Source organism: Agrobacterium burrii (assembly GCF_017313405.1).
GTDB lineage: Bacteria > Pseudomonadota > Alphaproteobacteria > Rhizobiales > Rhizobiaceae > Agrobacterium > Agrobacterium burrii.
In genome coordinates this window covers 1-113,580 of sequence record NZ_JAFLNA010000003.1, presented here as the reverse complement: position 1 = coordinate 113,580, position 113,580 = coordinate 1, and the positions used below count along the sequence as shown (strand labels likewise).

The 113,580-nt window shown below is 59.0% G+C and carries 109 protein-coding genes, 1 tRNA gene and 4 pseudogenes (1 of these 114 only partly in view); 37 read left to right on the top strand and 77 right to left on the bottom strand.

Annotated elements, in window-relative coordinates; translation table 11 throughout:
* Positions 1-1,603: the 3' portion of an NADH:flavin oxidoreductase gene (locus tag JZX89_RS07235; protein WP_207133645.1), read on the top strand. Its footprint begins 434 nt before the window's first position; 1,603 of the gene's 2,037 nt are visible here — the last part of the coding sequence; its start codon lies beyond the left edge, outside the window; its stop codon occupies positions 1,601-1,603.
* A 27-nt stretch (positions 1,604-1,630) separates the two neighbouring features.
* Here the strand turns inward: JZX89_RS07235 and JZX89_RS07230 are convergent, their stop codons facing one another.
* Together JZX89_RS07230 and JZX89_RS07225 are read right to left on the bottom strand one after the other, a co-directional pair.
* Complete coding sequence (locus JZX89_RS07230) at positions 1,631-2,989, bottom strand: ATP-binding protein (protein ID WP_210348384.1); 1,359 nt, start codon at positions 2,987-2,989, stop codon at positions 1,631-1,633.
* Entirely contained in the window at positions 2,989-3,651 is a 663-nt protein-coding gene (locus tag JZX89_RS07225; RefSeq protein ID WP_149899789.1) for a response regulator, read from the bottom strand. The genes JZX89_RS07230 and JZX89_RS07225 overlap by 1 nt, the downstream gene beginning before the upstream one ends.
* 142 nt (positions 3,652-3,793) lie before the next feature.
* On the opposite strand from JZX89_RS07225, the gene dsbD reads away from it, so the two are divergent.
* Positions 3,794-5,656 (top strand): protein-disulfide reductase DsbD, encoded by a 1,863-nt coding sequence (gene dsbD / locus JZX89_RS07220; RefSeq protein ID WP_207133639.1) that lies wholly within the window; start codon positions 3,794-3,796, stop codon positions 5,654-5,656.
* On the top strand, positions 5,653-6,261 hold the full coding sequence (locus JZX89_RS07215) for a DsbA family protein (RefSeq protein ID WP_207133631.1): 609 nt from the start codon (positions 5,653-5,655) through the stop codon (positions 6,259-6,261). The genes dsbD and JZX89_RS07215 overlap by 4 nt, the downstream gene beginning before the upstream one ends.
* 98 nt (positions 6,262-6,359) lie before the next feature.
* On the opposite strand, the gene JZX89_RS07210 is transcribed toward JZX89_RS07215, so the two are convergent.
* From JZX89_RS07210 to JZX89_RS07200, 3 genes are all read right to left on the bottom strand, one after another.
* On the bottom strand, positions 6,360-7,022 hold the full coding sequence (locus tag JZX89_RS07210; protein ID WP_246746678.1) for a DsbA family protein: 663 nt from the start codon (positions 7,020-7,022) through the stop codon (positions 6,360-6,362).
* Between the two features lie 34 nt (positions 7,023-7,056).
* Entirely contained in the window at positions 7,057-7,785 is a 729-nt protein-coding gene (locus tag JZX89_RS07205; RefSeq protein WP_207133627.1) for a L,D-transpeptidase, read from the bottom strand.
* A 169-nt stretch (positions 7,786-7,954) separates the two neighbouring features.
* Positions 7,955-8,893 (bottom strand): phytanoyl-CoA dioxygenase family protein, encoded by a 939-nt coding sequence (locus JZX89_RS07200; RefSeq protein WP_207133624.1) that lies wholly within the window; start codon positions 8,891-8,893, stop codon positions 7,955-7,957.
* A gap of 131 nt (positions 8,894-9,024) precedes the next feature.
* On the opposite strand from JZX89_RS07200, the gene JZX89_RS07195 reads away from it, so the two are divergent.
* A complete protein-coding gene (locus JZX89_RS07195; RefSeq protein ID WP_207133615.1) occupies positions 9,025-9,897 on the top strand; it encodes a helix-turn-helix domain-containing protein in 873 nt (290 codons plus the stop codon).
* Positions 9,898-9,939: 42 nt separating this feature from the next.
* Here the strand turns inward: JZX89_RS07195 and JZX89_RS07190 are convergent, their stop codons facing one another.
* The 3 genes from JZX89_RS07190 to JZX89_RS07180 form a co-directional block, all read right to left on the bottom strand.
* Positions 9,940-10,326, bottom strand: a complete 387-nt coding sequence (locus tag JZX89_RS07190; RefSeq protein ID WP_369809538.1) for a DoxX family protein — start codon at positions 10,324-10,326, stop codon at positions 9,940-9,942.
* Between the two features lie 248 nt (positions 10,327-10,574).
* Positions 10,575-11,255: a hydrolase gene (locus JZX89_RS07185; protein ID WP_174373160.1), complete on the bottom strand. Its 681-nt coding sequence runs from the start codon at positions 11,253-11,255 to the stop codon at positions 10,575-10,577.
* 94 nt (positions 11,256-11,349) lie between these two features.
* Positions 11,350-12,216, bottom strand: coding sequence for a pirin family protein (locus JZX89_RS07180; protein ID WP_207133612.1), 867 nt, complete (start codon positions 12,214-12,216; stop codon positions 11,350-11,352).
* A gap of 141 nt (positions 12,217-12,357) precedes the next feature.
* Between JZX89_RS07180 and JZX89_RS07175 the strand changes: the two genes are divergently transcribed.
* Complete coding sequence (locus tag JZX89_RS07175) at positions 12,358-13,293, top strand: LysR family transcriptional regulator (protein ID WP_207133611.1); 936 nt, start codon at positions 12,358-12,360, stop codon at positions 13,291-13,293.
* A gap of 79 nt (positions 13,294-13,372) precedes the next feature.
* On the opposite strand, the gene pdxR is transcribed toward JZX89_RS07175, so the two are convergent.
* The gene (gene pdxR, locus JZX89_RS07170) at positions 13,373-14,809 is read right to left on the bottom strand and encodes a MocR-like pyridoxine biosynthesis transcription factor PdxR (protein WP_207133609.1); all 1,437 of its coding nucleotides are present in this window, start codon (positions 14,807-14,809) and stop codon (positions 13,373-13,375) included.
* Between the two features lie 52 nt (positions 14,810-14,861).
* Complete coding sequence (locus tag JZX89_RS28960; RefSeq protein WP_440131598.1) at positions 14,862-15,200, bottom strand: hypothetical protein; 339 nt, start codon at positions 15,198-15,200, stop codon at positions 14,862-14,864.
* On the opposite strand from JZX89_RS28960, the gene JZX89_RS07160 reads away from it, so the two are divergent.
* Together JZX89_RS07160 and JZX89_RS07155 are read left to right on the top strand one after the other, a co-directional pair.
* A complete protein-coding gene (locus tag JZX89_RS07160; RefSeq protein ID WP_207133605.1) occupies positions 15,178-15,927 on the top strand; it encodes a glutamine amidotransferase in 750 nt (249 codons plus the stop codon). The two genes, JZX89_RS28960 and JZX89_RS07160, sit on opposite strands and share 23 nt — an antisense overlap.
* Positions 15,924-16,679 (top strand): YggS family pyridoxal phosphate-dependent enzyme, encoded by a 756-nt coding sequence (locus JZX89_RS07155; RefSeq protein ID WP_207133604.1) that lies wholly within the window; start codon positions 15,924-15,926, stop codon positions 16,677-16,679. Before JZX89_RS07160 ends, JZX89_RS07155 begins: the two co-directional genes overlap by 4 nt.
* A gap of 192 nt (positions 16,680-16,871) precedes the next feature.
* On the opposite strand, the gene JZX89_RS07150 is transcribed toward JZX89_RS07155, so the two are convergent.
* The 11 genes from JZX89_RS07150 to JZX89_RS07100 form a co-directional block, all read right to left on the bottom strand.
* Positions 16,872-17,984, bottom strand: a complete 1,113-nt coding sequence (locus JZX89_RS07150) for an endonuclease/exonuclease/phosphatase family protein (RefSeq protein ID WP_174373153.1) — start codon at positions 17,982-17,984, stop codon at positions 16,872-16,874.
* Positions 17,985-18,104: 120 nt separating this feature from the next.
* A complete protein-coding gene (locus JZX89_RS07145) occupies positions 18,105-19,499 on the bottom strand; it encodes an FGGY family carbohydrate kinase (RefSeq protein WP_207133602.1) in 1,395 nt (464 codons plus the stop codon).
* Positions 19,499-20,761, bottom strand: coding sequence for an FAD-dependent oxidoreductase (locus JZX89_RS07140; protein ID WP_207133600.1), 1,263 nt, complete (start codon positions 20,759-20,761; stop codon positions 19,499-19,501). The genes JZX89_RS07145 and JZX89_RS07140 overlap by 1 nt, the downstream gene beginning before the upstream one ends.
* Complete coding sequence (locus JZX89_RS07135) at positions 20,758-22,155, bottom strand: NAD(P)/FAD-dependent oxidoreductase (protein ID WP_207133592.1); 1,398 nt, start codon at positions 22,153-22,155, stop codon at positions 20,758-20,760. The genes JZX89_RS07140 and JZX89_RS07135 overlap by 4 nt, the downstream gene beginning before the upstream one ends.
* Positions 22,156-22,330: 175 nt before the next feature.
* Entirely contained in the window at positions 22,331-23,125 is a 795-nt protein-coding gene (locus JZX89_RS07130) for an ABC transporter permease (RefSeq protein WP_149899771.1), read from the bottom strand.
* A gap of 12 nt (positions 23,126-23,137) precedes the next feature.
* Positions 23,138-24,016 carry an ABC transporter permease gene (locus JZX89_RS07125; protein ID WP_207133591.1) on the bottom strand — a complete coding sequence of 293 codons (879 nt, stop codon included), beginning with the start codon at positions 24,014-24,016 and terminating at the stop codon, positions 23,138-23,140.
* Positions 24,013-25,086 (bottom strand): ABC transporter ATP-binding protein, encoded by a 1,074-nt coding sequence (locus JZX89_RS07120; RefSeq protein WP_149899769.1) that lies wholly within the window; start codon positions 25,084-25,086, stop codon positions 24,013-24,015. The genes JZX89_RS07125 and JZX89_RS07120 overlap by 4 nt, the downstream gene beginning before the upstream one ends.
* A gap of 276 nt (positions 25,087-25,362) precedes the next feature.
* Positions 25,363-26,403 (bottom strand): ABC transporter substrate-binding protein, encoded by a 1,041-nt coding sequence (locus tag JZX89_RS07115; protein WP_142840624.1) that lies wholly within the window; start codon positions 26,401-26,403, stop codon positions 25,363-25,365.
* Positions 26,404-26,468: 65 nt separating this feature from the next.
* Positions 26,469-27,134 (bottom strand): RraA family protein, encoded by a 666-nt coding sequence (locus JZX89_RS07110; RefSeq protein WP_153516405.1) that lies wholly within the window; start codon positions 27,132-27,134, stop codon positions 26,469-26,471.
* Positions 27,135-27,148: 14 nt separating this feature from the next.
* Positions 27,149-27,931: a carbon-nitrogen hydrolase family protein gene (locus tag JZX89_RS07105; protein WP_210348392.1), complete on the bottom strand. Its 783-nt coding sequence runs from the start codon at positions 27,929-27,931 to the stop codon at positions 27,149-27,151.
* A 147-nt stretch (positions 27,932-28,078) separates the two neighbouring features.
* Positions 28,079-28,987, bottom strand: a complete 909-nt coding sequence (locus JZX89_RS07100; protein ID WP_142840627.1) for a LysR family transcriptional regulator — start codon at positions 28,985-28,987, stop codon at positions 28,079-28,081.
* A 290-nt stretch (positions 28,988-29,277) separates the two neighbouring features.
* Here JZX89_RS07100 and JZX89_RS07095 point away from each other — a divergent pair, with 290 nt between their 5' ends.
* From JZX89_RS07095 to JZX89_RS07065, 7 genes are all read left to right on the top strand, one after another.
* A complete protein-coding gene (locus JZX89_RS07095; protein ID WP_174373146.1) occupies positions 29,278-29,844 on the top strand; it encodes a YceI family protein in 567 nt (188 codons plus the stop codon).
* A gap of 110 nt (positions 29,845-29,954) precedes the next feature.
* A complete protein-coding gene (locus tag JZX89_RS07090; protein WP_207133586.1) occupies positions 29,955-30,197 on the top strand; it encodes a COG4315 family predicted lipoprotein in 243 nt (80 codons plus the stop codon).
* Positions 30,198-30,202: 5 nt separating this feature from the next.
* The gene (locus JZX89_RS07085) at positions 30,203-30,709 is read left to right on the top strand and encodes a sigma-70 family RNA polymerase sigma factor (RefSeq protein ID WP_153516403.1); all 507 of its coding nucleotides are present in this window, start codon (positions 30,203-30,205) and stop codon (positions 30,707-30,709) included.
* A complete protein-coding gene (locus JZX89_RS07080; RefSeq protein ID WP_207133584.1) occupies positions 30,706-31,485 on the top strand; it encodes an anti-sigma factor family protein in 780 nt (259 codons plus the stop codon). The genes JZX89_RS07085 and JZX89_RS07080 overlap by 4 nt, the downstream gene beginning before the upstream one ends.
* A gap of 3 nt (positions 31,486-31,488) precedes the next feature.
* Positions 31,489-32,121 (top strand): cytochrome b, encoded by a 633-nt coding sequence (locus JZX89_RS07075; protein WP_207133582.1) that lies wholly within the window; start codon positions 31,489-31,491, stop codon positions 32,119-32,121.
* 539 nt (positions 32,122-32,660) lie between these two features.
* Complete coding sequence (locus tag JZX89_RS07070) at positions 32,661-33,587, top strand: hypothetical protein (RefSeq protein ID WP_151653898.1); 927 nt, start codon at positions 32,661-32,663, stop codon at positions 33,585-33,587.
* Positions 33,588-33,964: 377 nt separating this feature from the next.
* The gene (locus JZX89_RS07065) at positions 33,965-34,612 is read left to right on the top strand and encodes a hypothetical protein (protein WP_151653896.1); all 648 of its coding nucleotides are present in this window, start codon (positions 33,965-33,967) and stop codon (positions 34,610-34,612) included.
* Here JZX89_RS07065 and qatD read toward each other — a convergent pair.
* From qatD to JZX89_RS06925, 28 genes are all read right to left on the bottom strand, one after another.
* Positions 34,609-35,361 (bottom strand): Qat anti-phage system TatD family nuclease QatD, encoded by a 753-nt coding sequence (gene qatD, locus JZX89_RS07060; protein ID WP_151653894.1) that lies wholly within the window; start codon positions 35,359-35,361, stop codon positions 34,609-34,611. The two genes, JZX89_RS07065 and qatD, sit on opposite strands and share 4 nt — an antisense overlap.
* A gap of 8 nt (positions 35,362-35,369) precedes the next feature.
* Positions 35,370-36,719 carry a Qat anti-phage system QueC-like protein QatC gene (gene qatC / locus JZX89_RS07055; protein ID WP_151653892.1) on the bottom strand — a complete coding sequence of 450 codons (1,350 nt, stop codon included), beginning with the start codon at positions 36,717-36,719 and terminating at the stop codon, positions 35,370-35,372.
* Positions 36,716-37,423, bottom strand: a complete 708-nt coding sequence (gene qatB / locus JZX89_RS28530; protein WP_305820679.1) for a Qat anti-phage system associated protein QatB — start codon at positions 37,421-37,423, stop codon at positions 36,716-36,718. The genes qatC and qatB overlap by 4 nt, the downstream gene beginning before the upstream one ends.
* Positions 37,424-37,593: 170 nt before the next feature.
* Positions 37,594-39,552: a Qat anti-phage system ATPase QatA gene (gene qatA / locus JZX89_RS07045; RefSeq protein WP_151653887.1), complete on the bottom strand. Its 1,959-nt coding sequence runs from the start codon at positions 39,550-39,552 to the stop codon at positions 37,594-37,596.
* A gap of 28 nt (positions 39,553-39,580) precedes the next feature.
* Entirely contained in the window at positions 39,581-41,332 is a 1,752-nt protein-coding gene (locus JZX89_RS07040) for an ATP-binding protein (RefSeq protein ID WP_151653885.1), read from the bottom strand.
* The gene (locus tag JZX89_RS07035; protein ID WP_207133580.1) at positions 41,329-42,378 is read right to left on the bottom strand and encodes an SIR2 family protein; all 1,050 of its coding nucleotides are present in this window, start codon (positions 42,376-42,378) and stop codon (positions 41,329-41,331) included. The genes JZX89_RS07040 and JZX89_RS07035 overlap by 4 nt, the downstream gene beginning before the upstream one ends.
* Before the next feature lie 246 nt (positions 42,379-42,624).
* Entirely contained in the window at positions 42,625-43,341 is a 717-nt protein-coding gene (locus JZX89_RS07030; protein ID WP_151653883.1) for a hypothetical protein, read from the bottom strand.
* A gap of 72 nt (positions 43,342-43,413) precedes the next feature.
* A complete protein-coding gene (locus JZX89_RS07025; protein WP_151653881.1) occupies positions 43,414-44,724 on the bottom strand; it encodes a type II toxin-antitoxin system HipA family toxin in 1,311 nt (436 codons plus the stop codon).
* Complete coding sequence (locus JZX89_RS07020; protein ID WP_151653879.1) at positions 44,721-45,080, bottom strand: helix-turn-helix domain-containing protein; 360 nt, start codon at positions 45,078-45,080, stop codon at positions 44,721-44,723. The genes JZX89_RS07025 and JZX89_RS07020 overlap by 4 nt, the downstream gene beginning before the upstream one ends.
* A 158-nt stretch (positions 45,081-45,238) precedes the next feature.
* Positions 45,239-45,457: a DUF2274 domain-containing protein gene (locus JZX89_RS07015; protein ID WP_151654612.1), complete on the bottom strand. Its 219-nt coding sequence runs from the start codon at positions 45,455-45,457 to the stop codon at positions 45,239-45,241.
* A gap of 2 nt (positions 45,458-45,459) precedes the next feature.
* Entirely contained in the window at positions 45,460-46,560 is a 1,101-nt protein-coding gene (locus tag JZX89_RS07010) for a TraB/TrbI/VirB10 family type IV secretion system protein (RefSeq protein WP_440131599.1), read from the bottom strand.
* Between the two features lie 29 nt (positions 46,561-46,589).
* On the bottom strand, positions 46,590-47,603 hold the full coding sequence (gene trbG, locus JZX89_RS07005) for a P-type conjugative transfer protein TrbG (protein WP_151654608.1): 1,014 nt from the start codon (positions 47,601-47,603) through the stop codon (positions 46,590-46,592).
* Positions 47,600-48,289: a conjugal transfer protein TrbF gene (gene trbF / locus JZX89_RS07000; protein WP_151654606.1), complete on the bottom strand. Its 690-nt coding sequence runs from the start codon at positions 48,287-48,289 to the stop codon at positions 47,600-47,602. Before trbF ends, trbG begins: the two co-directional genes overlap by 4 nt.
* On the bottom strand, positions 48,286-49,650 hold the full coding sequence (trbL, locus tag JZX89_RS06995; protein ID WP_151654604.1) for a P-type conjugative transfer protein TrbL: 1,365 nt from the start codon (positions 49,648-49,650) through the stop codon (positions 48,286-48,288). The genes trbF and trbL overlap by 4 nt, the downstream gene beginning before the upstream one ends.
* Positions 49,651-49,653: 3 nt before the next feature.
* Entirely contained in the window at positions 49,654-49,941 is a 288-nt protein-coding gene (trbK-alt, locus tag JZX89_RS06990; protein WP_151654602.1) for a putative entry exclusion protein TrbK-alt, read from the bottom strand.
* A 20-nt stretch (positions 49,942-49,961) separates the two neighbouring features.
* Entirely contained in the window at positions 49,962-50,744 is a 783-nt protein-coding gene (trbJ, locus tag JZX89_RS06985) for a P-type conjugative transfer protein TrbJ (RefSeq protein ID WP_151654601.1), read from the bottom strand.
* The gene (trbE, locus tag JZX89_RS06980; RefSeq protein ID WP_151654614.1) at positions 50,741-53,248 is read right to left on the bottom strand and encodes a conjugal transfer protein TrbE; all 2,508 of its coding nucleotides are present in this window, start codon (positions 53,246-53,248) and stop codon (positions 50,741-50,743) included. Before trbE ends, trbJ begins: the two co-directional genes overlap by 4 nt.
* A gap of 10 nt (positions 53,249-53,258) precedes the next feature.
* Complete coding sequence (locus tag JZX89_RS06975) at positions 53,259-53,540, bottom strand: VirB3 family type IV secretion system protein (RefSeq protein ID WP_092958015.1); 282 nt, start codon at positions 53,538-53,540, stop codon at positions 53,259-53,261.
* Complete coding sequence (locus JZX89_RS06970; RefSeq protein WP_151654599.1) at positions 53,540-53,872, bottom strand: TrbC/VirB2 family type IV secretion system protein; 333 nt, start codon at positions 53,870-53,872, stop codon at positions 53,540-53,542. The genes JZX89_RS06975 and JZX89_RS06970 overlap by 1 nt, the downstream gene beginning before the upstream one ends.
* Positions 53,869-54,849, bottom strand: a complete 981-nt coding sequence (gene trbB / locus JZX89_RS06965; RefSeq protein ID WP_151654597.1) for a P-type conjugative transfer ATPase TrbB — start codon at positions 54,847-54,849, stop codon at positions 53,869-53,871. Before trbB ends, JZX89_RS06970 begins: the two co-directional genes overlap by 4 nt.
* A 336-nt stretch (positions 54,850-55,185) precedes the next feature.
* A complete protein-coding gene (locus JZX89_RS06960) occupies positions 55,186-56,064 on the bottom strand; it encodes a LysR family transcriptional regulator (protein WP_151654595.1) in 879 nt (292 codons plus the stop codon).
* A 249-nt stretch (positions 56,065-56,313) separates the two neighbouring features.
* Positions 56,314-56,982 (bottom strand): cupin domain-containing protein, encoded by a 669-nt coding sequence (locus tag JZX89_RS06955; protein ID WP_151654594.1) that lies wholly within the window; start codon positions 56,980-56,982, stop codon positions 56,314-56,316.
* The gene (locus tag JZX89_RS06950) at positions 56,972-57,988 is read right to left on the bottom strand and encodes an alcohol dehydrogenase (protein WP_369809537.1); all 1,017 of its coding nucleotides are present in this window, start codon (positions 57,986-57,988) and stop codon (positions 56,972-56,974) included. Before JZX89_RS06950 ends, JZX89_RS06955 begins: the two co-directional genes overlap by 11 nt.
* Positions 57,989-58,022: 34 nt before the next feature.
* Positions 58,023-59,195, bottom strand: coding sequence for a flavin monoamine oxidase family protein (locus JZX89_RS06945; RefSeq protein ID WP_369809536.1), 1,173 nt, complete (start codon positions 59,193-59,195; stop codon positions 58,023-58,025).
* Between the two features lie 21 nt (positions 59,196-59,216).
* Positions 59,217-59,558 (bottom strand): carboxymuconolactone decarboxylase family protein, encoded by a 342-nt coding sequence (locus JZX89_RS06940; protein WP_151653414.1) that lies wholly within the window; start codon positions 59,556-59,558, stop codon positions 59,217-59,219.
* Positions 59,559-59,643: 85 nt separating this feature from the next.
* Complete coding sequence (locus JZX89_RS28855; RefSeq protein WP_151653412.1) at positions 59,644-60,204, bottom strand: OsmC family protein; 561 nt, start codon at positions 60,202-60,204, stop codon at positions 59,644-59,646.
* Positions 60,205-60,216: 12 nt separating this feature from the next.
* A complete protein-coding gene (locus JZX89_RS06930) occupies positions 60,217-60,471 on the bottom strand; it encodes a hypothetical protein (protein ID WP_235923551.1) in 255 nt (84 codons plus the stop codon).
* Positions 60,472-60,747: 276 nt separating this feature from the next.
* Complete coding sequence (locus tag JZX89_RS06925) at positions 60,748-61,659, bottom strand: LysR substrate-binding domain-containing protein (RefSeq protein WP_151653428.1); 912 nt, start codon at positions 61,657-61,659, stop codon at positions 60,748-60,750.
* Positions 61,660-62,088: 429 nt separating this feature from the next.
* On the opposite strand from JZX89_RS06925, the gene JZX89_RS06920 reads away from it, so the two are divergent.
* From JZX89_RS06920 to JZX89_RS06910, 3 genes are all read left to right on the top strand, one after another.
* On the top strand, positions 62,089-63,288 hold the full coding sequence (locus JZX89_RS06920; protein WP_151653408.1) for a MalY/PatB family protein: 1,200 nt from the start codon (positions 62,089-62,091) through the stop codon (positions 63,286-63,288).
* Entirely contained in the window at positions 63,285-64,442 is a 1,158-nt protein-coding gene (locus JZX89_RS06915; RefSeq protein ID WP_207133578.1) for an MFS transporter, read from the top strand. Before JZX89_RS06920 ends, JZX89_RS06915 begins: the two co-directional genes overlap by 4 nt.
* A 160-nt stretch (positions 64,443-64,602) precedes the next feature.
* Positions 64,603-65,898 (top strand): O-acetylhomoserine aminocarboxypropyltransferase/cysteine synthase family protein, encoded by a 1,296-nt coding sequence (locus JZX89_RS06910; protein WP_151653406.1) that lies wholly within the window; start codon positions 64,603-64,605, stop codon positions 65,896-65,898.
* A 53-nt stretch (positions 65,899-65,951) separates the two neighbouring features.
* On the opposite strand, the pseudogene JZX89_RS06905 reads toward JZX89_RS06910, so the two are convergent.
* Positions 65,952-66,718 (bottom strand): annotated as a pseudogene (locus tag JZX89_RS06905) (SDR family NAD(P)-dependent oxidoreductase).
* Positions 66,719-66,816: 98 nt separating this feature from the next.
* Here JZX89_RS06905 and JZX89_RS06900 point away from each other — a divergent pair.
* Entirely contained in the window at positions 66,817-67,344 is a 528-nt protein-coding gene (locus JZX89_RS06900) for a TetR/AcrR family transcriptional regulator (RefSeq protein ID WP_151653404.1), read from the top strand.
* A 222-nt stretch (positions 67,345-67,566) separates the two neighbouring features.
* On the opposite strand, the gene JZX89_RS06895 is transcribed toward JZX89_RS06900, so the two are convergent.
* On the bottom strand, positions 67,567-68,010 hold the full coding sequence (locus tag JZX89_RS06895) for a ribbon-helix-helix domain-containing protein (protein ID WP_151653402.1): 444 nt from the start codon (positions 68,008-68,010) through the stop codon (positions 67,567-67,569).
* 10 nt (positions 68,011-68,020) lie between these two features.
* A complete protein-coding gene (locus JZX89_RS06890) occupies positions 68,021-70,006 on the bottom strand; it encodes a conjugal transfer protein TraG (RefSeq protein WP_151653400.1) in 1,986 nt (661 codons plus the stop codon).
* Between the two features lie 348 nt (positions 70,007-70,354).
* Between JZX89_RS06890 and JZX89_RS06885 the strand changes: the two genes are divergently transcribed.
* Both JZX89_RS06885 and JZX89_RS28520 read left to right on the top strand, forming a co-directional pair.
* Complete coding sequence (locus JZX89_RS06885) at positions 70,355-71,032, top strand: LysR family transcriptional regulator (RefSeq protein ID WP_235923550.1); 678 nt, start codon at positions 70,355-70,357, stop codon at positions 71,030-71,032.
* On the top strand, positions 71,019-71,285 hold the full coding sequence (locus JZX89_RS28520) for a type 2 periplasmic-binding domain-containing protein (RefSeq protein WP_235923544.1): 267 nt from the start codon (positions 71,019-71,021) through the stop codon (positions 71,283-71,285). Before JZX89_RS06885 ends, JZX89_RS28520 begins: the two co-directional genes overlap by 14 nt.
* A 7-nt stretch (positions 71,286-71,292) precedes the next feature.
* Here JZX89_RS28520 and JZX89_RS06880 read toward each other — a convergent pair whose 3' ends face one another.
* The 9 genes from JZX89_RS06880 to JZX89_RS06840 all read right to left on the bottom strand — a co-directional run bounded on the left by JZX89_RS06880 (position 71,293) and on the right by JZX89_RS06840 (position 78,078).
* Positions 71,293-72,798 (bottom strand): DUF3363 domain-containing protein, encoded by a 1,506-nt coding sequence (locus JZX89_RS06880; RefSeq protein WP_501985964.1) that lies wholly within the window; start codon positions 72,796-72,798, stop codon positions 71,293-71,295.
* An 871-nt stretch (positions 72,799-73,669) separates the two neighbouring features.
* Entirely contained in the window at positions 73,670-74,380 is a 711-nt protein-coding gene (locus tag JZX89_RS06875; protein ID WP_151653396.1) for a lytic transglycosylase domain-containing protein, read from the bottom strand.
* A 4-nt stretch (positions 74,381-74,384) separates the two neighbouring features.
* Positions 74,385-74,720 carry a DUF736 domain-containing protein gene (locus JZX89_RS06870; RefSeq protein ID WP_151653394.1) on the bottom strand — a complete coding sequence of 112 codons (336 nt, stop codon included), beginning with the start codon at positions 74,718-74,720 and terminating at the stop codon, positions 74,385-74,387.
* Between the two features lie 35 nt (positions 74,721-74,755).
* Positions 74,756-75,301, bottom strand: coding sequence for a S26 family signal peptidase (locus JZX89_RS06865; protein WP_192800921.1), 546 nt, complete (start codon positions 75,299-75,301; stop codon positions 74,756-74,758).
* The gene (locus JZX89_RS06860; RefSeq protein WP_151653390.1) at positions 75,298-75,816 is read right to left on the bottom strand and encodes a DUF2840 domain-containing protein; all 519 of its coding nucleotides are present in this window, start codon (positions 75,814-75,816) and stop codon (positions 75,298-75,300) included. Before JZX89_RS06860 ends, JZX89_RS06865 begins: the two co-directional genes overlap by 4 nt.
* Positions 75,813-76,067, bottom strand: coding sequence for a hypothetical protein (locus JZX89_RS06855; protein ID WP_151653388.1), 255 nt, complete (start codon positions 76,065-76,067; stop codon positions 75,813-75,815). The genes JZX89_RS06860 and JZX89_RS06855 overlap by 4 nt, the downstream gene beginning before the upstream one ends.
* Entirely contained in the window at positions 76,064-76,717 is a 654-nt protein-coding gene (gene parA / locus JZX89_RS06850) for a ParA family partition ATPase (RefSeq protein ID WP_151653386.1), read from the bottom strand. The genes JZX89_RS06855 and parA overlap by 4 nt, the downstream gene beginning before the upstream one ends.
* Positions 76,714-77,805: a replication initiator protein A gene (locus tag JZX89_RS06845; protein WP_207133576.1), complete on the bottom strand. Its 1,092-nt coding sequence runs from the start codon at positions 77,803-77,805 to the stop codon at positions 76,714-76,716. The genes parA and JZX89_RS06845 overlap by 4 nt, the downstream gene beginning before the upstream one ends.
* Positions 77,806-78,078 (bottom strand): helix-turn-helix transcriptional regulator, encoded by a 273-nt coding sequence (locus JZX89_RS06840; protein WP_036743091.1) that lies wholly within the window; start codon positions 78,076-78,078, stop codon positions 77,806-77,808.
* 583 nt (positions 78,079-78,661) lie between these two features.
* Between JZX89_RS06840 and JZX89_RS06835 the strand changes: the two genes are divergently transcribed.
* Together JZX89_RS06835 and JZX89_RS06830 are read left to right on the top strand one after the other, a co-directional pair.
* Entirely contained in the window at positions 78,662-79,639 is a 978-nt protein-coding gene (locus JZX89_RS06835; RefSeq protein WP_151653382.1) for an IS110 family RNA-guided transposase, read from the top strand.
* A 92-nt stretch (positions 79,640-79,731) separates the two neighbouring features.
* Positions 79,732-80,022, top strand: a complete 291-nt coding sequence (locus tag JZX89_RS06830) for a DNA -binding domain-containing protein (RefSeq protein WP_151653380.1) — start codon at positions 79,732-79,734, stop codon at positions 80,020-80,022.
* Between the two features lie 7 nt (positions 80,023-80,029).
* Here the strand turns inward: JZX89_RS06830 and JZX89_RS06825 are convergent, their stop codons facing one another.
* Complete coding sequence (locus JZX89_RS06825) at positions 80,030-80,677, bottom strand: DUF2285 domain-containing protein (RefSeq protein WP_210251525.1); 648 nt, start codon at positions 80,675-80,677, stop codon at positions 80,030-80,032.
* The gene (locus tag JZX89_RS28515) at positions 80,610-80,825 is read right to left on the bottom strand and encodes a transcriptional regulator domain-containing protein (protein WP_151653376.1); all 216 of its coding nucleotides are present in this window, start codon (positions 80,823-80,825) and stop codon (positions 80,610-80,612) included. Before JZX89_RS28515 ends, JZX89_RS06825 begins: the two co-directional genes overlap by 68 nt.
* A gap of 273 nt (positions 80,826-81,098) precedes the next feature.
* Between JZX89_RS28515 and JZX89_RS06820 the strand changes: the two are divergent.
* Positions 81,099-81,209: pseudogene (locus JZX89_RS06820) on the top strand (VapC toxin family PIN domain ribonuclease); the annotation flags it as partial.
* Between the two features lie 78 nt (positions 81,210-81,287).
* Here JZX89_RS06820 and JZX89_RS06815 read toward each other — a convergent pair.
* The 3 genes and pseudogenes from JZX89_RS06815 to JZX89_RS06805 form a co-directional block, all read right to left on the bottom strand.
* Positions 81,288-81,614 carry a DUF736 domain-containing protein gene (locus JZX89_RS06815; RefSeq protein ID WP_151653374.1) on the bottom strand — a complete coding sequence of 109 codons (327 nt, stop codon included), beginning with the start codon at positions 81,612-81,614 and terminating at the stop codon, positions 81,288-81,290.
* Positions 81,615-82,181: 567 nt separating this feature from the next.
* Positions 82,182-82,622, bottom strand: a pseudogene (locus JZX89_RS06810) (hypothetical protein).
* Between the two features lie 1,015 nt (positions 82,623-83,637).
* Positions 83,638-84,531 (bottom strand): LysR family transcriptional regulator, encoded by an 894-nt coding sequence (locus JZX89_RS06805; protein WP_151653370.1) that lies wholly within the window; start codon positions 84,529-84,531, stop codon positions 83,638-83,640.
* A gap of 262 nt (positions 84,532-84,793) precedes the next feature.
* Here JZX89_RS06805 and JZX89_RS06800 point away from each other — a divergent pair, with 262 nt between their 5' ends.
* Entirely contained in the window at positions 84,794-85,237 is a 444-nt protein-coding gene (locus tag JZX89_RS06800) for an OsmC family protein (RefSeq protein ID WP_207133575.1), read from the top strand.
* 452 nt (positions 85,238-85,689) lie between these two features.
* Positions 85,690-86,019 carry a hypothetical protein gene (locus JZX89_RS28510; RefSeq protein WP_235923539.1) on the top strand — a complete coding sequence of 110 codons (330 nt, stop codon included), beginning with the start codon at positions 85,690-85,692 and terminating at the stop codon, positions 86,017-86,019.
* Between the two features lie 98 nt (positions 86,020-86,117).
* Here the strand turns inward: JZX89_RS28510 and JZX89_RS06790 are convergent, their stop codons facing one another.
* From JZX89_RS06790 to JZX89_RS06780, 3 genes are all read right to left on the bottom strand, one after another.
* Complete coding sequence (locus JZX89_RS06790; RefSeq protein ID WP_207133573.1) at positions 86,118-87,044, bottom strand: DUF2493 domain-containing protein; 927 nt, start codon at positions 87,042-87,044, stop codon at positions 86,118-86,120.
* Between the two features lie 306 nt (positions 87,045-87,350).
* Positions 87,351-88,388, bottom strand: a complete 1,038-nt coding sequence (locus JZX89_RS06785; protein WP_207133571.1) for a DUF7146 domain-containing protein — start codon at positions 88,386-88,388, stop codon at positions 87,351-87,353.
* Positions 88,388-92,710: a strawberry notch-like NTP hydrolase domain-containing protein gene (locus JZX89_RS06780; RefSeq protein ID WP_151653364.1), complete on the bottom strand. Its 4,323-nt coding sequence runs from the start codon at positions 92,708-92,710 to the stop codon at positions 88,388-88,390. Before JZX89_RS06780 ends, JZX89_RS06785 begins: the two co-directional genes overlap by 1 nt.
* Before the next feature lie 223 nt (positions 92,711-92,933).
* Between JZX89_RS06780 and ubiA the strand changes: the two genes are divergently transcribed.
* Positions 92,934-93,848, top strand: a complete 915-nt coding sequence (gene ubiA, locus JZX89_RS06775) for a 4-hydroxybenzoate octaprenyltransferase (protein ID WP_151653362.1) — start codon at positions 92,934-92,936, stop codon at positions 93,846-93,848.
* 90 nt (positions 93,849-93,938) lie between these two features.
* On the opposite strand, the gene JZX89_RS06770 is transcribed toward ubiA, so the two are convergent.
* The 4 genes from JZX89_RS06770 to JZX89_RS06755 form a co-directional block, all read right to left on the bottom strand.
* Positions 93,939-94,583, bottom strand: a complete 645-nt coding sequence (locus tag JZX89_RS06770; RefSeq protein ID WP_151653360.1) for a DUF8835 domain-containing pootine — start codon at positions 94,581-94,583, stop codon at positions 93,939-93,941.
* Positions 94,576-94,992, bottom strand: a complete 417-nt coding sequence (locus JZX89_RS06765; protein ID WP_151653358.1) for a hypothetical protein — start codon at positions 94,990-94,992, stop codon at positions 94,576-94,578. Before JZX89_RS06765 ends, JZX89_RS06770 begins: the two co-directional genes overlap by 8 nt.
* 65 nt (positions 94,993-95,057) lie before the next feature.
* A complete protein-coding gene (locus tag JZX89_RS06760; protein ID WP_192800919.1) occupies positions 95,058-95,606 on the bottom strand; it encodes a hypothetical protein in 549 nt (182 codons plus the stop codon).
* A gap of 197 nt (positions 95,607-95,803) precedes the next feature.
* Positions 95,804-95,968: a hypothetical protein gene (locus JZX89_RS06755; protein ID WP_010335706.1), complete on the bottom strand. Its 165-nt coding sequence runs from the start codon at positions 95,966-95,968 to the stop codon at positions 95,804-95,806.
* 540 nt (positions 95,969-96,508) lie between these two features.
* On the opposite strand from JZX89_RS06755, the gene JZX89_RS06750 reads away from it, so the two are divergent.
* Positions 96,509-96,961: a GNAT family N-acetyltransferase gene (locus JZX89_RS06750; protein WP_151653354.1), complete on the top strand. Its 453-nt coding sequence runs from the start codon at positions 96,509-96,511 to the stop codon at positions 96,959-96,961.
* A 148-nt stretch (positions 96,962-97,109) separates the two neighbouring features.
* Here JZX89_RS06750 and JZX89_RS06745 read toward each other — a convergent pair whose 3' ends face one another.
* The 3 genes and pseudogenes from JZX89_RS06745 to JZX89_RS06735 all read right to left on the bottom strand — a co-directional run bounded on the left by JZX89_RS06745 (position 97,110) and on the right by JZX89_RS06735 (position 100,727).
* On the bottom strand, positions 97,110-99,248 hold the full coding sequence (locus JZX89_RS06745; protein ID WP_151653352.1) for a ParB/RepB/Spo0J family partition protein: 2,139 nt from the start codon (positions 99,246-99,248) through the stop codon (positions 97,110-97,112).
* Positions 99,249-99,372: 124 nt separating this feature from the next.
* Positions 99,373-99,768: pseudogene (locus tag JZX89_RS06740) on the bottom strand (DUF2958 domain-containing protein).
* On the bottom strand, positions 99,765-100,727 hold the full coding sequence (locus JZX89_RS06735; RefSeq protein ID WP_151653350.1) for an ArdC family protein: 963 nt from the start codon (positions 100,725-100,727) through the stop codon (positions 99,765-99,767). The pseudogene JZX89_RS06740 and the gene JZX89_RS06735 overlap by 4 nt, the downstream one beginning before the upstream one ends.
* 192 nt (positions 100,728-100,919) lie before the next feature.
* Here JZX89_RS06735 and JZX89_RS06730 point away from each other — a divergent pair, with 192 nt between their 5' ends.
* The 10 genes from JZX89_RS06730 (at position 100,920) to JZX89_RS06690 (ending at position 113,207) form a co-directional block, all read left to right on the top strand.
* Positions 100,920-102,830 (top strand): McrB family protein, encoded by a 1,911-nt coding sequence (locus JZX89_RS06730; RefSeq protein WP_246746677.1) that lies wholly within the window; start codon positions 100,920-100,922, stop codon positions 102,828-102,830.
* Positions 102,830-104,116, top strand: coding sequence for an McrC family protein (locus JZX89_RS06725; protein WP_151653346.1), 1,287 nt, complete (start codon positions 102,830-102,832; stop codon positions 104,114-104,116). Before JZX89_RS06730 ends, JZX89_RS06725 begins: the two co-directional genes overlap by 1 nt.
* Before the next feature lie 197 nt (positions 104,117-104,313).
* Positions 104,314-106,374, top strand: a complete 2,061-nt coding sequence (locus JZX89_RS06720; protein WP_207133569.1) for an ATP-dependent nuclease — start codon at positions 104,314-104,316, stop codon at positions 106,372-106,374.
* Entirely contained in the window at positions 106,367-108,127 is a 1,761-nt protein-coding gene (locus tag JZX89_RS06715; protein WP_151653340.1) for a UvrD-helicase domain-containing protein, read from the top strand. The genes JZX89_RS06720 and JZX89_RS06715 overlap by 8 nt, the downstream gene beginning before the upstream one ends.
* Before the next feature lie 217 nt (positions 108,128-108,344).
* On the top strand, positions 108,345-109,007 hold the full coding sequence (locus JZX89_RS06710) for a Fe(II)-2OG oxygenase family protein (protein WP_151653338.1): 663 nt from the start codon (positions 108,345-108,347) through the stop codon (positions 109,005-109,007).
* Positions 109,004-109,957: a hypothetical protein gene (locus tag JZX89_RS06705; protein ID WP_151653336.1), complete on the top strand. Its 954-nt coding sequence runs from the start codon at positions 109,004-109,006 to the stop codon at positions 109,955-109,957. Before JZX89_RS06710 ends, JZX89_RS06705 begins: the two co-directional genes overlap by 4 nt.
* Positions 109,958-110,066: 109 nt before the next feature.
* On the top strand, positions 110,067-110,849 hold the full coding sequence (locus JZX89_RS28990) for a DUF6650 family protein (protein WP_151653334.1): 783 nt from the start codon (positions 110,067-110,069) through the stop codon (positions 110,847-110,849).
* A gap of 148 nt (positions 110,850-110,997) precedes the next feature.
* Positions 110,998-111,201, top strand: coding sequence for a hypothetical protein (locus JZX89_RS06700; protein ID WP_151653332.1), 204 nt, complete (start codon positions 110,998-111,000; stop codon positions 111,199-111,201).
* A 71-nt stretch (positions 111,202-111,272) separates the two neighbouring features.
* Positions 111,273-111,473: a type II toxin-antitoxin system prevent-host-death family antitoxin gene (locus tag JZX89_RS06695; RefSeq protein WP_151653330.1), complete on the top strand. Its 201-nt coding sequence runs from the start codon at positions 111,273-111,275 to the stop codon at positions 111,471-111,473.
* Between the two features lie 36 nt (positions 111,474-111,509).
* Complete coding sequence (locus JZX89_RS06690) at positions 111,510-113,207, top strand: recombinase family protein (RefSeq protein WP_207133844.1); 1,698 nt, start codon at positions 111,510-111,512, stop codon at positions 113,205-113,207.
* Here JZX89_RS06690 and JZX89_RS06685 read toward each other — a convergent pair.
* Positions 113,164-113,240 (bottom strand) — tRNA-Met (locus tag JZX89_RS06685). The two genes, JZX89_RS06690 and JZX89_RS06685, sit on opposite strands and share 44 nt — an antisense overlap.
* Positions 113,241-113,580: the final 340 nt, after the last annotated feature.

Sequence of the window (113,580 nt, the reverse complement as noted above, 5' to 3'; positions counted from 1 at the left end):
CATCATCAAGGATTTCGCCGATGCTGCCGAACGGATGAAGGCGGGCGGCATGGACGGGGTGGAACTGGAAGCCTATGGCCACCTCATCGACCAGTTCGTCTCACCCCTGACCAACGAGCTTGACGGCCCCTATGGCGGCTCGCTTGAAAACCGCATGCGCTTCTGTCTCGACGTCTTCAGGGCGATACGCCAACGCGTCGGCGACGATTTCATCCTCGGGGTTCGTTACACCGCCGATGAATGTCTCGAGAACGGCACCGGTAAGGCGGAAGGCATCGAAATCTCCAGACGGCTGAAGGAGAGCGGCCTGATCGACTATCTCAACGTCATCAGGGGACATATCGACACCGATCCCGGCCTGACCGACGTCATCCCCATTCAGGGTATGGCCAGCGCACCGCATCTTGATTTCGCAGGAGAAATCCGCGCGGCGACCAGCTTCCCCATCTTCCATGCCGCCAAAATTCAGGATGTCGCCACCGCCCGTCACGCGATCGCCGCCGGCAAGGTCGACATGGTCGGCATGACCCGCGCCCACATGACCGATCCGCATATCGTCCGCAAGATAATGGAAAAACGGGAGGAGGACATCCGTCCCTGCGTCGGCGCCAATTATTGTCTTGATCGCATCTATCAGGGCGGCCTCGCCTTTTGCATTCACAATGCGGCCACCGGCCGCGAGGAAACCATGCCGCATGAAATTACGAAGGCTGAGAAAAGCCTGAAGGTAGTGATCGTCGGCGCTGGCCCGGCAGGTCTTGAAGCCGCAAGGGTCTGCGCCGAGCGTGGCCATGCGGTCGTGGTCTTCGAGGCCGCCAGCGACCCCGGCGGCCAGATCCGCCTGACCGCACAAAGCGAACGACGCCGCGAAATGATCGGCATCATCGACTGGCGCATGAGCCAGTGCGAGAAGCTCGGCGTCATCTTCCATTTCAACAGCTGGGCGGAGGCGGATACGGTTGTCGCCGAAAAACCTGACGCGGTGATTATCGCCACCGGCGGGCTACCGCATACCGAGGTGCTTTCGAAGGGCAACGAGTTGGTCGTCTCCGCATGGGATATCATTTCCGGCGACGTCAAGCCGGGCGCCAATGTTCTCGTCTATGATGATGCGGGCGACCACACCGGGCTTCAGGCCGCAGAATTCATCGCCAAGGCGGGCGGCAAGGTCGAGATCATGACGCCGGATCGCTCTTTCGCCCCGGAAGTCATGGCCATGAATCTCGTGCCCTATATGCGTTCGCTGCAAAAACACGACACGACATTCACCGTCACCTACCGGCTGGAGGCGGCGGAAAGAAGCGGCAACCAGATCATCGCCCATGTCGGCAGCGATTATGGCGGCGTTTCGAAACAGCGCGTTGTCGACCAGATCGTCGTCAATCACGGCACAATCCCGCTGGACGAGCTTTATTTCGAGCTCAAGCCCGGCTCAAAGAACCTCGGCGAAATATCCTATGACGCACTGATTGCGGGCGCGGCCCAGACCGTCGAGCGCAATCCTGCCGGCGCCTATCGGCTGTTCCGGATTGGTGATGCGGTCGCAGCGCGCAACACCCATGCGGCAATCTATGACGCGCTACGCCTCGCAAAGGACATCTGAGAGAGAGCCGCCCTGTGGCGGCCTCCTTCATAACTCAAGCGATACCGCGAACCGCTGACCGAATTGCGAAAACTGCAATCGCCCCCCCAACCGGTCGATTGCCATCTTGACGATGGCAAGCCCAAGGCCGCTTCCACCCGGTTCCGATCGCGGCGAACGGTAGAAGCGCTGCAGCACCCGTTCCTGTTCCTCCACCGCGATCCCCGCCCCTTCGTCGATAACCACGACGTTGACCTTGCCGTTTGCCAGTTCCGCCCGGCATTCGACTGTTGATCCCTTCGGCGAGTGCTGCACGGCGTTTTCCATCACGTTGCGGATCGCAAGACGAAGCAGGGACCGATCCGCCTCGATGAGGATCGTATCCGCCTCTTCCGACAGCCGGCAGGTAATTTCAACCTCGCGCGCACGCCTCAGCGGCTCCAGTTCCTGCATGACATCAAGGATCAGACGGGGAATGTCGACGCCGGCTTTCGTAGCCTGCGCTTCGGTGGCATCGACGGCAGCCAGGTCGATAAGCTGTTTTGCCATCCGGCTTGTCCGGTCGACGCTTTGCTCGATGCGCCGCAGCGCCTGTTGCTGCACCTCGGGATCGGTGGAACGCATGGCCACCTGCGCCTGCGTCTTCAGGCCGGCAAGCGGTGTTTTCAATTCATGTGCGGCATAGGTCGTGAACTCGCGTTCCCTTTCCCGCGTCGCCTGAACGCGCGCCAGAAGGCTATTCAGCGCATGGATCATCGGCCGAAGCTCCGAGGGCGTTCCCTTGTCGGCAAAGCCGTGGAGTTCAGTCGCGTCGCGCGCTTTCATGCCGTTTGCGAGCTTTTGCAGAGGCGCAAGCCCCCTGGAAACACATAGCCAGATAAGGCCAGCCATCAGCGGCATGATGAAAAGCGCCGGATAAAGAAGCCCCTTGATGACATCATCAACCAGCCGGTCGCGAACCTCGACACTGTCGCCCACCAGAACCCTGACACCGAGATCGGGCTTCACGACCGCATAAACACGCCATTCGATACCGTTGATGACCGTATTCTGGAAGCCCGAAGCATGATCCGAAAGGGAAGCATCCGGGGCGCTGTCCGATTTGCTGAGCAGACGGCCGCTGACGGACCAGATCTGGCAGGCAAGCTGGCGTTCGTAGGAGGGTATCGCCGCCACATCAGCGTCTGCGTCCTCATCATGCGTCGGTGAATGGCCGTCTATCAGGCGGATATCGACCGGGCGGTCGCCGACGAGGGATCCAACCATTCTTGCCGATTCCACCAGCCGCGCATCGAGAACATGCTCCAGCCGCGCCTTTGTGCTGGTATAAATCCACACGCAGGCCGAAAGCCAGACGAGACCCGTCATCAGCAGGAGGACGGTAAACAATCTTGCCCGGATCGACATCACGCAACCCTCCCGACGCGGTAACCGACGCCGCGTACCGTCTCGATGAAACCGGCGCCCAGTTTGGAGCGGAGCTTGTGAATGTGGACCTCGATGGTGTTGCTTTCCACATCTTCCTGCCAGCCATAGAGCTTTTCTTCCAGAACCGGCTTTGAAAAGATCATGCCGGGATTCTGCATGAGGGCGTGGATGATCGCAAATTCACGGCGCGACAGCGCAATGACACTATCATCCTTCTTCGCCACCATCTTCGCCGGATCGAGCGTCACGCCCAGCGCCGACAGCGTGCCCTCGGAGCGCCCCTCGCCACGGCGGATGATCGCCCGCAACCGGGCGGCAACCTCATCAAGATCGAAAGGCTTGCCCAGATAATCATCCGCGCCGGCATCGAGACCGCAAATCTTGTCCGTGGTCGCATCCTTGGCGGTGAGCAGGAGGATTGGCACCCGGTTGCGCTCATTGCGGGTGTGGCGCAGAAGATCGAGGCCTGACCCGTCAGGCAACATCACATCGAGGACAACGGCGTCGAAACGGCAATTCTCGAGGGCGATTTTTGCGTCGGCAAGGGTCATGACGGCATCGACGGTGAAGCCGGCAAGCTGCAGCCCGACCCGCAGACCATCAAGCAGGACATCGTCGTCCTCGACCACCAACAAACGCATTGAGCACTCCATCATTCCGGCACACGGGTATTTTGATGCGCGGGAACCTGAAAAACGAACCTTAAGGCTGGCTTAAGCTTCCAGCCGGAAGCCTGCGCCATCCATGGCTTATCCCACAAGGCCTACCCCATAAGGAAAGAGAATGCGTTTCAATTTTTCGTTCGTGCTCCTCGTTCTGCTGTCCATTTGCGGACCGGCGCTCGCGCTCAGTCCGCCGATGGACATGGCGGATGCGTTCAAGCTTTCGATAGACCGCACGGGAACGGCGGCCACCTTCCGCTGGCAAATCGCCGAGGGATATTATCTCTATCGGGAAAGCCTGCAGGCCACCACTGAGGACGGAACGAAGCTCGATCTCAAGACGCAGGCCGGCGAGATGAAGGATGATCCCGGCTTCGGCAACACCGAAGTCTATTTCGGGCAAGCCGCCGCCACGCTCGCCGACGCGCCGCAGACCATGAAACTGACATTTCAGGGATGCCAGGATGGCGGTATCTGCTATCCGTTCCGAACGGTCGCCGTTGACGGGTTGCGGATCGAAGCGGAGGCGCCGTTCGGCATAAGGCCGCAGGAGCCGCCCGCATTTCAGTCCTTCGCCCTGATAGCGCCTTCCGCAGAGCTGGAAAAGGCGGAGCAGTCAGCGCCTGTACCAGCACCCTCGACCGAGCCGGGCATGGTGGAAGGTTTTCTTGCCCGGGGCGGCACGGCGCTGCTTCTCGCCTCCTTCATGGGTCTTGGCGTGCTCCTCGCATTCACGCCCTGCGTATTTCCCATGTATCCGATCCTCGCGGCCACGCTCGGCCGGCAGGGCGCTTCATTGTCGCCCGGTCGCAGCTTTCTCCTCTCATCAACCTATGTCTTCGCGCTTGCCGCCGCCTTCAGCCTGTTCGGCATACTGGCCGCATGGCTTGGCCAGAGCTTCCAGATCGCCCTACAGTCGCCACCGGCCATTCTCATCACCGCCGCCGTCTTTATCATTCTGGCGATCGCCAGTTTCGGCATGGTCGAGGTCCAGCTTCCGGCGGGCCTTCGCGACCGGCTGGCGCGATCGCAGCGTTCGCTCGGCGGATCGTTCGGCTCGACCGCCATTCTCGGTTTCAGCTCCGCGCTGCTGATCGGCCCCTGCGTGACAGCGCCGCTTGCAGGCGCACTTCTCTACATCGCCAAGACCGGAAACCTGCTGCTCGGCGCAGCGGCGCTCTTTGCGCTCGGCATCGGCAAGGGCATTCCGCTTATCCTCATCGGCACCTCCGGCGCGGCATTGCTGCCGCGGGCCGGCGCATGGATGGCGCAGATACGCTGGCTGTTCGGCTTCATCTTCCTTGCCACCGCGATCTGGTATCTCGACCGGCTCATTCCTCCGCCTGTAACGCTCGCGCTTTCCGCAGCGCTGCTCGTTACCATCGGTGTTTTCTTCGGTGCTTTCGACACATTGCCGCAACAGGCCGGCATTGGCCGCCGTCTGATGAAATCGGCCAGCCTTCTTTCCATGCTCTATGGCGCGTTTCTCGCTTTCGGCGCGGCAAGCGGCAGCACCAGCATGCTCCAGCCGCTGCAATTCTCCGGCGGCCCGGTCGCCAGCCGCTCCATGCCAGGCCTGACAAAGGCGAGTTTTGCAACGGTCAGTTCCAATGGCGAACTGCAAGCCGCGGTCGCTGAAGCAGGAAAGCCAAGCCTCGTCTACTTCACCGCGGATTGGTGCGTTTCCTGCCGTGTCATCGAACGCTCCGTTCTGAGCGATCCGCAGGTCGCGGAAAGCCTCAAGGATACAAACCTCATTTCCGTCGATCTTTCGGACATGACGTCAGACAAACAGCAATTGATGAAAGACAGCAATGTCATCGGCCCGCCGACCATACTGTTCTTCGACAGAAAAGGAGCCGAACTCCCCTCCATCCGCATGGTGGGCGAGATTTCAGCCCGTTCACTCATCGATGCGGCAGCGCAAACGCAGCAGACGCTTGCAAAACCGGCAATCGACAATACCGCAGGAGCCCGCCAATGACCCTTACACGCCGACAGCTTGTCGCAATGGCCGGCCTTGCCGCCATTGCTCCCCCCTCACTTGTTTTTGCCAAGACAGACCCGACAAGCCGGGAGATGGTGCTGCACGATCCGGACGCCCCGGTCCTCGGCAATCCGAAAGGCGACGTGACGGTGGTGGAATATTTCGACTACCAGTGCCCCTATTGCAAATCATCCTACGGCATGGTGCGCGACGTGGTCGAACAGGATGGCAAGGTCAGGCTTGTGCTGAAGGACTGGCCGGTCTTCGGCGGCGCATCGGTCATCGCCGCGCAGGCGGTGCTCGCCAGCGCCAGGCTCGGCAAATATGAAAAGACGCTCGACGCCATGTTTCACACGCCGAACAAGCTGCAGCAGGCCGATGTCGAAAAGGCCCTTAAGAAAGCGGGCCTGACCTTCGACGGTGTTGGCAAGGCCGTTGTCGAGCATCAGGCGTGGATTTCCGGCCTGCTGGACCGGAACTGGGTACAGGCCGCCGCCTTCAAATTCGTCGGCACGCCATCATTTGTGGTGGGAACGACAAGCTTTGCCGGCGTCCTCGACCGCAAGGGCCTGAAGGAAGCAATCGCCAAGGCACGGGGATAGGACGAGACGGCGAAGGGCATCGGCACTGCCACGCCCAGCCAGAATGTTGAAGCGATGGTTTCAGTCCGAGCGGACCTGAAACCATCATTGTCCGAACGCTACGCCTGTTCACGCGCTCTTTTGAAAAGGTCGGTAAAGGCTTCCGCGCTCTGTACCGCACCGGGAACGAGGAACTTGCCGATGATGAAAGCAGGCGTTCCCGTCAATTGCAGCGACATCGCCTGTTCATGATTGCGCGCAAGCAGATCATCGATCTCCCCCGCTTTCGATTTCATGTCGCGCTGGAGGCGGGCAAAGTCGATACTCGTCGCACGCACGGTATCGCGCATCTCGTCGGCCTTCACCTTCGGCGTCTTGATCGCCATCAGCGCATCATGGACGATGTGATAACCGTCCTGATATTTCGCCGCCAGCGCCAGTCGCGCTCCCTCAACGGAGTCAGGCGTTATGATCGGCCAGTCCTTGTAGACCATCCTGACATCCCCGTCTGCCGAGACCGCATTGCTCATGGGAACGGCCGTCTTTTTGCACCAGGGGCAATTATAATCGAGAAAGGCGACCATGGTGAGCTTGCCGGCGGGATTGCCGGAGACGGGTGCCGCCGGATCGCGCAGGATCATCTCGAGCTTCAGACCGTTGGGTGAAGCCGCAGCCGGCGATGCGACGGCCGAGACCACCGAAATCGAGCCGAGGAGAAAGGCACGGCGCCCCAGCCCGGCAAGGGCTGAATCATCCGCGCGGTTTCGAACATTATATGCCATGGTGAAGGGTCTTCTTTCGTTTCCGTGTCGATCGTCAGGCGGCGAGTTGCTGGCGCTTCGAGGGGTCGGGAATAACCACGATGGTGCTGCCATCTCTCACATTGTTGAAGAGGTCGATGACATCCTGGTTCAGCAGCCGGATGCAGCCGGAGGAAACCGCCTTGCCGATAGAAAAGGCCTCAGGCGTTCCATGCAGGCGGTAAAGCGTATCCCTGCCGCCCTGATGAATGTAGAGCGCCCGCGCGCCAAGCGGGTTTTTGAGGCCGGGTGGCATTCCGCCATTGGCAATGCTGTAGGGCTGGAGGCTGGGTTGCCGCGCCACCATATCGTCCGGCGGCGTCCATTTCGGCCATGCCCGCTTATAAGCGACCGTCGCCCGGCCGGCCCAGGAGAAGCCATCCCGGCCGACGCCAATCCCGTAACGGGTCGCCTTGCCGCCCGGCAGAATGTGGTAGAGAAACTTGTTCGGCGTATCGACGATCAGCGTGCCGGGCTTTTCATCGGTCGGATAATCGACGACCTGCCGCCAGTAGCGGGGGTCCACCTGCTTGATATTCACTGCCGGGATCGGAAATGTCTCATCGGGAAGCGCCGCATACATGGCCGGTGTGGCCGGCGCAGGCGTCTTGGGCAAGGGTTCGTCGTTCCTCGACAACGTCGCCGGCTTTGGCGGTTCACCGGACGTGGCGCAACCCGCCAGCAGGCCCGCAAGCCCCAGGGCAAGAAGGTTTCTGCGGGTGGTGAAAATCGGGATGTCGTGCATTCTGGGCTGTGTCTCCTATTCGGCGACACATAGCCGGCCCCCACCTTAAGCCAGTCTTAAGGCCATCACCCGCATGGCAATTCGTCTGGATCGGCGTTACTGCGGATCACCGAAAAGATAAATGACCGCCCCCTGGAGCGGTCATTTTCTCTGTGTGTTCGATGCAAATTCACCAGCGGGTCAGGCCCAGCAGCTTTTCGCCGAGTGGGTTGAGCCTGGCGGTTTCGGCATGGCGTTTCTCCCATTCACGCGGATCACCGGGGAAGGCGTCGCGCTGCGGATGATCGAGCTCCTTCCAGAGTCGGATCCGCTCCTGCCGTTCCACCTCATTGTCGAATTCCGCCGGGTGCATGGAGATATATTGCGCCATGCGCACACGGCCATCGGAATGATTGGGACGCACGCCATGGGCAAGCAGCGAATTGAAGATCATCAGGTCGCCCGGTTCCATATCGATATTGACGACAGACAGGCCAGCCATATCCGGATGCATCGGGTCGCGATCTTCCGGCTGCGTCTTCACCCATTCATCGAAATGTTCAAAAAGATAGGGCACGCACTGAAACCCGCCGACATCGCCGTCCTGTTTCTGCAGGCTCAGCACGCCCTGTACGCCGATCGGCAGCGGGCGGATGGACGTGTCCACATCCCAGTGGATGAAACCGTTGGGATTGCCTTTCACCTTTTTCGGCGGATTGAGATTGGCGCGGTCGATGGTGACCCACAGATCCTCCCGGTCCCATATGTCAACGAAGACGTCATAGACCCGCTGCTCCGCACGATTGTCCCAGAGATACTGGTGATTATAGATTTCCAGCATGCCGGTATTGTTCAATTCCTTCATCTTGTGTTCGCGTCTTTGCGGCGCATACCAGGTTGAAGCGTCGGCCGGATCCTTTTCATCGAATTTCCAGAGCAGATCGACAAGGCGTTCCACATTCGCCGCAGGCACCGCCTGACGGACAATGATATATCCCCTCGTCGTCCAGTGCTGCCAGTCCGCTTCCGACAGGACGCGCAGCGGCAAGGTCTTTTTGATATTCTTGAGCTGGGTCGTGGCGGCCGTCGTCGGATGGCTGTCGCGTTTGATTGCTGCGGTGGATTGCATGTCTTTCTCCCATCATCATCTCCCTGACCATCAGGCGATGAAAGGAAAGCTACGGCTTTCCCGGGGGACGTGTTGTCCGCAGATGGACAATAATGATACTATTTCAGCGTATAAATCCCAGAAAGCGCGGAATGAGACCACATCTCGAACATTTGCCGACATCGCCGGATTCGTCCTGGAGCAGGCTCAACCGGCGGCTTGACGACGCCATTCCGTTCGAATGGCACCACCATCCCGAGTTCGAGTTGACGCTGACACTGAATTCCCGCGGGCAGCGGTTCGTGGGTAATCATGTTGCCGATTACGATCACGGCGACCTCGTGCTCATCGGCCCGAACCTGCCGCACACCTGGGCGTCGCGCGACAAACTCGATCCGGCTGAACCACATGTCGCCCTCGTCTTCTGGTTCAGGAAAGAATGGATCGAAGGACTGGCCGGCGGATCGGTGGAACTGGCGCCCGTCAGACGCCTCATCCAACACGCCGCAACCGGGCTGGCGTTCGATCCCGCACTCGGCCGGGCTCTGGCGGATGATTTTGAAGCGATATTTTCCTGTCCGCCGGTCAGGCAACTGACTGGACTTCTGGATATTCTGGCGCGGCTGGCGGCGGAGGACGGTGGCGCGCCTCTTTCAACCGTCGTGCCGCAGCAGGTGGAAGGGGACCGCTCGCGGATTGACCGTGTCCTGATCCACTTGCACCGTCACTACCATGAGCCGTTGCGCATGGAGCAGATTGCCGCAATAGCCGCTCTCAGCGAATCCGGCCTGCACCGCATGTTCAGGAAACATACGCAGGTCAGCATCTCCGATTATCTGATCGGCCTCAGGGTCGGCGAAGCCTGCGCCCGGCTCTCGGGCACCACCCAGCCAATCCGGCATATCGCTGCCGATGTCGGTTACGCCTCGCTGGCCAATTTCAATCGCCAGTTCCTGCGTCTGCGCGGCATGACACCGCGCGACTATCGAGCCTCGTTTCAGGGCGGCGGCAGAAAAACCCGGTAACGCAGCAACGCCACCGGATTGCCCTATGCCGCAGCGCCTGCGCTACTTCGCACTCTGCCCCAGGCGGTATCTGCCGGGTCCAGTAGCGAAATACAAAAGCAGGCCTCCGACGATGGCCAGATTCTTGAAGAACTGCCCCTGCTGGGCAGAACGCGCCTCTTCCGGAAACGACCAGAACGCATGGCTGAGCAAGGTCGCGACGCAGGTGAAAGCCAGCAATATCACACTCGTTTCTCTGGCCCTCACCCCAAATACCAAGGCAGCAGCGCCGAGAATTTCCACCAAAATCACGATGTATACGACAAGGCCCGCAAAAGGCACGCCCTTTGCGGCCAAAGACGCCGCGAAACCTGAAATTTCAAAGAGTTTGCCGATGCCGGCCTGAAGGAAGAGGGCGCTGATGGAAAGGCGCGCCAGAAGGATGATCACGTCATTTATCTTTGCAGTCATGGGAGGTTCCTGGTGAAAATTATTCGATGTTTGCGACGAGTTTTAACACCGCGCCGCACCTCTGAAATTGACGATTAAGAGAGCGGCTGTAACAACGTGAACAACTTGTTGTGCGCATGCCTTCAAAATGAGCCGCGCGAACCGCCGAAGCCTGACTGGCATTGAACGGCTTCCGTCATGATCGAACAAGGGCGGCGCAAGCTGCGCCGCCCTTTTGCCTTTTGCGATCAGCCGCGCTGTGAATCGAGCTGTTCGCTGTTCTTCTCAACCGACTGCGCCTTCATGTAGCTTTCGATCAGAAGCTGGTAGGGAGGGAAGATCTTCGTGTAGACTGCCGCCCATTCCTGGGCGTCGTCACGATGCCATGTCTTTTGCAGTTCCGAGGCAACCGCAGCCGTGTCCATCGGCACCACGCCGGCCTGAACCACCCGTGCAAGGGTGATTTCCTGCGCCATCTTGGAATAGGTGCCGGAAGCATCCACCACCGCAAACACCCGGTAGCCATCCTGAACCGCTGCAATCGCCGGGAAGGCCATGCACACGCTGGTGATGGTGCCGGCAATGATCAGCGTCTTGCGGCCGGTCGCCTTGACGGCGGCCACGAATTCCGGATTGTCCCAGGCATTGATCTCGCCGCGGCGCGCCACATATTGCGCATGCGGTGCGTTTTCATGGATTTCCGGGATCAGCGGACCATTGGGCCCCTGCGGTACCGATGCCGTGGTGATAACGGGCATCTTCGTCAGCGTCGCCATTCTGGCAAGCGCTGTTGCGTGGCTGCGCAGAACAGGCATCGGCATGTCCGCCACCGTCTGGAACAGACCGCTCTGGTGGTCGATCAAAAGCATCACCGCATCATCGGGATCGATGACAGGCCGCTGGCCGTTAAAATTGGCAGGTGTACTCATTGTAAGTCTCCTTGGTTGGTAGGCATGGACTTGTGGGCTGAAATCACTTCCGCCCGGTGAGGCCCGTGGCCCCTTGCAAAGCCACGGGAATGGCTCAGGCAGGAATGCCGCCAAATTTTCCGGCCCGGAAATCCATGAAGGCTTCCTGCAATTCTTCAGGCGTGTTCATGACGAACGGCCCCTGCATGGCAACCGGCTCGCCAAGCGGCGCACCGCTCAGCAAAAGCACCGTTGCGTCGCTGTCGGCGGTGATCTCGAAACTGCCGCCCTCGCGATCAAGCATGACAAACTGAACGTCCCGTGCCGATCGCGTCCCGTTGACCGTGATGGCTCCGCGAAGAACGGCAAGACCGACGCTATGCCCTTCCGGCAGGTCGAATATCGTGCGCCCTCCCTGCGTCAGACGCAAATCCCACACATTGATCGGCGTGAAGGTGCGCGCCGGCCCCTTGTGTCCCGCATAGTCGCCGGCGATGACACGCACGGTTCCCGCATTGTCCGGCAGCGCCACGGCGGGGATATCCCCGTCGAGCACGGTCTGATAGGCGGGCGGTGCGGATTTGTCCCTGGCCGGCAGGTTAACCCAGAGCTGCACCATTTCCAGCGTACCGCCCTGTTTCGTAAAGGCCCGGGAATGGCGTTCCTCATGCAGGATGCCCGCAGCCGCGGTCATCCATTGAACATCGCCCGGGCCGATCAGACCACCGCTGCCGGTCGAGTCGCGATGCTCCACTTCGCCCTGATAGACGATGGTCACCGTTTCGAACCCGCGATGCGGATGAGCGCCGACGCCACGCGGCGTCTTGCCCGGCGCAAACCGTTCCGGCCCGGCATAATCAAGATGCAGGAAGGGACTGATATGTTCGCCCTGGGTCATATGCGAAAGCATGGAGCGGACTGGAAATCCATCCCCTACCCAATGCGGCGATGTGCTGCTGTAAACGCCAAGAACCTGTCTCATCATAGTCTCCTGGATGCCCCTCTTTCTTGTGAAGGGTCGCTGGTGATCGTGTGAGAGCAAAATAGTTCTGGAACAAACTGGCCGGTAGATCGAAGATCAGGATATACTGTCCTGAAAACAGGACAATGAAAGGCCATCATCATGCCCGATTTGAACGATCTGCGCCTCTTCGTCGACGTCGTGGAACAAGGCGGGTTCTCGGCCGCCGCCAGGAAACTGGACGTACCCCGCTCACGGCTGAGCCGCCGCATCGGCCTGCTGGAGGAGGATCTTGGCGTGAGGCTGGTGCAGCGCACGACACGGCAGTTTGCGATTACCGAGATCGGCCAGGAATTTTACCGCCATTGTCTGGCGATGGTGGTGGAGGCGGATGCGGCGCTGGAGGTGATCGATCGCATTCGGGCGGAACCGCAAGGCACGGTGCGGGTCAGTTGCCCCGCATCGGTGATCTATTTTCAGGTCGGAGAAATGATCGCCCGCTTCATGGCCAGATATCCCAAGGTGAAAGTCCATCTGGAAAGCACCAACCGCCGGGTGGATGTCATCCGCGAGGGTTTCGACCTTGCCATCCGGGTGCGGTTTCCCCCGCTCGAGGACAGCGATCTAGTCATCCGCAAGCTGGCGGAAAGTGAACAGCGGCTGGTCGCAAGTCCGAAAATCGTCAAATCAGGCGTCACCGTTCCGGCCGATCTCGTCAACATGACCGGCCTCGCCTGGGGTTCATCCCACAGCAGTTTCGAATGGAACCTGCTTGGTCCCAACGGTGCCTCGGCGGCAATTCCCTATCAGCCGCTGCTGATTACCGATGACATGGTGGCCCTGCGGCTTGCAACGCTCAAAGGCATCGGCGTCTGCCAGTTTCCCACCATGGTCATCAGAGAGGATGTGGCGGCGGGACGGCTGATCGACCTCCTGCCGGACTGGGCGCCGCGAAGCGGCATCATCCATGCCGCCTTCCCTTCGCGCCGCGGTCTCCTGCCGTCCGTGCGCGCACTTCTGGACTTTCTGGCGGATGAATATGCGATCATTTCGGCCGAGGAGAAGACGGCAACCGTCAAAGCAAACCTGAACGAATAATTGCTGCGGCACGCGGCGATTGGTGCTCCCGGTGTTTCCCGGTCCAGTCAATTCAATCCCGCCGGATCGACACCTGCCATCACGGCTTTGCCTGTTTTAATATTCTGACCGCCCGCTCAAGCTCCGCTTCCCTGAGGCTGGCAAATCCAAACCTGAAGGCTTCCGGCGGATGAGCGGGATCAAGCGCGAAGCGAAGCCCGGGAAGAATGCCAAGGCCAAGCCGGCTGGCGTTCAGCGCCCAGCTTTCAGCACTCACCCCCGGGCGCATGCGCAGCCAGATGGCCAGCCCACCGGCAGGCAGCGTGAAATCCACCACGTCGGAAAAATGCTCGGCAAGCAGGGCGGCGGCATGATCCCGGCGCGCATGATAGATACGCCGTGCCTTGCGTGCATGACGCCTGAGCGTGCCGTCGAGAATTAGCTCGCCCAGGGCGTGTTCCAGTGGCAGGTCACCCTGCCGGTCAACCGCTTCGCGCAGATCAGCCATCCGGCGCAGCAGGATCGGCGGTGCAACGGCGTAACCGATGCGGATCCCGGGTGCGATAAGCTTGGAAAGCGATCCGATATAAATAACAGGCGTTTCCGCCTCGGCTCTGGCGGCAAGTGGCAGGACAGGACGCCCATCGAAGCGATATTCATGGTCATAATCATCCTCGATGATCGTCAGACGGTAACGGCGCGCCAGATCAAGCAAACGCAATCGCCGGGAGACGCTAAGGGTGGCAGTGGTAGGATATTGATGGTGCGGCGTGACATAAATGGCTCTGAGCGCTGCTTCCCGTACTGCAAGCTTTTCCAGCGCATCAATATCGATCCCGCCGGCATCCACCGTCACCCCCACAGTCCGGACACCGGCCGCCCGGAATGCGGCCCAGGCGAGCGGATAACCCGGATTTTCAACCGCGATGACTGATCCCGGCTCGACACAGGTTGCGGCGGCGAGGAAAAGCGCCATCTGGCTGCCGCGTGTCACCATGATATCGCCGGCATCTGCCGCTAGCCCTCGCTCGCCCTTGAGATAATCAGACAGGGTCCCTCGCAGATGGGCGCTGCCACGCGGATCGCCATAACCATGATCGGCGCTGAACACGGGCGAATTCAACGCGCGCCGAAATGCCTGCGCCAGCGGTACGGTCGGCGCCAAGCGGGAATCAGGCGCCCCGTCGGAAAGGTTCAGCGCCGGCTGCTTGCCAGATGCAGCACTGGTCTTTTCCGCACCGCCGGGTTCTTGCAGGGGCCGGTGTTGTGCAAAGTCCGGCAGGTCTCTTGCAACGAAGGTGCCTCGCGATGCCTCCGCCACCAGCCATCCCTGCATCAGCAGCTCATGATAGGCTGCATCCACCGTATTCCTGTTCACACCGAGGTTTTTTGAAAGTGCACGGGTACCCGGCAGGGGATCACCGGGTTTCAGCCGCCCGCGTTCGATTTCCGTAATGATCGCCTGTGCTATCGCAAGAAAGACAGGCTCCCCCTCCTTCTGCCGCCATTCGATCACAAGTGTCGCACCCTTGCCCATCCGGCATATCCATTTTCTCAAATCCGGCTCATTACACTAGGCCGGATAAGATTTATTGCATGGCAGATACCGGCGCGACAACCCGCCGCTCCGATGAAGCCGAAAGGAAAATACGATGGTCGAGAAAGTAATATTCTATCATGCCGGATGCCCGGTCTGCGTTGATGCGGAACAGCGCTTTGCAACCTCTCTCGATAAAAGCCAATTCGACGTCGAGATCGTTCATCTGGGAGAGAATAAACTCCGCCTCGCCGAAGCCGAAAAAGCGGGAGTCAAGTCCGTCCCGGCTTTCGTCATTGACGGCGCCGTCTATCACATAAACCACGGCGCCGATCTTGCAGCCCTGCGCTAATGCCGGGAGCAGGATGATGTCGAGGATTGCAACAGCCATTCGCCACGTTCATTTCGAGGATCTGGGTAGTTTCGAAAGCGTGCTTTCCGAAGCCGGCTACGACCTGCGCTATTGCGATCTGGGTGAGATGAATCTTGCAACCTTCAAGCCGGCGGAGCCGGATCTGCTCATCATACTGGGCGGTCCGGTCGGTGTTTACGAGACAGACGCCTATCCCTTTCTTGTTGAAGAACGGGCCTTGATCCGACATCGTCTCTACACCGGCCGGCCGATCCTCGGCATCTGCCTCGGCGCGCAACAGATCGCTGCTACACTCAGCGTCAATGTCGAACCGATGGGCTACAAGGAAATTGGCTTTTCGGAACTGACATTAACCGATGCGGGGCGGCTGGGGCCGATGCGGCATCTTGAGGGCATAGCCACACTGCATTGGCACGGCGATGCCTTTGAAACCCCGAGAGAAGCCGTCAATCTGGCAACAACGCCTCTTTGCGCGACACAGGGTTTCGCAATTGACCGCAATGTGCTGGCGCTTCAGTTTCACCCCGAGGTTGATGCCGGTTCCGGCCTTGAAAAATGGCTCGTCGGCCATGCCGCGGAATTGGCCGGCGCGGGTATCGACCCCGGCAGCATACGTAAGGATGCCTTGCGCCATGGACCCGCACTCCGCGAAGCTGCCCGCAAAATGTTTACCGAATGGTTGAAGGAACTCGACTTTGAATGCGAGACCGAACATTCAAACACGCGCGGACTGGCTGAGGCATGAGCAACACCTCCGAACCCACGGGCACGCTTGCCGCAAATCTCTCCAGCGTCACGGCCCGGATCGCCAGCGCCGCCGCGCGCGCTGGCCGACCGACCGACGCAGTCCGCTTCGTGCTGGTCACGAAAACAATCGAGGCCGAACGCGTCCGTGAAGCCATACGCCTCGGAGCGGGCGATCTCGGTGAAAACAAGGTGCAGGAAGGGCGCAGCAAGGCTGAAGCCCTTTCCGGCGAACCGGCGCAATGGTCGATGATCGGCCATCTTCAGTCCAACAAGGTCAAGGACGTCCTGCGTTTCGCCTCCGAAGTGCAATCGCTCGATCGCCTCTCACTGGCGACAGCGCTTGAAAAGCGGCTGCAGTTTCTGGGACGTGGTCTGGATGTGCTGGTGCAGGTCAACACGTCAGGCGAAGCCAGCAAATTTGGTCTCGCGCCCGATGCCGTGGCACCCTTTCTCAAGGAATTGACGGCATTCGACGCAATACGCCTGCGGGGTTTCATGACCCTTGCAACCTTCACACCTGAGGAAACGGAGGTCCGCCGCTGCTTCCGCCTCCTGCGCAACATCCGCGACCGTGCGCGTTCCGATGCACCGCAGGGGGCAGCTTTAAGCGACCTCTCAATGGGCATGTCGGGCGATTTTGAATGGGCGATCGAAGAGGGGGCGACCATTGTCCGTGTCGGCCAGGCAGTCTTCGGCGCGCGCGCCCTGCCGGCGTCGTATTACTGGCCGGGTGCGGCGGGAGCCACTTAAGAGGCCTTCATCGCGCTGCGCCATATGTCCAGTCGTTTGAACACCAGAATGGCTCCGGGTTTTGAGTGACATGGCGCATCCGCCAATTTGTTTTTCAAAGGCTCCGCGATCCAGACGAGTTTTCTCTGTCGCCGACCGTGAGCGACAGATCAGCCCACCGCCCCAGATCAGTCGGTGTCGCCCCGGCAGCATTCAAATGTCGAGATCGACCCAGAGCGCGGCATGATCGGACGCGGCGTCCTCCTGACGCTTCACCTCGTCATAGCTTTCCCACTTCTTCGGCCGAACACCCGGCCACATGCCCTTGCGGAACACGCCGCCGTCCTTGACCTTTGCAAAAAGGGCTGGAGACAGCAGGATATAGTCGATCTTGTTGGAGGCCGTGCACCCGCCATAGGTGCCGGGGTAACCGCTATCATCAAAAGCCTCATGCTTGAAGATGTCTTTTAACGAGGTGCCGCCAAGAAGTGGCTCCAGCGGATCACTGCCGGGGGTATCGTTAAAGTCACCGATAACAGCGACATATTCGACGCCCCGTTCGATCAGTTTCTCGTAGATTTCGGCGATACGCTTTGCCTGTGCCTTTCGCTTGGCATCCGACTTAGCCTTTCCGCCATAACCCTTGCTCTTGAGGTGATTGACCATGACGATAAGCTTAGCGCCGGCGGGCGTGGTGATTTCATATTCCGGGCAATCGCGCGAAAAGATCGCCTCACCGTTCGGTGTGCAATCATCGACATGGCTGTGCATGGCGCCGATGGGATAACCCTTGCGGGTCATCATGCCGACATCGATCCCGCGCTCGTCATTGCCGTCGATCACCATCACATGCCGAAACGGTGTGCCGCCGATCGCCGGCAGAATCTCGCGGTTGAAGGCGGAAAGCACCGGGCGGCTCTCGACTTCGACGATACCGAGCACGTCAGCCTCGAGATCAACCATCACCCGCGCGGTGTTGCGCATGGCGTGCTCGTTGACTGGCTCGTCGCGCAGTTCCAGCGACCCGACCCAGTCGGCCCGGCCTTCGGCAACGACCACGACACCGCCCGCAGTCGGCCGCTTGAGCAAACCGCCACGGTTTCGGCGAAGGATGACGAAAGGCCCCGTGTCGGACTGCTCCATCCCTAACGCGACGACGAGCCGGGCGATCTCGACCTTATCTTCGTCACTATATTCGATCTGGCCAAGCAACTGGTTCAGCGCCGCGAAATGCTCCAGAACGGGCTTTCCCTCTTCCCAGCTCCCAAGGTTCATCGCTTTGGCGCGATCAAAGAGATTTTCAACGTTGTAGACAGCAAGACGCATCTGATCCTCCCCAGGTTGCAGGGATGATGCCCGTTTTACATTTCAAAGACACGACAGTTCGGTCTGGCAGAGGAAATTTACGACGGGCACGCCGATGGACAAGATCGTCCTCACGAAAGCTTACGCGTTGCGCCACGTCCGCGCATTGTCCACGGCACGTGCGAAGCGATCATGATCTGCGGCATCAACCGATCCATCGGGCATGAATATCTCTGTATCGTTTCGCATGGCGGCGACATCGATACCGCACAGCTCCGCCAGACCGAGCGCCGTCAACTCCCGCATGGCCGGCACGCAGATGGTCCGGCCGCTGGCGGCCGCCAGAAAACGGGCGAAATAGCGACTATTCGACAGGCCACCGTCGATCGAGATCGTGTCACCGATGGGGGTTGCAGCCGGCATCGCATCGATCAATCGAACCGTCAGCATCGCAATACCTTCCAGCAACGCACGCACCATGTCGCGCCGCTCGGTGGCGTGTTCCATACCGATGAACAACGGCACGGCCTGTCTGTCCCAATAGGGTGCCGCAAGGCCCGAAAATGCGGGCACGCACACAAGGCCGCGCCGAACGGCCGATGGTCCCTCGAAACCGTCGAGTTCGGCATTATCCGCATATAGGCCGACCTTTCGCGCCCATTCGAGCGCGGCACCGGCATCGTATACCCCTCCCTCGATAGCGAAAACGGCCGGCGCGCCTTGCCTGTGCCAGCCAATAGTCGGCAAAAGCTCCCCCGTCAGCGGGCGCTCGTTACCAGCAACAGCCAACAGGAAAGCTCCCGTGCCAAAGGTTATCTTGCAATCACCGGGTTTGCGGCAACCATGCCCGTAAAGCGCCGCCTGCTGATCAACGATGGAAACGCGGACGGGCGTTGCCTCGATTGCGCCGAAACCGCCATCGACAGGGCCGATAACGGGCAGGCAATCCAGCGGCACACCGTGAAGCATGCAGAGTTCCGGGCTCCAGCCTCCGGTTGCCAGATCAAGCAGCCCGGTGCGCGAAGCCGTTGCAAGATCGGTGCGGAAACAGCCGGCCAGCCGATCCAGAAAAAACGCATCGGTGGTGCCCAGCCGCAACCGCCCGGCCGCCCTTGCCTGCGCCACGGCTGGATTATGCTCGACCAGCCAGGACAGTTTGCTTGCCGAAAAATAGGGATCAAGCGGCAAGCCGCAAATCTCTTTCGAACGATCCGCTGCCGATGGCGGCAGAGCGGCAAGAGCATCGGCGGTGCGGGCATCCTGCCAGACGATGACCGGCGACAGCGCCTCACCGCTTTCGGCGTCCCACGCCAGGCAACTCTCGCCCTGATTGGCTATGGCAATGGCATCCACCGGCCCGGCAGCGGCAAGCACCGCGCGGATATTGCGCAACAGTTCTTCGGGGTCATGCTCCACATGGCCGGGCGCCGGATAGAACTGCGCATGACGCAGGCTGGAGACGACCTGCGCCATGCCGTCGCCGACCACAAGGCATCGCGTCGATGTCGTTCCCTGATCGATCGCCGCAATGCGCATCAATTTGTCTCCCGAAAGTCAAAGGCAATCTGGCTTGCTTCAAACGCAGCGCGGGGAATGGGCACGAGCACACGGCGCTCCGGCAGCCACGGGCCGCTCTTGCTCCACACTTCCGTTCCATCAAGATGAAGCGAAAGCCGACCTTGAACACGTTTGGTAAAACGTAGCTGAAAGTCGCGAAAAGCGGGACGGTCAAGCCCTCCCCTGCGCACCATGGTGGGTACCACGAGTTTGAGCGGGTCAGCGAAAGTGACGGGTATCGCCCGGTCGTTGCAGGGTTCGCGGGCAAGATCGGCGGCAACGGCAGCGCCCACGCGGCGGCCTTCACGAAACGACCAGCCGCCCGTTTCCACGGCCCGCAACAGGTTTCCGCTGGCAAAAAAGACAGGGTTAGCCATCCGGCCGTCCTGATCGATCATCGGACCGGCGCTGCCTGCCGCCACATCGACTGCGGATGCATTCAAAAGCGCCGCCTCCGGCGTGAACCGGCCGGTCATAAGAATACCATCGCACTTGACAGTCAGGAGACGGCCATCCGCCAGTCGGATGTCAGCCTCCTCGACACGGCCGCGCCCGCGAATGTCCATAAGCACGGCACCACAATGAAACGGCACCCCGACCAGTCGCGGAAACCATTGAAAAGGCAACCGTGCCAGCGGTTCCGGCTCAGGCTCGATCATCGCCACAGGCCGCGCGCGATGCGTCAGACAGGTGAGAAGCGCAGAGAATGAAACCAGTTCAGAGCCAATGACAAGCGGCCGACGAAAGGGCATGATGCCATGAAAGGCAACATAGGATTGCAGCGCGCCGGTGGTGATCACACCCACCGGCCGGTCGCCGGGCAGAAGCAGCACCGAGCGTGGTTTTTCCCGTGCGCCGGTGGCCAGCACGATGCGCCGGGCCTTCATGCTCTCGACACCGCGCGCCGATGTGACCAGCAATGCGCCATCCTGTCCGAGTTCGACCACGGAATGACCGGTGCGGATATCGACACCGGCATCCTGCACTTCCTTCTCTAGGCGTTGCGCATAGGCCGGGCCGAAATAGACGCGCCCGAATTCGCGCATACCGAAAGGCGAGTGCGAGCAATGCCGGGGCGCGCCGCCAAGCGTCGGCTCGCGCTCGAGGAGCATCACATGCGCGATGCCACGTGCTTTCAGCTCCAGAGCTGCCGCCACGCCCGCCGGGCCGCCGCCCACCACAATGACATCGGCATAGGAAGCCTCTTCACGCTCTTGCTGAAAAGGCTTCACGGTGCTCATGGCTCGTCTCCCGCGCTGACCGCAAGCGGTACGGCCAGACGTTCGCCCGTCATCGCGGCGAGCCGGGCATTGCAATAAAACCCCTGACAGCGCCCCATGCCGGCACGGGTGCGCCGGCGCAGCCCGCCAAAATCGCCCGGTGGCACCGGACTGGAAAATGTCGCATCGATCTCACGCCGGGTGACGAGTTCGCAATGGCAGACGATTTCACCGTGATCGGCACGCTGCCAGTCCCGCTCGCAGGTTTCGGTCAGGTTGGGCATCGTCACGTCAGGCACGGAGAGAGGCAGTTCAAAGCGGGTGCCGAAACCTGCGTGAAGCGTCAACGCATGCTGTGCCAGCCCGAGCGCAGCGCTGAGGCCGGTGGAACGCACGCCGCCGAGCGTGATCGCCCGCCGGTCCGGCCGCGCGGAAATCCGGTAATGCTTCTTGTCAGATGCCGGGCGCAAGCCGGCATAGACGGCGGTCACGGAAATGGGAGCGAGTGCCGGAACGATCTCCGCGCCGCGCTTCAGCAGCGCTTCCAGCGTCGCCGTCTCCACGGTCGCCCGCTCGCGGTCATCCTGCTCTTCCGCCGTTGGGCCGATCAGAACATTGCCGAAGGCGGTGGGACAGACCACGATGCCCTTGGTGATTTCGGTGGGAACAGGCAGGACGATGCGCGGCACATGCCGGCGGGCAGCCTTATCGAGAACGACGAATTGTCCCTTGCGCGGCATGATGGTGAATTCGGGCGAAAGCCCCAGCCGCACATCAACGATATCACCAAACAACCCGGCGGCGTTGACAACGCTTGCGGCAAGGATTGGACCCGCCGTCGTCTCGATCCGCCACGCGCCATCGAACGAACCGGACAGGACTTCGGCATTGCGCACCAGCTGCGCCCCCAACCCCACTGCCTGCGTGAGATAGCCCAGCGGCGCGGACCACGGATCGATGATGTGTTCGCCCGAAACTTCGAGCGCGGCGGTGAGATGGCCGGACAGGCCGGGCATGGTTTCGCGGGCCTGCCGGGCCGTTAGAAGGTCGAGTTCGGCAATGCCGTTGCGCCGCCCCTGCTCGGCAATCGCCGCCAGTCTCTCCGCCTCATCCGGATTCCAGGCGCAGACAAGTGCACCGGTCTCGACGAGGCTGAGGCCCATCTGCCCATGGATGGACAGATATTCCGCCCGACCCGCCTTTACCAGTTCCAGTTCCAGACTGCCTCCCGGCGCATCGAAGCCGGTATGAAGAATGGCGCTGTTGGCCTTCGAAGCCCCGGAGAGAATATCAGCGCCCTTCTCGATGACGACCACTTTCGCACCGGCCAGAGCGAAACGACGGGCGACCGCGCAGCCGACAACCCCGGCACCGATGACGGCAACGTCGAATTCCGTGGAGAGGCTCTGGACCATTGGTTTCCCCTTCGTAGTTCAAAACGAAATCAACAGACGTGACGGATCGCGCCGATGCAGGAGGCGTTCATCAACGGGAATGAAATTAGTGCTGGTTCCGGCCAGACAAAGCCGGCGCCGACCCTTTGAATTTAATCGGCCTCACGAGGAATATTTCTCGATAGGCCTCCCGCCCTTATTTGACAAAAGTCTTCGTCAGGCCCGCCGTTCGATCGACGATCAGGACGACGGCAAGCGTCAGCACGATCAGAAGAACGGAAATGGCCGCAACAAGCGGATCAGCCTGGGTTTCGACATGCTGATACATGGCGACAGGGAGCGTTGTGATACGCGGACCGGTGAGGAACAGCGAAATCACGGCCTCATCGAACGAGACGAGAAAGGAAAGCGCCGCCGTCGCGACAACGCCCGGCGCGATCATCGGCATGGTGATACGGCTAAAGACGGTGAACGGCGAAGCCCCGAGCGTCGAGGCGGCCTCTTCGAATATCAGCGGCAGGCCGGCGAGCGACGTGGTGAGCACACGCAGGGCGTAGGGCAGCACGATGATGAGATGCGCGATCACCAGGCCGGTGAACGTGCCGAGCAGACCTGCACCGGCAAACACGATCAGGATCGCGAGGCCGAGAACGATGGTCGGCAGAAGCAGGGGCGCTGTGAAGAAGGCAAGCAATGCATCTGCGCCGATCACCCGCATGCGGACGATGGCGTAGGAGGCCGGCAGCGCAATCAGCATCGACAGCACCGTGACGATGACGGCGAGGAGCGTACTGGTGCCCAGCGCGCCAATCATCTTGGAATTGTGCATGAGCTCGATATACCAGCGCAGGCTCCAGCCGGAAGGCGGAAAGGTCATGTAGCTGTCGGCCGAAAAGGAGATCGGCACGACGAGCACCACGGGCGCAAGCAGAAAGAGGAACATGACAAAGGCGATAATTTTCAGCGCCAGCGGAACGGGACGTTCTTCCATCTTCGATCTCCTTTACAGAACAGCCCGCAGAAGCCGGGAATAGAGCACCAGGGCAGCCCCGAAAATCACGAGGATGATCATCGAAAGCGTTGCGGCGAGGGGCCAGTTGAGCGTCACAATGGCCTGATCGTAGATTTCCGTCGCCAGAAGGAAGACGCGGCCGCCGCCGAGCAGCTTGGGGGTGATGAACGAGCTGACGGCCAGAACGAAGGAGAGCAGACAACCGAGCGCAACGCCGGGCATGGTGAGCGGCACGATAATCCGCCAGAAGACTTTCCAGGGCGATGCGCCGAGCGTTTCGGCAGCCTCCTCGACCCGTGGATCAAGCCTGCCGAAACCGGCAAGCAATGCGAGGATCATATAGGGCATCAGGATTTCGGTGAGGCCGATGACCACGCCGATCTTGTTGAACAACAGACGCACGCCGCTTTCAGCGCCCAGTGCGAAGAGGATGTTGTTGATGAGGCCGTCATCCGCAAGGATCGCGATCCAGCCATAGGTGCGCACCACCGCCGAGGTGAGCAGCGGCGAAATGACGAGTACGAGCAGCAGCGTCTTCCAGCGGCCCTGCGCCCTGTGAAGATAAAGAGCGATTGGGTAGGAGGCGACCAGCGTCAGAACCGTGATCATAAGGCTGGTCAGGATGCTCTGTCCGATCAGTTCGATATAAAAACCGTCTGTCAGGGTGGACGACCAGTTTTCAAGCGTGTGGGCTTCCCCGAGACCGCCGCCGCCGAGGCTTTCGCGGAAGGAAAGCAAAAGCAGGTTGAAGACGGGCATCACGAAAGCCAGACCATTGACCGCGATGATCGGTCCGAGCAGGAGCGTTGCCAGAAATACGATGGAGGAGGTGCGGCTGCCGGGAGCCGTGATCATGACCGACGCTGTCATTGGTTTGCTCCGAAAACCAGCGTGTCCTCCACGCGCCAGACGAGGCTGACTGCGCTACCTGCCACTACCGGTGTTTCGCCACCGGACGTCGCACGCTCCACGGACATAATCTGCCCGCCGGCGGCGATCTCGTAGTGGAGAATGTCGCCCGCATAATAGACATCGCGCACTTCGCCGGCGATGCGGTTGACCGGCGCTCCATTGAAATCAGGCACAGCGTCGCCGGCAATCGTCATGGCCATGCGATGTGGCCGTACCATCAGGTCGATCTTGCCGGCGTGTGAGCCGGGTGCACGCAAAACCGCATCGCCGACCGTGATGCGATCGCCGGCCGCGTTGCCGACCAGCCTGTTGGTGCGGCCAACGAAGGAAGCAACGAAAGCCGTCGCCGGGCGCTCATAGAGATCGTGCGGCGTACCGAGCTGTTCCAGGCGCCCGCCGTTGAGGACGGCGACCTTGTCGCACATGCTGAGCGCCTCGACCTGATCATGCGTGACGAAGATGGAGGTGATGCCGAGCTGTTTCTGGATACGGCGGATTTCGGCGCGCATCTCGTCGCGCAACTTGGCGTCAAGATTGGAGAGCGGCTCATCGAACAAGAGGATGGAAGGCTGGATGACGAGGGCGCGCGCCAGTGCGACCCGCTGCTGCTGGCCGCCGGAAAGCTGGGCGGGACGGCGGTCCTCGCGCCCTTCCAGATGCACCATGGCAATGGCTTCACGCGCACGGCGTTCGGCCTCGGCAGCCGGCACCTTGCGCATTTCAAGACCGAACATGACGTTCTTCAAAACCGTCATGTGAGGGAAAAGCGCATAGCTCTGGAAAACGAGGCCGATGTCGCGCTTGTAAGGCGCAAGCTGCGTCACATCCTTGCCGCCAATCAAGATCGAACCTGACGAGACGGGAGAGAGGCCCGCAATCATGCGCAGCGATGTCGACTTGCCGCAACCCGAAGGACCGAGGAAGGCAACCAGTTCGCCCTTGGGAATCTCGAGGTTGAGATCATCTACGGCGACCATGGTCTCGTAGCGCTTGGTTAGTGAACGAATCGAGAGGAATCCGGGCTGCATGATGTCTGAAGTTCCCATTCTGGCTTTTTGCCTTTCTCCAGGACATGTCCGGCCGGTTAGGCGCGGAAGTGGCCTGTCCCTTGATCTATACAGTCGCAGCAGAACTTCGCTGCGCTGTTTCACGGCGTTTCCCGTATCGCAGACATGCCAGGCCAAAGGGAATGCATGTCCGTCTTACCCCCTCCGCCGACCCCAGTGTCGACAGAGGGAATGTGTTGTTTTCTTACTTCCGCAGCCGCATGAGTGATGCGGAAGATCTGCCATTCTGCACGAGCCTTAGCGGCTGAGCGGGATGACCTTGCGACGCCAGTCCTGCGTGATCTGATCGCGGACCTTTGAAAGGCCGATCCAGTCAACCGGAATAACCTTGTCCATCGCCTTGATGACCGTGCGCTCGCTGACATCGTCGGCGACGGTGGCCTTGGTGTTGGTCGGCGCATAATACATGGCGGCGGTAAAGGCGGCCTGTGCTTCAGGGCTCAACGCATAATCGACGAATTTACGTCCCGCCTCGGACGATGGGCCGCCCTTGACGAGATTGAGCGTATTGATCTGGAGGATCGTGCCTTCCTTGGGAAGCGCAACCTTCATCTTGCCCTTGGAGCCATCGGCATTCACCTGGCTGCGGGCATTCCAGCCCACGCCCAGGGAAACCTGGCCGTTGACGACATTCGGATAGACTTCCGGCTTCGGCTCCCAGGTCTGAATGTTTGGCGCAACTTCAGCCATCGCATTGATGCCGGCGTCGATATTCTTGATGAAGTCAGTGCCGCCATTCATGTGGTCCATGATGATCGTCGTGCCGATACCGACAATATCCGGAGCGCTCAACATGGCGACTTTCCCCTTGAGGGCACTGTCCTTCAGAGCGTTCCAGCTGTCCGGAGCAGTCTTAATCGCATCGGTATTATAGATGAGCACAAGATTGTCGAACGTCACCCCGACGCCTGCCACGCCTTCGAAACGAGCGTTGGGATAGAGGTCGGCGACGTTTTTGGTTACGCTTTCATCGATCTTGTCGAACAGACCTTCATCCGTACCGGTTTTGGCAACGGAGACGTCCATCAGCGCGACATCGGCCTGCGGCGCAGCCTTCTGGGCGCGCAGCGAACCAAGCATGGCGGCAGAACCCTGCTGCGGGAAATATTCAACCTTGATATCCGGGTTGGCGGCCATGAAAGGCTCGATGACGGCCTTGGTGTAACGCTCCTGGAAAAGGCCGCTATAGCCGAGGAACGTCACGGTCTGCTGGGCGTGCGCCGGCAGAGCCGCCGCGCCAAGCATGAGAATCCCGCTCAGAAGTATAGATTTCTTCATTGTCCTGTTCTCCTCTATTATTATTATTGGGAGTGGCGGACTGGTCCGCCACCCGTAAGGCGGTGTCAGGCGCTCAGCTTGGCCTGAACGAGCTTGTTGGCGCCGGAAATATCCGGCAACTTCTCGCCGTTGCGCAGACGCTCCAGAAGCACGAGTTCGGCTTCCTGCATGCCGATGGCGCGCTCGGCCATGGCGCGGGCCTGGCTCGGATGAAGGGCGACAACACCGCTTTCATCGCACAGGATCGCATCGCCCGGATTGATCATCTGGCCACCGACGCTGATCGGAACATTGATCGCGCCTTCAAGGCCAAGGATCTTGGTGGTGATCGGCGATGGGCCGCGGCACCACATGGGCATATCGACCTTGACGAACTCCGAAAAGTCGGTCGCCGGTCCATCGACCACGCCAGCCTTGACGCCGGCCATTTTCATCGTGTTGGTGATGACGCCGCCCCAGCAGGCGTGGCGGGTATCACCGCAGCGATCAATGAGCACGATATCGCCCGGACGCACAATCTGCGTCAGGTAGTGAAGCATGGTCGAATCGGCGTTCGGGATGCGCAGCGTGACGGCGGTACCGGCCACCCGCTTGCCCGGAAGAACCGCGCGGATTTCCGGATCGACGAAGCCGGAATGAAGCACATGGCCGATCGTTGCGACTTCGACCTTTTCAAGAAGATCGACGATATCGGCGTCGATCTGCTCCGGCATGGGATTGACGATAAACATAAGTCTTTCTCCGATCAGAGCACGTGGTGGTTTGCCACCGGCACGTTGGCACGCACCTTGGCCGAATAGTCGAAGTCGAGGGCAGCACCTGCGGTCCCGACGGTGTCGGAGCACTGGGCGATGATGTGGCCCCAGGGATCGATGACCATGGAATGCCCCCAGCACGCCTTTTTGCCGCCCGCATGGGTGCCGATCTGGCCTACAGCCAGAAAATAGGTCTGGGTTTCGACGGCGCGGGCGCGGGCCAGCACTTCCCAATGGTCCTTGCCTGTCATCAGGGTGAAGGCGGCTGGCAGAACGATCACGTCCGCCCCCCTGTCCCGCAGGGCGCGGAACAGTTCCGGGAAGCGGATATCGTAGCAGATGCCGCAACCGACCGTCTTGTCGCCGACCTTATAGGTCACGACGTCTTCGCCGCGGGCGACGGAGTCGGACTCACGGTAGCTGATGCCGTTCGGCGTATCGACGTCGAACAGGTGCATCTTGCGGTAACGGGCGATCTGCTTGCCATCCGGACCAAAAACGAGCGTCGAATTGTAGAAACGGTTGCCTTCCTTCTCGACGATGGAACCGGCATGCAGCGTAATCGCGTGCTTTTTGGCGAGCCCCGAAAGCAGCGTATAAATCTCGCCATCGGGAAATTCTTCCCCGCTTTCATGCATCTCCTGAGGATTATCTCCAAGAAATGCAAAGTATTCTGGAAGAACAACAAGGTCCGGATTATCCGCCTTGACTGCTTTTTCGATAAGATTGGCAGCAACCTTAAGATTTTCTGCCTTGTCGTTCTGGGTATTCATTTGAACAAGTGAGACTTTCACGTTGCTCTCCTCTCATGTTGCGAGGAGAATTAAGAACGGGAACGGTTTTCATGACAAACGGAAAAACTCTATCGGAACCCATAAGGTAAGCTTATAGATTAATCATTTCGTGTTGCAGCGCAAAATTTAGGCGGCAACAGTCATCCATTGTGTGGTGGTTTCACTGACGATTTCCGTCGCCATATCGGCAATGGCCCGGGCGAGCGCGTTGTCGCCACGTTCCTGATAAACAGTGTGGAATGTCAGGGGCGGTACAGACGGCGCAATATCGAGGATACGCGCTTCCCCGGACTTGATGATGCCGTCCACCAGCACGCGCGGCAAAGCGCCCACACCGACGGCCGCTGCCACGAGGCGGGTCATGATTGACAGGGAATTGGAATTATAAATACGGCTGTCGGACAGTCCGTGGGCATCGAGCAGCGCACGCAATGCCTGGTGTGGCTGAGAGCCGGTCGAGAAGGTAAGTAGCGGAAAATGTGCGATATCTTCAAGCGTGACACCTGTTTCCGGCAATGGCAGATCAACCGCACCAACCCAACAGGACTCGAACGTACACAGCGGCGAATTATAGATGTTCGCAGCCATAACCGGTCCCATGATGAAACCGACATCCACTTCGCCGTTTTGAATGCGCTGGGATAATTTCAGACTGGTATCGATGGTCAGATCCAGGCTGACACCGGGATATTGTTCGTTCATTCGACGAATAAGAAGCGGCAACCAGGCGTAGACAATGGTATCCGCAGCGCCGATACGCACGGTACCTCTCAGCGCCTCGCGGCTGCTCACGATCTGCCGGAATTCCCCGGTCAGGTTGACGATCTTTTCGGCATGCTGCAGCGCCAGACGACCGGCCGGCGTCAGGTTGACGCAGCGCACATCGCGGGTGAACAACACGACACCAAGCTCTCTTTCCAGAGCGGCAATCCGGTTGGACACCGACGCCTGGGTCGTGTGCAAACGTTCCGCCGCCGCCGAAAAGCTGTTCAACCGTGCAGCCCAGAGGAAGGTTTCGAGAAATCGCGTATTCATGAGGTAAAATCTTCTCGCATGGCTCCGCGATCCAGCTTTGCATTGCCGGTTCGTCTTGCCCTTGGCCCCTGTGGTTCAAGTGCCAGTATGTCCGATGCACAGGCCCATAAGCAAGGGATCAGCGCTGAGTCACTTGGCACGGTGCGCGGCACGCTCATCGAATTGCCCCGAGCAGCTTCATGGCTGAAGCTTTAACAGGCACGACAATTCCACCGGAACAGACGTGGATTAAATAGCTTCCTGCAGTGTTCTCTTGGGTACGACTACGCACGTACAAAGGAGCTTGCACCGTGAAATCTCCCTATTCCGCCATCTTCGTGATTGTGGCACTGGCCTGCACGCCCGTGTCTGCCAATCCGTTCTCATCCGCCGCCGGACATTATCGAATCGATTCTACATCTCACATCGGCTTTTCAATTGACCAGATTGCCGGCCCGGGGATCAAAGGCACAATTCCCGACATATCCGGCCGCTTCGACATCGACCCGGACCAGCCGTCCAAATCCTTCGTGGAAATCAAACTGAACCCTTCCAGCGTCCAGACGGGACAGGAACGCGTGGAAAATTTCCTGAGATCCAGTGCGGTTTTTAATATCGCCGCTTACCCGCAAATCATGTTTCGCTCCAGCCGCGTTACTCAGGACGGGCCACGCAGCGCAGTGGTCGAAGGTGTCCTGACGGCCAGAGGCGTATCCAGGCCCGAAACGTTTCACGCAACATTCGTTGAGCAGCAAAAGGGATCCGTCACCTTCCACGTCACCGGAAATGTCCCCCGCATGCCCTATGGCATGGGTGTCGGCGTGCCGCTCTATTCGAATACAGTTGCGTTCGACATAGACTTGAAGGGCGTCAGATAGAAACAAAAAAGGCCAAAAAAGCCAGTGGCGTGGGATTAAGTGCAGCTGGCTGGTGTTCTGTATAATGTTGGACATGTTGTCCGATCCGTTACCTCCCAAGGGACTAACTTATGCGTGTGCATCTCGTCGATGGATCGTCGTCCGGCTATGATGGTTGTGCAGGGAAATGGCCGTTGCTCGCCGCCTCGAAAACCGACATGGCGGATGGTGACGACAAACCGGTCACCCGCAAGAATGGGACGGTGCACTCGTCACATGACGAAAAGCCGCCGTATCGCTTACGGATAGACAAGAGGTCCGCCGACGCCACAGACGATGGCGTCGGCAATATCTGGCACCTTACCAAGGAATAGCACCCATGCCGGATTTTCTGGACGAGATTACAGGTTGCATACCAGCGCTTCGACGTTACGCGAATGCGCTCACGCACGACCGTGACACAGCTGACGATCTCGTCCAGGACTGCCTCGAAAGGGCCATCCGTAAAAAGGCATTGTGGCGACCGCAGGGTCCGTTGCGTCCCTGGTTGTACCGGGTGCTGCTCAACGTCTACCGCAACAATCTGCGCGGTCGAAATCGGCGGCCGTCGCAAATCCCGATTGACGATGTTGCGGAACAGCTGTTCGTGCCGGCGGCGCAGACAGGCCGGATAGCGCTTGCTGAAATGGCCCGCGCTATTGAAAAACTCTCCGGCGAACAGCGGGAGGCGCTCCTCCTCGTCGTCGTCGAAGGTCTAAGTTATGCGGAAGCGGCAAAGGTTCTTGAAATTCCGCTGGGCACTCTGATGTCCCGTCTGGGGCGAGCCCGAACAGCCCTCGCCCGAATGACCCAGGAAGACCAGCCAAACCTCAAGGTGATAAAATGACTGGCAGCCAGCCGCAGATAACCGAAGCCGATCTGATCTCTTATGTCGACGGGCAGCTCGACGACCAGCGGCGGGACGCCGTTCGTACCCATCTCGCCGCCAATCTCGCTGACGCACGCAAGGTTGAGCTATGGCAGCAGCAAAATGCCACGTTGGCGGCTCTCTATCCTCCTCTTGATGTAGACGTTTTACCTGAGCGCCTCGATGTTTATCGTATGGAGCGGCGATTGCGATCCGAGCGCGCCGATTGGCGCAACATGGCGGCGGCATCCATCCTTGTTCTGGCTGTTGGGCTGACAGGCGGCTGGTTCGGGCGTGGGCTTCTCTCGCAGGTCGCGGAACCTGCCCATTCCATCGTGACGGATGCGACGCAGGCACATAAATTGTTCGCTGGCGATGTTCTCCATCCGGTGGAGGTTCGCGCCGACGCAGAGGACGCCGCCAATCTGCCAAAATGGCTGTCGAAACGGCTGGATCGCAAACTGAATATCCCGGACCTCACCCGCCATGGTCTGTCCCTTGTCGGTGGACGGGTACTTCCCAGCTCACAGGGCGCCGCAGCCCAGCTTATGTACGAAGACAAAAGTGGACAACGCGTCACTCTTTATATCGTGGCTGCGGCTGAAGCGAGCGACACCGCCATGCGTCGCTCCAATGTCGGCTCGCTGGAAACCGTATCCTGGGACGACGAAACGATCCGCTGCGCCCTGGTTGGCAACCTGCCATCCGACCGCATGGACGCCATTGCCAAAGACACCTATCAACAGCTGAGTTAGCCAATGACCCATTTCGAGGATCATCGTGATAGCGCACCGACGGATAAACGACTATGGCGTAATTCGCCTAGATCCTTCGGGCTGGTGGCGATCACCTTCCATTGGACGATCGCGGTCCTATTCCTCGCCCAGCTTGCGCTGGGATATCTGATGAGCCGCGACAACATCGACCCGGTGCTTCAGTTCGACCTTTTTCAGTATCACAAGTCGATTGGATTTCTGGTGCTCGCCCTGGCCGTACCGCGTTTCATTTGGTCAGTTTTCAGCAGAAAGCCATGGCCACTTGATGGCGAAGGTCCGGTTTCCCGGTTGGGCGCCCGGGCAGCTCACACTGCATTGATGTTCCTCACCTTGGCCGTTCCCATTGCCGGCTGGGCAGTAGCGTCGACGTCTCCCCTGCAAATCCCCAGCTATGTATTCGATCTCATCGTTGTGCCGGGGTTGCCCTTGGCAATCTCCGACCAATCCGAGGCCTTCTGGACTGACGTTCACGCGACTCTGGCGTATCTCGCAGCAGGGGTTGTGCTTCTTCATGTGGCAGCGGCGCTGTGGCACCATTTCATCCGAAAAGATCCGACCCTTCGGCGTATGATCCCCTATCCTGCAGGCTCGGATACAGAGAACAGAGCCGCATGATTTCTACACCAACGCAAAAAGCCCCACGAAGGGGTTTCTTTCATAGGACTTGAATGATTTGGTTGCGGGGGCTCGCAACTACCGATACCGACATTCGCTGGAAATTGCGATTTAGCAGCGCTTAAAAGACAGACGATCGCGCCTTCCAATATATGACTGTTGATTCCGTCCCACTTGACTCATGGTTACGATTACCCCTGACCCAAGGTTATGGATTCTGACCACTTATTCTGACCGTAGACTCAATATTATGGGGCCCGCCATCTTTACGCGGAAAGAGAAAATCAAGGCGCTGGATCTGTTAGTTCATCCTGCTGCTTTTAAATGGACGAAAGTGCAAGTGCGCATGCACGAAGAATTACCTTTCGATACTAACCAGTGTACTTGAGTGACTTGGTTTGGGACAAAGCCCTCTTTCCTGGCCCGTAACGTGAAAGACGGCTTCTGGCAGATCCTATCATTTTCCGGTCCGGTCTCCTACTGTGATTTCGTGGCGTACGCGCCGAATTTCGAATCTTGACTCGCATAAGGGGATGTCGGTGCCGACAGTAAGCCAGTTTTTCCAGCCGCCACTATATTGGCAACAGTTCGAGGATCTTGCACACGGGTTGCTGGGCGAGGTCTACAGCAGCCCCGACGCGCAGCAGTTCGGACGCCCCGGCCAGGCTCAGGACGGTATAGATGTCTTCGGTCGCTCTAAGCGCTACGGAATGATCGGCGTCCAGTGCAAGCGCCTCTCAGATCTCGACGAGAATGGCAGTCCATTCCCCGGCGGACCGATCACTCGGAAGCTCCTGCGCCAGGAGGCCACCAAATCCCTCGGGTTCAAGGCCAAGCTGTCAATCTGGATACTTGCCACGACCGCCCGCCGTGACACAGCTGTGCAGAACTGGGTGAATGAGCTCAATGAGGAGTGGGAGGCCGACAATCGAAACTGCCGTGCCATGGTCTGGTCGTGGGACGACATCGTCGGATACCTCAACGCGTTCCCCGAACTTCAGCGGTGGTACTACGAGGACGTCATCAAGGTCCGTAACGCCAAAGATCTCGACGAGTTCGTGCTCGCCACGATCCGGATGGCGTTCTCGAGGCCCGCGTTCGAAGTGCCTCTCCACTGCGAGAGTCCGAGCGAATTTCTACAGGCTCTGTCGGATACCCAGCGCGCCGTTCGCACTGGTGAGTTGCTTGATCGGGAGAGCCGCCAGGTGATCCGCAAGGCCGTCGGAGGATGGCACGATATTGACGACCGCAATGTCCGCGATGGCCTTCGCCTAGTCAACCAGTTGCTCAGGCATCTGCGCACCCAGATCGTGACTGGCCAGAAGGACGGCAGGATCCGGCACGTAAATGGCTTATTGGACTTTACCGACATGCGTTTCGCGAGAGAACTCGAAGACCATCGCGAAAAGTGCGTGGAGGTTCTCAACGAGGTTCTTGCAAGTGTGGGGATGGACCCGGTGGGTTGAGGCCAGCTGTGCCGATGTCGTGAAGCATGGGATACCCCGATCAGCAAAACCCAGCGAGCACCTCTGCGGAAACTTCCTGATCTATGGTGCGGGGGACCGTGACCTGATCGAGACCAGACGATCGACTAGGTTGAGAGGCAGTGCGAGAGCCCGCTAGCGCACTCGAAATCGCGCGCTTATCGCGGTATAGGTTCGCCTTCGACCGCACGACGGGGCAAAAAATTGGAATATGAAAAGTTCATATCCGAAGCGGACATCGAGATGCTGATTGAGGCGGAGCCGTTCACAAAAGGAACAGCGCGGCATGCGTATGCCCTCTGCTTGTCGTACGCTACCCAACACCGATATATTCTCTCTAATGCTGGAGGAGGTGGTCAATGACGGGACAGAAAAAAGCGAAGCAGACCCAAATAGCTATCCTAGGATGGGGGTCGCTGATCTGGGATGTGCGTCCAGAATTCGACATGTATCACGATGAGTGGCTACTTGACGGCCCGACCCTGCCACTTGAGTTCTCACGCATATCGGAAAGTCGCAAGGGAGCACTCACACTCGTCATCGACACCCAGCATGGTGCGCCGTGCAGGGCCGCCTACTCGCTCAGCTGGCGCAGCAACCCTGATGACGCGATTGCCGATCTGCGCTGCCGCGAAGGTACGATCATGAAGCGAATGGGCTTCCATTTCCGCGATGGAAGCCGGACTTGTGCGCCACCCGTGCCGGACGCAGTCGCCGAGTGGGCAGCCGAAAAAGAATATGATGTCGTAGTGTGGACAGGGCTGCCCAGCAACTTCAAGGATAAGACTGGCAAAGAGTTCTCAGTCGCAGAGGCAATCCGTCACCTCCAGTCGCTGACTAAAGACGGCAAGTCTATGGCCGCAATTTATGTTTGGAACGCACCGGATCTAATCCGAACGCCTCTAAGAAATGCCTTACAAGTCGAGCCATGGTTTGCCGCGTCTGCAACCGCCGGAGATGCAGCACATACCAATGCATCCCTAGGCGGCGGTGAGCCGCCCATCTAGCTCTGCTCTGCAAGTAGGTCTTTGAAGTTAATCAGAATTGCTGCGGACATTTCTCTGACTGAAATCCCGTGCAGACGCGCTAATCCCTCGACAGCGACCCAAACATCGCTTGGTGTGGAAGGATGACCGCTGGTTTGTGTGAACGGTCCGTCCGTCTCTGTCAAAATGCGGTCGAGAGGCAGAGCTTTGGTTATTGCTGCCCGCTTTTCACTTACAAGCATCTCTGCGTTCACTGAAAAATAGCAGCCGAGATCTACCGCCCTCTTTGCCTCTTTCGCGGTACCGGTGAACCAATGAAGCACAACGCGTCCACGCTGGGGCGGCATGTATTGCTCGACCATGTCGAGCACGGCTTTCGTCGCTCTGACGCTATGCGTCGTGACGATCTTGTTCCCCGCCGCCGCACAGAGCGTCAGCACACGAGCGAAAATCTCTTTTTGCGTCTCAATCGACCTGTAGAACCGCGGGCCGGCGTCCAATCCAACCTCACCAACATAGCGTGTTAGCGGCAGCAACTCCTCCCACAGCCCAATCTCGCGGGCGCGCTCGCCCACCAGTTGAGGATGCAGGCCGAGAGCCGCGCGAACGTGACGAGTGGCGGACGCCAGTTCGTGGTTCCGCGGCCAAGCTCTAGGCGTGGTGGTCACGGCGAGGGTGAACACGCCATCGCTCTCGCAACGCTCCACTGCAGCCGCGTGGTCAGGGTAGAGATCGAGGTGGCAATGAAAATCAACGAGACTGGATCGCATGGTGCCTCTTACGATGGTGCGGCTCGAACGTCAGTCAGCAAGCGCCCAACTTCTTCCAATCCGCGGCGGTAGACATCAGCCAAGTCATCGTGACGGGCAGGATCATCATAGAGCGGCCCTGGCTTGTGGATGAGGGCTTTGGCGAGTTCCGGACGCTTCGATAGCCGCGCGATCGCAATCTGGAAGGATCGGACTTGCTGACCTTCGGCCTGCTTGGTGTTTAATATGGCTGCTTTGAGGTCGGGTACACCGTAGATTGTCGAATCATTGCCTTGCAGAGAGGCGCGACGAATGAGGCATGGCAGGCAGTATCCGCAATGTCCCTGTGGCTTCTTCTTAAAACGCCCCTTTGTTGGCGAAGAACACGATAGCGACAGTGGGGCGAGCTGCTTTAACAGGGCCGGATTTGCGCATTGGGCGACCATCTCCCCCTTGGTCTTTTGCCAATAGGGATTTTCGACCTTGCCTCTGATACCAAGTGCTCGGAGCAAATCGTTCCACCGAGCCATGTAGAAAGGGTGCGTCGTCCGTGTGCTGAGCGCGCCAAGCCGGAGCCGATCAAGCGGCACATTGAGCGCGATCAAGCCGTTTTCCGGAACCTTCAGCACGAAGTCGCGGTCGAGCGCAGTCCCGGCGGCTACGCCCAGCGAAAAAAACAGGAACGAGCGGCCGCGTGTGGTGTCCTCCGATCCGACGTCCTCGACAAACCCACTATCAAAGCTCATCCATACCCGCAGCCGATCGAAGGCGGAGGCTTTATAAGCGGCTTTCAAACCGTCGAAGCACTGCTCCTGCGACTTGCTGACCAGTCCTTCGCCGGCATGGCTGACCAGAAGTGGCGTCTCGCCGGCATTCAGACTGTCGATCGCACCGATCAAACTGTCCAAACCACCGGAGAACAAGCTCACGCCATCGAACGGGGTGGGAATGAGAGTGGGCGCGGCAGGAGAAACCAGATTCGCATAGCCCTTAGCCCGTTTGCGGAAGCCCACGTCCCATTTGTCGCCTGTCAGGAAGTTAAAGGCGCGAACCAAGATCGGCGCGGCGGCCGTCCATCGCACGGGATCGCTCACGGGGACGACCAATCGAATCTCGCGCGTCCAAGCATCCTGCGATTCGGTCGAGCGGGAAATGCGGGTGTCCGCTGCGTGAACGTGGGCCGCGACCACGAGTATGTCCGCTCCGATCTCGCTCGGGGTCAGGTGCAGCGCCTTGAGGTCGGCCAAGGCGTGGCCGATCCCATGATCGAGACGCTTGCCCGCCACCAACTGCAAGATCGATGCGACTTCGTCGCGCGCCTTTGGAACACGGATCTTATCGTCCTCGCCCAAACGGCCGATGATGACATGGCGCCTCATTTCGCTGCCTCCCCATCACCCATCGTCTGCAACACATCGAAGGCGGATTGATAGACGTTGGTTACAAAGCCCATCACCGCATCTGGGGTCAGAGACTGAATGTTGACACCTGCGGCGTTGATCGCGTCGCTGACACCTCGCTGGATGAAATCACGCAATTGCGCCTGTACCCTCTCGGCCGCGCGCGGATCGGCGGGCAATGTTACGACCTTGGTGCCGATGTCGTTGCAGATGCGCGCCTCGATCGCGTGCGTCGCATATAGTTCGAAGACGGTCTGGATCTGCCCAGATGTCAGCGCGTCGATGTCGGTAATACCGGCACCGGCGAGATCGGCGATCGTCTCGACGAAGGCGTCTCGCGCGATCCCCTCATCAATCGACCCACCTTCGGGGCAGATGTAATCGGCGAGACCCGTGAACACTTCCTCGATCGGACGCCCGGCGAGACTTTCGAGGTTGAGCGTCCGTAGCGCCTCACGCACGCCATTCGCGCTGGCGTCGTTGAGGAACCTGACCAGTCCAGCGCCCGCCCCCCGCGAAGAGCCCATTCGCTGCGCAGCCTGGCGTGAGCCCCCTGCTGATTTGGACACATATTGCGAAACCGCGCGGCCGAGGCTCCTACGATCGTTTCCGCCTGAACTTGCGAAACGCGTGAAATTGCTTCGGGCGGAAGTGAATCGATCCGACGCTCCTGCCGGCGCCATCGGCCGAGGTGCTGGCGCGGGAGGAACCGCGGGCGGCGCTCCAGCAGGAGCCGAGGATTGCGTTCCGTCGCCATCAGCCGCGCCAGTTCCGCCGTCGCCATCACCTTGCAACCAACTCGGAATGAGCGGCGTGCCGCCGCCTGCACCCCCATAAGCGTTCGACGTACCCATCAGCGACCACCCTTCCGCGTGCGAAGTGCGGCGTTCGCCGTCGTCTTCAAGAAGTTCGAGCCGGAAGTGGACCATCCTTGGAGTAGCTTCTCGAAGCGCATCAGGGCATCGGAATCCTTGATGACCCCCTCCCACCCCGACGCTGGCCACGGCCCGCACCGATCGGCTGGCACGGCTTCGAGCAAGTCGAGAAGATTCGCCTGTAATGTCGGATGGGCGCGAACCAGCACGGCGAGCCCATCAATGCCGGGCGGCGCCGTATCGAAGGCGTCGCCACCCATGACGCGCCCGCGCAGTTCCTCGAAGACCTGCGCCGCCTCGGCCGGAACGAGCTGTTTGAGTTCGCCTTCGAATGCCTGGACGGCCAGTTTCGGGCCGAGCAGCTTTTCGACCACCGCTGCGAGCCGCCCGAGAACGGAGGCTGCGCCGAAATAGTCCTTCCGATCCTTTGTCACGAACAGGTATGGGCGCAGATCGACGTCGGCCAAGGCCGGTGACAGCCGCGCCCAAGCCCGTATCGCGTCGGCCGCTTTCCATTCGGTCAGGGTAGCGCTGTCCTTCGAGTCCGGCACGGCGGTCGGCTTAGGGGCATCGGTGGAACTGTTCTTCGGCCCGGCCCGCTTCGCTTTCGGGGCTGGCTTTATATCCGACGCAGCGGCTTCGAGCGCCGCCAAATCTACGCAGCGGCCGTCCGGATTGCGGGCGGCGGCGCTTGCGATCTGGTCGAACAATCTGGAGAGGAACCGTTCGGCCAGCATGAGCTTTGCCAGGACCGGCAGTTTCACGTCTTCTCCGAAGCCGCGAGCGAGCGCAGTTTGATGTCTTAGTAGCAGGGTGTTCAGGAAGCGCTTGATCTGCCGCGGATTGCCCTGCGTCCCGCTGGCCAGGATCGGGCCTACCTGATCGCTCAGTGTGAGCGCGTTCTGAACCTGGCCGGCTTTGTTGCCCAAGGCGGTCTTGACTGTCTGCGCGTCGAGCCCGCCCGTTTGCCAAGGGCGTTTGAGCAATTCACGCGCAACAGTGATGAGCGCCGAGTAAGCGTGATCGTCCTCACCCAGCTCGGCACCTATGAGCAACAGCGTAACGTAGATACGGGTTTCCGTCTCACCCAAAGCCGGAATCCGGAAGGGTATCTGAATCAGCTTTTCGAGATAGTTGCGCGCATAGTCACGAGGGCCGGTTGTGTCAGGCAACTCGGGGAAATGCTTGCGCACCGAATATTCGATCATCGCCTCGTCGGCAGCAACGATAAACGCGGTGCGGTCGGTGAAGACGAACAAACGAATAGCTTCGAGCGTTTCAATTGCTGTGTCAGGAAGACAGCGGTCAAGATCGTCGATGAGGACAATCAATTGTGTGACGCCAGCCTGCTTAAGCAGCTCGTCAAAAGCCTTGCGGAACGCCTCAATCTCTTCGGGAACATTCTTCGTCTCCCCCGATTTCAGCAGACCCTGCACACCTTCGATGGCCTTGTCATAATTCTCCTGCGTGGCGAGTTTCGAAGGATCGGAGAATATTCCCCTCAGGGTGCCGACCACTGCACCGACTTGGTCGGCAGTCGGGATTCCGGTGAACGCGGTGAAAGCGAGACCACCTCCTCGCCGGGCTATCTTGAGCCAATCGATCCGGTTGAAGATGTCCGTTACGGCTAAGCCAGCTCGAGTGAGCAGAGGACGTTTTTCAATAAGGCCGGTAACGATGCCTTCGATCAGGGCAATCTTGGCATCCTCGAAGCCCTGAAAACGCCAGCCATTGAATTTGATGCAGAGCACGTCTTCATCTGAACTGAGGCCATTTTCGATCATCTCAAGGATGCTGGATTTACCGGCGCCCCAGTCGCCATGAACACCGATCGTCACAGCGCGGTCAGGCTTTTCGCGCAGCAGTTCGATTATAGTTTTGGCGATCGCCTCATTGTTGAGGAGATCCACCTTTGTTTCATTATCCGTTAGAATCATTACCCCCCCCTATGCGCCTTTGCAGGCTTTATCCGCCGTTACGCGATTGCCCCCGCAAGCATTCGACCGCAGAAGTTATTGCGGCACCATCCGGCTTGGCTGATCCCCATTCCTTCCAGAAATCCCGCGTCGCGCTATCCGGCGCCACTTTGGGCATGTCGAGCTTGATCCGCGTCGGCAACAGAACCGCGTCACCCAATAGCAGCGCCTCACCCGTATCAAGTAACGGCAAGATGCTCGTCAGCCCCGCTAGCGAGTCCGGCATCAGACGCTTGATGACCCCCTGATCGGTTTCGTTCGTCAGGCGCAAAGCCAAGAAATTATTGCACTGGCTTAGGATCGTCCGGCTGACATCCGAGGGGCGCTGGCTTACCACCAACAGCGAAAAGCCGTATTTGCGGCCCTCCTTGGCGACCCGCTCGAATGAACCGAGGGCCTGACGCTGGACCGCATCAGCGTCATCGCGGACCGGAAGATAGAGGTGCGCCTCATCGCACAGTAGCGTAACCGGCGTCCGAGTCTTCCCGTTCATCCAAAACTGAACATCATAAAGTAACCTCGCCAGCGTCCCCGTCACTACGGGGAGCACGTCGGCGGGCACTTCGGAGAAGTCGATAATCTTGATGCCAGTATCATCGCCAGATTGCAGAAGCTTGAGCACCTGCGCGGCAAGCCAGTTGTATTTCATCGCAGCGGGCGGCGGTGCGAACATGAAGCCGTAGCGACGATCGTCCAGCTTAGCTTCGAGGCGCGACAGGAACCGTGTCAGCTTGTCCTCCCACTCCCCCTTTACCGGGCCGTTCTTTCCAACCCCTTTTGTGGTGTTGTCTATGTTCAGAAGCCCGACCAACTGTTTGACATCGTAAGGAATTGGCGAATCGACAGTGTACGTTTTCTTGATGTCCGCCTTACCTTCGGCATCGAGCGTCTGTCCTTTTAAAGAGCGGACATGCAGTGTGAACCGTGACGCCTGATTGGGCGCGTTCTGGTCGCTGCGATCGAGGATCATCGACAGCATTTCATCACGGTTGAGCAGCCAGTATGGAAGGAACAGCGTGTCGTCGCCTGGATTTTCCAGATCACCGGGACCAGCGACGCGGAAGCGCGTAGCGAATCCTCCGTTCCCCTTATCTGCCAACGGAGCGTATTCGCCGTGCATGTCGAACACGATGATGTTTGGAAACTTCAACTTTGCGGCCCGTTCGAGGATCAGTGCAACCGCCCAGCTTTTGCCCGATCCGGTGCTTCCGAGGATCGCAGCGTGCCGCTGAAAGAATTTGTCGCCACTGGCGATCGCATCGGCCGTGCGATCCGCAACAAACGTGCCAAGCTTGAGCTTTTCCTCGGCGGAAAAACCTGCGCCCAGGATTCCCATGAAGCGCTGAAGGTTTCCGCCTTCAATGACGAAGCAGTCCCGGTCGATCTGCGGAAAGCTATCCGCACCGCGCTTGAATGTATTCCGCCGATCTCCCTCCACCGTTCTGAATGTCCCGATCAACACTCCTTGGATCAGGTCAGTTGGTACCGCCGCTAAAAGCCCGCCATCGGCATCCTCATCGTCCGGGCCGGGCAATTCTTCCCTGATGCTGCGGGTGACGCGCTCAGTCATAGCGATGAGATATTCGCGCTCCGTCGCGCCGCGAATGGCGATGAGCTGTCCGATACCGATCCGCGTGAGCAGAACGGAGTTCGTCACATCGATCGCAACACGGCTGGTATCGACCGACGCGACGCGCCCGATTTTATCCTCGTCAGCAAATTGGAGAGCGGCTTCAGTCATGGTTCAAGCACCTCGGCAACGAATGAGCCCAGATCCCACAGGTCCAGACCGGGAAAGAAAGTCTCAACGCCAGCGACAAAGACACTAGAGCCGGAAACGCCAGCTTGTTCGGCTCGCTGAATCGCGATGACATTGCCGCACTCGTTTACGAGCTTCACCGCGTTTTCCGAAAGCCCGTAGGTCAAAAGGAGCGTGGGCACGCCACTGCGGATACGGGGCGTAAGGTGGGTTTCCAGGTGATCGTCGTTGAAGCCATAGCCGATCACGAGAAAGCGGCTGGCACGGTCGATCGCCGAATTTGCCCGTTCCCGATGGCGGTCGAACGGGCTTTCGTAGCCGTTGCGGAACTTGTTCAGCCCCGGCGTAATTATGAGCCGCGGTAGATCGAGATCGCCAGAGTAGCGCACAGGCTTCCCGTCGCGGTGATACCAATCGAGACTGCCATGAGGTTTGAAGATATTGGCGCGCGGACGATAACGATACTGCGCCCGTCCGGCCTTCAGCGTCACTTCCCGGCAAAAGCTCAAGCGACTTTCCTGCTCGTTCAACTCACCTGCAAAATGGCCGACGAACAACGTATCGACGCCGAGGCCGGCTTCTTCCACGGCGACCTCAACCAAGCGGTCATAGTTGGTTGTAACGACCGGAAGTCCGGTATGAGGTTTCAACAAGTGCTTGACGAGCCCGGTAAAGCGCAGCGTCCGGGTCCGTGAGAAAACTTCGGCAACGATTTGGCGCTCACGCATAGCGATCAGTTCGGCCGTGCGCGCAACGATTGCGATTTCCAATCCTGTCGTCGGCGGCACTTCCAGAAGAGCCGCTTCGAGTCCCTTAGTCGGCAGGAGCGGGGAAATCGCGCTCCAACGATCTACCTCCGCTGCTGCCAAGCCTGCTGTCACTGTCGCATCGAGATGGGTGGCCAGTTCACCCATACCCGGCAGCCCTTCCGCACATGACAGACCCGAGCCGATAACCGTCACTAGGCCGTCCGTCAGATGCTGTTGCAGCATTAGTTTAAGGTCGTGGATGTCCAAATGGTTCGTCACGTCTGTCTCTATAATGCGCCGATTCGATTAATATTACTGAAGATCAAAAACTAAGCGATACCAAATATATCACTACAACATAATAAAAATGACAATCAGGATGCATGACTTCAAGTTTTACGGCTTCATACATCCTGTTTCGGTCCCCGTGGCCAACGCCCGCCGGTGCTCATGCCAGGCGGGCGTCTTGGGCACCCCCCTGACACGGCGCATGGGATCGCGGACGCGCGGACGGGCTACCCCAGTTTAAAGGGCACCTATCCTACGGAGGTGCTTCAAGAACAAATCATATGATTCTTGTACATTGCACACTCTCCCATGAAGCTCCGCCTTGAGGGCATTGTACTGCTCGACCTTGCCACCATCGTAAACAATCATCTCCCTGTCCTCGTTAAGGTGGGGTGCCATCGCATACCGATAGTCCGAAACTCCCAATTGACTGCTCGGGAAGACGAAAAAATTTGCTGCGACGAACTCGTGTAGCGCTTTCGCTTGCGTCGAAAACAGATCGTAGAGTTGCACTGTTTTCTTGAATTGAAACGCGGCCTTAGGCTGGAGAAAGACCGAATATGAATGGTAAAACGCGGTATCCTGACTAGACAGATAGGAATGGTCATCGACCAAGTTTCGCAAGTACGCTTGAGGTAAATCTGGATCTGGAAGGTGCGCAGCCAGCGTTTCCTTATCGCGTAAGATTTGCCGGGCCTTCACGTCAAGGACGAAGCGCTTAAAAAGCAGGAGTGCAAGACCGATTACAACAAGAGAAACACTAAGCGCATAGCTTGTTCCGTCATCAACATTTAGTTCTGTTTTGTTCAAAATCACGGTCAGGATAGGCAGCCACCACGGCCCCAATAGACCCGCGAGGCCCGCACATATAAAGGCCATAGCAACCAATACAAGCAAATGCCTTCTATACGAAAAATGGAAACGACCATTTTCGCGGGTAATTTCAATAGACAAGCGATACCCCTCCAGATTTTCTAAAAACGTTCCATGGAACCCAGATAGACTTCTTACCAGTATTGGCGCAAATCAAGTTTGATCGACTATGTCCCTGCGCATCATTCTATGGATTGAAGTTGCCACGCTTTCGCTAACGCCTGCTTTATCGGCATATTCTATCCAGTTTTCGACATGGGCACGCATGTCTTGGACGATGCTCTCAGCCTTCTTGGGCTTCATCCCACAAAAGACGCCAAACTGAATAAGATCAGACAGGTCGAAACCATCACGTTTGCCATTGAGGCTCATCTGATGCTGGTGTGTCCAGCTACCGTCGGGGTTATAGGCGTAGCTCACGTCAAATGCGGGCGACAATCGCCATTCGCCTTTCCTGTTCATGAGAAACGCGATGTTCTTGACGTGATCGTCCTGGTTTCGGATCAGGATATTGAACACAGCCCTGCGGAACTGCTGTTCAATGTCGTAAGCGGGAAGATCGAGCAGTCGGATCGTCTCGACAGCCTGCTCGTAGGAATAGGCGCCGGCCGCGTTGAAGTCGTAATGGCGAAGCGCCGCAAGCGATTGCATATGCAGCTTCTGACCGCTGGCACTGCGATCGAAGCGCCGTGTCATGAAATGCGAACGGCCGCCCTCACTGTGAATACGGCATTCACTCATGTCGATGCCTGCGGCGACCGCAAGGAGATAGAAGCCGTATTCGATCAGCCCGAACCCTTGCGGGTCTGCCAGTTCCTTGTCCTTGTTGTTCGAGATACCGTCGAACTTCATGAGCCAGTAGCTGAAACCCTCACCGGCCTTGACCTGACCTGAGCGGAACTCTCCGGTCTTCTCGTTCCAAGCCAGGATCGCCTTCGCGCGAGCGCCACCTGCGGACGTTCCAACCCGCAGGATTTCTTCAAGCATTTCCCGATCATCGTCACCCTGCAAAACGCCTGTGAGCTTCTCACGGTTATTCAGGACATCGTTGGCGAGTTGCGTCAGAGCATCAATCTCAAGGATACGGGATTTTCTGGCAGCCTTGAGGATGGTCGGGTGAAACTCCAGCGCGCCCATGCCGCGCGTTCCAATATAGCAAAGGCGTTCGACCGGATTGAAACTCCCGGCCGATCTTCCCTGCGCAGCAAGCCATGTGTCGATCAGGGCATTACCGAACTTGTCAGGCAAGGAGTCGGCAAGAAGGCCCGGAAGACCTTTGAAGGCATCACGCGGCAAGGCCGGGAACTCATAAGGGTTCGACCCAAGCCGCATCATGATCGGCGCCAGTTGAATGTCGCTGGGAACGAACTCAGGCATATACTGGAATACGCCGACGCCACGCTGTTCGATCCAGCTCACAGCGCCAATGTCTTTGCCCCAAAGGCGAACGGTTGCGTCCGTCATTCTTCATCTTCTCCCCACGCCCAGTCGGTTGCTTTCTGGACGGCGTTGCGCTCACGAGCGCGTTGGCGCTCATGCCCCTCATGCCTGATGCGTTCAACCGGCCTGACATCGGGATCTGGCAAGGCTGCCACCAGCCGATCACCGAGGTTGAGCGCCGCCAGCACACGTATCAGCGTGTCGAGAGAAACATTCTCGCCAGCTTCAAGCCGCTTGATGCTGCGAACTGATGCGCCGGTCTCGCGGGCAAGGCTCGCCTGAGTGAGGTTCCGGCTGAGGCGAATACGGGCAATCCGCGTACCCAGCTCGTGCAATTCTCGCTCTACCGTTGTGAAGCCCTGCGCCGACATTGGGGCCATATCCCGCACCTTATCCAGAATAATCTAGTTAGAGTGCATTATATGGCCCATAATTGTATTTTTTCAATAGGAAACCAACTAGGGGTCATATTAGACCCATTAAATAGCAAGAAAGCATATAATAGGTCATATCTGGCCCCAATTGGTCAAACCGTCCCTCAAGTAGCTCGCCGCGCTTTTGCGAACCCGCGATCTGTGGCGATGAACCGCTCCAGCATCGGCACAATCAGCCGGGAGGGATCGGCGGCGGGCTGGCCGCTTTCGCGGGCCAGAACCTCTGCATAGGCGATCAGATCACGGTGGAGCGAACCGGGCAGCTCCACGGTCACTTTGACGGGTTTGTCTTCAATGAGCGGTCCAAGTTTCAGCTTTGTCATGGTCAGTTCCTGTAAGGTTCGAGTACCAGGTCGCGGGTGACGATGACCCTAACCGGGAAGCCCGGCCGGATGGTCAGCGTTGGGGCAACCTGCAACTGGCGCTGGACGATCTGCTTTCCGGCCTGATTGATGGTGTCCTGTGCGCCGTCGCGGATGGCGCGGATCAGACGGTCTTCGTCGTCGGTCGCCAGTTCCGTGCCAATGCCGAGCAGCGTGGACAGGCCCGCTGCTTTCATCAAATCCCACCAGTGGTAATCGACGCCATCCTCCAGACCGGCATAGCCGGAAGCGTCCGCGCCGGGCTGGCGCTCCAGCACGATCGAGCGGCCATTGGGCAGGATCAGGCGGTTCCAGACCAGCAGCACACGGCGCTGGCCGAACTGCACACCGGCGTCATACTGGCCGATGATGCGCGTTCCCTGCGGGATCAGGAGCAGCGCGCCGGTCGGGCTATCATAGACATTTTCCGTGACCTGCGCGGTGATCTGGCCAGGCAGATCCGAACGGATGCCGGTAATCATTGCAGCCGGGATCACGGCCCCTGCCTGAAGGATATAGGGCGATGCTGGCTCCATGATCCGATCGATGGCAACGGTCTGGCGATCCACCGGACCATTCAGAAAAGCCGTGTGTCGGTCCTGCGTTGCGGGCTGACCGCCAAGGTCAAGGCCAGCTAGGCCCGGCATATTGGAACCCGGTGTTGTCGTTGTCCTCTGCCCCGATTGCAAGAACACGGTGCTAAGACGTGCGGCTTCTTCTTCGGCCAAACGGCGCTCCTCGGCAGGATCGCGAGTTGGTGTTGCCATAGCAGGCGGCGTAACGGGCTGCCCCCTGTTCTGAGCATCGAGGATCGGGCCGCCGAGGTCGCCCGGCAAAGCTGGTCCCAAGACGGGGCCAGTATAATCGCGCGGTAAGCCAGCCAACCCGTCCGCTGTGGGGCGGTTCTCTGTTGAATAGAGTTCCTCGCCATTTCCACTCATGTCACGGGTCTGGAGCGCATAGATCAATGCACCGCCAATGCCGAGGAGCGCGACAGCTCCAACGCCGGCCAGCATCTTGCGCGACAGGCGGGTAACGCGCGGCGGCTCGGCGCGCAGGCGCATAGGATGCGCGTTGGTGGTCGTCTCTTCGCTCATGACGGCTTCTCCCCGGTCTTTGCGGGCTGGGCCGCCTGCCTTTGTTCAACGCGGACAATCTTGACGGTCTGTTGCCGATCGCCGCTGCCAAGGCGCAGCTCGGCAGCACCGAACAGGCGGTCCACGATCAGGATGTTCTGGTGAATGCGGCTGTTGACGATCTGCGTTTCGCCCTCGGAGCCTATGACGAAGATTGGCGGCATCTCGCCTTGCACGATGCCGCGCGGGAAGACGACATAGACACGGCGGCCATCGTCAAAGACAGAAATGGGTCGCCACGGCGGACCATCGCCCGTCAGTCCATAACGATAGTTGCGTGCCGTCTCGACAGGGATGATGGGGGCTGCCGGAACGGTCACGCGCTGACCGGCAGGTAGCGCGGGATAGGCCCAGGCCACAGCGGGCATATAGAGCGCCGCGCGGGCGCGAAGCTCAATGAGATAGACGCGGCGATCCGTGCTGATGACAAGATTGGTGGAAATATCCTCACGGGTCGGTTTGACGAGAATATGGACCCGGCGCGACGTACCGCCCCCGCTCTCGGTATCGCCAATGATCCAGCGGGCGGTATCGCCTGCCGCGATCGGTCCCGCGCCGGTCAGGCTTTCGCCCGGCTCCAGAGCGATATTGGTGATCTGTCCAGGTGCAGCATAGACCTGATAGAGCGCGCCTTCCGACCAGGGATAGATCTGGATGGCGTTATAGTAACCCTCGCGGCGCGGCTCGACGCGGGCGGCGGCATTGGCGTTCTCGACGCGGCCTGCCGGTGTTCCGGCAGCAGTTCCACCACGTGCGACCGTCCAGGCCGGCGGCGTGTGAAGCGGCCGAGGCCGGTCATCGGTGACGGCGGCCTGCACAACAGGCAACGCCGGCACATCGGCATCATAGCTGAACTGCGGCGGCTTGTTGGTAGCGCAGCCTGCCAGCATGGTGGCCGAAAGCAACAAAGCCGCGAAGGCGGGCTTACGGAAGACCGGAAAACCGGAATCGCGGGAAAACGCGATGGTCATTGGCTCATCTCCCGCGACCATGAGATTGCATTGACGTAGATGCCGAGCGGATTGGCGCGCAGGCGCTCGGCATCGCGCGGCGTCTGGATCACGATGGTGAGGATCGCGGTCCAGCGCTCGGTCGTGGAAAGCTGCCCGTTCTCGTAGTGGCGCTCGGTCCAGGCGACCCGGAAGCTGTCGTTCGAGGCACGGATGACGCTGGAAACCTCGACTGCGATCTGCTGGCGGCCAACACGGGTGAACGGATCATTGGCGCGGGCGTAATCGTTGAGCGCGGCCGCCCCCCTATCCGTGGTGAACTCATAGGCGCGCAGCCAGTTCTGGCGCACGATGATGGCGTCCGCCGGGATCGAGCGCGTCTGCTCGATGAAGCGGCCAAGATGGAAGGCGATCTGCGGATCGGTCGGACGGTAATCGGCCGTGGCTGCGGCGACGGTCTGGGCCTGGCCGAGATTATCGACCTGCACCACCCAGGGCACGACGGTCCCTCGCGCCGATTGAAGAACGAGCGCGGCAGCGAAGCCCGCCGAGAGGATCAGCGAGCCGAAGGCCATATAGCGCCAGTTCTTAGCCTGCGCGCGGGCCGAGCCGATGCGCTCGTCCCAGACTTGCGCGGCTTTCTGATAAGGCGTCTCGGGTTCGGGCGATTTGCCGTAATGGGTCGATGGACGTCTGAAGATGTTCATGAGCGGTCACTTTCGGAAATGTTGACGGAAGAGCCGCCGCCGTGGCTGTCACCGGAGCGCACGGCATGGGCGGCCATGGTCGTGCCTTGATTGAGCGCCTGGCGGCGGTGCATCTGCTGCGCCCATGCAGGCGGTCCGCCCGCCGGTGCGGAGGCGGGTGCGGCAGCGCCGGCCACGCTCGCCCCACCAATGGTTCCCTGTGAGGACGATCCACCGGTGACGCCGAGCCCGGCGCGAGCGCCATCGGAGAAGCTGGATTTGACGCTTTCCGCTGCTTTCGAGGCCGCTCGTTTCAGGGGCGATGCGGCGGCGGAGCCTGCCGCGCGGACAACTCCGCCGAGGCCGGAGGCAACACCGGCAGCCCCTGACTGGCCGAGCGATCCGACACTATAGGCGGCGCTCACCGCCCCTGCCGCAGCAGCACCGCCACGGACGGCAGCAGCTCCACCCGACAGCGCCGCTGCCCCTCCCTTCGCGGCCATGCCTGCGGCAGCGCCGCCGGCAAGCATCATGCCGCCAGCGGCAAGGCCGGTTCCAACTGCTGCACCTGCGCCAAGCTGCGGGCCGCCAGAAACCAGACCGGAAGCGATGCCGGGACCGAAGATGCCGAGGCCGAGAAGGGAAAGTGCGGCCAGCACGATCGCCATGGCGTCGTCGATGGTCGGCGTCACGCCGCCGAAACCGGCCGTAAAATGCGTGAACAATGTCGAGCCGATGCCGATGATGACGGCGAGCACCAGCACCTTGATGCCGGAGGAGACGACATTGCCAAGAACTCGCTCGGCCATGAAGGCGGTCTTGCCAAAGAGGCCGAAGGGAATGAGGACAAAGCCCGCAAGCGTGGTCAGCTTGAACTCGATCAGCGTGACGAAGAGCTGCACGGCGAGAATGAAGAAGGCGAGCAGTACCAGCGCCCAGGCGAACATTAGGCAGGCGATTTGGATGAAATTCTCGAAGAACGACCAATAGCCCATCATGTCCGAGATGGATTCGAGCAGCGGGCGACCGGCATCGAGGCCGGTCTGCGCCACCTTGCCGGGCCGCAGCAGATCGGCGGCGGAAAAGCTGGTGCCCGAACCTTTCAGGCCAATACCTGCGAAGCTGTCGAAGATGATCTGGGCGAGATTATTCCAGTTGCCGATCAGATAGGCGAAGACGCCAATGAACAGCGTTTTCTTGACCAGCCGGGCGATGATGTCGTCGTCGGCACCCCAGGACCAGAACAATGCCGCCAGCGTTACGTCGATGACGATCAGCGTGGTGGCGATGAAGGCGACCTCGCCACCGAGCAGGCCGAAACCGCTATCGATGTAACTGGTGAAAACACCCAGAAAGTTGTCGATGACGCCGGTGCCGCCCATGGTTCACTGTCCCCCGTTCTGATGCGGAGCGGCGGGCACCGGCGTCCGGCCGAGGAACCGGTCGCGGTTCTCGGCCCAGGTGGCGAGGCAGCCGGGATCACTCACGGCGGCTTCGCCTAACTGCTGGCAGTGGCGCAGGCTCTGGCGCAGCGGATCGGCAGGCGCCTGAAGCGCCGGGGCCTGACGGGGCTGCGCTGGTTCGTCCTCGCGTGTCATTTCGATCACCGTCGCGGTGATGGCGATGGCCACGAATATGATCGCGCCCAGCCGGGCCAGCATCTTGCCGTCCATGTCGCGCCCTTCCTGTCCGGTCAGTTGTTGCCGTTGCCGAACATCCGGGCATTGCCGGATTGATAGCCCGATCCCGGCGTCAGAAAGCGCTCGCGCTGGATGCGGCCCTGTTCGGCGGCGGTGGCGCGTTCGGCTTCGATCAGGGCTTCGGAGCGACCATTGGCGGACATCAGCGCGATCAGGTCGGAAAGCTGCTGCGACTGGAGCGCGAGAAGCTGATTGCCCGCCTGCGTCGCCTGCAACGCGCCGGTCGCGTTCTGGCTCTGCCCGACCAGAGCGGACATCTCGGCGCGGTTGGTGTCGATATTCCCGACGACACCAGCCTGCACGCGCATGGCGTCCTGCAAGCCGCCGACAGTATTCTGCCAGCGGGACCGCGCATCGGCGACGAGCTGGGCGTCGGTCGCGGACAGCGAAACCTTGCCGTATTTCTGTTGGAACATTTGATCGACGTTCTGCACATCGAAGGCAATGTTCTGCGCCTGGGCCAGAAGCTGCTGCGTGCGCTGGACATTCTGCTGCAAAGTCTGGAGCGAGGAGTATGGCAGACTGGCGAGATTCTTCGCCTGATTGATGAGCATTTGCGCTTCATTCTGAAGCGAGGTGATCTGGTGGTTGATCTGCTCCAGCGTGCGTGCGGCGGTCAGAAGGTTCTGCGCATAGTTGGTCGGATCATAGACGATGCGGCCGAAGCCAAAAGCGTGAGCGGGGCTTGCCAGCATGGGCGACAGTGCAGCAGGCATGGCGAGCGTCAGCGCCAGCACGAATGCGCTGACATATCGGGAAACGGGGATACGAATCATGGCAGGGTCTCCTTTTCTTGGCTGTCATCTGGATGGATTTGATCTGGCGCGACCGACCGAGCGGGCTCTGTCCGTTCGACAAGATTGGTAAGGTTCGGGATCAGGTCGGCCGCCCATTCGACGCCGCGATCGCGCAGCCAGGCGGCGAGGAAACCGTCCTGCCCATGCTCGGCGACAAGATCGGCGATGCGGGTCTGATCGGTTTTGGATGACGCGGCGCAGAGCGCGAGGCCGACTTCGCTGAGGCCAAGCTCGAACAGACGATTGCCTCGGCGCGACTGGCAGTAATAATCCCGCTTGGGTGTTGCCCGTGCGAGGATCTCGATCTGCCGATCATTGAGGCCGAAACGGCGATAGATCGCTGTGATCTGTGGCTCGATGGCGCGTTCGTTCGGCAGCAGGAGCCGTGTCGGGCAGCTTTCGATGATGGCAGGGGCGATATTGCTGCCGTCGATGTCAGAGAGCGACTGCGTGGCGAAGATGACGCTGGCGTTCTTCTTCCTGAGCGTCTTCAGCCATTCGCGCAGCTGGTTGGCGAAGCCCTCGTCATCCAGCGCCAACCAGCCTTCGTCGATGATGAGCAGCGTCGGCCTTCCGTCGAGCCGGTCGCCGATCCGATGAAACAGATAGGCCAGCACAGCCGGCGCAGCGCCTGTGCCCACCAGCCCCTCGATCTCAAAGGCTTGCACATCGGCGTGGCCGAGATGTTCGGCCTCGGCGTCAAGCAACCGGCCATAAGCGCCACCGATGCAATAGGGTCGCAGCGCCTGCTTGAGATCATTGGATTGCAAGAGGACCGCGAGACCGGTGATGGTGCGCTCGCTGACGGGTGCAGATGCCAGCGAGGTCAGCGCCGTCCAGATATGCTCCTTCACCTCCGGCGTGATGGTCATGCCCTCACGCATCAGGATCGCAGCGATCCAGTCAGCGGCCCATGACCGCTCATAAGCATCATCAATTCGCGCGAGCGGTTGCAGGGAGACGGAAACCTCCGATCCCTCGGTCAACCCGCCGCCGAGGTCATGCCAATCGCCGCCCATGGCCAGCGCGGATGCCCGGATCGAGCCGCCGAAATCGAAGGCGAAGACCTGGCTGCGTTCATAGCGGCGGAATTGCAGCGCCATCAGCGCCAGCAGCACGGACTTGCCCGCGCCGGTCGGGCCGACGACGAGGGTATGGCCCACGCCGCCGACATGGAGGGAAAGCCGGAACGGCGTCGAACCTTCGGTCTTGCCATACAGCAAGGGGGGCGCTCCGAGGTGTTCGTTCCACGCCGCGCCCGCCCACACGGCCGATAGCGGGATCATGTGGGCAAGGTTTAGCGTCGAGATTGGTGGCTGCCGGACATTGGCGTAGGCATGTCCGGGGATCGAGCCGAGCCAGGCATCGACGGCGTTGACGGTTTCCGGCATGGCCGTGAAGTCACGGCCCTGAATGATCTTCTCGACCAGACGCAGCTTTTCGTCAGCGACACGCGGATCGGCGTCCCAGACCGTGACGGTGGCCGTGACATAGGCCATGCCCGCAACGTCAGCGCCCAATTCCTGCAAGGCCATGTCGGCATCGAGCGCCTTGTTGGCAGCATCGGTGTCGACCAAGGCGCTGACCTCGTTGGTCATCACCTCTTTGAGGATCGCTGCGATGGATTTGCGCTTGGCAAACCACTGGCGGCGGATTTTGGTGAGGAGCCTCACTGCGTCCGTCTTGTCCATCAGGATGGCGCGGGTGCTCCAGCGATACGGGAACGCGAGCCGGTTCATCTCGTCGAGCAGGCCAGGCGTGGTCGCGGTCGGGAAACCGATGATGGTGAGGACTCGCAGATGCTGATCGCCTAGGCGCGGCTCCAGTCCGCCGGTCAGGGGCTGGTCGGCCAGCAGCACATCTAGGTGCATGGGCACTTCGGGCACGCGCACGCGATGACGGTTGGTCGAGATCGCTGAATGGAGGTATGTCAGCGTGCCGGTATCATCGAGCCAGCGGCATTCCGGCATGAAGCCGTCGAGCAGCGCCAGCACGCGGTCGGTGCGGTCGATGAAGCCGTGCATCAGTTCATGCGGATTGACGCCGGATTGCTCGCGGCCTTCATAGAGCCAGGTCTCAGCGAGTGCGGCATCTTCGGCGGGCGGAAGCCAGAGGAAGGTCAGGAAATAGCCCGACACGAAATGCGTGCCCGCTTCCTCGAACCCGGCCTTGCGCTCGGCATCGACCAGTGCGGAGGCGGCATCTGGAAAACGGCTGTCGGGATAGGTCGCAGCCTCCGAGCGTTGTGCCTCGACGAAGATCGACCAGCCGGAACCCAGACGGCGCACGGCGTTGTTGATCCGACCGGCGACGGCGACCAGTTCGGCGGCGACAGCAGAATCCAGATCCGGCCCGCGAAATTTGGCTGTCCTCTGGAAACTACCATCCTTGTTCAGCACGACGCCGGGGCTGACCAGAGCTGCCCATGGCAGATAGTCAGAAAGCCGAGCGGAGGTGCGGCGATATTCGGTGAGGTTCATCATGCTCGCGCCCTCACACCGACAGATGACCGGGGATGCGCAGATGCCTGCGCCCGACCTCGACAAAGAGCGGGTCGCGTTTGGCTGCCCAGACCGCGAGGAAGTGTCCGACTGCCCAGATGGCGAGGCCGACCAGCCAGAGACGAAGGCCGAGGCCGACGGCGCCGGCCAGCGTGCCGTTGACGATGGCAATCGAACGCGGTGCGCCGCCGAGCAGGATATGCTCGGTCAGCGCCCGGTGAACCGGAATGGAGAAGCCCGGTACCGCATCGAGCTGTTCAAACCCGCCCGCCATCAGATGAGCGCCCCGCCGCCGAACGAGAAGAACGACAGGAAGAAGCTCGACGCCGCAAAGGCGATGGACAGACCGAACACGATCTGGATCAGCTTCCGAAAGCCACCTCCCGTATCGCCGAAGGCCAGCGCCAGACCTGTCGAGATAATGACAATCACGGCGATGATTTTGGCGACCGGCCCCTCAATTGACTGGAGAATGCTCTGGAGCGGGGCCTCCCAGGGCATAGACGAACCGGAGGCGTGTGCGGCGGGCGCCAGCATCAGGCTGATGGAAACAGTTGCTGCGGCGGTTGCCATGATGCGGCAGCCGCGCGAAATCGTGCGGATCATGAAGAGTCTCCTTTCGAGCTGGTAGCGGGGGTAATGTCGTAGTCGCCGTCCGGCCCCAGCCCATCGACGCGGGCGAGTTCGACCAGCCGGCGCGACGATCCGCGCCCGGCAAGGACAGCAACAAGGTCGATTGTCTCGGCGATCAGGGCGCGCGGGACGGTGATGACGGCTTCCTGGATGAGCTGTTCGAGGCGACGCAGCGCACCGATGCCCGAACCGGCATGGATAGTGCCGATGCCGCCGGGATGTCCAGTCCCCCAGGCTTTGAGCAGATCGAGCGCTTCGGAACCGCGGACCTCACCGACCGGAATGCGATCAGGGCGCAGGCGCAGCGATGACCGCACCAGATCGGAGAGCGTGGCAACGCCATCCTTGGTCCGCATGGCCACGAGATTGGGCGCGGCGCATTGCAGCTCGCGCGTGTCCTCGATGATGACCACGCGATCCGAAGTCTTGGCGACTTCTGCCAGCAGCGCGTTGGTCAGCGTGGTTTTTCCGGTCGAGGTGCCGCCCGCGACAAGGATATTGGCGCGCGCGGCGACGTTCAGGCGCAACACCTCAGCCTGAGCGCTGGTCATAATTCCGGCGCTTACATAGTCGTCGAGCGTGAACACCGCGACGGCGGGCTTACGGATGGCGAAGGCAGGTGCGGCGACGACAGGCGGCAGAAGCCCCTCAAACCGTTCACCGGTTTCGGGCAGCTCCGCCGATACACGCGGGTTGCGGGCATGAACCTCCGCGCCGACATGATGGGCGACGAGGCGCACGATCCGCTCGCCGTCGGCGGCGGACAGCCTCTCCCCCGTATCGGCCAGCCCTTCGGACAGCCGATCCACCCAGATACGGCCATCCGGGTTCAGCAACACCTCAACCACACCGGGATCTTCCAGAAACCGCGCGATGGATGCGCCAAGCGCTGTGCGCAGCATCCTCGCGCCGCGCGCAATAGCCTCCGGTTTATGGTGATGTGTCGTCATATCGGCCCCAATTCAGGCGGGGCGCTACAGACGGACCCCGCAGTGGGGTCGATTAAGAAAGCCCGAAATTGGGCTTGTTCAACAAGTATTTACGCGCGTGCGGCGACCGGCGATTATCGGCGGTAAATTGGACAGGTTGATGATTCAAGAATGGTTTCCATCGCCGACCAACTGACTCAGCATGAGAATGCTACATCCCGAGTTGGCTTCTTCAGCAATATTCCTAGTACTGTCAGACTTTATCTAGCATTTTCATAAACGCTTGAAATCTATCGTTGCCTTCCGCAAATACAACCTGCTTCACGCTATCTGGTAACGACAGCACTATCGTAAAGATTAAATCCGATTCTTGTCTGTCACCATTTGCAGCAACTTCAAAAGTGCGGGATCTCTATTCCGTGGAGACCAAACGGCCGAAAAAGTAATGGTTTCCGGCTCATCGCGGATTGGGAGAAAAACCACATTAGGTGGCGCGGACGCTACATTCTCTTCGACGCAAAGTGAAATGCCATGTCCGCCAGCGATCATTGGCATTAAGGTACTGTGGCAGACGTCAACATGAAATATCACGGGAGTCATCCATCTGCCGGCAGAACGTGTCACTATCAGATCGTTAATTTGCGGGCCAGTACCGCCTTGGCGGACGAGAAAAACTTCTTCTGCAAGCTGAGGCCACTCGACATCTGATTGGTCTGCCAAACGATGCTGCGTCGGCAATGCGACCATAAGACGATCTCGCCAGATCATACGAGAATTGAGGTCAGGTATTTCGTAATGACAAGCCATGAATGCGATGTCCAACTCACCTTCGCGTACCATGAACTGTGCGTCCCGAGCTGTACCTTCTACAATTTGAAGCCGGACCCCAGGATTTTTTTCACGGTAATTTTTTAGTAGGCGATCAAGAAAGCCGCCCGGGGTAAGGGCATGAATACTGATTCGCAATTTGCCCTCCCCGCCGTCCGGCTGCATTGCAGCCGTATTAATTGCACGATCCAAAATCCCCATGGCACTTTGAACTTGTTCGACAAAACGTCGTCCTGCAGTTGTAAGCCTGACACCCCTCGTATTTCTATCAAAGAGGATTACACCAAGATCCTCCTCTAACGCCTTTATCCGAGCACTAACACTCGACTGACTGATACCAAGAGCGAGTGCCGCACGATGGAAGCTAAGATACTCTGCAACTGCAAGAGCTTGAACCAAAGCTACCATCGGTATACGGCCGGTCCTCAAGAAGTGCTTGGACCTTTCAGTATCGGATGCCTGAGCGACACGCCTTCTCACTGGCGCTTCCTTTGTCCATGGCTACGTCGATATTGACCACGTTGCGTTTTAGAACAATTGCGGCTCGCAGAGCGCAGAACAGATGAAAGAAAATCCAACATTCATTCCTCATTTATCAAATCAAATTACTATTCATTTTCACTTCTAATTCTAAGTGATCACTCTTCAGAATTACATCTAGAGGACAGCATCATGAAGCAATGGCGCTTCCTTGATCCATACACACGCACCTTCAGAACCAGCTAGAGCACTAAGATCGACATTAGCTGGAAGACGGCCCCAGCTTTGCGCGTTCAGGGTCATGCCATTGGCCGTAAAAGTGCCTGACAAAACCAGCAACTCGAGTCCTTGCGGGTTTGCGACGATGATTATCTCGCCTGCCATCCACTCCTCAAGTCGAACCACCTCGTGTCCGTCATCGAAAAGGATAGTTGCGGCGCTGGCGCCTTTGCGCGGCTCGACCACGTCACCTTCGCCGGGCTGTCGCACGATCTGGGTCTGGTCGCCGTCGCGATACTGCCACAACCGCACGAATATGATGCAGCCATCCTTTGCGGCAGGAACGTGGGAGGTGCCGGGCGGGTTTCGGAAATAGCTTCCGGCCGGATAGTCGCCATGCTCATCCTGGAACGTGCCGTCGAGGACAAGAATTTCTTCCCCGCCCCTATGGGTGTGCCGCGGGAATGCGCTCCCCGCCGCATAGCGCACGATCGAGGTGGCGCGCGCCACTTCATCGCCCACCCGATACAACATGCGACGATCGACGCCCACAGCCGGGCTCGCGACCCAATCAAGTTTCGTGGCGTCTACAATAATGGGCTTGGTAAGGTCGTCGTTAATGCGCATGGGCCTGCTCCTTCATAGTCAGAACCATGCGGTACTTTACGTCACCGGATTTCATCTTCTGATAGGCTTTGAATGCCTGGTCCAACGGCATCGTCTCGATTTGCGGACGCACTCCCGCCAGAACGCTAAAGTTCAGCGTCTTCTCGTTCTCGTAGGGGGTGCCGGTTATCGACCCGAGCAGGCCGCGCTGCCCGACGACCAAATGTCCCGCCGAGACAGGGAGTGGATCTTTACCTGCACCTAGCAGAACAAGGCGTCCGTGCGGCGCAAGTCCTGGCATGAGCGATGAAACCGCCTCTGCATTGCCGATGGTGGTAATGATCGCCTTGGCTCCACCCATCGATTTGAGCTGAGCGGCAGCATCTTCAGCTTTGGAATCAATGTAGATGTGAGCGCCAAGCGTCAAAGCATCCTCGGCTTTGTCTGGTCCACGCCCGACAGCCACCACCTTGAAACCCATCTTGCGCGCATATTGCAACGCCATGTGCCCAAGACCGCCGATCCCGAGGATCGCCACCAGATCGCCAGCTTCAGCGCCTGACTTCTTCAGCGCATTGAAGGTTGCGATACCTGCGCACAGAATGGGTGCTGCTTCCTCGGAAGCCAGTTCGTCTGGTATCGCGACAAGACCTGTGCCGCGCGCCAGCATCATTTCCGCATAGCCCCCGTCGCAGGAGGCCCCGACGAAGTTCTGGCTTTCACAAAGCTGGAACTGACCCTGGCGGCATTGCACACATTCATTGCAGTGGCCGCCAAGTCGTCCGACACCAACCCGCTGCCCCAGCTTCCATATCGAGGAGGCGTTCTCGCCGATGGCGATGATGCGCCCGACCACTTCATGTCCGGGAACACGTGGCGGACTGAGGAACGGATCCGCGCCTTCAATGTCACCACTGTCAGCACCACAGATGCCACAGGCTTCAACTTCAATGAGAACTTCGCCCTTGCCAGGCTTTGGGGTTTCACGTTCGACCAGTTCGAGCGTGCCCGGCGTTGTGACCTGCATGGCTTTGTATGTAGTCTTCATCGCTGTGCCTCCTTCAGGAGTTTGGGGAATGAGGCGCTATGACCCGATCTGTAGGGCCTGCGTACCTGTTAATGATTTCTCGAGCAGCGCGTTCAGCTGCTTCGACCGCTCCCGCAAGGTAGCCAGGCTCTGTAAGACTGGTTTCACTACCGGCAAGAGTGAGGCGATCCTGCAAATCGCTCGTAACCCATGACTGCGAGCTCGGGCTCGGATGACCGCCAGCTATCTGATCGTCGCGCGTTGCGGTGGGAGGATCGGCCGCCCAGTCCTTGAACAACTTGGCGCGCGGGTTGGCAGCCTCCGGTCCGAAGCGTTGGGCGAGTTGCTGCACCGAGGCGGCGACAATGGCATCTTTGCCAGGGACGATTCGCTGTTCGGCCGGAACGCCGACGAAACCGAATAGCACAGCCTTGCCGGACGCTGTTGTTGCATCATGTATCTCGACAAGCGGACCCACCATGCTCTGGGCGGTACCTGATAGACCTGCATCCCGCCAGAATGGTTTATCGTAAAGAGCAAAGAATTTCGCATGTGGTGCCATCCAGGTCACAGTTTCACGCCAACGGCGGGCCGTTGCTGTATCAATCGCAGGCGCGAAAGTAACGCTGGCCTCAAGAAGGCGAGGTGGCAGCGCCAGGATGATATGCTTGACCGTTAAGCTCTCTGCTGCGCCACTACTTGTTTCAGTTAGGCTGAGCTCCATCTCCGCCACGGAAAGGGCGATACCCGACACACGCGCGTTGAGACGGACGCTGGACCCCGGAAGGCTCTCCGCAAGCGCCCGGATTATAGCACCGGTGCCTCCAGCGAGCCGCATCGACTGGGGCACTTGGCGCATGCCATGATAACGCTGCGGTGCTTCGCGCGACATGCGCTGAGACACGACGTCGCCCTCACTGTTTTGCGCGAAAGAGGACAGCTCTAAGTGCTGAACCATATCTCCTATTGCCGGCTGCATAATGGGCCAGAACCAGGAGGGACCGAGATCAAACCCATCCACTGACACATGGCCGTTTGCATCAGCAGTCAGGATGCGTCCGCCAAGCCGGTCTCGTGCTTCAAGCAACAGAAAGCTGATTCCAGCCTGATGAAGGGCATGAGCAACTGTCAAACCGGCAAGTCCGCCACCAATGCTGACTACTGGGTGCTGCAAGACGATAACTTTCAATAAAGTGAATGGGGGCACTCAATGGCCCCACATTGGTGGTTATTCCTTCGGCAGTGCCGCGATGGTATCGAAAACGCGAACGGTGTAGGTCAAAGCCGCGCCCGCATTGAGAGAAATTGCGGTGCCAAGCGCCTCTGCGATTTCTTCATTGGTTGCACCCAACTCGACTGCCTTCTTGGCATGTACGGAAATACAGCCGTCGCAGCGTGTCGTCACGGCGACAGCGAGCGCGATCAGTTCGTGAATCTTGGTTTCAAGCTTGCCGGTTCTGGCGGCACTGTTCTCGACAGCATGAATACCGCGCATGACGTCAGGAGCCAACTTGGCGAAATCGCCTACGCGATTGATCAACGCATCACGATACGCATTCCAGTCTTGCATGGTGTTGGTTATTATTTCTGATCCTTTATGTAGCAATCTGGGGCCAGAGCCCGAAGGCTCCGGCCCTCCAAACATGAGGGTTGCTTTAGTTTGCGACCTTGGTGATAACCTCGACAGGACAAACCAGCCTATCGCGAAGTGTTGATGCCTGCTGAATAGCCGCAATCCACTCATCAAGCTGCTCACGGCTCGCGTTTGAGGACTCTGCAAATACATTCGCGCGGATCTGGCTCACGACGGGCGCTACAGATGGGTCAACCTCGAAGAACGCGGCCAGATCGACATCCGCCTCCAGCTCCAGACGGAAGCTTTCCAGCTCGATGCCACGCTGAGCGGCGATCGTGGCGATGCCCACCGTGTAGCAGGTGCCGAGAGCTTGCAGAAGATATTCAACAGGGTTCGGACCCTCGTCGCTACCCCGCGGCACAGGCTCGTCACTGACCATGGTGAAACGACCGGCGCGAACATCGTCCCGCTGACATCCCATGACTGCCGCGCCAGTGGTAGCGGTCATTTTGCTACCACCATTCCAGGTTCCGTTCACAGCGAGAGTGAACTTGGTCGCATCACGGTTAGAGCGCCCGGCTTCTCCGATCTCGGCCATGACCTTGAGATCGACGCCGTTTAATTGCTTATTTTCCGACACGATACCCGCCCTTCACGCTACGTCATAGATGCGGATTTCAGGCGCCGCTGCGAGAAGAGGCTTGAGCCCACCGACCACATCGTCGGCGAACAGCTTGCTTTCAAGATAGGCGCTGGCGTTCGCGGTTGTGTCGAAACCGTGGAGAACCTGAACATCCTCATCACGGACAAGCAGTTCTTTCGACTTGGAGCCCAGGATCGTATCGAGGATACGGCCCCTTGTATTTTTGGTAGATACCAGCCGCAGCCGAGCGGTTCTGGGCGTCAATCTTGAGCGTGATCTGCAAATAGGTCATGGGACTTGTCCTTCCATTAGAGGCTGATCGGAGTTATGCCCGATGCAGAAGAAAAGCTTTCATCATCATGCGATGCTGCGTCCGCGAAAGCGCCGCAAACAAACCGCCTCAATGATGAATTACTACCTAAAATGGGCAGAATGAGCCAGAATTGCAAAAGGGAAGTTCTTGCCTACTCGAAAAGAAAAACTTTGCCTGTTTCGCCAGCCTTTGCTTTCCTTCAGGCCCATCCATAGATGGCGCAGCGTCTATTCCCCACTGGCTTCTTCAAAGAGCCATCGACGGAACCCTTCCGAACGGGGGAGAGATGAGCATTCCGGCCGATAAACCACATAGTAGGCCAGTGGCGACGGCACGTTGATGCCGGGAAATAGAGGAACCAGCCTGCCAGCTGCCAGATCGTCCTGAGCCATAATTCCGCGTGCAAGCGCGATTCCGCGTCCCTCGATCGCTGCCTGAAGGACTGCTGCCGAGTTGTTGATCCGCATACCGCGCTGAATTGTTGCGTTTGGCACGCCCGCTTTCTCAAGCCAGGTCTCCCATGTCATGAACCCCGTTCCAGGATCGACAGACTGATCGTGTATCAGCGTTTGCTGTGGGAGTTCAGCAAGCGTGATCGACCTCAATTCCTCATGTAGGGCTGGCGAACAGACAGGGAAGACTTCTTCCTCCATCAGCTTTTCAGCGGCGAGATCCGGCCAGTTGCCCGCTCCGTAGCGCACGCCTACGTCGATACCCTGCGCCACGTAGTCGATCAGCTTGAGGCTGGTATCGAGGCGAACATCGATTTCAGGGAATTTCGCCTGGAAACGATCAATACGCGGCAGCAGCCACTTGGCAGCAAAGGCCGGACTAACGGTTACGGTAAGAACGCCTCCTGATGCCGCCTCTTTCAGACGTTCGAGACCCAGACTGAGACGATCAAGGCCGGCACGGATGTCCGGCAAGGCACGCTCCGCTGCCTCGGTTGGCACCAGGCGAGCCTTCCCGGAGGCACTTCGATGAAACAAGGGGGCAACAAGCCATTCCTCAAGACCGCGGACAAGCTGGCCTACAGCAGGCGCGGTAACATTCAGCTCTGCCGCCGCGCCGGAAAAACTCCCGTGCCGGGCACTGGCTTCAAAAGCTCGCATTGCATTCAAATAGACAGGTGACCTCATCACGACAAACCTTTTCTTCTTATGACTCTTTTATCGGAACTTGTCAGATGTCACTTCGCAGATCAACGAAATGTCATCAGAGCAAGCACTTATGCGATGCTTTCCGCGGTCGTAAGCGCCACTCAAAAAGACAAAAAGAGTAGAATTTCCATCTGACTTGCGAGCGATCATAACACACCCATAGCACTGATAACGCTGATTAAGTTGATGGTGGCGAACTCTCAACCGCAACGAAATAGCATAGCTTTTCTTTTTGATGCAGAAAGTTATTCGCTCTTGCCAATCAACGAGGACTCAATAACATTAATTTGCTGGGAGGGCTATTTCGACGTTCAAATGTAGTTTCCCGCGAAAAAGTTGGCACATATTTTCTTTGGGCGTCCGCAAACCTGCCAAGCGCGCCATATTAGGTAAGAATGCAGGAAAACGATGTACGATTTCGACGAAATTATAGACCGCCGGCGCCCAAACTCCTTGAAATGGTCGCAAACCAAACCAATTCTAACGTCTGAGCAGCGTGCAGTTGATCCACTTCCCTTATGGGTTGCGGATATGGATTTTCGCGTTGCTCAGCCGATCATTGACGCTGTTCGCGAAGAAGTTGATTTCGGCGTATTCGGTTATGGTGAAGTTCCCCATTCCTGCCTTGAAGCTATAATCGACTGGCAAGATCGGCGATTTGGTTGGCGTCCCAAGCCGGAATGGATCGTTCAAACTCCGGGTGTGGTGAATGCCGTTAACACCTGTATTCAGACTTTCACCAATCCTGGCGATTTCATTCTAGTACAACCCCCAGTCTATTTTCACATACATAACGACATCACGCTCAATGGCAGGCGAGCACTCCACGCGCCACTCGTTCTCGACGGTGACCGCTATCGTTTTGACCCTGAAATCTTCGAGGCGGCGATACGCCCAGGCACGAAACTATTTATCCTCTGCAATCCCCATAATCCGACCGGCAATGTTTTTTCGCGAGTAGAACTTCTCGTCATGGCAGAGATCTGTGCCAAACACGGGATTCTGATTATTTCAGATGAAGTGCATCAGGACTTCATTCTTGATCGAACAAAAAAGCATGTTCCCTTTGCTGCGCTTGATGACGTCATTGCTGACAATTCGATTGTCTGCACTGCGCCAAGCAAGACCTTCAACATAGCCGGATTGCAATGTGCGAATATCTTCATTCCTAATGAGCGCCGACGTCAGGACTTTCAGACGCAATGCGCAAAGAACGGTGCCAACCTAATGAACACTATGGGGATTGTCGCATGCGAGGCAGCGTATCGACATTGTGAATCTTGGGCAGATGCAATGCTGGAGTATGTGCGTAATAGTCAAAAGCACTTCGCGCGCCGCATCCAAGAGCTAGGCTTACCTGTTCGCGTCATACCAGGCGATGCACTCTATCTGGCATGGCTGGATTGCCGGGCACTTGGTAAGTCAGCCACCGATTTACACGATTTCTTCATACGTGAAGCGAAGGTTTGGCTCGATCCGGGAACGAAGTTTGGTCCGGGTGGAGAAGGCTTCATGCGGGTGAACGTGGCTTGCCCGCGTAACATGTTAGATGAGGCGATCAATCGTATAGCAGGTGGGATTGAGGCCCATCGATCCATCCCTGCATGACCAACCCGGCCAAGCGAATCTTTCATCAGTTCGGAAATGCTGACCCTGTAGCGATCGTATCTATCGCACAATTATTCGGAACATCTTTGTGGTTCCGTGCCAATAGCGCTAAGGATAGTCTGATCGTATCGTGGAATGCAACGGCCTCTGACGTTGGGTTGCTTACCAGCGCGGTGCAGGCGGGATTTATTGTTGGCACCCTCGCAATAGCCCTGTCCGGGTTTGCAGACCGCTTCCGTGCTAGCGCCATCTTCGTCGCATCCTCAATTGCGGGCTCGCTGTTCAACGCGGGCTTCGCCTGGCTGGCATACGATGTCATGACCGGCGCTATGTTTCGTTTTATGGTCGGGTTGTGTATCGCTGGCATCTACCCGATCGGCATGAAGCTGATCGTGAGCTGGGAGCCGACACATACCGGTAAAGCACTTGCGCTTTTAGTCGCTATGCTGCCCCTTGGAACAGCTCTGCCGCACTTCCTGCGCGCGACACGCGGAGACTTGCCCTGGCAATGGATCGTGACTGCCTCTTCCCTACTCGCAGTCGTCGGAGCCGGACTCATACATGCGCTTTGCGATGGGCCGCATCTTGCGCTTCGCCCGAAGCGCGAGAGCAAGACAAATCCGCAATGCTTTTCTGCATTGTCTGCCTTTCGATACCGCGCATTTAGGGCAGCGTCGGTAGGTTACTTCGAGCATATGTGGGAACTTTATGCCTTCTGGACAATCGTTCCGTTGCTTGTCGCGACAACAGGGTTGAGCACCTCACACTCAACTATCGGCGTCTCTGCCATTGCGTTTAGTGTAATCGCAATCGGTGCAGTGCGCTGCCTGATCGGGGGACGTCTTTCCAGAACCATTAGCAGCGAACGTGTCGCCCTCGGATCTTTGACCATATCAGGGAGCTGTGCGCTCGTGTTCGTATTGTTCTGGCAGCTAATGTCCCCTGTGGCACTCCTCACCGTGCTGCTGGTCTGGGAAGCTTCTGTCGTTGCGGGCTCCCCTCAGTTCTCTGCCCGAAGGAAGCCATTGGTAGCGCAGTTGCCATCTAGAACGCCATCGGCTTTGCAATCACCATTGTGTCAATCGGGGAGCAACAGCACTCTTCGAATGGATTGGACCGCTGGCAGTATGGCTGCTTCTGCCGGGGCCATATGATCGCCGCTCGTGAACCGCATCTGGAGGAAATGTAACGGTGGCAACGTCTACGAAGCTGAGGTGATAGTGCGCAGATTTCACCCTGGATCGATAGCGTGCCGTTCAAAAGACAAAAAATAGAAACGGGAAATATTAAATCCCAATCAGTGAAAGGAATACTATGTCAAAGAAGCCGTTGCACCCCGATACTCTGGCGATTCATGCAGGGTGGCGTGCAGATCCGTCCACCGGCTCGGTCGCCCCACCTATTCATCAAACGACTTCGTATCAGTTTCGCGACGCCGATCATGCTGCGCGTCTGTTCGCGTTGAGCGAACTTGGCCCGCTCTACACGCGCCTCGGAAACCCGACGACGACCATCCTCGAAGATCGGCTCGCTGCACTCGAAGGCGGAGCAGCGGCTGTGGCTACCGCGTCCGGGCAGGCCGCATCGGCTTACTCCATTCAAAACCTTGCAAAGGCTGGCGACAATATCGTCAGCTCGACTGACCTCTACGGCGGAACGTGGAACCTGTTCGCTAATACGTTAAAAGACATGGGGATCGAGACACGCTTCGTCGATCCCACCGATCCGGAAGCATTCGTTCGCGCGAGCGATGAGCGGACTCGCGCCTGGTACGCAGAGACGCTGCCGAACCCGAAACTCGTCGTTTGCCCGATCGACGAGATCGCGGCGCTCGGCCGACCGCTCGGCATTCCACTGATCGTCGACAACACGGCTGCCCCGCTTATCGCACGTCCTCTCGATCATGGCGCAGCGATCGTGGTCTATTCGACGACCAAATTCATCGGTGGCCATGGCACCTCGCTCGGAGGCATGATCATCGACGGCGGCAACTTCGATTGGGCCGCGCATGCGGAACGCCAACCTGTGCTGAACCAGCCCGACCCGAGCTATCATGGTCTCGTCTGGACGGAGGCAGCAAAGCATCTCGGGCCTGTCGCCTATGCGTTCAGGGTACGAGCCGTCCTCTTACGGGATCTCGGCGCGACGCTTTCCCCCTTCAACGCCTTCCAGCTTCTCCAGGGCCTGGAAACGCTGCCGCTGCGCATGAGGCGGCATTGCGAAAACGCCGCGAAAGTCGCCGGCTTCCTGCACGGACGAAGCGATTTAACGAGGGTCATCCATCCATCGATCCAGGACGGTCAGGCCCGAGCCCGCGCGGACAAATACCTCAGCGGCGGATTCGGCGGATTGCTCGGCTTTGAACTGCCGGGCGGGCGGGAAGCGGGGCGCCGGTTTATCGAGGCGTTGCAGCTTTTCTATCACGTTGCCAATATCGGCGACGCGCGAAGCCTCGCAATCCATCCGGCCAGTACGACCCACTCCCAGCTTTCCACCGACGATCAGGCTGCGACAGGGGTATCTGAAGGCTATGTCCGCCTGTCGATTGGTCTGGAACACATCGACGACATTCTTGCGGATCTCGGTCAGGCTCTTGCTGCTGCCGCTTAGGTGGCGGTTCAAAGGTCAAATACGGGGCGGCGCGTGCGCCGCCCCGTCATCCTTCACTGCCGCCCAGCGGTTACGCCACCGTCAACGGGCAGAATGGCCCCGGTGATCCACGATGCCTGTTCCGACGCCATGAACAGAATTGCCTCAGCCACATCCCCCGGCTGACCGTTGCGGCCGAGCGGGTGGAAGGCGTCGAAGGTCGGCAATGTTTCCTTGACCTGCTCGTCGGTCATGAAGGTGTTGTAGACGGGCGTCTCGACAACCGCCGATGCAACATCGTTGATGCGGATCTTGTAAGGAGCAAGCTCGATGGCGAGATTGCGAACCATCGCATGAACGCCGGCATTTGCGGCTGAATATGCTGCGTAAGGGGTCGCGCCGATCGCCTGGGTTGCCCACATCGAACCGGTCTGGACTATAGCCCCGCCTTGTCCTTCATGGCCTTGGCAGCGGCCTGCGCGGTGAAGAATTTCCCCATGAGGATCGTGTCGAGATACCAGTCGTAGTCCTTCTCCGTCAGATCGAGAAAGGGCTTCGGGTTGAAGACACCCGCATTGTTGACCAATACATCGAGCTTGCCGAAGCCGGAAACCGCCTTGTCTACGAGAGCGGCTCCTGTTGCAGGATCGGCAATGTCTCCGGCCGAGACGAGAACCTTGCGACCACTCGGATCGATTTCACGGACAGCCGCTTCGAGCTTTTCGAGGTCGCGACCGTTAATCACCACGGATGCCCCTTCTGCAAGGAAGCAAGCTGCCGTTTCCTTGCCGATGCCGTAACCGCCCCCGGTGATCGCTACGATTTTTCCTTCAAAACGCATATTTTATCTCCGGTCTATCTATCGGTAGATAGAATGTCTAGCGATTGCGATTTCTCTTGGTAAGACCTATCTATCAGAAGATAGAAAGTGAAATCAAAATGAGCGAAATTACGGAAGCGATCATGGACGCCGCAGAGCGGCGCATAAGAGAAGCAGGGTATGACGGTTTTAGCTTCCGCCAAATCGCGACCGATGTGGGCGTCAAAAGCGCAAGTGTCCATTATCATTTCCCAACGAAAAAGATGCTGGTAATCGCAGTTGCACGTCGCTATCGCGAACGCTTTCTGACGGTGATCGAGCGAGAGCATGCGGCGGGTTCATCCGTGGTAGATGTTTGGCGGAATGCTTTCCGGAGATCTCTGCGCGAAGACGGACGTGCCTGCCTATGCGGCACGTTGGGAATAACGGCCAACGGCCTGGCAGTTGGTGTTGCTATGGAGGTCCGGCATTTCTTCGAAGCAGGTATCGAGCAGATGATCGCCAATGGCCTGAAACGTGAGGAAGCTGAACACGTCCTCGCGCTTTTGGAGGGCGCGATGCTGACCTCGATCGCAATGGGTGATGTTATCTTGTTCGACAGAGCTACGAAGTCGTTAGAGCCCATGCGAGCCCGACAATGCACCTGAACGTACGCTGCTGGCGACGCGCGCATCCCTTGCGGCCTATTAATCTCGCTCCCTCCTGTGGTTTGGTTCGCCGTTGTCAGCCTATTCATTAGCGCTCCGTGCATCCAGAAGCAGATTTTCGGCGTGCGTCACCGGATCGACCGGATGTTCGGCCTGTTGCAGGTCAGCTTCGGGATTGCGTAGGCGGCGGCCAATATCGGTTCCTGTTTGTCCCGATCGCTGTCAGTTCGCGCCCAGGTCGCGGTCTGCGCCGTTTTCCGGTTCGATGTCACGCAACAGCTCTTTCAGGAATCTGTCCCCCGTCGCCAGCCTGCGGCCGAGGTTCTGCATGAATCCCTCGAACCGCTCATTCCCCTTGATGCGTGCGGATTGCTTGGCGCTGTCCGGCAACGGCGGGGTCATCGTCAGCCAGAAATGGACGAACAATGAAAGGGTCTCGCCGAGTACGGCGAGATCCTCGTCCAGCGTGCCAATCTGTCGGCCGATCTTGTCCAGGCGGCGCGACATGGCCGCTTCCAGCCGATCCGACGTGTCACCCGACAGGAAGGATCCGACTGCCGCCTCGATTATGGCGGACTTCGAGACCTGCCGGCGGAGCGACAGCGCCTCGACCTGTTTGAGCAGTTCCGGGTCGAAATAGACATTCATGCGGGTGCGGGTTGTCATAGGCCTCCCCTCAAAGCTCTATACCGTCACCGGGATTCATCGACGCCTGCCGGGCGATCATCCTCATGCGCGAGCGCAGTCCGCGGGCCTTGGCGGCATCCACGTCCGGCTTGTCATCCAAAATGTCGAACTCCTGGGCGGGGGTTGACGGTGGCGGGATGATTTCCTCATGCTCGGGCAATTCTGGCTCGCGAAGGATACCGGCATTGTCGTGATCGCTTTCGGTCCCGCTGGCGGCGCTCGTCGTGGACTTGTTCTCCGCACCGATGATACGGCTCGTCCAGTCGTCGGATGCCGGCTTCGTTGCTGGAATGGATGGCAATTCGGGCGGCGGCAAGATGCGTTCCTGAAGTCGTGCATCCTCGAAATAGCGCGCCTTCTTCGCCCGGATCGGTGGAGTACCGGCGACCATGACGATTTCATCGGTGGGCAGAAGCTGCATGATCTCGCCAGGGGTCAGCAGCGGTCGCGCGGTCTCCTGCCGCGATACCATCAGATGCCCCAACCACGGAGCCAGCCGATGCCCCGCATAGTTGGTGGAGTCGCGCATCTCGGTCGCAGTGCCGAGTGAATCGGACACACGCTTCGCGGTGCGCTCGTCGTTCGTAGCGAAGGCGACCCGCACATGGCAGTTGTCGAGAATGCTGTTGTTCGGCCCGTAGGCGCGCTCGATCTGGTTGAGCGATTGAGAGATGAGAAACGATTTGAGGCCATAGCCAGCCATGAACGCGAGTGCCGATTCAAAGAAATCGAGCCGACCCAGTGCCGGAAATTCGTCCAGCATCATGAGCAGGCGATGCCGCTTACCAGATAGGATCAGTTCTTCGGTCAGTCTGCGGCCGATCTGGTTGAGGATGAGCCGGATCAGCGGCTTGGTCCGGTTGATGTCGGACGGCGGAACGACAAGGTAGAGCGTCACCGGCCTGCGGCTGCCAACCAGATCGGCAATGCGCCAGTCGCAACGGTCTGTGACGCGGGCCACGACCGGATCGCGGTAGAGGCCGAGAAACGACATGGCGGTCGACAGCACGCCCGAACGCTCGTTCTCACTCTTGTTCAGCAGCTCGCGCGCCGAAGACGCTATGACGGGATGAACGCCGGCTTCGCCCAGATGCGGCGTGTGCATCATCGCGCGCAAGGTCGCCTCGACGGGGCGTAGCGGATCGGACAGAAAATTGCCGACGCCGGACAGGGTTTTGTCCGGCTCGGCATAGAGGACATGCAGGATCGCGCCGACCAGCAGGCTGTGGCTGGTTTTTTCCCAATGATTTCGCTTGTCGAGGCTGCCTTCAGGATCGACCAGAATATCCGCGATGTTCTGCACGTCGCGGACTTCCCACTCGCCCTGCCGCACCTCCAGCAGCGGATTGTAGGCCGACGACTTCGTATTGGTCGGATCGAACAGCAGGACGCGGCCATGCTTGCCCCGGAAACCGGCTGTCAGGGTCCAGTTCTCTCCCTTGATGTCGTGAACGATGCAGCTTCCCTGCCAGGTGAGCAGCGTCGGCACCACAAGGCCGACACCTTTGCCGCTGCGGGTCGGTGCAAAGCAAAGCACATGCTCCGGCCCGTCATGGCGCAGATAGTCGCGATTGTATCGGCCGAGCAGGACGCCATCGGGACCGAGCAGCCCGGCGCTGTGGATTTCCTTGTCCTCGGCCCATCGCGCCGAACCGTAGGTGGCTACCCCGCGCGCCTCGCGCGCCCGGATGATCGACATGAGGATGGCGGCGGCAATGGCGAGGATGCCGCCCGACGTGGCGATGACCGCGCCCTCCATGAAAATCGTGGGCGCATAGGCGTCGAAGGAGAACCACCACCAGAAGAAGGCCGGCGGATAGTAGAACGGCCAACCGGCCAGATCGAACAACGGGTTTCCGAGCTGGGGCTGAAAGCCGAGTCGGAACGCCACCCACTGCGTCGCCGCCCAGGTCATCACCATGATAATGGTGATGACGATGGTGATCTGACCCCAAAGTATTCGGCCTCCGCGCATACAGACTCCAATCGGCAAGAAAGGTGGAGCCGATCAGAGAATAGGCAATCATCGGATCTGCAACAGCTAAGGTGTTGCAGAAGCGCTATGGGATACTATCGGCGGCAAATAGGATGAGTGATAGTGGCACCATTCCGGCACTGTTCGCGCGAACTACCGCGAATCAGATTCGGGGTGTGGTTGGCTTATCTTTGACGCGAGACTGAGCAGTTTCATAAGCGCGGGATCGCGGTTTCGCGGCGACCAGACGGCTGAAAAGGGAATGGTTTCAGGCTCGTCTCGGATCGGCAGGAAGGCGACATTTGCTGTAGCGGCAGCGGTGCTTTCCTCGACGAAAGGCGAAATGCCATGCCCGGCCGCAATCATCGACAACAGCGCATCGTGTCCCACCTCGTGACGCAGGATCGTCGGCACCGGCCACTTCCCGGCCGAGCGCAGCACGATCAGGTCGTGAAGGTCGTGGAACTGGGCGGTCTGGCTCCCGCCGCACGCGCCCTCGGCTTTGTGACCTCAGCTGTCAGCCGCATCATCGCCCGCCTTGAAACGCGCCTGGGCGTGAAACTTTTGCGGCGATCAACGCGTCGCCTCGCTCTCACCGACGAAGGAGAACGCTTCTATCAGCGGGCGGTCGCCATCCTTGCCGAAACGGAAACTGCCGAACGCGAAGCTGCGGGCGCATCCTCGCCAACAGGACGCGTCAGGATCAATAGTTCCGCCAGCTACGTCACGCATGTTCTTCGGCATATTCTGCCAGCTTTCCTTGAGGAATACCCCGGCATGGCTTTCGATATCATTCAAACCGACAGCGTCAGTGACCTCATCGCAGAGGCAAGCGATATCGCCGTTCGCGCCGGCCCAATGGCAAATTCGGAGCTGATTGCAAGGCCGCTTGGCGATACTCGTATCATTACTGTCGCCGCGCCCCACCTGGATCGAACGACACGACGCTACCGGTCCCGCGAGATACCAGATCGGATTTACCTACCGGCGAGTTGCCGGGATATGGCTCTCCATGTCGGAGCGTGAGCAGGAGAAAATCCGCGTAAGCGACGGGGAAGGAATGCGCCAGTTAGCACTTACGGGCATTGCACCCGCGCGTTTGGCCCACTTTACCGTGCGGGATGATCTTGAAGCTGGACGATTGTTATTATTGTCCCCGATGGATGCCGTCGAAGATCGGGAATCCATTCACGCAGTTTTTCTCGGACCCTCCCGTATCCTGCCCACGCGCATTCGCGTCATGCTTGACTGTCTTGGAGAACATGGTCGGGTGCACTGAGTAATGCCTACATTCCCAATCCTCGTTGCCGTCCCAACTGCCACGATACCGAGCCGCCCTGCACGATGCCCGCGACCTCGCGGCCGAGATGGCGGTCAATCACCGGCCGCCACGGGATAAGCGTGAACTCGTGGCTCTGTTCTACGATGGCGAACTTGCCGCTCGATAGCTGTGCGATCCCGGTGAACTTGCCACTGACATGTTCGCCATCGGCAGCCGCACGGAACGGCAATCCCTTACTCCCGCCCATTTCCGCCCCGACGCGGGCGACTTCGCGCTCTCGCAGCGTGGCGAGAAGGCTGCGCCGATAGAAGATGCGACCATCTCGCGCTCGGGTGGCGTCGCCCTGTTCGATATGATGTTCACGGCGCTGGTCCATGGCGTCGCGCACCTGCTGGCCGAACCCAGCCGGAGCGAGATCCGATGCGTCAGGCGTAATCAGCCGACGGTCGAGCCAAGTCGCGCCGTGAGACCCGATCTGGATTTCCAGATCGAAGGTCGAGATGACACGGATGCTGGCCTGCCGGTTGCGGCCGACGTCATAGGCGGTGGCGCGGTTTTCGAAATCATCGGGGATGCGCCATTGATCGGGGTCTATCTGCTCGACGATCCCAGCGCGACGCAAGGCTTCCAGTCGCCGGACATGGGCATCGACATAGCCCTCGTAATCACCGCCCGGCACACGTCCTTCGAACTTCGCCTGTTCGAGATGGCGGTTCGGCCGGTAGATACCATTCTCCGAGAGCGCAGCGATCGTGCGATCAGAGGGACGTTGCGCTGTATCGGCGAGGCCAACTTCAACAATACTGCCGATCCGGGCATCTTCGACACGTGTCGAGTTAATGCCGGGAAGATGGTGTGTTCGCCCGTCGATACCGTCCACCACGAGCGTCAGGTTCTCGCCCATCTCGTCGGTGAGATATTTGTCCACGACGCGGCCGATGATGGGTGCCGCCGGTGCTGCATCGTGAAGCTGGAAGGTCATCGGATCACGTTCCTGCCCATCGGCCTTCAGCGCTTTGTGCATGTTGCGGATGATGTCGCCGCGCTCACCCAGTTCACGCAGCGCCGGTTCCATCTTCGCGCCAAGCTCCCAGACGCCGGGTGCGTGTTCGGTGGCCAGCCCCATCTTTTCCAGTTTGGCGAGACGGCGCAGACGAAGCGTGCGGTTGAACTGGCGGCGTGCATCGGCCGGTTCATGGCGCAGATCGAGGAACCGTTCGTCGGCCTCCTCGGTCATGGCGCGGTCGATGCGGGTGAAACGATCCTGATCGATTTCGGCAGCCAGCTTACGGCTCTGCTCGATCTCGGTCACGGGACCGAGTTCCAGCGTGGTCAGTTCGCTCGCCCGCTCACGAATACCATTGGCGAGATAATCGCCATTGATGACCAGGTTCTCGCCCAGATCGTCCTTGCCCCGAACGATGACATGGACATGGGGATGGCCGGTATTGTGGTGATTGACCGCCACCCAATCGAGTTTCGTGCCAAGGTCGGCCTCGATGCGGTTCATCAGGTCGCGGGTGTGTTCGGTGAGGTCGGAAAGATCGGCGGCATCTTCGGGGGAAACGATAAAGCGGAACTGGTGACGATCATCCTTGCCGCGATCAAGGAAGGCATCTCCATCGGCACGATCGTCGGTGGCGGAATAAAGCTGACCACGCTCGCCATCACGCGATGTTCCGTCGCGCTGGATGTAGCGCAGATGGGTAGCACCTTTGCCATTCTTCCCCGCGCTCTGAACGTATCGGGTTTTGACGACGACGCGACGCGCGCCAGCCGTACTGTGACGCCAGCCGCTCGACAGGGTTCGGGCGCGGACAAAGGCCGCACCACGACCACGCTTGACGCCCGGACCTTTGCCAGCACGCGATGCCTTGCCGCTCTTGGCGGTGGCTAACGATCTGGAGCGCGCCGACGATGATGCAGATGACCGCGACGGGCTGTTGCTATGCTGGCGGGCGATCTTTTTCGCCTGGGTGAGAAAGCTCTTTGTCTTGCCTGCCTTCGGCGTGTCGGCGCGGATGCGGCCGGGCTTCGGGCGGAAGCGGAATTCGTCGTCGGCGCTCATGGATGCGACTCCGGCCCAAATTGCCAGAAACCGCCTGATATCGAGCAATGGTGCCGGTCAAAACCCAGCAAAGCCAAGGCATTGCGCCAAATCACGGCACTACGAGCCGAAAACCGTAGTGCCGTTCGCGGCTCCCCTAACCAGTGTGCAGACAACAACAATTTCAGAAACCGGGCCGACGTGGTGCCGGTTTCCTTTATCTTGCCCTCCGCCTTCCCTGCCCTTTTTGCCCTTCCTGCCGGGAATACAGCCAGGCGACCCCTTGCCTGACTGCCCACCGGAAGCGGACCCAAAGCGCGTGGAGACGCCATGCTCATGGCGCATCTCCATTGCTCGCACGGGCCACGAATATGCCGCCGTCCTGCGGCTCCTGATCGACGGAATCGCGCAGAGGAACGGTTGCGCGGACGTCGCCCGACGGCTGATTTGCCGCCGCCGAATTGCCGCCGGATTGCGCAACAAAGAGCGGAGCTTCGCGCCAATCCGGCGGTGGCAGCAGCACGATCGTCGGCACATCAGGCGCAGCCGCATGCCCGAGAACAGGTGCGAGCGTGGCGACATAGGCGCGTGTTTCTGCGGGCAAAGTGCGGCCTGTCGCCAGATGCTCGTCATAGCGACCGGGACCGGCATTGTAGGCGGCAAGCATGGCCGCGACATTGCCATAGCGGTCCCACATCTCGCGCAGATACGCCGTACCTGCGAGGATGTTGTCGCGCGGATCGTAAGGATCGCGCCCGAGGCCATGGCGGCTGCGCAGGCCCGCCCAGGTATCGGGCATGACCTGCATCAGTCCCATTGCACCCGCCGATGAGATGGCGCGCACATTGCCCGCGCTTTCCACACGCAGCACGGCCCGAATCCAGTGCTCTGGAATGCCGAAACGCTGTGACGCCTCGGCAATGCAAGCAGCATGGGGATGCGCATTGACAGGCGCAGGTTGCGGCGTGATATGCGCCATGGCCGGCATCGAGCCGCTGCCAGCCGACAGCAGGGCCGTGAAGAGAAGAAAGGTGCGGGATCGCATGATCTCAGTCGCGATCTTCGCGGGGCCGCGGGCGGCTCCAGTACAGCGACCATGACGAGCCTGCATCGTCGTCGCGGAACAGGTTGGCGCGGATCGGGTGCGGTAAGGCCGGATCGTCGAGCAGCACCGAGAGATATTCGCCAGCCTTTTCGCCGGTGCGTTTCCATGCAGCACCGACCTCGGGACCGTCATGCTCAATGTAATGGACGCGATAGTCCGGCGCATTCTCCGTATCGGAATGTTCAGCGGGCACGATGACGAGATCGCGCTTCATGGTGAGCGTGACGAGCTGACCGGCGAAGCCGGATGCGTCACGCGCGAATTGACCGATCTGTGGCATGGTATGTCTCCTGTGTTGGTGGATTTGGCGTGAGTTCAATGCGTGACCGCCCGCCATTCGTAGCGGCCATCGCCTTCCTCATCGGTCCAGAGCGGAAGCGCCCGGCCGATGACGGAACTGGCGGGAACAGGTCCGAAGTAACGGCCGTCGAGGCTGTCCCGGATGTCCCAATTCATGAGGAAGAGTTCGCCGTCGCGGATGATGCGGCAGCCCTGCCAGACCGGCAGATCGCGTCCCATGCGGTCGCGCTCCAGTGCATCGCCCATCTCGACGTTATCGACGGTGATCGTCGCACCGCTGCGGCAGACGCGCTGTCCCGGCAAGCCGAGGACGCGTTTCAGCAGCGGCACGTCCCGCCCGATATAGCCGCGTTCGACCATGAACCGCTCCAGCGGTTCGGGCGGCGCGATGACGACGAGTTCAGGAACTTCGACCACATCGGCAGGAACAACTGTGTAGAAGCCGATGGGCGCGCTGGCGGTCGCATTCCAGATCAGCCGGGTTGGCAGATCGGCGACAGCCGTGACGACAAGCGTGCCAACGGCTATCATTGTCACGGCGAGGATATGGCGGCGGCTCATGGTGCAATCCTCCGGCGGCTGACCCATGCGGCATGGCGCTCTGGGGTGTAGGGATTGGGTTCCTGGCCGGCACTCAAACGGTTGTGGACGTGCCGCCAATGATCCGGCGCAACATCCGCCGGATCGACGCCAAGCGCGTCCACGGCATCAATCAGGGCCAGCACCCGCTGGACCTGTCGCCAGCCGTCGATACGCAGCAGGATCTCGCCGCCAGGACGAATGAAGGGCACGGTCTGGTACGGTTCGCCACGCCCGACAGCGCGCAAGATGTCGAGCCGCGAAACGATGGTGCCGTAATCGTTGGAGGCCCAACGGACGAAGGCGAAGATGCTTTCGGGCGCAAAACCGATCAGACTGCGGCGGCGGTCGATGATCTGCTCAGAGCTCTTGCGGCCAAAGCGTATCCAGCGCTCGACCTTCTTCTTCTGGAAGGTCAGTTCGACCAATGTGGTGAACGGTGCAGGCCCGTCCGCCTGCGGATGTTCATGCGCAGCGCGCACGGTTTTGCCGGTCATGGCTGATCTCCTTCGATGGGTGGAAACTCGCGGACCAGCAGCTCGCGCAGCATCACGGCGACGGTGACGCCACGCCGGAAAGCAGCAACCTTGATGCGCCCGCGCAGTTCGGGCGCGATGTCGATGGTCAGGCGGGCGGTGAACGCCTCCGTAGCCGTCTTGCCGGTTGCCGGCGCATCGGCGGCTTTGACCCAGCTATCGGGATTGCCCGGACGCGATGCGAAGCCGGATTTGACGGGCGGACGTGTCATGGCACGATCCTCCCGACACCGAGGCCATTGATTTCGGCCGCCAGCGCTGTGACCTCCTGTGCGGCCCGTTCGCCGCCATCTGTCTCCAAGACCAGCCGTCCGGTCTGTGCGGCTTCGGCGAAGGCGACACGCTGGCCGACCGTCGTGGCCAGCAAGGGCGGATCATGTTCGGCCAGTGTCTCTGCCGTTTCGCGGGTGATGACGGTGCGCGCACTGCATCGGTTCAGCAAAAAACGGGCGGACAGCTCCGGGCGATAGATGCGGGCTTCGTTCAGAAGCGCCAGCATCTCGGCGGAGGCCCAGCCGTCGAAAGGAGATGGCTGCACCGGGATCAGCACCAGATCGGCTGCAAGCAGCGCAGAGCGCATCAGGCCAGCGACACGGGGCGGACCATCAATAACGACATGATCGGCGTCACGCGCCAGCTCCGGCGCTTCCCTGTGCAGGGTATCGCGGGCAAGGCCGATGACGGTGAACAGCCTTGGCAGCCCTTCATGGCTGCGCCGCTGCGACCAATCGAGTGCGGAGCCTTGCGGATCGGCATCGATCAGGATGACCCGCTTGCCTTGCGCAGCCCAGGCTCCGGCGAGATGCAGCGCCAGCGTCGTCTTGCCCACGCCGCCTTTCTGATTGAGGAGCGCGACGATCATGGCTTACCCCGCCCAGGTCGGCGGAAAGTGGCACTGGCACCGTGCCTCCCATGCGCGCGCGTCAAAGAAGAAAAGTTAGATTCTATGTTAGATTCTAAGTTAGCAGTCGGATTCTGCTTTTCGTTCCAGAGACTTAATTGGGGTTCGTGCGCCTGATGTGCCGATAGTGCTGCGCCTGATGTACCGATACCCTTTGCGCCTGATGTACCGACGGCATCCACAATGTTATCCACAGGCACTGTGGATAGATTTTCAGGGCGGATTCGCAGCAACTCGCGGCGATCTTCGCGCAGGATCTTGAGCCTGTAGCCGGGCAGCGGCTGGCGGGCAGCAATGCGGCGAAGGTCCAGCGCAAAGTCCGATGGCCGGGCCATGCTGCCGGATTTCTGGTAGAGGTGCGCAACCTCGAACAGCCAGCCATGCGGCTGATGTCCGGCATGTTTACGGGCGACACGGTAGAGCCAGCGCTCGATACCGCCGGTCAGCCGGAAGTAATACGGGTCGATGGTCAGGACCAGCGAGCGGTCAAGGACGCTGTTATAGAACCACTCGGGCAGGACAAACTCCATGCCCTCGACACGACCGTCGCGCGTGGTCATCTCTTCCCATTCGTTGATCCAGGAGAACTGGCGACGGCGCCAATGCTTGCCGTTACGGATCGTCGTGGCGACGACGGTCGATTGCAGCCGGGCAAGCGCTGCCTTCAGCAGCAGATATTGCCGGTTTCCGGTGTCGCGCCCGATGGCGCGCAGCAGATGATAGGGCGTGAAGCGCAAGAATCGGGATGTCTTGATGCCGTTGTTTTCGGCGGCGACGATCTGGCTCGCAGCCCAGATCAGCACATCAGCATCCCAGATCGTCGCCATGCCGTGTTCGGGCATGCCGAACACCTGCACCTCGACATCGGCGGTCTTGTAGAGGATGGGCTTTGTGCGCGGCGTCTTCGCCAGCGAGAAGAAAGGCCGCTCCATCAGATCGCGCTGGTCGCGCGGACTGGCATCGCCGGTTGCGACCACGAAGGGATCGAGGTGGCTGCGCTCGCTACCGCCTTCTCGTCGCAGGGCGTCAGGGTGATCGACGCGCCGCATTCAGAGCTTGCTCCGCTCTTCAGGCGTCAGGGGGCGAGCCGGAAAGACCGTGCCGGCGTCCTTGTCACTGGTGGATTTGCGTGCGCCAATGTCGGCCCAGGCCTGAAGATCCTCAACCGTGTAGAGAACCCGGCCACCGATTTTGCGATAGGTCGGACCGGTCCCGTAGGTCCGGTGCTTTTCCAGCGTGCGAAGAGAAATGCCAAGGAAACGTGCTGCTTCCTGAGTGCGCAGCATGCGCGGTGGCATTTCCGTGTTGCGGCGCTCGGCCATGAGATCACCTCCGGTTCGTCAGGTTGATGCGGCTGCCGGAGACGGCGGCGCGCTATGGCGAACCATGGGAAGTGATCGGCGGTGTGTAGCGTGCCGCATTTGCGCCTATGCGCAGACGGCACCCCGAAAGAGGCTATATCAGCGCGAAAAGACGTGAGATTTCAGCAACTCAGTGAGCCCGATGCGGATTCGCACAAAACATCTGCACGCAGTTCAGCTATGAATACAGTTGGAGCAGACGCACTGCTCCGGGGCTTAGTAACCCCTGTTGGCGGTTGGTGTCGGCCGTGACGATGCCACACTCCTTGACCCTATGGTCGGGGAGCCCTTGGCGTATGTTCAGGGCTTCTCGCCTAAAGGCCATGGGGCCGTCTAGTCACGGTTACTAACTTGTATATTTCTCCTGCATCCAAATTGACTTTACTGCATAATGTGGATGTGCAGGTGGGAGACCGCTTTTAACTTGGTGCCTTGACACCTTCGGGGAGCTTGGCTCCCCATCTGGTTTAATCCTTAGCCCGAACAGTCGCCGGATCTCAGAGATCGCATTTCACAAGTTGGGGCGCATTAAACAGGAGGGGAAATGACCCGTCATGTGACCACAGACTCACTCGCCTTCCAGACTTTGAGTATCGACATTTCAAAAGGATGGTTCAATGTTTTTCTGCATCCGGTCGGACTAAAAGAACGCTTTGATAACAATGTGGCGGGAATTCGCCAGTTTATCCGCTGGCTGAAGCCTGCCACAGTCACCATAGCTGTTATGGAAGCAACGGGTGGCCTGGAGGCACCTGTGTTTAATGCATTACAATACGCAGGTTATGATGTGGCACGGATAAACCCACGATGGATACGGGATTTCGCCAAAGCATCGGGACGTAGTTCCAAAACAGACGAACAGGATGCCCGTTTCATCGCTTTATATGGCGCTACCATGCAGCCGCCGCCGAGTAAGTCGACTGACCAGAAATCCGAAGCGTTCCGGGCTTTATGTGTTCGCAGACGCCAAATCCTTGACATGAAAACTCAGGAGATCAATCGTCAGAAGCAAACACGCGATAGCACAATTGCGCGCTGTATCCGGAGCATAATTGCACTGCTTGATAAGCAACTGGCAATGCTGGAAACCACAATCGACACGATGATCCGTCAGGATATAGAGTGGTGCCGTCGGCGTGACATCATACAGAGCATACCCGGCTTTGCAGCAACAACAGCGCGGACGCTGATTGCCGACCTTCCCGAGTTAGGATCGCTAAACAACAAACAGGTTGCGGCCCTTTTAGGTGTGGCGCCAATTAATCGTGACAGTGGGAAACATCAAGGTTATCGTGCTATTGGAGGGGGACGTTCGCGCGTGCGCCACGTTCTGTATATGGCAACCATGGGAGCTGCCACCCGCAATAATCGTCGTCTGAATGCAATCTATAAAAAGCTTCTGGCTGCTGGAAAAAAGCCCAAGGTCGCTATCGTGGCCGTCATGCGCAAGGTGCTTGTTATCATCAATACAATGATCAGAAACAACGAAACATGGAAAGCCGAGACCCTGCAAACTGCTTGACTTCTAATACAGTCGCTCCCCGATCACCAGGAGTCAGAGAGTTTTATTGCAGGGGCGAACCGCAGAAACTCTTCTAAAGAAGGGGAATGACCGTGAAAGCACCCGTCGAACTTGACCCCGATGTGGATGATCTGGCCCCGTCCGGCCATGTTATCACCGCCTATGACGAGCAGCACTTTGTGACCTATCTGCGTATTCTGGACGCCAAGTCCGAGGAAGCCGACTGGAGGGAAGTGGCGCGAATAGTTCTGCACCGCGATCCGGCATCAGATGAGATGCGCACCCGACGATGCTGGCAGAGCCATCTGGAACGCGCTCAATGGCTGTCGCGAGAAGGTTACAGGCAAATACTGGAACAGGCTGCGGCAAACAGGAATCGTTGAGATTGCCTCATTTGACTTTTGGTCGTGCAATCGGCTTGACCGGATAATGCAGAAGCATCCGATACCCCCCGCGCATCATCCTGATGCCGTGGGCAACAAGACGACGTGCCTTGTTCTTGCGCGGATCAGTCTCGAAATCTTCCTTGTTGCCACGGAAACCGAGCAGGACTTCGGCAACGGCGCGATAGCTTTCGCCGTGTAGCCGTGCGTCCAGCGCCCGTAGCGACAGAAGGTGCCATTGTCGAAGCTGTGCTGGCATGGCGCGAACATCCGGCCCCGGAGAGCGGCCTGTCAGGCACCTCCAGAAACGGCGGGCCGCGTGGGCGCGTAATTCCATGAACTCGTCCATGGGCAGAATTGCAGCATAGAAAGCTGCCGCATCGATTGCGCCCTGCGGCAGCCAGAATTGATGCTCCATCCCACCGATACGCCAGATAGCGTGCCAGCCATCCGGCGCGCGGCGCAGGATCAGGCCATCGAGATGTGCAAGAGCGACAAGCCGCCCGCCATCGGAATCGTTCTGCTCGACCGGTGACAGAATAACGGCCTGCGGATTGAAATGCGGCGACCATAAAGGCAGTGCGCCGTCAGGCTGCGCGTCGGGGTCGTGTGCGAAATCGCACCCCCCAGCGGGAAGCAAAGGCGTCGACCTCATCTCCCGCGGGTTCTCTCCTCTGCGTGAGTCTCTCGACGTCACGGCGATAGTCTTCGTTGCGACGAAGATATTCCCAGGCGAAACCGGCGGGCGGAAGGCCTTTAATGCGTTTATAGGCCGCCGGAGTACGCCAATCTATGCTCTGCATGGCGCGTCCTCCCAAAGCCGAACGGCACAAGGCCACGTCCGACCTGAAAAGGCTGCGGTATTGAATGGTTTTGCGGTAGCGTGTGTAACGCGATAAGTGGATCGCCTAACCCGATCAATCCATTAAAGAATCTCTCGTTAGCACTGTTGCGCACCACATGGGAGACACCCTGACGACATTCCCGTGTCAGTGATCGAAGCCGAATGGCGAAAACGAACGACCGCGTGGTTCCGGGGCAGCCAAGAGCGCGGGCCGCAGCGACAAGGCGACCGCCATTACGGGCAACTCGGCGCACACGCCCGCAGCGAGGGGCTGATCGTGGTGACGAACAATATGAAGGAGTTCGTCCGCATGCCCGGCGTGCGGGTGGAGAACCGGGTGTAGCGGTTGCGGTGAGCGTGACGGCTTTCCTGCGGTATGAGAAAGGCCCCGACCTTGTGGTCGGGGCCTTTGTGCCGCGCCTCAGTCGCCGCGGCGACCGTTGGGGCGGGACCAGATGAGGGAGAAGGTGTCGCCTTCTTCGTCATCGAAGAGGTTGGCGTAGATCGGGGCGTTGAAGCTCGGATCGTCCAGCTTGAGGCCCAGATAGTCGCGGCCCTCGTTGGAGCGCTTGGACCAGGCGGCGCCGATTTCGGCGCGACCGACCTGAACCCGGTGGCTGGGGGCGTTCTCGCCGGTGGCGCGCAGGTCGGGAACGATGCGCACGCCGTTGGCCTTGACGCTTAGGGTGACGATTTCGCCGGTGAATTCGTTCGAGCCGGTCTTCTTGAAGGTGCCGATGGTTGCCATTTTAAGTCTCCGTTTTCGTTTCCGAGCCCGCACCATTGCGGCCGCTATGGCGATCGACAGGCCGGAGACGAACGCTGGCGCACCCCCGCAGGGGGCTGGACAGCACAGGAGGAACTTTCTTGTTCCGCCCGGAATGGCGGCTTTGCCGGCAGGGGAAGAAAGTTGTGACGACGCTATTGCGCTAAAGCGGTCGAAGCGCATCGCGCTGTTCTTCGGCCAGATCAGGCCATTGAAGAGACCGTTTGGAGCGGTCGAGACACGGGGGCTGAACGGAGACTGTGGCAACCTTTAGGCCCATCATTATGACCAGACGGATAACACCGGCCTTGCCTGTCGCTCTGCGTCTCAGACCATGCGCATCTCTCTTCCCGGCCTGCTCTAACGGCATTGCCCCCAACCGGGTTTGGTCAGTCCACAAACGCTGGCCCTGACCGTTCTGCGCTCCTGTAGGCCGCGTCTGCGCCTCAAGCTGATCCGATGCTTGCCAGCAATCGACCGCCATATTCCTGACGAAGATCGAAGATGATCCGTATCCGCGTCTGGTCGCCATCAACGGATCATTGCGGTTCAGGTGCGTGCAAGGTTCCCGTCCTCTGAAGCGGCTGCCGCCATGCCTACAACGCGCAGGAACGCCGTCACTCCAACCGCAATCGCCCCGATCATCGAGAAGATGAGCTGCCATGTCTCAGACGGCATCATGTGCTTGACGATAACGAGCGTTGCGTAAAACCCGGCCATCCCCGCCGGAGCGACGAAGGCCAGAGCAATCAGCAAACGCGCCTAGATCGGGCGGACCAGCATGAACAGGACCTGACCGACGGCCAGTGTCAGACCGGCGGCAACGAGACCGACAACGATGCCGCCGAGCCAGCCAGCTCCGGTGCCATAGGCCCAGGTGCCTGCGTTGAGGCCGATGAAGAACGGCAGGGCGAATACGGCGAGATTGAACAGCAGCCAGCACATGGTGCCGATAGCTGCGATGGAAACGAGGATCCCGAGAATGATCATGGTGGTGTCTCCGTACAAAAAGTTGGACGGTTGCGCCTTCCACCACCACCATGGCGCAACCACAACACAGCAACATTCCACTCACCGGGCGAGATGAGATAGCTTGTGAGGCCAGGCCTTCTGCGAATTCGCCACTTGAACAAGAAAGCCGATACGTCTGGTAGACCAGTATCGGCTCTACCTCTAAGATGATCATATTCTTGGGAGGAAGGCTGCGGGTTGAAGTCTATCGCAGAAATAGATTGGCCAGATTGAGCATCTGATGTCGATGGCGAATGGGCAACCTAGTCAGACGTTGATGAGCAGCTTCGCCACAAGGAGTGAGGTATCCAAACGCCATCCGATCAATGATCCCGTATTATGAGGACGTGATCTCGCTGGCTGAGAGCTACCATCTTGAGACTGGACTGCATTTGTCCGTGTATGGCGACATCGGTGAATTGTTCGGCGCCGTCACCTACGGTATCAAGTTTAACTAGGCCTACGCGCAGGGCTCGGGCGGCAGGCTCTAAACGATCATGTCGAGACTTCGGTAACGGGCCATCCCAGTCAAGCAAAGAGTGACGATCGCAGTAGCGCCGTCGTGCTGCCAGAGCGGTAATTCCGATGTGCCCATCTCATTGGCCTGCTCGACCGAGGCCTGCGACAGTCCTGACCACGGCATCATCGGAACCACGTCGCCGTTGGTACCTTGAAGATCTGTACTCAAGCAGGCGTTAACGATATCGTTCTGATGTAACGCTCAGGCACACTTGGCGATCAACAGAACTTTTGGGGAGAATTTTGTGCCATCCTTCCGGATCAGGTGAAAGATGACGCCGTAAAACAGTCCAAGTTTTATCCGCACCCCCACCGGGTCATTTCTCAGCGGCAATTAATAGGCAGGTGTCTGTTTTTTGACTTTAAGATGCGGCAAGAAACGCGTCACGGTTCGGGTATCTAGCTGCGGTATGCATGGGCAGCTGAGCTTGGTGCGATATAAATAAGATCAAGTCCCTCGTTGTGAAGAAGTAAATCAATCTCGATTAGCCTCACTCACTGACAGCTCACGAATCGTGGTTAGCAAAGGCGAGCGGTCATCCCGACGCCAAGCAAGAGCAACATTCAGCGTAGGCACAGGAGCGTGAAGCTCAATGACCCGCATTTTCTTTTCGTCAGTAGCGATCATATGACCCGTCACAAAAGTAACACCAATTCCAGCTTCCACTAAAGAAATGCAGCTTTGATTTTCCTGACATTCTTGGACGCGTGGTCGAAACCCTGCGGTAGAACATGCCCGAATGATTTCATCATGTATTGCCGGATGCTTATGCTTTGATGGGATAATAAACGTATCCGATGTGAACGCAGATAGTGAAAGAGAACCGCTATCGAAGTGTCGAAGCAAAATATGATCTGAGGGCAAGGCAAGCCGCATCACCTGTTCGTGCACGACGTAGACTTCAAGCATGGGATCCGAAGCTGGAGCAAGCAGAAAACCTGCATCAATCTCTGCTGACCGGAGCGATTTCAACTGAGCATCGGTTGGAAGCTCATGGATTGTAACATCAATGGCAGGATGGCGACTTCTAAAGTCTCGCATGACCTGAGGGAAAACTGTCTGCATAGCCAGCGTTGTGACGCCAATGGCAAATCGACCGCTCTGTTCACCAATTTCATGCCGGATTGCCCGTCGAACTTGATCAAGATGTTCGAGGAGCCCTTCTGATTCTCGATAAAGCAACGCCCCGGCTGAAGTAAGCGCAACTCGACGGGTTGTTCGCTCGAACAGCTTCACGCCCAGCTTGTGCTCAAGTTGAGCCACGACTTTTGTCACAACAGGTTGAGACATATTGAGCTGTTCGGCGGCCCTGTTGAAATTTAGTGTCGTTGCCACTCGGGTGAAGCAACGGAGTTCCTTGATTTCCATCTTCTATTAATTCTACATTGACATAAGTATATATTCGGTAATAGAAATTAAATTCCTAGTCAAGTGTTATATATAGACGCTGCGATCGGATGTGGCTGGTCGCATCTTGGCCGGCACAACACTGATATGTGCCGTCGACTCTCCCCGTGGGAGCACGCCAGACGGTGTGTGCACACGATCATAAGGTGTGAACGCTCTTAGTGTAGTGCAAAATGACGACTAACGTACAACTCAGCAAATCAAAATGTAAAAAGGAAACAGAATGACCAAGAACAAGATGACCTTAGGCTCTATTTGGACTGGCGATATTAAAGGTAACGGCAGGATCGAAGGCGATGGGTTCAGTATTGAGATTGGCATCCCTGCCGTGTACGGAGGCAGTGGTGCTGGGGCCGATCCGAAACAGTTGTTTGTCTCCTCTACGCTCGCTTGTTTTATTGCGTCACTGCGGGCGATCACGGACAACAAGAAGATTCCGGTGGAGCATCTTGAAGTCGTGACTGAGGCGACCACCGATGATAAGGATTTCTCAATCAAACATACTGCGAACGTAACACTTTCTCCAGGCTCTACCGACATGGACGTCATTGCCGCTGAGGCGGCAGTTCAGTCAGCTGAGAAAGTTTGCTTGATTGGGAATTTGGCGAAAAAGGCCGGTATTCCTGTCGATATCGTTACCTTGGTGACTGTTTCGGATAAATTTTAGGCGGTTGATCCGGATCTGGTGTGCGTACTGGGTAATGGGTTCATCTTGTATATCCAGCGTGGTAGCTGGCCCGTATGGGCAGACCTGCAAGGCCCGGGACTGGCCAGCTTGCGACAAAGCGCTCTAGCGCCGCCGGGTGCTCAACATCTGGTTTGTTTCTAGAGTAACATGGTCGGCCGCGCTAAGCCGTAAGCGCATCCAACAAGCCGACTACAGTGAAGCGGTGATCAGTTTGGCTGCTGCAGATACCGTGGCCAGCAGGTTAAGCTGGCCACGGTATCGGCGTCAGATCAAACAATAGGTTTTACCAGTAGCTCGCTCTTACGTCATTGTCTCCTCTGGCCCGGCAACGCAGCGGCGGGGATTCAAAAGGCATGATCGGCGTGATAAGACATTTGCGGTCACACATCTCACCGGCTGTCATCTGTAACGACTTGCCCCGAATTTACGCAATGAACAAAAAAAAACATCTCGATTTAGTTGATACTAGTAGACGCGATCAGGTTGATCGTTACCTGCCGCTTCCCGTGCGCCCCTATACCCGGCTGGCGCGGCTGAACCGGCAGGTTGGTATATGGCGCTTTTACCTCATTGGGCGCCCTTTTTCAGGCGCACATGGCCTGCCCGATCTACGTGATCTGCTGCTGTTTACACCTAAAACTATCACGCCTTTCAAGAGCACGGACGCAGTGATGCGTGGATACATCCAGGCATTTCAGTACGTTGCTCGTGGTCAAAATAAACGCGGAGTTCCACGTTTCGGGGCGAATGGTCAGCTGTAGGCAATTGCCAAAGCGCTCAGGTCGATATGTCCGAATTTACGGAGAGGATCTGGCGCTCTTGCAGTAGTGCGCAATGGCTTTAGCCGAACCGGCAGCACTCATGCGCTGCCGGTTCCGAAGCGATAGACCGGGATGCCCATCTTGCGGGCCTTATCGGCCAGGTTGTCCTGAATGCCCGTGCCAGGGAAGATGATGACTCCGATCGGCATGATGCCGAGCATCTGGTCGTTACGCTTGAATGGTGCGGCCTTGGCATGTTTCGCCCAGTCGGGTTTGAATGCGACCTGTGCGACCTTGCGATTATTGGCCCAGGTGGCAGCGATGCGTTCCGCGCCCTTGGGCGATCCACCGTGCATCAGCACCATGTCTGGGTGCTTGGCGTGGACCTGATCGAGCTTGGCCCAGATCGTGCGATGATCGGTGGTGTCGCCACCCGAGAAGGCGATTTTCGGTCCGGCGGGCAGCAGCACCTCGTTGTCGGCCCGGCGTTTTGCGGCGATGAAGTCGCGGCTGTCGATCATGGCCGAAGTCATCTGGCGATGGTTGACCCGTGAGCCGGAGCGTTGCGACCAGGGTGTTCCGGTGGTACGCAGATAGATGTCGGCGGCGGTATCGCGGAAGGTTTCCATACTGTCGCGGCGCTCGATCAGGCTTTGGCCCGCGCCGATCAGGGTTTCAAGCTGGACGGATTTGACCTCGCTGCCGTCCTGTTCACGCTGAAGGCGCTTCTGTGCCTGCTCGTTATCGTCGAGTTTGGTCTCGATCCACTCGACAGCGCGGTGGAAGGTGTTGACGGTGGACCAGAGGATTTCGTCGAGGTCGAAATCGAGGCTGGTGTCGGCCATGGTGGAAATCAGGGCGTCGAAGATGTCGGAGACTGCGCCCTGGATGACGTGATCTTCGGGTGTGATCCGGGGATCGGCCTCGTCTTCCGAGGGGCGGTAGCCGTAGAGTTCAAGTTCTTCGATGGCATGGCCGGTCGGGGACGTGCTGTAATCGGGTTCGAAATCGTCGTGCGCGTACATGGGATTCTTCCGTCAGTTGGACCGCGACCGTCGCGGCCTTCATGGCGACGAAAGCCCACGGGCGCTCCGGTCTGGCAGCGCGAGCCTCTGGCGAGTGCCTTGATGGCAAAGCCCGGCTGATTTGTTTCGCGCTGTAAAGGCGGCTCCGCCGCCGACGGAAATCAGTCGGGCGCCGCCATTGCCTGACCGGAGCGTTTGTGGGCCGATCGCCCTCTCGGAAGGCCAAGGCGCGGTCCTCTGCTGATGACAGGATGCAGCCAATGCGCATGACAGGATCGGAACGCCCCGATCACGGCCCCGCACCAGCTATGCGATTGAAGCGATGAAGCGGCTGACGTCCTCGGGAGCGATTTGCACCCGGACCTCTGCCCGAACGGCATCCAGCCCGTAAGTTGCGAGATCTTCGTTGAAGTCCCCCATCATGGGCGAGAGCGTCATGGTCTCGATCCCGACCTCGTGCGCCCGGTCCACCAGGCTATCACCTGCGCTGTCACCTGCCGGATCGTCATCCCGGACGATATAGAGCCTGCGCAGTTGCAGCGGGAACAGGATGGCGGCGAGATGCCCGGCCGAGAGTGCTGAAGCCATCGGCATGGTGGGCAGAGCCTGACGCAGCGACAGGATGGTTTCGATACCTTCCCCCGCTGCCATGACATCCCTCACGCACCCGAAACGAACCGCATGTCCGAGCAGGTCGCCCATTGCCTTCCTTGGCGGATCGATGGATGCCTTGCCGGAACCGTCCGGGGCCAGCCATGTGCGGTGTGCGCCGGTGATCCTGCCATCGAGGTCGGTGACGGCGGCGATCATCGCGGGCCATGTTTCGGTCGGACCATCGTCCTCGGGCCGCCAGTAGCAGTTGGGATGGAAGCGCAGATTTGCGGTCTGGCGTAAATCCGTAATGCCGCGTCCGCGTAAATACGCTTCTGCGGTACTGCCGATCAGCGGCTGCGTCATGTGCCAGAGGCGGCGGGCGGCCTCGGACGATCCCGATGGTGCTGGCGTTCGGGACCGACGGGATGGTGGCTGTGGTTCAGGATGCGGCAGGCTAAGGAAGCGCCGGGCTTCTTCGGCAACGTCTGCGAAATCGATCAGACCGAGCGAGTCCCGGATCACGTCCAGCAGATCGCCATATTCACCTGTGGCCGAGTCCTGCCATTTACCGGCAATGCCTTTCACACTGTCGTGCAGCCGGACGAACATCGAGCGGCCAGCGGTGTTTCGGACATCGCCAACCTGCCAGTAGTTGCCCTGTTTGCGACCATTCCAAAGATAGTGACGGCACACCGCCTCGGCCTGTCGGCCGAGACGCTGCGCCAATTCGGAAGCGTTGAGACGCGCCATTATGCGGCCTCCCGCTCACCGATGCGTTCAACCGGGAAGCGGTCAAGCAGTTTGCCTGTGATCTCCGGTCCCATCGCGCCGACCGGCACGAAGAAGCGCAGTTTCCACGAGATGATCTCGCTGAAGAGGCCATAGGCCCGCAGCCGGTCGCGCATTGCGTCAGTAAAGCCGGCCAGTTCGATCCGGTTGGCGCCCATGACACGGACGCGGCGCAGTTGCAGCCCCTCGGCGAGATCAAGGATCGTGCGACCTTCGATCAGCGCGGCATAGGCGGCATCGGGTGTCAGGCTGCTGGTAACGCCACTGGTCGAGGCATTGGCAGCCCATGCCGGCGATACCCGGCGACCGATGATGCGTTCGCCCTCGTCAGTCTGCAGCCGATAGATGCGGGAGGAGTCCTGCGGCAGCCGTTTCCAGATCGGCAGAAGCAGCCCAGTCACCATATGCAGAATGCTGTCGGTGAACTCCGGCACCTCGGCCAGTTCCGCCTTCCAGGCCACGGTTAAGGCGGCACGGTCGGCCTCAAGCCAATGGGTTTCGCCCATCGCCCGAACCGGAATGTTCATCGCCTCCATGGGCCGGATCAGCCGCACGCGCCGTTCGATCTCGCCGTCATCCAGCATGACGCTGGTGGTCGGGATCTGCACGGCGGCACGACCGGATCGCTCGTTGATAAGCAATCTTGCGCGCGGATCATCCAGTTCAGCCAAGGCGGCATCGAGCGTGACCGGCTGATTGCGTTTGCGCTCTGTGAGCGTCAGGAGCCGGGTTTCTGCTCCGGTGCCCGGATGGGTGTGGATCACCTGCCGGTCGGTGACGATGAAGCTTTCGGCCTTCAGCGTTTCCAGCCCCATGTCATAGGTGCCGGATGCAATCGCCCCGTCGATCCGTGACTGCAGAAGCTGCTCGAAGGCCGAGAACAGGATGCCCTGCAATTCGATGGTCAGCGCCAGCAGGCGGTTGAGGAAGGTGGTGATTGGCGGCAGGTCGTCCTTCACACCGTTGCTGTCCATCAGCTTCAGGCCGGTGGCGGATTCAAACCGTTCGAGCGAGCAGCCCTCGACCTTGCCGCGCACGATCAGCAGATAGAGCTGGCGCAACGCATCGCGGGCATAGGCGGATTCGAGGTTGTCCTCGGGACGCAACAGCCCCTGACCGCCGGTCTGACGCTGGCCGCGTGTGATCGCGCCCAGCGTGTCGAGACGGCGGGCGATGGTCGAAAGGAAGCGCTTCTCGGCTTTGACATCCGTGGCGATGGGCCGGAACAGCGGCGGCTGCGCCTGATTGGTGCGGTTGGTGCGCCCGAGCCCCTGAATGGCGGCATCTGCCTTCCAGCCCGGTTCCAGCAGGTAATGCACGCGCAGCCGCTGGTTTTTCGCCGAGAGTTCGGCGTGATAGCTGCGTCCCGTGCCACCGGCATCCGAGAAGATCAGGATACGCTTCTGGTCATCCATGAAGGCCGAAGTCTCGGCAAGGTTGGTGGAAGGCGCTCGGTTCTCGACCGCAAGGCGGGCCGATGCCCCGTTGCCCTTGCGCACGATCCGACGCGAACGGCCTGTGACCTCCGCCACCATATCTGTGCCGAAACGCTGGACGATCTGGTCGAGCGCCCCCGGCACTGGTGGAAGCGAACCCAGTTGCTCCAGCATCTCGTCGCGCCGCGCTACCGCCTCGCGGCATTGCACCGGCTGACCATCGCGGAAGACGGGGCGTGACGAGAGGTTTCCCTCGCCGTCGGTGAAGGGTTCATAGAGCTGCACCGGGAAGGAATGCTGCAAATACGAGCCGACATACTCCCTGGGCGTCACATCGACGGAAATATCATTCCACTCCTCGGTCGGGATCTCGGACAGCCGCCGTTCCATCAGGGCTTCGCCAGTCGAGACGATCTGGATGACGGCCGCGTGGCTCGCTTCCAGATCGGCCTCGATGGACCGGATCAGGGTCGGGGTTTTCATGGAAGTTAGCAGATGGCCGAAGAAGCGTTGCTTGGTGCTTTCGAAAGCCGAACGGGCGGCAGACTTCGCCTGCCGGTTCAACGTCCCCTCGCTGCCCGTGATATTTGCGGCTTCCATCGCCGCGTCCAGATTCCCATGAATCACGGCGAAGGCGGCAGCATATGAGTCGTAGATGTGCCGCTGTTCGTCCGTGAGCTGATGCTCGATCAGTTCATATTCGACGCCATCATAGGAGAGCGAGCGGGCGGTATAGAGGCCGAGGGATCGCAGATCGCGGGCCAGCACCTCCATGGCCGCGACGCCACCGGCTTCGATCGCCTCCACGAACTCGGCACGGGTGTGGAACTGAAAATCCTCACCGCCCCAGAGACCGAGGCGCTGTGCATAGGCAAGATTGTGGACGGTGGTGGCGCCGGTCGCCGAGACATAGACCACGCGGGCATCGGGCAGCGCGTGCTGGAGCCGCAGGCCCGCACGTCCCTGCTGCGAGGCGGCGACATCGCCGCGCTCGCCTTTTCCGCCACCGGCATTCTGCATGGAATGGCTCTCGTCGAATATAATGGCTCCATCGAAATCAGCCCCCAACCATTCGACGATCTGCTTGACGCGAGAAACCTTCTCACCCCGGTCGTCGGAGCGAAGCGTGGCATAGGTGGTGAAAAGGATGCCTTCTGACAGCGTGATCTTTGCGCCTTGAGGGAAGCGTGACAGAGGCGTGACAAGAAGCCGTTCCATGCCGAGGGCTGACCAATCGCGCTGCGCGTCCTCGATCAGCTTGTCGGATTTGGAGATCCAGATCGCCTTGCGGCGTCCGCGAAGCCAGTTGTCGAGAATGATGGCGGCAGACTGGCGGCCCTTGCCAGCGCCGGTTCCGTCCCCGAGCATGAAGCCCCGGCGAAAGCGGACCGATCCGGCAGCATCTTCGGGCGCGGCGCTCACATTGTCGAAATGCTCGTCCACGGTCCATGCGCCGGCGAGATGATCGCCATGGGCTTCACCGGCATAGATCACCGTTTCAAGCTGGGCATCCGACAGACGCGCGCAGATGTCAGCGGGCAGCATGGGCCGATAGGACGGCTTCGGCGGTGCGACCGAGGCCATGGCGGCGGATTGCACCAGCTTGGTCGGATGCGACTGCGCGCCAACAATGCGCAGCGATTGCAGCGCATATTCCTCATAGATGGCGTCGGACAGACGAGCGCCCTCCGGTGGCGTCCAGTCCACGGTCCCATAGGCAAGTTCGACGCCCTCGGGATCATTGGCGGGAGCCGAGGCAGGCCGCGCAGCTGTCGCACGGGCAAGATAGCCCCGCACGGTTTTCGGAGCGGCGGTCGAAGCGGACACCACGATCTTCGGCAATGATACCGGCGAACGCTGCGGGACATGCGCCTCGATCCATCCGATCAGCGTGGCAACATCAGGCGCGATCCCCGGTGAGGCCGGGAAACTGGCCGGATCGTCGGCGGGCAGTTTGTCGATGACCGTCAGCCGCGTGTCGATTGTGGTGCCGTGCTTTGCATAGACCGCGCCATCGACGGCGGCGGTGAACGCCACACGGCCACGGGCCTGCAAGCGGATGAAAGCGTCCCGCCAGGCCGGAGCCTCGGGGCCAAAGCCTGCGCCGGTGATCGTCACCAGCCGACCGCCAGGAGCAAGACGGGCCAGTGCCGAGGCAACATGCCGGTAGGCCGCATCAGCGACACGCCCGCTGACATTGGCCATGACCGAGAATGGCGGGTTCATCAGCACTACGGACGGGACGGCATCCGTGGCCAGATGATCGTCGATCTGGGCGGCGTCGAACCGGGTGACGGCGAAGGCCGGAAAGAGCGAAGACAGAAGATTGGCGCGGGTATCGGCGAGTTCGTTGAGGATAAGCGAGCCGCCGATGGTCTTCGCCAGGATCGCGAGAAGGCCGGTACCCGCCGATGGCTCCAGCACCCTGTCATCAGGTGTGATTGCGGCAGCCGTCATAGCGGCAAGGCCGAGCGGGATCGGCGTCGAAAACTGCTGGAAGTCCTGGCTTTCCTCGGAGCGCCGGGTCTGCGTGGGCAACAGCGCCGCGATCTTTGCCAGCACGGAAATCCGTGCAGCCGGAGATGCGGCTTTACGGAAAAGCGCCTTTCCGTATTTGCGTAAGAAAAGGACGGTGGCGACTTCACAAGCCTCATAAGCCAGCTTCCAGTCCCAGACGCCGGCAGCGTCGGACGCGCCGAAGGCCGCTTCCATAGCGCCGCGCAATGTGACGGCATCGACGCGCTCACCGCGTTCTAGATGGGGGAGCAAATGATTGGCCGCAGCCAAAATCGCGGGCGCAGCCGCCAGCGGCGTGACCGGATCGGTCACGGGAAACACCATGTTCATGTAGATAACCTCGGGAGAGCGGGAGGGAGAAGCCCGGACAGCGCTCTCTCTCGACCGCCGCGGCTCAACCCCTTCCGGCCCCCCTCTGGCTCTTGAAGCGCCTGTGTTTTATCGGCGGCGGATCATTTTGGTCACTTACCCTTAAGCTCCATCGAGACTATAATGGACGCGATTGGCGGCTACATCGGAAGCAAGTCGCGACGAATTTGGACGATACTGCACGATGACTTCTGCAACTCACAATGATCTGACAGATATACACAAAGGCGATTGGGTGGATCGCATTCTCCCGCAAGTCATGCGTCCCTACACAAGACTTGCAAGACTGGATCGTCCGGTCGGCATCTGGCTGACGCTGTTTCCTTGCTGGGCTGCCCTGTTCCAGGCAGCACATGGCCTGCCGGATTTGCGCGATCTGGTGGTATTCACGCTGGGTGCCTTCCTGATGCGCAGCGCCGGCTCGACCATCAACGACATGGCCGACCGGAATTTCGACGGGCATGTCGAGCGCACGCGGTTTCGGCCTTTGGCGAATGGTGAACTCAGCCTGTTCCGCGCCCTGATGTTTCTCGCCGTGCAACTGGCGCTGGCCGCGGCGCTGCTGTTCTTCCTCGCCCCCTTCGCCCGACTGCTCGCCGTAGGCGTCCTGCCACTGGTGGTGCTTTACCCCTTCTGCAAGCGCTTTACGCATTGGCCGCAGGCGGTGCTGGGCGCAGCCTTTAACTGGGGAATGCTGGTCGCATGGGCGCAGATCGCCGGGCATGTGCCGGCGGGCGCGGTGCTGATGTGGGCCGGAGCCATTGCATGGCAGATCGGCTATGACACGACCTATGGCTATGTCGATGTGAAGGACGACAGGCGGCTGGGCCTCAAGTCCACCGCTATCCTCTTCGGCGCGCACGGCAAGCCGTTGATCGGCCTGTTTTATGCGTTGACGGTGCTGGCATGGTCGGCCGGCGGCTGGCTTCTGGGCATGTCATGGCCCTACGCGGTGGGCATGGTGGTGATCGCTGCGCATCTGGGCTGGCAGGCATTGCGGTTTGACATCGCGCGCCCGGAAATCAACTTCCGGCTGTTCCTTGCCAATATTTTCACCGGCGCACTGCTGGCTGTTGCAGCCTTCGCGGGAGCGTTCTGATCTCTCCGGGGCCAGCGCAAATGACGTGGGCGTGCCCTCACTCGTAAAAGCATAAAGGCGCCCCAACTGGCTGCTGGGGCGCCTTTGTCATCATCCGAAGCGGCGACCGACCTCGGTAAAGGTGTATTCATAGGCGGCGATGGCTTCATCGATGGCCTCGTCCGAGGACAGATAAGCATATTCGCGTTCAAGCTGGCGGTAGAGCCAGCGGGCCAGATCGCGCAGCGCCTCGATGATCGTCTCCTCGGCATCAGCGGTCATGTCCTGCCGGGTCGGGCTGTCGCGCTCGACCGAGATCGACATGCAGTATTCGTGATAATAATGGCCACGATGGCGGGCATCGGCGCGAAGCTGATAGAAATTGCGGCGCTGGATCGCCTGAAGGGTATCGGCGATGCGGTGCAGTTCGGTGTCCTGCGGGGCGTATTCCCGGATCAGGCGTGGCGCATGTTTCCGGTAGGAGTAACCGGATTCAAAGCAGGCACCGTCACCTTGTGACCAGAAGCCCCGGAACCAGATGCAGGGTTCCTGCCGTGTGCCGCCGCCCATCAACCGGATGGTGCGGGTCTTGAGGTTCAGCCCGAGGATGTCCGCGATGCGCTGGAAATCTTCATAGACGGCATCGTACCAGTCATAGTCGAAGCCGCCCTCACGATACCAGGCGCGGGCCTTGTCCTTCGCCGCATCGGACAATTCGCCCAGGCGATACACGGTGGTTTCGATGATCTCAGGCATAGGGATCTCTCCCTTCCAGAACCGAGGAAAGCCAACCATCGGTATAGATCCAATCGACCGTTTCGCCGGTAGCAAGATCGAGGACGTGCGCCCCACCGCCAAATCCGTCGATGCGCGGTTTCGAGCAGCTGTTTGCGTACTGGAAACCCCATAATCCGCTCAGGCCAAACTCGGCAGCGCAGCGTTTGACGAATTGGACAACATGCTCGGGATCGCCGGTGACATCATCGCGCATCCAGAGTTGCGTGCCGCCATGTTCTGGCTGGATGGATAGCAGGAAGCCTTCCGATGGCGGGTCTTCGGCGGCATTGTCATCCGCCAGAGCGTTGTAGAGATCAAGCGCGCGGGCAGCGTTTTCGGGGGTGCCCACGTCGAGGAGGCAGGAAAAGTGCGTGAAATAGTCGGCCATGACGGTCTCCGGACATGACATGGCTCGGCATAAGGCCGAGCCGAATGGGATTAAATGGGTGAAGCTCAGGCGGCCAGCGGCAGGCAAAGCAAATCGGCCGAGGTTTCGCGCCAGAAGGGATCGACCAATCGGGCCTCCAGCGCAGCGGCGCGGTAACGCAGCCGTCTCGCATCACCGGGGTCTGAGGCACGGAATGCCATACCGCGCAGGCGGCTGGCCTCGGTCACGATCCTGCGTGCCTCGGCATCGCATGAGACGGGCTGTTGCCAGAGGATAATGCCGGCGCGGATTTCACCGGCGAGGACGAGGCGCTGATCTCGGTCCTGAATGAGCATGATGCGCGGCTGAAAATACGGGAACCTGTCTGGCCCCGTGCAAATATCACCGCGCGCCACGCGCAAGGCCGCGGCCTGGATGGCCTCTTCCGGTGACGAGCATTCCCCAAGCGGGATCATGCGGTCGAAGCTGTTCGCCGCGTCACTGGCGTCATAGCTGGCCACGCCGAGGCACGAGATGCGCAGCGGCAGCTTTTGCGCTCGATAAAGCGCCGGCAGAACATCGGCAGCCAGAATATGACCGATGGAACGGAAGGTGTCAGAATGGGCAAAGGTCATCGGGATCACTCCATGACGGGCGCCGGTGAGCCTCTCTCTCCGACCCTCAACCCGTCACGGCCGAACGGCCCGCACTCTTCCTCTCTGACCGGGGGGCACCCCGGTTCCGCTGCCGGCGATGGGGATCATCGCAAGGCTGAAGGCCCGAAGCGCGGACTGCCGCACTCGGGCCGTCGGCGGTGAGGCGCTTTCGCGCCTTACTCCCACGGGTCCAGCTCCAGCTTCACCATGTCGTCGTCGCCGTCGAATTCGGCGGCGGGGCAAGCGGCGTGGGTGCCGTCCCCGGCTTGGAACACAACGATCGAAACCATCAGCGTGGTGGCGAGGCTGGCGGCGAAGGCGGTGGCATCTGCATAGGACATGGGTTCCGGCTCCTGTCTTTGGAGGCGGGGGACCATCCCCCGCGCGACAGGCGCCCGAAGTGTCTGACCGGATCTGCAATCACCCGAGGGCGTTCGGACTTTTTCCGAATCCCCGAGGGCAGCACGCGCGCGTAAGCCGACCCCTTTGGGGTTGAATGTCAAAGAGACGGATCGGACCAAGGTTTGCGAATGGAAGCGGGGGTGGTTTTTCGCATCTGAAAGAATGCCGGATACCCGTTGCAGATGCTCTGTCGCGCCAGCCTTGCCACCATGCTGGCTTCAGGATCATGTTCCCTTCAGGCCAGAGATGGCTGCCGCTTGTCCGTGTGCAGGGATGCACCGGGGCAGAGTGAAGCTGGAACAGTGGTAGTATTCAACGCGAAGAGTCCAAAGCAGATATTGAACCTGACAAATAAATAGCTTATGTTTTGATCGTCACAAAAGGAGATTTATGCACAGAGGCTTCGATTGAACCGCATTTAGCGGCATCGCTCGGCACATGGGTGCCGATCCTTTTTGCATGACTTTTGTGGAGCTCTCATGGAAAACACAAACTTTATGATCCGGCCCTTCGATGCGGCAACGGATCTGAAAAAACTGTCCAGTATCTGGTTCGAAGCCTCAATGAAGGCGCATCCCTTTATCGGTGAGCCAAGGTTGATCGAACAGCGAAGACTGATCGAAGAGGAATATCTGCCCAAGGCAGAGACTTCAGTAGCTTGCCTTGATGGGGAGGCCGTTGGGTTCATCAGCCTTTTGGGAACCTTCATTGGCGGGATTTTCATCGCACCAGACCGGCAGGGCTTTGGCATCGGTCGTAAACTGATTGCAGATGCACTGGTACGGAAGCAAGAGCTGTCGCTTGAGGTCTATACCGACAATGAACAAGCCGTCCGCTTTTACAGGTCGCTAGGTTTCCAGGAGGTTTCCCGGCGTGTTGTGGATGACTTCGGGTTCCCGTTCCCGAATGCGACTCTCACCCTGAAGAGCTGACAACAGGTCTGGCAGGGCTATTCCTGCCCTGCCAGACCACATTCACAATTGTCCGCTACTCCCCACAAAAGTCCCGATCATAAGGACCTGGCGAGTTGCGGAACCGGAGGGTGGTAAACGAGGCGACCGAAGCCGTCCCGTATGAGTGCTATTCAGCAGCAACCATATGCCGTTCTTCCTCGTCGTCAGCCGGGTCTTCCTCGCAATCGCCGGAAAGGAAATCGGGCAGATCGTCGGCTTCCGCCGCAGCGCCCGATGCCGGATCGACTTCGATGCCATCGTCCACCATGCGCAGCGGCTCAGGCAACCAGCCGGTATCCGCAAGCAGCCGTTCGGCTTCCTTGGCCATGTCGCCCTTCTTCAGGTGCCCGATTAGATCGGCAGCCCGGTCTCCGGCGCCTTCGCGCACGGCTTCGAGAATACGCGGTTTGGTTACACGGCCGAGATAATTGCCAACTGTCGGCCGCCAGCCCACGGCCACCATGTCGAGGCCGGTCGAACGGGCCAGCCGATCAGCCTCCGAAAGGCGGATGTCCAGACCATGCTGACTGACGCCCGTGCCACTGTAAGGGTTGGGCTTCTCGTAGAGCGCGTTGACACCGTAGCTGACGCAATGGGCGAGCAGATCCATGCGCGAACCATCGTCCAGATTGGTCAGCCAGTCCCAGAGAGTGGCATCGTCTGCCGGGACATGATCGCCCCAGCGTTCGTGGCGGTCAGCGATGGCCTTGGCCGACGCGCTGTCGCGCAAATCCTCGGCCTGAGCGGGAAGATGCACCTCCCGGACCTGTGCCTCCAGGCATCCGCGACTGGAATGCGGCATGAAGCAATCCATGACCAGGCGGTGCAGTAGTGCCGTCATGGCAACATGCGGGTTCACTGCCACCGCATCCCGCAGTGCCAGAGTGCGATGCGCGGTCAGTTCACTTATCAGACGATCGGGCAGCGGCTTGATGGTGTCGGCCTCGTCTTCCTCCTCCGTTTCGACCGGCTGGCCGCCCAGCGTGATGACTGCGCGCATGCGGCTTGCCTCCGGTTCTGCCCGCTCGATCACCTCGCCGGTTTCCGGGTCAACGATCTCAGCTTCCAGTTCCGCATGCGTTTCATCCTCGACGCGAACATAGCCGCGCTCGACCAGCAGGGAGCCATCCGAGTCGATACTGACGAAGACGCCAGCCATGCCTATTTGATCGGGGTCGAAGGTCATCGGGCGGCGCTCGAAGGTTTCAAGCGCCTGTTCGATCTCACCGAGGCGGGCGTCGATCTCGTCCGGCAGTTCATCGGCCTCGGCATAGTCCGCTTCGAGCCGGTCATACTCTTTGCGCAGCGTCTCGCGCCTCATACGCTCTTCCTCGGTCAGGTCGACCGTGGTGCCGACAAGATGCCGCAGTCCATGATCGTGACCGTAGGGGAAGGTCATGGCGACCTCGACCCACTTCCACCCTTCGGCAGCGATGGCTTCGGCTTCCGCCTTCAACTTTTCGCCCACCAGCCGGTCGAGCAGCACCGGATCTTGCAGCCAGCCACCATCGTCTTGCTGGAAGAGATCGCGCAGCACGCAGCCGCCAGCCTCCTCATAGGCGTCGATGCCGACGAAGAGCACCCGCTTGTCAGCGGCACGGACCGTAGTTTCGGTCAGCATGCGCCGGATGGTATAGGGCTCTTTCTGCCAGCCGTCCTTGATCCCATCCCAGACCTGTTCCTGGCGGGCATGGTCAGAGCTGACGGTGAAGGCCATGAGCTGCTCCAGCGTCATACCATCCTCGGCGTAAGTCTCCAGCAGCGTGGGCGAAACGGATGCAAGGCGCAGGCGCTGTTTCACCACCTTCGTGTCAACGAAGAAGGCGGCCGCGATCGCTTCCTCGGTCATGCCTTTCTCGCGCATGGTCTGAAACGCGCGAAACTGGTCGAGCGGATGCAGCGGCGCGCGCTCGATATTCTCGGCGAGTGAGACCTCGTCGATCAGCACGTCACTCCCAGCTACCGATACCACGCAGGGCACTGGCGCGACCTTGACGAGGCGCTTCTGCTTGACCAGCAGTTCCAGCGCCCGGAAGCGACGACCGCCGGCAGGCACCTCGAACATGCCGGTTTCCTTGCCTTCGGCATCCACGACCGGGCGGACGTGCAGGGACTGGATCAGCCCACGCCGCGCGATGGACTCGGCCAGTTCCTCGACCGAGATCCCGGCCTTGACGCGCCGGACGTTGGACTGGGAAAGCACCAGCTTGTTGAAGGGAATATCGCGCGAGGACGACAGGGTGATCTTCTGAACGGCAGTGGCCATGTCAGTGACTCCATGACGGACGCCGGTGAGCCTCTCTCTCCGGCTATCAGCCCGTCACCAAGCGAAGCGCCGCCCTCTTCCTCTGAAGAGAGCGACGCCAGCCGCAGAACCTGAAACCCGGAAATCAGGCACTCCGGTTTTCTGTATCGGCGGATGTACGGGAAAAGCACGCGCCGACGCGGTAGAGCAGACGCTCGGCGGCGCGGATGCTTCCGGTCTCACGGGCTGCCTCGGCCTAGACCGAGATCGGGAAATCGCCGGTGAACAGCAGGTCCCGCTCGATGCCCATGCCGAAGGGCAGCCGGACTGACTGCATCTCGCCAAGGCTCCACGAACCCAGTTCGGGATGACCGAGATCCGCCAGGCCGAACATGATGTCGTCATCCTCATCCAGTTCGGTAGCGAGCCAGACGCCTTCACCGATGGGATTGAAGAACTTCACGACCGGGATGTGATCCTGATCGCGCTGGCGGCCATTCGCCAGCAGGCGGTCTCGCTGTGCGCCGGTCAGGAGGATCATGCCGCAGCCCTCCGATCTGTTACGCTCGCATCCGGCTCCTCGACGCCCTCGGCAGGCAGATGCGACAGCAGCCAGTCTGCCGCCTTGCTGGCCTGCGAGGCCGCGCGGACAATGGCGCGGGAATCCTCGCGCATGACCTCCAGCCACGACCCGATATAGTCGGCATGGCGCACCGTCGGCACGATCCCGAGCGCGGCGCAGCTGAAAGCCGCGGTCTGCTCCGCAATCATTTCCTCGAAGGCGTATTTCTTCGAGCCGAACGAGCCGGTCAGATCGCGGTTGAGACGGCTGTGATGGCCGCTGGCGTGACCCAGCTCGTGAAGGGCTGTCCGGTGCCAGTTAATCGGCTCGAAATAGGTTTGCGGCGGCGGGACCATCACGAAATCCTGCGACGGCGCGTAGAAGGCGCGATCGCCGCCGATGCGGAAGTCGATGCCGGTGGCGCGGATCAGCGCCTCGACCTTCGGCTCGATCAGGCCCGGAGGCGGTGGCGGCGCAACGGTGGCGATGTCGTCAGGCAGTCCCTCGCATTGCGCTGCGTTGAAGACGGTGAATCTCTTCATGAACGGGATGGACTGTGCATCGTCGCCGGTTTCGCGAGCGCGGCGTTTCTCGTCCTCGGGCGTGAAGCGGTCGGCATAGACGACGGTGGTGCCGCGCTCGCCCTTCATGACATTGCCGCCGAGCGACAAAGCCTGGCGGAAGGTCAGCCAAGCCTGAGACGGGAAGCCGTGCTGGATGACCGCGCCCCAGAGGATGAGAATGTTGATGCCGGAATAGCTCCGGCCGGTGCTGGCGTTTTTGGGAAGGCCGAGCGGTGCGATATTGGGCGATTTCCCCCACGGCTGCACCCAAGGAAGCCTGCCTTGCTCCAGCTCGGCGATGATCTTGTTGGTAATGTCGTCGTAGAGGGTCGTGCGATCTGCACGGGCGTGCGCGCTGCGGTCGTATCTGGCCATCGGGATTGCTCCGCGACGGGCGCCGGAAGCCTCTCTTCCAGCCCTCAACCCGTCACGGAAAACCCGTCCGCACTCTCACTCTGAAGGGGGCGTTGCGGGGTCTCCCCGCTGATGGGGGTGCGTCGGCAACGCCAGTGCCGACCAGGGGGAAGGTTTTCCCCAAATGCCTCTGTATACTGGACAAAAAGAGCTTTGCTGGTTTCTTATGCAAGCTGGACCGACTCGCGCCAGTCGGAAGACGAATATTGCATGCCGCAATGGCTATCTAAGTATTTCCGAGGAATTTTCGTGGCCCGTTATAACCCAGATGCTGATCTTTCTCCCCTTTACGAGACGATGGATCGTCTTCGCACTGATTGCCTGATCGGCGATGGTTCCCTGCTTTCACCTGGACGCTCACTCTGGACCGCTGAACACTTTGCAGAGTTGCAGCGTACCTACGTGCAGAACCTCGATGAGGGCGAAGGCAAGTTCTTCGAAAAGCTGAAAGTCCAGCTGTCTGACGCAACCGCTGAGGCGCACTGCCTGATGGCCGAGCTGATCTGGCTACTTTATGCCTTCCAGCGTGGCGATGTTTCTCCCCCGACCAAGGATCGGAAAGTTCGAGAGGTTTGGTCCTGGTCAGGCCAGGATTTGCCGCAAGATGTGGCGGCCCTGACCGAGCAGGTTCTTTACGGTGTCGGCCGGGCTGGCCAGGGATATAACAACAATAAATGGCGCGAGCTCGTTCTGTTGATTACCGCCATGCAGGACCTCAAATCCAGGCCTGTTGATGAACGTCAACACCTGCTCGGGAACGGCGGCGCATTTGCCAGTTGGTTCGAGATACAGGTGAACGGCGAAAATCGGCAGTTGCGCCATATCCTGCCCTTCCTGCTTTTTCCTGACAGCTTCGAGCGCATCAGCGCCGGCCAGCATAAACGGGATATTCTGGCTGGCTTCGGGGCCACAACCGCAGCCGATGTCGGTGCTATGAGCATAGCCAAGCTCGATGACGCACTTCTGACTTTGCGCAAGAGCCTTGAAGCCAAGCATGGTTCACATGTCGATTTCTACGAGGGTGACTTCAGGCCTGTCTGGCAAAAGCCGAAAGAAAAGAAGGCGCACTCGACAGATAAACTGGATGAAGAAGCCGTCGTGCCAGCTCCATCCGGTTTTGAACTGAATACGATCTTCTATGGCCCTCCGGGTACGGGCAAGACGTTCAGCACCGCACGACGCGCCGTCGAGATATGTCTAGGCCAGATGGCGTCCGATCAAGGTGCAGTGCGCGCGTCCTATGCGCAACTGGTCGAGGACGGGCGCATCAGCTTCGTCACCTTCCATCAAAGCTATACCTACGAAGATTTCGTCGAGGGACTGCGACCCAAGCCGATGGCATCGGGCGCAGGCTTTACGCTCGAACCCGAAGCAGGTGTGCTGAAAGTGATGGCAGAGCGGGCTTCGAAGCAGGCCGGCAACCATGTCCTCATCATTGACGAGATCAATCGCGCCAACATCTCGAAGGTTCTGGGCGAACTCATCACGCTTCTGGAGGCGGACAAGAGACGGGGAGCGCCTGCGGCGGTCACCGTCACACTTCCTTATTCCAAGACCCCGTTCTCTCTTCCGGCCAATCTGTACATCCTTGGCACGATGAACACGGCCGATAGATCCATCTCGCTGCTGGACACAGCACTGCGTCGGCGTTTCGTGTTTGAGGAACTGCCGCCTGATCCCTCAGAACTCACAGGCATCGAACTCGACGATAGTGCGCTCGATCTTGCAGCCATTTTGGACAACCTCAATTTGCGCCTTGTCTATTTCCTGGGAGAGGATGCCCAGATCGGCCACGCCTGGTTTATGGGCATCAAGACGAAAGCCGACCTCGATCGCGTCATGGCATTCAAAGTCATCCCGCTGCTGTGTGAGTATTTCCATGACGACATTGAACGGGTTCGTATTGTTCTGGGTGGCGGCGACGGTTTCCTGAATCGAACCCCTATTCCGGTTCCCAAAGGGGCTGAGGGATTTGCTGAGGATCGGTATCGCTACTCCGATGTCTTTCGGGAAGAAGGCGCATACCCTGAAGCAGCTTACATGGCTCTTCTGGGACAGGAATAATGCCCAAACAGAAAAGCCATTACTCGCTGCCGGAATGGTCCTCCCTGCCCATTGGACCCGACGGAATCAGCGAAGGACAAGCCGAGCAACTGCATCTTGCCGCAATCACGGCTGCCCGCAGGCTTGGTGTGGCAAAGAACGGCGTGCTGGCGCGCGGTTTTCGGAAGCTGGAAACCAAGCAGGTTTGCGGCATTATTTCCGTTCCAGGGATAAGTTTGGAAATCCTGCCCAAGCTCACCGACGAGGACGGTGCATTGCGAGCAACCCTTGTGCGGATGATTGCGGTCGCCTTCGACATTCCGCTTTCAGAAGGGCAGATCGCGCAGATGGGCGCACAGGAGAGCGACCTTCTCGAAGCCTTTATCAATCTGTTTGTCACCCGCCTTGCGGAACAAGCGAAATCCGGTCTGACGCGCGACTATGTGCCTGAGGAGGATGTTTTACCTAAACTGCGGGGGGCGCTCGATGTGAGGCAGCAGATCGTTCGCCGCTCAGTTGATCCTTCCCGCCTGCATTGCCGGTTTGACGAGTTTTCCGAGAACACGCCGCTCAACCGGCTGTTCAAGGCCAGCCTGTTGCGCATTATCTCCTTTGTGCGCTCCGAGCCTCTGCGTCGCCGGATCGCTAACCTGACAGCGCGCTTCGCCGACATCCCCGCCAGCCCCGTCCCCCTGAGGGAGCGGATCGTCTGGAACAGGATGAATGAGCGCTTTCGTCAAGCGCATATACTCGCGCGTATGTTGCTGGAAGCAGAGTGGCAAAGCACGAGTTCCGGACACGGCACGGGCATTTCGTTGCTCTTCCCGATGAACCTGCTGTTTGAACGGTATGTTGCCCGCTGGCTGCAACGGGTTCTTCCGTCCGGGTCAGTTTCGGTTCAACGCCGCCAGCACACCCTGTTGCAGCATGGGGCCTACCCGCTGATCCCCGACATTGTCATTGACACGCCTGAAGGCCCACTGGTCATTGACACAAAATGGAAGGATCTGGGCGAACAGCCCGGCTCCGCGCCAAATGTGAGCCAAGCCGATCTTTATCAACTCGCGTCCTATGGGGCGGTCTATAAAGCAAGCCGCGTCATACTTCTTTATCCTGGACGGAAGCGCACGCCACCAACGATATGGCACTATACCGCCACAGACCGCAGAGTGGAAATCTGGCAAGTCGATTTGGCTCAGGTCCAACAAAGAAAGGATTGGGAGATCATCATTTACGCCATGATCCATTACACGAAAAACGGCATTCTTCCCAGGGCAGATATCCTGCTGACGAGATTAGTTTCGTGATGAGCCTGCAGGCGGCCCGAGCAATATTTGAGAGAAATAGAGAAGCAATGAAAATTCATGGCTTCAGAAGCAGCTAGAGCCATGCAAAAATACTCATTGCACCGATCCGAATCGGACATCTCATGATGTATAATTACAGAACTAACGACTAGACGGTGGAATTATATTTGGGGGCGTGGAAATTGAAGCTACACAATGTGAAGATTGAAAACTTCCGATTGCTGCAGGACGTCGAGATTGGTTTCGAAGATAGAACCACGCTGATCGTGGGACGAAACAATAGCGGCAAAACATCGATTGCAGAGCTTTTCCGCCGACTCCTCTCAGAAAAGACTCTCACCTTCCGTCTCGAAGATTTTTCTCTCGGTTGTCACGAGAAATTCTGGAACGCTTTTGAGGCGTTCAGTGCCGGAGCGGAGGTATCCGACGTACTGGATACCCTTCCCGTTATTCGTATAATAATTGATGTTTTATACGACGTTGACATGCCAGCCCTTGGAGCATTAGGCGAGTGCATCATCGACCTAAATCCAGATTGTACATATGCGCGTCTTGTCCTGACTTTTGGCCCTCGACCCTATGCAACTGCATTGCTCTTCGCCGATCTCCCTGCACCAGAAGAAGATGGAGAGAGTGCCAAAAGTGCGCTTTTCCGTGCTCTGGGAGCACGGGTTCCTGTCGCCTACAGCTCGGTATTAGAGGCGATTGATCCTAACGACCCCACGAATAGGAAGCCTCTCGAAACGAGAATGCTCACTACTATAATACAAGGCGGTTTCATCAATGCACAACGGGGATTGGACGATGACACGAAACGCGAACGAGATGTTCTTGGAAAAGTAGTAGAAATACTTTTTCAGTCGGCGCTAAACGATCCGATCGATCCTGAAAAAAGGACTACCGCCGAGCAGCTGAAAATCGCTGTCGAAGGCATTCAAAGCGATCTGCACAGCGACTTCAATGTAAAGCTCACATCGCTGCTGCCCACCTTCGAGCTGTTCGGCTACCCCGGACTGGCTGACCCAGGGCTCATCACTGAGACAAGCTTTGACGTCGAGAGATTGCTGAGCGATCACACCAAGGTCCGCTATGTCGGGAAAAACGGGATAACACTTCCAGAAACCTATAATGGTCTCGGCGTGCGTAATCTCGTCTTCATGCTACTGCAAATCTTGCGCTTCTTTCGTGAGTATCAGGCGACACCGACGGCGGCTGGCGTGCATCTAATCTTTATCGAAGAGCCGGAAGCGCACCTTCATCCCCAGATGCAGGAGGTATTCATTCGGCAACTCGATCAGATCACGAATGCTTTCGTCACTCAATTGAATGATAACCTCCCTTGGCCTGTCCAGTTTGTAGTTACGACGCATTCTCCGCACATGGCTAACGAGGCCCGCTTTGAATCCATGCGTTATTTCCTGTCGAAGGCGGACGAAGATGGCGTTCGGCGAACCATCATCAAAGACCTGCGCCGGGGCATGGGAGCTGCGCCCGAGCCTGATCGGGAGTTTCTGCATCAGTATTTGACCCTCACACGTTGCGATCTGTTCTTTGCAGATAAGGCCGTCTTGATCGAGGGAACGTCGGAACGCCTCCTCCTTCCGACAATGATTCGAAAAACGGACAGTGCGGCACCTGGAGCACCGCAACTGGGGAGCCAATACCTAACAGTCATGGAAGTAGGCGGAGCCTATGCTCATCGCTTCTTCGATTTGCTGACGTTCCTCGAACTCCGCACATTGATTATTACGGACATAGATACGGTTCGTCCCAATGCAAACAACAAGCGCGAGGCCGTACCTGTCGCGCAAGGGCAATTCACAAGCAACGGTTGTCTGAAGGCATTGTACGGTGCCGATATATCCCCGGCTGCCTTGCTCATCAAAACACCAGGCGAGAAGATTACCAATGGCAGGCGCATCGCATACCAGATTCCCGAACAGGATGGTGGAGCTTGCGGGCGCAGCTTCGAAGATGCGTTCATAATCGCGAACCCTGGCCTTTTCGCGCTTGGGGAGGAAGATGTTGCAGCGGCGGCGTATGAACTCGCTGCGGAGCAGAAAAAGTCCGCCTTTGCTCTGCAGTATGCGATCACAAACACCGAATGGAGTGTTCCCCGATACATCGCTGAAGGTTTGAGGTGGTTGGCACAGGGTAATCCTGCTCCTGTGGCCCCCCCAGAGGCAGTAGCGGTCGAAATCCTCGCCGAAGCTGCCGGCCTCGAGATCGACGCGATCCAGGAAGACGAACATGGCTGAGGGACAAGAAAGCCCAGCAGATGCCGCTGGTCGCATTGCTCTGGAACGCATGTTCGCTTGCTTGGATGAAGGACGCAGCTTTCGCCTAGAGGCCGGTGCTGGCGCAGGAAAGACCTACTCTCTTGAGAAAGCACTTCGCAGATTGATTGAAAAGCAAGGCTCCGCGTTGCTGCGGCAGCGCCAACAAATTGGCTGCATCACCTACACCAACGTCGCCAAAGACGAAATCATTGCCAGAACGAACGCGCATCCTGCCGTGAGACCCGAAACCGTTCACGGTTTTTGCTGGTCAGTCCTCCAAGATTTCCAGCCTACACTTCGTGAACTGGTTCCCGGGTTACCGACATGGGAAGAGCGACTTGCGGACACCGGCGGCATCGGTCAGCGTCGTATCCACTATGAACTCGGCTACCCCGGCGTTACGGACGATCAGGTTTCACTTCGCCATGAAGATGTACTGTCACTGATGATCCAGGCGATAAGCCGCCCCAAGTTTCGCCGAGTTCTGACTTCGCGATATCCCATTCTGCTTATCGACGAATATCAGGACACGGATGCCGGATTCGTTGATGCGTTGAAAGAATGGTTTCTTGATAGAGGTGAAGGCCCGTTGATCGGTCTTTTCGGCGACCATTGGCAGAAGATTTACGGCGAGGGATGCGGGCTGGTGGAGCACCAGACACTTGAGGTTATCGACAAGCAAGCGAACTTCCGATCGGTCGATCCGATTGTGCAAGTCCTGAACCGTATGCGCCCAGACTTGCCGCAGATGGTTAGCGATCCCGCTGCGCAGGGTGAGGCCCGTGTATTTCATACAAACGACTGGCCGGGGCAGCGGCGAACCGGACAAGGAGGAGGCCACTGGAAAGATGACACCAGTCCTGAGGCAGCTCGTGCTTACTTTCAGTGTGTGAAGGATCGGCTGTCTGCCGAAGGCTGGGATCTGTCTGTAGAGAAAACCAAAATCCTAATGCTCAGTCATAGTATTCTTGCTCGGGAACAGGGCTACGAAAACATTCGGAGCATCTATGGCCAGTTCAACGATCCCTGGTTGAAGAAGGAAGATCCTCACATCAAGTTTCTTGCGGACCAGCTTGAACCCGCTTGCGCGGCATTTGAGGCCAACCGTTATGGGGAAATGTTCGAGGCATTCGGGTCCAGTATGCCACGCATCCGCTGTCACGAAGACAAAATTGCCTGGACCAATGGCATGAACGCTCTCATCGCGTTGCGGCAGACCGGAACGATTGGTGAAATAATCGATTTCATCGCCGCCCAGCCGCACATGCGGCTGCCGGCCGCTGTGGAACAACGCGAAGCGAAGCTCGCTGAGGCAGGAGATGAACCCGTGGAAGGAGAGTCGCGCCGGATCACCCAACTTCGAGGGCTGCGGGCGGTTAGCTATACGGAATTGATAGCTTTGGATCGTTTCATCGACGGGCACACGCCATTTGCCACAAAGCACGGCGTGAAGGGCGCGGAGTTCGAGAATGTTTTGGTGATCGTGGGACGTGGCTGGAACAAGTACAACTTTGTCCAAACCCTAGAATGGATGGATGCAGCGCCTCCCGCTGATAAGCAGGAGTTCTTCGAGAACAATCGAAATTTGTTCTATGTTGCATGTTCGCGACCCCAGGTCCGCCTAGCGTTGCTGTTCACGCAACTCGTTAGTCCCGCAGCGATGGCGAAGCTCACAGAGCTGTTTGGTGAGAACAATCTCGTCGCTCTGCCTCCTGATCCGGTCGCAGCATGAGAGCTACTCTGAACCCACTTCAAGAAGCACATGGAGACTATCGTCCAAAACCAGAGCCCGTTGTCTCACACGATCGAACATACGATAAGCCCCGCGATTTCATGCAAGACGCATTTCCTCGACAGCATGGTTCGCGGGGCAATCTACATCATGCCGTCGCTCGATATCGAGTCGGCGAGCTGCCGATAGCCCAGAAGCCAACTAGAATGACTGAGAAATGATGGGGTTCGATCTGAGACAAAAAATTACCGAAAGCGGCTACGCCCTAATCTCCCAGCATCGTCCTAATGCTGACATCGTCGAAGTCGCTAACGAACTCGGCGATCCGCTCACGCCTTGGGAAGGCGGCCTTGTCCAAACTTTAATTCCTCGCGAAGAATCGACTCCGAATACATATAGCGGGAACTTTGGACTGGGCCGTTTTCCGTTTCATACCGATCTTGCCCATTGGCGCAGACCACCGCGCTACTTACTCCTACGATGCCTAATTGGATATGATGACGTTCCCACATTGCTGATCGATGGCCGCGCGCTCGTCAACACCATTTCTCGAGACACTCTCGCACGCGCAATCTTCAAGCCACGCCGGCCCCGCGATGGAGCCCTTGCGCTTCTTCGCCTGCTCGAACGTACGTCGGATGGCACCGATCTCCTACGATGGGATGAAATATTTCTTCAGCCAGCGAGCAAAGTTGGCGACACCGCCGACGCCCAGATTCGTAATTGGCTTGCGAAACGTGCCTCGCTGTCGATTGCCCTCATTCGTCCGGGGGATACCCTGATAATCGACAACTGGCGCATGCTGCATGCCCGTTCGCCGATACCGCTAGGACGAGAGGATCGTTCTATTGAGAGAGTATATTTGGGAGGGCTAAAATGAAGCCGACAATCAAGCCGGGCGCAACGCCGGCAACCTTCGATCCGGAGGCACTCTACGCGAAAGCTGTGCGCTACATCCAGAACATGGATGAATATGACAGCGATAAATGGGAATATGCTCTCTGGTCGAGCCTCGCTCTAGAATTTCTTGCCCGCGCCGCTCTTGCAAATGTAAGCCCCGCGCTGCTTGCAGAAGCCGATAAAAATGGATCGAACCTCTATTTTGCGCTTGGCTTCACTCCGTTCGAAGAGAGGTTCTCGCCGAGATCCATCGCAATCAGCGAGGTGTTCAAGCGCCTCTCAGGGATACTGCCGGAGTTCACCAAGGAGCACGAGAGCTTCGGTGTCGTGCATACCGGTAAGCGCAATGCCGAGCTTCATACTGGCGAACTCGCATTCGAGGGAATTAGGGGATCGACCTGGCAACCAAGATTCTATCAGACTTGCCAAATCCTTCTGACGTCAATGAGCATCCCACTTGATGAATTCCTTGGCGAAGACGAAGCGGAGGTTGCCAGGAAGCTGATCGATGCAGCTGCAGATGAGAGCGCGAAAGCCGTGAGGGGCGACGTTGAGGCGCACAAGAAGGTCTGGAACGCCAAGCCAGAACACGAGCGTACGACGCTGCAAACGCAGGCGTCAGTGTGGGCCAGCCGTCAAAACGGTCATAGAGTCGACTGTCCGTCATGTGCGTCGACCGCACTTGTGCTGGGAGAGCCGGTTTCAGCCCCAACGCAGAAGCTCGACGACGACGAAATCATTGAGACGCAGGAGTACCTCCCGACGCATTTTGAATGCGTAGCCTGCGGCCTCAAGATTGCCGGACTCTCCAAACTCGCAGCCGTTGGGCTCAGCGACCGATACAAGAAGAAGCAGACCTACGATGCAGCAGAATATTATGCTCCTGCTGACGATTGGTCCGGCTACGAAGACGACAATAACGAACGTTGATAGTTGGCTCCAAGGTAACTTGGCCCGATACACCATTGATGCGCTGCGGAGAGCTCTGGAGAGAGCCTAAAGAAAACTAGCTGCCACAGAGCGGCCGAAGGAGAAGTCTATGGGGGCGCGAGATGAGTTCTCACCCAGAACCAAACAAACACTTGCAGAACGAGCTGCGCACTTCTGTTCGAATCCTGACTGCCTTAAGTTGACTGCGGGGCCACATTCGGATCAGGAGAAGAGCCTGAGAACCGGTCATGCCGCTCACATTAGGGCCGCCGCAAGCAACGGGCCACGCTACGATGAGAACCAAACTCCGGAACAGCGCAAGCACATCTCAAATGGCTTGTGGCTTTGCAGGGAATGCGGTGACATCGTTGATAAGGATTCTTCGCCTCACAAGCCCGAACTTCTCCGTCAGTGGAAACGTGACCATGAGGCGTTGATCGCGGAGGTTCGCACGAAAGGCTACGCGCAAAGCCTCGTGCTTCTGCAAACACGGCAACAGGCACCCCAGCTTGCGAAGGACATAGTCTCAGAATTTGAGGACCACCGCGCAATCTGGGAGTCGTTTGACGCAGAGTTCCCCGACCGGGTTCGCCAATCGCTGGACCGTCTGCGGTTCAGGTTACTTGATTTACGAAAGGGACTACCCCAGGGTGGCGAACTGGATCTGGTACTCCAATCATTGACGAAAACGATCCTAACGTTCTTCGTTCAAGTTGAAGAAATCGACTTGGTGACGCTACGTTGCGACAGCGGAAACCCCAGTTGGTTGCGGTTTAGAGATGCGCTAGCGACGCTGCGGAAGTCGGTTGGACTGCAGCTTTTCCATCTTTGCGATGCTTACAAGACTAGTCCCACCGATGAACTAGCACAAATAATGCCCCAAACCGACTAACAGAGCGATAGTGGAGTACATCGCCACCAACCGACCCTTCCCTTTTCTACGCCACGGCATCCTATTCACCGCACAGCAATGTCCGAGACCTTCCCTGCAATGACATTCCGCGCTTCCATCATCCCAGCCCCTTTCCGGGGATGGGATTTTGGAGACGATGGCGGTCAAGCGGAACAGGATCAATATCGAGGTTACGCCCTCAACCGGACCCAAAACGGACCGGTACGATCCTTCGCGCAAAGACGCTGCCGTGTTGTCGCTGGCTCGCATGATTGGTCGCCAGATCGCCCGTGAGCAATTTGAACGCAAACTTGCAGCGGAGCGCAAAGCACAACGTGACCTGCGTAGTTGACCTGTAAATTCCCTTGCATTTATACGTGTAATACGTATTATATAAGCAGACCTTTTCTCCTGGAGTCTGCGATGCCAACCACAACCTCCCTCGAATTTCAACGCAAGTTCGGACAGTATCTGAACGAGTCTCACCGTGAGCCGGTAGAGATCACGCGACATGGCCGGCGCGAGTTTGTGCTGATGTCGGCCGCCCAATATGACGCACTACTGTCAGCGGCGCAGCACATGGGCAATACCATCAAAGCCGCCTCCGAACCTGAACAGAATTAACCTGCCCCCTGACACGGAGCTTGAAAGGACTGACCGATGACCCGCGTTGCGCTCTATGCCCGATATTCTTCCGACAATCAGCGCGAGGCGTCGATCGAGGACCAGTTGCGCATCTGCCGCGAGCAGGCGAAGCGCGATAAGTGGAAGATCGTCGGAACCTACCAGGATGCTGGCATTTCAGGCGCGAGCATGATCCTGCGGCCTGGCATCCAGACGCTCCTTCAGGATGCACAGGCAGGCCAGTTCGACATCGTATTGGCAGAGGCACTGGATCGCATAAGTCGTGACCAGGCTGACGTCGCCACCTTCTACAAGCACCTCAAATTTGCTGGCGTTTCGATTGTCACGCTGTCCGAGGGCGAGATCAGCGAGCTTCACGTCGGTCTCAAGGGCACGATGAATGCGCTGTTCCTGAAAGACCTTGCCGTCAAGACTCATCGCGGCATCCGTGGTCGCGTAGAGGAAGGGAAGTCAGGCGGCGGGCTTTGCTTCGGCTACAATGTCGTCAAGCAACTGGATCCGCGCGGTGAACCCGTTCGCGGCGACCGGGAAATCAACCAAGCCGAGGCGAATGTTGTCCGGCGAATCTTCCGCGAGTTCGCCGCTGGCGTTGGCCCACGCACAATCGCCCGCACATTGAACGAGGAAGGCGTCCCCGGTCCAGCTGGCAAGCTCTGGAGCGACACCACCATCCGTGGCCATGTGAAGCGCGGCACGGGGCTGGTCAACAATGAACTCTACATCGGTCGTCTGATCTGGAACCGGCTTCGTTACATCAAAGATCCTTCGACCGGAAAGCGCGTGTCGCGGCTCAACCCGGAATCGGAATGGATCATCAAGGACGTGCCGGAACTGCGGATTGTAGATGATGCGCTTTGGCATTCGGTCCGCGAGCGGCAGGACGCTATCGCCGAGAAATACGTCAATGTCACTGAGGCTGTGCGCAAGCACCACAAAAAGAATCACCTGAACGGCACACGTCGGCCCAAGTCTCTTCTGTCCGGCCTGGTGTTCTGTGGCTGCTGCGGAGGGCCCTACTCGCTTCGCGGCGCTGATCGGTTCGCTTGCTCGAACCACATCAGCAAGGGTGCCTGTTCAAATAGCCGCACGATCCCGCGTGAGGAATTGGAAGCCCGCGTACTCTCCGGCCTGAAGGACCGTATGATGGCGCCTGAAATTGTTGAGGAGGCGATGCGCGCCTATGCGGAGGAGACCAACCGACTGAACCGGGAACGTCGCTCCAGCGGCGATGTCTGGAAAGCGGAATTGGTAAAGATCGAGAAGCAGATCCGCGGCATCATTGAGGCGATCAAGGCCGGCATGTTCCACGAGAGCATGAAAGCAGAGATGGACACGCTGGAGGCACGCAAGGCCGAACTGAACACCTTGCTGGCCGACGCGCCAGAGGACACACCAGACATACTGCCGAGCGCCTCGGCGATCTATGCAAAGAAGGTTTCAGCCCTGGCGAAAGCGCTCAATCGCAAGGAAGAGCGACAGGAAGCGGCAGAGACATTGCGCGGCCTGATTGAGAAAATTGTGCTGACGCCGGGACCAGAACGCGGCGAGCTTTACGCAACGCTGCACGGCGAGTTGGGTACAATCCTCAATTGGACGGAGTTCCAAACCATTGGAAAGGCTGCTAAAACGACAAAACCCGCCGCTGGTGCGACGGGTATGTTAGTATCGGTGGTTGCGGGGGCAGGATTTGAACCTGCGGCCTTCAGGTTATGAGCCTGACGAGCTACCGGGCTGCTCCACCCCGCGTTACCAGCGCAAGTTCGCAGAACTTGTCGCGACAGAGCAAACTCAAGGAGTTTGCGTATACAGGTTTTTGCGTTAGCAAAATACCGATTGCGTAAATCCCATTGGGATTTATCACGACTACGTCATTGCTTTAGCAACGACGGATCTCTGGCGGAGTAAATTGCGCAGCAATTTATCTCCTGTAAGTGGCGCACATGATTTTGTACGCCGTTTTTATTGCCTTTAAAGCTTTTTACTAAACGACGAAAGGCCGCTTATCGCGGCCCTTTGTATCGGCTGGGCCGAAGTTTGTGAATGAGAAGATTGATTGTTGCGTTTTGCAGACCTGGCAGCGACCTAC

What these genes read in the sequence shown, in the direction of transcription:
- JZX89_RS06710 (WP_151653338.1), top strand. Translation starts at nt 108,345, where the DNA reads ATGATGGGGTTCGATCTGAGACAAAAAATTACCGAAAGCGGCTACGCC.
- JZX89_RS07075 (WP_207133582.1), top strand. Translation starts at nt 31,489, where the DNA reads ATGACCCATTTCGAGGATCATCGTGATAGCGCACCGACGGATAAACGA.
- JZX89_RS06865 (WP_192800921.1), bottom strand. Translation starts at nt 75,301, where the DNA reads ATGAGCCGCCGCCATATCCTCGCCGTGACAATGATAGCCGTTGGCACG.
- JZX89_RS06725 (WP_151653346.1), top strand. Translation starts at nt 102,830, where the DNA reads ATGCCCAAACAGAAAAGCCATTACTCGCTGCCGGAATGGTCCTCCCTG.
- JZX89_RS07125 (WP_207133591.1), bottom strand. Translation starts at nt 24,016, where the DNA reads ATGACAGCGTCGGTCATGATCACGGCTCCCGGCAGCCGCACCTCCTCC.
- JZX89_RS06950 (WP_369809537.1), bottom strand. Translation starts at nt 57,988, where the DNA reads ATGCAGGTCACAACGCCGGGCACGCTCGAACTGGTCGAACGTGAAACC.
- JZX89_RS07225 (WP_149899789.1), bottom strand. Translation starts at nt 3,651, where the DNA reads ATGCGTTTGTTGGTGGTCGAGGACGACGATGTCCTGCTTGATGGTCTG.
- JZX89_RS06695 (WP_151653330.1), top strand. Translation starts at nt 111,273, where the DNA reads ATGCCAACCACAACCTCCCTCGAATTTCAACGCAAGTTCGGACAGTAT.
- JZX89_RS07010 (WP_440131599.1), bottom strand. Translation starts at nt 46,560, where the DNA reads ATGCGCCTGCGCGCCGAGCCGCCGCGCGTTACCCGCCTGTCGCGCAAG.
- JZX89_RS07145 (WP_207133602.1), bottom strand. Translation starts at nt 19,499, where the DNA reads ATGCGCATTGCGGCGATCGATCAGGGAACGACATCGACGCGATGCCTT.
- JZX89_RS07025 (WP_151653881.1), bottom strand. Translation starts at nt 44,724, where the DNA reads ATGACGGACGCAACCGTTCGCCTTTGGGGCAAAGACATTGGCGCTGTG.
- JZX89_RS06785 (WP_207133571.1), bottom strand. Translation starts at nt 88,388, where the DNA reads ATGGCGCGTCTCAACGCTTCCGAATTGGCGCAGCGTCTCGGCCGACAG.
- JZX89_RS06780 (WP_151653364.1), bottom strand. Translation starts at nt 92,710, where the DNA reads ATGAACATGGTGTTTCCCGTGACCGATCCGGTCACGCCGCTGGCGGCT.
- trbL (WP_151654604.1), bottom strand. Translation starts at nt 49,650, where the DNA reads ATGGGCGGCACCGGCGTCATCGACAACTTTCTGGGTGTTTTCACCAGT.
- JZX89_RS06895 (WP_151653402.1), bottom strand. Translation starts at nt 68,010, where the DNA reads ATGACAACCCGCACCCGCATGAATGTCTATTTCGACCCGGAACTGCTC.
- JZX89_RS06745 (WP_151653352.1), bottom strand. Translation starts at nt 99,248, where the DNA reads ATGGCCACTGCCGTTCAGAAGATCACCCTGTCGTCCTCGCGCGATATT.
- JZX89_RS07215 (WP_207133631.1), top strand. Translation starts at nt 5,653, where the DNA reads ATGACCCTTACACGCCGACAGCTTGTCGCAATGGCCGGCCTTGCCGCC.
- trbE (WP_151654614.1), bottom strand. Translation starts at nt 53,248, where the DNA reads ATGATGAACCTCACCGAATATCGCCGCACCTCCGCTCGGCTTTCTGAC.
- qatC (WP_151653892.1), bottom strand. Translation starts at nt 36,719, where the DNA reads ATGAGGCGCCATGTCATCATCGGCCGTTTGGGCGAGGACGATAAGATC.
- JZX89_RS06920 (WP_151653408.1), top strand. Translation starts at nt 62,089, where the DNA reads ATGTACGATTTCGACGAAATTATAGACCGCCGGCGCCCAAACTCCTTG.
- qatA (WP_151653887.1), bottom strand. Translation starts at nt 39,552, where the DNA reads ATGATTCTAACGGATAATGAAACAAAGGTGGATCTCCTCAACAATGAG.
- JZX89_RS06750 (WP_151653354.1), top strand. Translation starts at nt 96,509, where the DNA reads ATGGAAAACACAAACTTTATGATCCGGCCCTTCGATGCGGCAACGGAT.
- JZX89_RS06800 (WP_207133575.1), top strand. Translation starts at nt 84,794, where the DNA reads ATGACCAAGAACAAGATGACCTTAGGCTCTATTTGGACTGGCGATATT.
- JZX89_RS07180 (WP_207133612.1), bottom strand. Translation starts at nt 12,216, where the DNA reads ATGAGACAGGTTCTTGGCGTTTACAGCAGCACATCGCCGCATTGGGTA.
- JZX89_RS07205 (WP_207133627.1), bottom strand. Translation starts at nt 7,785, where the DNA reads ATGCACGACATCCCGATTTTCACCACCCGCAGAAACCTTCTTGCCCTG.
- JZX89_RS07120 (WP_149899769.1), bottom strand. Translation starts at nt 25,086, where the DNA reads ATGCAGCCCGGATTCCTCTCGATTCGTTCACTAACCAAGCGCTACGAG.
- JZX89_RS06855 (WP_151653388.1), bottom strand. Translation starts at nt 76,067, where the DNA reads ATGACACGTCCGCCCGTCAAATCCGGCTTCGCATCGCGTCCGGGCAAT.
- JZX89_RS06765 (WP_151653358.1), bottom strand. Translation starts at nt 94,992, where the DNA reads ATGGCCGACTATTTCACGCACTTTTCCTGCCTCCTCGACGTGGGCACC.
- JZX89_RS07085 (WP_153516403.1), top strand. Translation starts at nt 30,203, where the DNA reads ATGCCGGATTTTCTGGACGAGATTACAGGTTGCATACCAGCGCTTCGA.
- JZX89_RS28990 (WP_151653334.1), top strand. Translation starts at nt 110,067, where the DNA reads ATGGGGGCGCGAGATGAGTTCTCACCCAGAACCAAACAAACACTTGCA.
- JZX89_RS07140 (WP_207133600.1), bottom strand. Translation starts at nt 20,761, where the DNA reads ATGAGCACCGTGAAGCCTTTTCAGCAAGAGCGTGAAGAGGCTTCCTAT.
- JZX89_RS06960 (WP_151654595.1), bottom strand. Translation starts at nt 56,064, where the DNA reads ATGGTAGCTTTGGTTCAAGCTCTTGCAGTTGCAGAGTATCTTAGCTTC.
- JZX89_RS06735 (WP_151653350.1), bottom strand. Translation starts at nt 100,727, where the DNA reads ATGGCCAGATACGACCGCAGCGCGCACGCCCGTGCAGATCGCACGACC.
- JZX89_RS06925 (WP_151653428.1), bottom strand. Translation starts at nt 61,659, where the DNA reads ATGAGGTCACCTGTCTATTTGAATGCAATGCGAGCTTTTGAAGCCAGT.
- dsbD (WP_207133639.1), top strand. Translation starts at nt 3,794, where the DNA reads ATGCGTTTCAATTTTTCGTTCGTGCTCCTCGTTCTGCTGTCCATTTGC.
- JZX89_RS06870 (WP_151653394.1), bottom strand. Translation starts at nt 74,720, where the DNA reads ATGCCACAGATCGGTCAATTCGCGCGTGACGCATCCGGCTTCGCCGGT.
- JZX89_RS06845 (WP_207133576.1), bottom strand. Translation starts at nt 77,805, where the DNA reads ATGCGGCGCGTCGATCACCCTGACGCCCTGCGACGAGAAGGCGGTAGC.
- JZX89_RS07015 (WP_151654612.1), bottom strand. Translation starts at nt 45,457, where the DNA reads ATGACAAAGCTGAAACTTGGACCGCTCATTGAAGACAAACCCGTCAAA.
- JZX89_RS06970 (WP_151654599.1), bottom strand. Translation starts at nt 53,872, where the DNA reads ATGATCCGCACGATTTCGCGCGGCTGCCGCATCATGGCAACCGCCGCA.
- trbB (WP_151654597.1), bottom strand. Translation starts at nt 54,849, where the DNA reads ATGACGACACATCACCATAAACCGGAGGCTATTGCGCGCGGCGCGAGG.
- JZX89_RS06860 (WP_151653390.1), bottom strand. Translation starts at nt 75,816, where the DNA reads ATGACCGGCAAAACCGTGCGCGCTGCGCATGAACATCCGCAGGCGGAC.
- JZX89_RS06900 (WP_151653404.1), top strand. Translation starts at nt 66,817, where the DNA reads ATGAGCGAAATTACGGAAGCGATCATGGACGCCGCAGAGCGGCGCATA.
- JZX89_RS07175 (WP_207133611.1), top strand. Translation starts at nt 12,358, where the DNA reads ATGCCCGATTTGAACGATCTGCGCCTCTTCGTCGACGTCGTGGAACAA.
- JZX89_RS06770 (WP_151653360.1), bottom strand. Translation starts at nt 94,583, where the DNA reads ATGCCTGAGATCATCGAAACCACCGTGTATCGCCTGGGCGAATTGTCC.
- JZX89_RS07185 (WP_174373160.1), bottom strand. Translation starts at nt 11,255, where the DNA reads ATGAGTACACCTGCCAATTTTAACGGCCAGCGGCCTGTCATCGATCCC.
- JZX89_RS06890 (WP_151653400.1), bottom strand. Translation starts at nt 70,006, where the DNA reads ATGCGCGGAGGCCGAATACTTTGGGGTCAGATCACCATCGTCATCACC.
- JZX89_RS06880 (WP_501985964.1), bottom strand. Translation starts at nt 72,798, where the DNA reads ATGAACCGCATCGAGGCCGACCTTGGCACGAAACTCGATTGGGTGGCG.
- qatD (WP_151653894.1), bottom strand. Translation starts at nt 35,361, where the DNA reads ATGCGATCCAGTCTCGTTGATTTTCATTGCCACCTCGATCTCTACCCT.
- JZX89_RS06790 (WP_207133573.1), bottom strand. Translation starts at nt 87,044, where the DNA reads ATGTACGCGCACGACGATTTCGAACCCGATTACAGCACGTCCCCGACC.
- JZX89_RS07065 (WP_151653896.1), top strand. Translation starts at nt 33,965, where the DNA reads ATGACGGGACAGAAAAAAGCGAAGCAGACCCAAATAGCTATCCTAGGA.
- JZX89_RS06755 (WP_010335706.1), bottom strand. Translation starts at nt 95,968, where the DNA reads ATGTCCTATGCAGATGCCACCGCCTTCGCCGCCAGCCTCGCCACCACG.
- JZX89_RS06825 (WP_210251525.1), bottom strand. Translation starts at nt 80,677, where the DNA reads ATGAGGTCGACGCCTTTGCTTCCCGCTGGGGGGTGCGATTTCGCACAC.
- JZX89_RS07100 (WP_142840627.1), bottom strand. Translation starts at nt 28,987, where the DNA reads ATGAATACGCGATTTCTCGAAACCTTCCTCTGGGCTGCACGGTTGAAC.
- JZX89_RS07155 (WP_207133604.1), top strand. Translation starts at nt 15,924, where the DNA reads ATGAGCAACACCTCCGAACCCACGGGCACGCTTGCCGCAAATCTCTCC.
- JZX89_RS07020 (WP_151653879.1), bottom strand. Translation starts at nt 45,080, where the DNA reads ATGGCCCCAATGTCGGCGCAGGGCTTCACAACGGTAGAGCGAGAATTG.
- JZX89_RS06940 (WP_151653414.1), bottom strand. Translation starts at nt 59,558, where the DNA reads ATGCAAGACTGGAATGCGTATCGTGATGCGTTGATCAATCGCGTAGGC.
- JZX89_RS07200 (WP_207133624.1), bottom strand. Translation starts at nt 8,893, where the DNA reads ATGCAATCCACCGCAGCAATCAAACGCGACAGCCATCCGACGACGGCC.
- JZX89_RS07150 (WP_174373153.1), bottom strand. Translation starts at nt 17,984, where the DNA reads ATGCGTCTTGCTGTCTACAACGTTGAAAATCTCTTTGATCGCGCCAAA.
- JZX89_RS06815 (WP_151653374.1), bottom strand. Translation starts at nt 81,614, where the DNA reads ATGGCAACCATCGGCACCTTCAAGAAGACCGGCTCGAACGAATTCACC.
- JZX89_RS07135 (WP_207133592.1), bottom strand. Translation starts at nt 22,155, where the DNA reads ATGGTCCAGAGCCTCTCCACGGAATTCGACGTTGCCGTCATCGGTGCC.
- JZX89_RS06835 (WP_151653382.1), top strand. Translation starts at nt 78,662, where the DNA reads ATGACCCGTCATGTGACCACAGACTCACTCGCCTTCCAGACTTTGAGT.
- trbK-alt (WP_151654602.1), bottom strand. Translation starts at nt 49,941, where the DNA reads ATGGACGGCAAGATGCTGGCCCGGCTGGGCGCGATCATATTCGTGGCC.
- JZX89_RS06915 (WP_207133578.1), top strand. Translation starts at nt 63,285, where the DNA reads ATGACCAACCCGGCCAAGCGAATCTTTCATCAGTTCGGAAATGCTGAC.
- JZX89_RS07210 (WP_246746678.1), bottom strand. Translation starts at nt 7,022, where the DNA reads ATGGCATATAATGTTCGAAACCGCGCGGATGATTCAGCCCTTGCCGGG.
- JZX89_RS06705 (WP_151653336.1), top strand. Translation starts at nt 109,004, where the DNA reads ATGAAGCCGACAATCAAGCCGGGCGCAACGCCGGCAACCTTCGATCCG.
- JZX89_RS06975 (WP_092958015.1), bottom strand. Translation starts at nt 53,540, where the DNA reads ATGGCGGGCGGGTTTGAACAGCTCGATGCGGTACCGGGCTTCTCCATT.
- trbG (WP_151654608.1), bottom strand. Translation starts at nt 47,603, where the DNA reads ATGACCATCGCGTTTTCCCGCGATTCCGGTTTTCCGGTCTTCCGTAAG.
- JZX89_RS28515 (WP_151653376.1), bottom strand. Translation starts at nt 80,825, where the DNA reads ATGCAGAGCATAGATTGGCGTACTCCGGCGGCCTATAAACGCATTAAA.
- JZX89_RS07195 (WP_207133615.1), top strand. Translation starts at nt 9,025, where the DNA reads ATGAGACCACATCTCGAACATTTGCCGACATCGCCGGATTCGTCCTGG.
- JZX89_RS06760 (WP_192800919.1), bottom strand. Translation starts at nt 95,606, where the DNA reads ATGACCTTTGCCCATTCTGACACCTTCCGTTCCATCGGTCATATTCTG.
- JZX89_RS07130 (WP_149899771.1), bottom strand. Translation starts at nt 23,125, where the DNA reads ATGGAAGAACGTCCCGTTCCGCTGGCGCTGAAAATTATCGCCTTTGTC.
- JZX89_RS07090 (WP_207133586.1), top strand. Translation starts at nt 29,955, where the DNA reads ATGCGTGTGCATCTCGTCGATGGATCGTCGTCCGGCTATGATGGTTGT.
- JZX89_RS07110 (WP_153516405.1), bottom strand. Translation starts at nt 27,134, where the DNA reads ATGTTTATCGTCAATCCCATGCCGGAGCAGATCGACGCCGATATCGTC.
- JZX89_RS06715 (WP_151653340.1), top strand. Translation starts at nt 106,367, where the DNA reads ATGGCTGAGGGACAAGAAAGCCCAGCAGATGCCGCTGGTCGCATTGCT.
- trbJ (WP_151654601.1), bottom strand. Translation starts at nt 50,744, where the DNA reads ATGATTCGTATCCCCGTTTCCCGATATGTCAGCGCATTCGTGCTGGCG.
- pdxR (WP_207133609.1), bottom strand. Translation starts at nt 14,809, where the DNA reads ATGGGCAAGGGTGCGACACTTGTGATCGAATGGCGGCAGAAGGAGGGG.
- ubiA (WP_151653362.1), top strand. Translation starts at nt 92,934, where the DNA reads ATGACTTCTGCAACTCACAATGATCTGACAGATATACACAAAGGCGAT.
- JZX89_RS06840 (WP_036743091.1), bottom strand. Translation starts at nt 78,078, where the DNA reads ATGGCCGAGCGCCGCAACACGGAAATGCCACCGCGCATGCTGCGCACT.
- JZX89_RS07230 (WP_210348384.1), bottom strand. Translation starts at nt 2,989, where the DNA reads ATGTCGATCCGGGCAAGATTGTTTACCGTCCTCCTGCTGATGACGGGT.
- JZX89_RS07040 (WP_151653885.1), bottom strand. Translation starts at nt 41,332, where the DNA reads ATGACTGAAGCCGCTCTCCAATTTGCTGACGAGGATAAAATCGGGCGC.
- JZX89_RS07160 (WP_207133605.1), top strand. Translation starts at nt 15,178, where the DNA reads ATGTCGAGGATTGCAACAGCCATTCGCCACGTTCATTTCGAGGATCTG.
- JZX89_RS07105 (WP_210348392.1), bottom strand. Translation starts at nt 27,931, where the DNA reads ATGAATACCCAGAACGACAAGGCAGAAAATCTTAAGGTTGCTGCCAAT.
- qatB (WP_305820679.1), bottom strand. Translation starts at nt 37,423, where the DNA reads ATGGCGCCGGCAGGAGCGTCGGATCGATTCACTTCCGCCCGAAGCAAT.
- trbF (WP_151654606.1), bottom strand. Translation starts at nt 48,289, where the DNA reads ATGAACATCTTCAGACGTCCATCGACCCATTACGGCAAATCGCCCGAA.
- JZX89_RS07080 (WP_207133584.1), top strand. Translation starts at nt 30,706, where the DNA reads ATGACTGGCAGCCAGCCGCAGATAACCGAAGCCGATCTGATCTCTTAT.
- JZX89_RS06955 (WP_151654594.1), bottom strand. Translation starts at nt 56,982, where the DNA reads ATGCGCATTAACGACGACCTTACCAAGCCCATTATTGTAGACGCCACG.
- JZX89_RS06885 (WP_235923550.1), top strand. Translation starts at nt 70,355, where the DNA reads ATGCCCGGCCGCAATCATCGACAACAGCGCATCGTGTCCCACCTCGTG.
- JZX89_RS06690 (WP_207133844.1), top strand. Translation starts at nt 111,510, where the DNA reads ATGACCCGCGTTGCGCTCTATGCCCGATATTCTTCCGACAATCAGCGC.
- JZX89_RS07115 (WP_142840624.1), bottom strand. Translation starts at nt 26,403, where the DNA reads ATGAAGAAATCTATACTTCTGAGCGGGATTCTCATGCTTGGCGCGGCG.
- JZX89_RS28510 (WP_235923539.1), top strand. Translation starts at nt 85,690, where the DNA reads ATGAACAAAAAAAAACATCTCGATTTAGTTGATACTAGTAGACGCGAT.
- JZX89_RS28960 (WP_440131598.1), bottom strand. Translation starts at nt 15,200, where the DNA reads ATGGCTGTTGCAATCCTCGACATCATCCTGCTCCCGGCATTAGCGCAG.
- parA (WP_151653386.1), bottom strand. Translation starts at nt 76,717, where the DNA reads ATGATCGTCGCGCTCCTCAATCAGAAAGGCGGCGTGGGCAAGACGACG.
- JZX89_RS06910 (WP_151653406.1), top strand. Translation starts at nt 64,603, where the DNA reads ATGTCAAAGAAGCCGTTGCACCCCGATACTCTGGCGATTCATGCAGGG.
- JZX89_RS06805 (WP_151653370.1), bottom strand. Translation starts at nt 84,531, where the DNA reads ATGGAAATCAAGGAACTCCGTTGCTTCACCCGAGTGGCAACGACACTA.
- JZX89_RS28520 (WP_235923544.1), top strand. Translation starts at nt 71,019, where the DNA reads ATGTCGGAGCGTGAGCAGGAGAAAATCCGCGTAAGCGACGGGGAAGGA.
- JZX89_RS06875 (WP_151653396.1), bottom strand. Translation starts at nt 74,380, where the DNA reads ATGCGATCCCGCACCTTTCTTCTCTTCACGGCCCTGCTGTCGGCTGGC.